This window comes from Streptomyces sp. NPDC004610 (genome assembly GCF_040609715.1).
GTDB lineage: Bacteria > Actinomycetota > Actinomycetes > Streptomycetales > Streptomycetaceae > Streptomyces.
Genome location: NZ_JBEXLA010000007.1, coordinates 168696 through 260940 on the forward strand (window position 1 = coordinate 168696; position 92245 = coordinate 260940).

Sequence of the window (92245 nt, forward strand, 5' to 3'; positions counted from 1 at the left end):
GGGTCCGGTGGCGGGCTCGCGCTACTCCGCCCGGTCGGCCGGAGGCCGGGCGCGGTGCTCCCGTCCGTCAGGCGGAGGCGTCCGTCAGGCGGAGGCGGCGGGTCCCTCGTCCGCCAGCTCCGCCACCCCCGTGATCCGGTGCAGCGGATAGGTGCGGACCTCGTCCGCCGTGTGGTCGTACGCCGTCACGAAACCGCCCTCGACCCGCACCGGAGCGATCACCCGCTGACTTGCCGCGCCCTCGGCGTTGACATAACCGATCCACAGCCGCTGCCCGGTCATCACGGCGGCCTGCATGGCGGCGAGGGTGTCCGCGGGCCCCGTGCGCGGCAGCTCCCCGGCGGTCGGCTCCGAGGCAGCCGCCGGTCTGCGCGGGGCGGTCGCGGCGAGGTCGCCCGCGCGGATCGCCCGGATCGCCGCCGACAGCAGGACGGCGTCCGGCGGCGGCGGACCCTCCGGCACCGGTTCCGGCACGGCACGCGGCGGGGTGCGATGGGCCAGCGCGCGGGTGATCAGCACATCCCCCTCCGCGGACTCGGCGGCCGGGGCGAAGCCCATCGCCCGCAGCCCCTCCAGCAGCGTGCCCGGGTCGGTCTGCGCGGCCAGCACGGTCGGCGCGAGCCGCCGCAGCCGCAGTCCGGCGGACCGCTTGTCGGCGAGGATCTCGCCGAGCATCGCGTCGTCGTCGCAACGGAGGTAGGCGGAGGCGGCGCCGACCCGGAGATGGCCGTGCCGCCGGGCCACGTCGTCGATGAGGTACGCCAGCGGCTGCGGCACCGGGGTGCGCGAGTGCGTGGCGAGGAAGGTGTGCAGATCGGTGGCGGTCTGCCCGGCGTCCAGACCCCGCCGTACCGACGCCGGGGTGAACCGGTACACCGTCGCCCCGCCCTTGGACTCGACGTCCGCGACCACGCCCAGCACCTCGGCCAGCGGACGCTTGAGCGGGCCGGGCGCGACGGCCGTCAGATCGGCCTGGAGCAGTACGTGGTCCAGCGGCTCGGGCAACTGAGGCGCCAGCAGCCGGGCCGCCGCCGCGCAGGCCACGGTCTGCTCGGCGACGGAGAGCGGCTCGGGGTGGGGGAGGCGGTGGTGGGTGTGGTGACGCACGGGGAGCTTGTCACCGGCGGCAAAGGGGCCGTCGGCCGCGGCCTCGGGACCTGCCGCCACTGCGGTGCCGCCCCCGGCATCCCCCTCCACAACCCCCACGGCCCCCAGCAACGCCCTCCCGTGCCCCGACAGCGCCCCCCGGCCGGTCACCCCCAGGAGTTCCGCCTCCGTCAGCGTCCAGTGGGCCAGACGGGCACGCAGGTCGTCCTCGCGGCGCGGCGGGCGCTCCCAGTGGAGGCGGGCCAGGACCGTCTCCGGGGCCGGGGCGCCGCCCGGCGGCAGCTCGGCCAGCAGGGTCAGCACCCGGTGCCGTACCTCGGGGGCCGCCGAGCGGTCCAGGCCCGGACCGAGCGCGGCCAGCGTGCGGTCCTTGCCGTCCCGCCCGCCGACCAGTCCCGCCGTACGGGTCGCCGTCAGCCACGCGCCCGCCAGGCCCGCCCAGCGCTCCGCGACCGGCCGGTCCCGCCACTCGTCGTAGCGCGGGGTCGCCGCGAACCGCTCGTCGGCCTCGCCGTCCGAGGCGATCAGCCCGGCGGCGAGGGCCAGCTCCACCCAGAACGCCGCGACCGGCTCCGACACATCCAGAGCCACCGCCGTACGTTTCAGATCGCGCACGCTCAGGCCGCCGGCGCGCAGGACGGCCGGGCCGCCCTCGTCCCAGTCCGCGAGCAGTTCCTCGACCGTCGCCAGCGCCGTGAACGCCTGACCGGCCGCCGTCGCGTCCACCACCCGCGACGCGTGGACGGCGGCCGGGACCACCGCCGGGGGCAGCGGCTCCGGCGTCCGGTGCGCCCGTCCGTCGCGCAGATGCAGGGCCACCTCGCGGGGCAGGACGACCGTCCCCGGCGCGGTCGGCAGCAGCAGCCCCCGGTCCAGCAGCCAGCGCAGCCGGGGCGCCGGATCCGCCGTGACCTGCCCGTACGGCGGTCCCCAGACCAGCCGGGCGAGGGCCTCCAGGGACTCCGCCGGGGCCTTCGCCAGCAGCGCGGACAGCCGCGCCCGGTCGCTGAACAGCGCGCTGAGCGAGGCCGCCGCCGACACCGCGTCATGCGTGCCCGGCAGCCCGGCCGCCGTCACGATCTCCTGGACCCGCCCCGGTGACATCCCCGCCGCCGCCTCCCGCACGGTCGGCCCCAGACCGGTCGGCGACGGGTGCTGGGCGGAGGGCGCCAGCAACTCCTGGGCGGTGCGCACCAGCCGCAGCCGGTCGTCACCGCCCCAGAGCAGGGCCTGCTCGCGCAGGGTGTCCACGGCCCCCGGCAGCGCGCCCGCGACCACCGCGTCGCCCTCGTCCCCCGCCAGCAGCGCCAGCAACTCGCCGTAGGACGCCGGGTCCGGGGCGACGGCCAGGGCCTGGGCGGTCTGCTGGGCGAACCGGTCCAGCCGCTCCAGGGCGCGCAGCACCGAGGCGCGGGTGGCCGCGCGGGTGGCGAGCTGGGTCAGATCCGTCGGCACCGGGGTGATGAGATCCGGGCGGCTGCGCAGCAGCGCGGCCAGCGAGGCGTCGTCCCTGGCGCGGAGCGCTTCCGCGAGGGAGCGCGGGGCTGCCGCCGGCTTCTCGTCGCTCATCCGCTCCACGTTAGCGGGTCGGTGCGACAGCCCGCCCTCGATCGGTGCCGGTGCGCGCGGCGTCCGGCCCCTGTGGGTCCCCCTGGACGACCGGGACCACGGCCTCTCCTCCAAAACCCGAAACCCGAAACCCGAAACGGTACTCGACTCCCGGTACCCGGTACCCGGAACTCGGAGCTCGGGCGAATGCAGCCCGATCTGACCCCACCCCCCTGCGCTACCGTCGTCCCGTGGGGATCGAGAGCGACCAGGTCGTCTACGAGTATCTGAGCCGGGTCGGCGATGTGGCGCAGCAGCGCCAACTGCCGTCGTCGGCCCGGATGCGGCTGGTCAACCAGTTGCGCGACGAGATCGACCGGCGACGGGCCAGGGTCCCCGTGGACAGCCCCGCCGCCGTCCGCCGGATCCTCACCCGGCTCGGCACCCCGGACGAGATCGTCACCAAGGCCGGCGGCACCGCGGCCGTCCCCGACACCCCGAGCGCCGCGGTCCCCCTCCAGCGCGAGGACGGGGCACCCCCGGCCCGCTCGGGCCGGCTGCGCCGGATGATCCCCAGGCCCCGTACGGCCGACCCCGCCCCCGAGCCCGACCCGGGCCCGCCCTTCGAACCCTCCGCCCCCCATCTCGCCCCGGCCCATGAACTGGGCGACCCCGCGACCCAGCCCGACTGGTGGCGCACCGACAGCACCGCCTTCGGCCCCGGCGACGAGGTGCCCGGCTTCATCGGCGGCGTGGAGATCCCCGAACTCCTCAAACCACCGCCGCGCAGAACGAAACCGGAGGAGGAAGCGGAGGAAGCGGAAGCGGAGGAGGACGGGGACGACGCGGAGGAAGCGGGAACCGGCGACGAACCCCGCCGCTCCCGCCGTCTGCTCCGCCTCCCCACCGGCCCCCGCCGCTCCTGGCAGAACCCCCTGCTGCTGATCGCCGCCGCCCTGCTGGTCGCGGGCGCGGTCCTCGGGAACCTGCTCGCGCTCGCCGTCGGCTGGCTCATCGCCTGGGCCTCGCGCCGGCTGACCCCCGCCGAGACGAAGTGGGCGGTGATGGGCCTGCCCGCGCTCGCCGTCACCGCCGGGGTGGTCTGGCTCTGGGGCCGTACCGAGGGCCGCTGGGGCGACCCCGTCGCCGAGGGCCGGATGCAGGACGCCCTGGGCGAGACCTGGCCCTGGGTCCTGCGGGGCGCGGCCCTAGCCTCGGCCGCCTTCCTGATCTGGCGCTCCCAGCGAGACCGCTGACGCCCGCCTCCGGCCCCCTCCGGCCCCCGTCGGCCGCATCAGGCCGCCGTAGGCCCCCTCCGGTCCCTCCGGGGGCCCACCCACAATGGACCCATGACTCACGCAGCCGCCGTCTCCTCCTCCTCCGCGCCCCCCACCGTCGGATTCGACCTCGATATGACGCTCATCGACTCCCGGCCCGGAATCCACGCCTGCTACCGGGCGCTGGCGGAGCGGACGGGGGCGTTCATCGACGCCGATCTGGCGATCACCCGGCTCGGGCCGCCGCTGGAGGAGGAGCTGATCAACTGGTTCCCGGCGGAGCGCGTACCGGCCGTGGCGGATCTGTACCGGGAGATGTACCCGGCCGTCGCCATCGCCGCGACCCCCGCCATGCCCGGCGCGCACGACGCCGTGGCGGCGGTACGGGCGGCCGGTGGGCGGGCGATCGTCGTCACCGCCAAGTACGAGCCCAACGCGAAGCTCCACCTGGCGCACCTGGGCATCGAGCCGGACGCGGTGGTCGGTGATCTGTGGGCCGAGGCCAAGGCGGCGGCCCTGCGCGAGCACGGCGCCGCCGTCTATGTCGGCGACCACCTCGGGGACGTCCGGGGCGCGCGGGCCGCCGGTGCCCTCTCGGTCACCGTGCCGACCGGGCCGTGCACGGCCGGGGAACTGCGGCAGGCCGGCGCGGATGTCGTCCTGCGGGATCTGACCGAGTTCCCCGGATGGCTTTCGGACTACGTCGACGGCGCCCCCGGTGGGGACGCGACCGCGGCCCGCGCCTGACGCCGGCCGGCCGCCACGGACTGCAACACCCCCACCCCGGCGATCAGGAATCCGACGCCCATCAGCATGCTCAGCAGGAACATGTAGGTCGGAAAAGGAGTCGTCCCGAGGAACAGAGGGGTCACGGTGACCACCGTGGCCACCGTACCGACGAGGAACACCGCGGCACCGGCCCGGATCAGCCGGTCGCCGGGCGCGGCGGAATTCGTTTGGGTTTTGTCACGCACCCGACCAGGGTAGTTCCCAGCGCAAAGGAACAACCGGGCGACGTCTTGTCACCCGCCCCAAGACCATTAGCCTTGGTAGCGCTTGGTAGCGGCGGGTCACGGTCGACCCGCCCCAGTGCTGTCAAGAGCGGTTTCCGAAGCAGTTTTCCGACGAGTACGAGGACGAGGACAGACGTGCCTACCGGCAAGGTCAAGTGGTTCAACAGTGAGAAGGGCTTCGGCTTTCTCTCCCGCGACGACGGCGGTGACGTCTTCGTCCATTCCTCGGTACTCCCCGACGGAGTCGAGACACTCAAGCCGGGACAGCGCGTCGAGTTCGGAGTCGTCGCCGGGCAGCGCGGTGACCAGGCCCTTTCGGTGGTGCTGCTGGATCCGACGCCGTCGGTCGCCGCCGCCCAGCGCAAAAAGCCCGATGAGCTGGCCTCCATCGTCCAGGATCTGACGACCCTGCTGGAGAACGTCACCCAGACCCTGGAGCGGGGCCGCTACCCCGACAAAACGGCCGGCAAGCAGGTCGCCGGACTCCTGCGGGCGGTCGCCGACCAACTCGACGTATAGACGTATAGCGGTACGGCCGTCCCCTTGTATGGCGGTACGGCCGTCCCCTTTCCCATGGGTTCTCAGGGGAAATCCAGCGCGTGGGGGCCGAGGGGCGGAAGCAGTCCCTCGGCCGCCGCGCGGGTGAGCAGGCCGCGGACCGCCGCATACCCGTCCGTACCGAGGTCGGCGGTGAATTCGTTGACGTACAACCCGATGTGCTGGTCGGCGACCGACGGGTCCATTTCCTGGGCGTGCGCGCGGACATAGGGCCGGGACGCCTCGGGGTCGTCCCACGCGGCCCGCACCGAGCGGCGGATCGCGTCGGCCAGCGCGGTGAGCCGCTCCGCGCCGAGCGCCCGGCGGGCGATGATCGCGCCCAGCGGGATCGGCAGCCCGGTGGTCCGCTCCCAGTGCTCGCCCATGTCGGCCAGCTTGTGCAGCCCGTAGTCCCGGTAGGTGAAGCGGGCCTCGTGGATCACCAGACCGGCGTCCACCTTCCCGTCCCGGACGGCCGGCATGATCTCGTGGAACGGCAGCACCACGATCTCGCCCACCCCGCCCGGCAGCACGTCCGCCGCCCACAGCCGGAAGAGCAGATACGCCGTCGACCGCTCGCTCGGCACGGCGACCGTGCGCCCGGTGAGGTCCACCCCCGCCTCCCGCGCCAGCACCAGCGGCCCGCAGCCGCGCCCCAGCGCCCCGCCGCACGGCAGCAGCGCGTAGGTGTCGAGCACATAGGGCAGCACCGCGTACGACACCTTCAGCACATCCAGCTCGCCGCGCTCGGCCATGCCGTTGGTGACGTCGATGTCCGCGAAGGTCACATCGAGGGCGGGGGCGCCGGGGAGACGGCCGTGGGCGAGGGCGTCGAAGACGAAGGTGTCGTTGGGGCAGGGGGAGTAGGCGATCCGCACCGGATCATCACCGGGCGTCGGCGTCGGGGGCATGGGTGTCGTCATGTCGCTTCCAACTCTCCAGGGCGGGTGCGAGCTTCCCGAACCCCGCCGTCAGGGTGGCGAGGGCGTCGGGAACGCGCCAGGCGGCCCGGTCGCGCGGCCCGACGGCGTTGGACACCGCCCGCAGCTCCAGCACCGGCACCCCGTGCGCGGCGGCGGCCTCGGCGACCCCGAACCCCTCCATCGCCTCGGCCAGCGCCTCCGGGTGCGCGGCCCGCAGCGCGGCGGCGCGGGCGGCGCTGCCGGTGACGGTCGAGACGGTCAGCACGGTCCCCGGCAGCGCCCCGGTGGCGAGCGCCACGGACGCGACCAGGGCGGCGGGCGGACGGTGGGTGACGGCCCCGAAGCCCAGCTCCGTGACCGGTACGAAGCCCTCGGGTGTCTCGGCGCCCAGATCGGCGGCGGTGATGGTGTCGGCGACGACCAGCGCGCCGAGCGGCGCGCGGGGCGCGAAACCACCGGCGATCCCGGCGCTGATCACCAGATCGTAGGGCCGCCCGGCGAGGGCGGCGGCGGTGAGCGCGGTGGCGGTGGAGGCGGCGGCGAGGGCGGGCCCGACCCCGGCGGCGAGGAGATCGACCCCGGGCGCCGCCCGCCGGAGCACCCCACCGCCACCGGGCAACGGGACGTCCCGCTCACCCGGGTCGGGGAAGGCGCGGGCCACCGCGTCCCGTTCGGCCGGGACGGCGGTGGCGACGAGGACACGGAGCACGGCGGGCGCCGGTCCGGACGCGACCGCGATCAGGCGTCCTTCTCCAGCTTGAAGGACCACAGCCCGATGTTCTCGGTCTCGCCCTCCTTGACGGACACCGTGGTGGTGTTGCCGCTGGCCCCGTACTGGGCGTTGAAGAAGACGCTGCCCGGGATGGTCCGGTAGGTCTTGGTGGAGGACTCGGTCAGCGGCTGGCCGTTCATCAGAATGGTCCAGCCCTTGTCCGCGATATCCGGGTCGACACCGAAGCGGACGGTCTCGTCGGGGTCCACCGAGATCGTCTTGATGTCCGTGTCCCGCAGGCACGCGGTCAGCTCGGCGGTGGCCAGGGCCTTGCCGTCGTTGTAGCAGTTCGCCTCGGAGCTGACGGAGTTGGTGCCCACCGTGATCGTCGCCATCGGCGTCGGCTTCTCACAGGCGGAGAGGGCGAGCAGTCCGGCGGAGACGGCGCCGGCGGTGGCGACGGCGCGGCGGCGTCGCACACGGGATTGCATGGTGGTCATGGCGGAAGGTTATCGGGCACGCGGGCCCCGCCCGTCATGCGGGGTGGGGGCCATGCGGGGTACGCGACACCCTCTGCCCCCGCCCCCTCACGCCACCCTCGGCCGCGCCCGCCCCCCGCGCCGCGCCGACCCCAGCAGCCCCCGTACGGTGCCCAGCCACCCGGTGGCGACGATCGCGGCGGCCACGGACAGCCCGAGCGGCCCGTTCAGCGGCAGGGCTATCCCGATCGCGCCGCCCACCACCCACGCCATCTGGAGCAGCGTCTCGGAGCGGGCGAACGCCGAGGTCCGCACCTGCTCCGGGACGTCCCGCTGGATCAGCGCGTCCAGCGACAGCTTGGCCAGCGCCTGCGCGAACCCGGCCACCGCCGCGAGACAGGCCACCAGGAACGCCCCGAAGAACACCGCGGCCACGATCGCCGCGCCCAGCACGAACGCCACCACGGTCACGATGATGATCTCGGGCGCGCGGGCCCGCAGCCAGGCCCCCACCGCCGTACCGCAGGCGTTGCCCGCGCCCGCGGCGACCGCGACCGTACCGAGCGAGACGGCGGCGCTCTGCCCGGTCAGCGGATGCTCGCGCAGCAGAAAGGCGAGGAAGAAGATCAGGAACCCGGACAGACAGCGCAGGGCGGCGTTGGCGCCGAGGGCGTGGGTGACGGCGATCCCGACGGTCCGCAGCCCCGGCCGCTTTATCGGCTTGCGGTGGGGCCCGTGCAGATGCTCCGGATCGGCGGCCAGCAGCGCGGTGTCCTCCCCTTTCGCGGAGTCCACCTTCGGCGGCAGCGAGAAGGACAGGAACATCCCCGCGATGAAGATCACGAACGCCCCGTAGAGCGGCCAGCGCGGCCCGATGAACTGGAGCCCGGCGCCGATGGGCGCGGCGACCCCGGTGGCGAGGAGCCCGCCGAGAGTCACCCGGGAGTTGGCCTTGACCAGCGAGAACCTGGGCGGCAGCAGCCGGGGCACGACGGCGCTGCGCACCACCCCGTACGCCTTGGAGGCGACCAGCACACCGAGGGCGGCGGGATACAGCTCGATACCGCCACTGATCACGGCGGCGGACAGCACCAGCGCGAGCAGCGCGCGGGCCAGCATGGCGCAGGCCATGGCGAGCCGCCGCCCGTGCGGCACCCGGTCGAGCAGCGGCCCGATGACGGGGGCGAGCAGCGCGAAGGGCGCCATGGTGATGGCGAGGTAGAGGGCGACCCGGCCGCGGGCCTCGTCGGTGGGCACGGAGAAGAAGACGGTGGAGGCGAGGGCGACGGTGATCATCACATCACCGGCGCCGTTCACCGCGTGCAGCTCGATCAGCTTGCCGAGCCCGGACTCCCCGGCGCCGTGCGCGTGGGTCGCCTTGCGGATCCCCCGGGCCGTCCCGGAGAACGGCGACCTCAGGGCACGCCCGACCCCCCGGACGACGCCCCCCGCCCGGCCCACCCCACGCCCACGCCTGCCCGCGGCTGCCACGCCGTTCATAGTGCCCCGAGATATCGCCCGGTAGGCGGAATCCACGGGGCCGGGTGTTTCTGGGGGGGGGTGGGGGGTGGGGGGTCTCTTGGGGCTGGGGCACGGCTGGGGCACGGCTTGGGCTTGGGCTGGGCTGGGGGCGTGGGTTTCTTGGCCGGGTGCGGGGGTTCCTTGGGCGGGGAGCGTTGGTCTCCTGGGCCGGGGCGTGGGCTTCTTGGGCGGGAGCGGGGGTTCCTTGGGCGGGGAGCGTTGGTCTCTCGGGCCGGGAGCGTGGGTTTCTTGGGCCGGCTACGGGGGGCGCCTCCGGCGGGGAGTACGGGCGTCTCGGGCCGGAAATGCGGCGTCTCGGGCCGGAATCGCGGGCGCCTGCGGCGGAGAACGGAAGCGTCTGCGGCACGGAATCGCGGGCGCCCCCCGGCAGGGGAGCGGGTTTCCTGGGCCGGTGACGGGCGTGCCCCCGGCATGAAACGCGGGCGCCTCCCGCAGGGAACGGGGACGCCCCCGGGCAGGAAACGCGGACGCTCCCCCGCACAAATCGCGGGCGCCTCCCGCAGGGAACGGGGCCGCCCCCGGCCGGGAACGCGGGCGCCCCCGGGCACGAAACGCGAGCGCCTCCGCAGGGAACAGGGACGCCCCCGGCACGAAACGCGGACGCTCCCCGCCACAAATCGCGGACGCCCCCCGCAGGGAAATGAGGTGCCACGATGTCCGGAACGGGCGTCGGTGTAGGCCCCCGGACGGGGAACAGGCAGAATGGGTGACGTAGGTGCGCCCGAGCGCGACAGGCGTGGACGTCGACGCGGTCTTCCGTTCCGCTCCGTCCCCCCAACCGCCGGAGGCAAGCCGCACCCGGTAGCGACGGCGTAGGAGAGAAGCGATACCTGTGAGCGCAGCGACAACGCGAAGCCGTACCCCCGACCGTCTGTGCGCCGAGGCCGTCGACCTCGCCCGCGCCGCCGCCGAGGAGGCCGCCGCGCCGGGGGTAGTGGGAGAGCACACCGGGCTGACCTCGGAGGGCGACCGCGTGGTCACCCACCTCTTCGAGTGCAAGGAACTGGGCTACCGGGGCTGGCGCTGGGCGGTGACGGTGGCGCGGGCGTCCCGCGCGAAGATCGTCACCCTGGACGAGGTGGTCCTCCTCCCCGGCTCCGACGCGCTCCTGGCCCCCGAATGGGTCCCCTGGAGCGAACGCCTGCGCCCCGGTGACATGGGCCCCGGCGACCTCCTCCCCACCGACGCGGACGACATCCGCCTGGAGCCCGGCTACACCGGCGAGGACGCGCCCCCACCGAACTCGGCGATCTCCGAGGACATGGCGGAACTGGCGGAGGCCGAGGACGCCGACCTCACGGCGGGCGTCCCCGCGACGCTCCCCCTCACTCCCTCCCGGGGCTCGATCGCCGCGACGGCGGAGGAACTGGGCCTGGGCCGCGCCCGCGTCCTGTCCCGCTACGGCCTGCACATCGCCGCGGACCGCTGGGACGAGGGGTTCGGCGCGAAGACCCAGATGGCCCAGGCCGCGCCCGCGACGTGCGTGAGCTGCGGCTTCCTGGTCCCGATCGGCGGCTCCCTCGGCCAGGCGTTCGGCGCCTGCGCCAACGAGTTCTCCCCGGCGGACGGCCGCCTGGTCTCCCTCTCCTACGGCTGCGGAGGCCACTCGGAGGCGGCGATCATGCCGACCCCGCCCCAGCCGCCACCTCCGGTGATCGACGAGACGAAGGTGGACGATTTCCCCCTCCACCCGCAGGAGAACCCCGACCCGTCCGAGGAGACGGCGGCGGAGCTGGGGCATTCGTAACCCCGCCACCACAAACGGCTAGCGCCCGACTCGCCCGGCTCGACCGACTCGCACGAGACGGTCGAGCCGGCCCTGCCGGGCTCAGAAACCCAGATACGTGATCTGGACCATGTAGACCCGTTCGCTGCGCACCACGATCTGGTACCTGAACATTCCGCCCGGGACGATCACCTCTCCGCCCTTCGGGTCGACTCCGCTATGCGCCCGACCATGGATATGGAGAGCCTCGGCCGCCCTGACGAGTTCGTCCGCACTGACTTCCACCGCACGGAGAAAGACCGCGGGAGCGGTCCGGGCGGCCTCTTCGGCGCCGAAGGCGTACTCCCTTTCCAGCTCACTCGCGTACGGCCCTCATCGCTTCTTCCAGGACGGCGCTCAGCTCGCGCAGGGCTTCCCGGGCGACGACGGGGTCCTCGTCCTCCAGCTGCCTCTGCGCGTGATCGATGCGGGTGGACAGGTCGGGGCGGCGGGCGATCTCGATCTCTCTGGCCCAGATCAGCACCCAGCTCTGAACGGGGCTCAACGACTGCCACGCGACGGCCTTGGCGAAAGCGTCGTCCTTCGTCTTCTGCATCTCGCTCAGCCGACCGGGCGCGACGACGGCGAGCGCGGCACGCAGGGCGTCGGGAGTGGGCTCGGGACGCGGGATCAGTTCGTGTCCGTGGTCGGCCTGTGTACTCATGGAGTCCTCCCGGGAGGGCCGCCATCAGCGTATGCGGCGGTGTGCTCCCCGGAAGGGGCCCGGCAGTCCCGGCACCGCCCCGGTGCTGGTGCGCGGAAAGCGCGTTCGCAGCCGTCGCAGGTCTGGAGGGGAAGCCGGGCCGGTGGCGGGGCGGTGAAGGGCGGCGGCGGTGGCAGGCCCGCCGAGAGGCGGTGGGCGAGCAGGGCCGCCGGGCGGTGCAGGGGCTCCGCCGGGAGGCCCGAGGTCAGGGCCTGGCGTACGCCGGTGGCGCTCACGTCCCGTTCCAGCCAGGCGGCGACGCCGGGGGCGAGGTGGGCCGTGTCCGAGGCGGACAGGAGCAGGCGGGGGTCCTCGCGGCGCAGTCCGCTCAGCAGGTCCGCCGCCGACCGGAGCAGCGCCGGTGCGGTGCAGGACGGCTGGGGGACCGGGGGGAGGGCCCGTTTACGGGGCTCGCGGGGCTCGCGGGATTCCCGGGGGCGGGGTGGTGGCGGAGGGCGGTCGCGCTGTTCCCCGCGCTGCACGGGGTGTCCCGGCCGGTTGCAGGACGTCGTACGGGTGACCATGCGGCCCTCGGGGGTCCGCTCGCGCGAGCGGCGCAGGTAGCCATGTTTCTCCAGTTCCCGCAGGGCCGCCGCGATGCGGGTCGTGCCTTCCGGGAAGCGGGCGGCGAGGGACTTGATGTCCACCTTCGCGCCCTGCGGCAGGGACTGGATGTGGCAGCCGAGGCCGATCGCCAGCAGGGACAACTCCTGGTGCTGGGCGAGGTGGTTGCCGATCACCGTGAAGTGGGTGGTGTGGCGGGAGTTCTCGTGGCACAGACCGTGCCGCCGGGGAGAGGGAATTCGCGCCGGGTTCCGGGACTCGGAGGGGGCGGGCGCGATAGTGTCGCGTTCATCCATCGGGAAGGTTCTAGGCTTCCTAGTTGGTCAGGCCCTCGCAGTGGGATGGCAGTCCCCGCGAGGGCCGAACTTTTGTCGGCTTGTGTGCGCTGAGCGTAGAGCAGCCAACAGTCACCAAATCCAGTCCGGTTGGCGAAGTTCACCCAGTCGAGTGACTCGGTGTCCGGGACGGGAGGAGGGGTGGGGTTTGGTTCGGTTCTTTCATCCCCGTAGTCCTTTGCAGGTGATCGCCCGTGGTGCCGAAGCATGAACCCTTGGGCTCCGGTCCGATCTCCAGTTCCGCCCAGACGGTTTTGCGGGGGCGCAGACCCGATGACGCGCCCCAGCGGTCGGCGAGGGCGTCCACGAGGAGGAGTCCGCGGCCGGATTCGGCGTCACCCTCCGGGGATTTGAGCCGGGGGAGAAGGTGACCCTGCGTGTCCGTCACCTCCATACGGAGGGTCGTCCCGACGACGTGGAGGGTGAGCCGGAAGTAACGGCCGGTGACGCGCCCGTGCGTCGCCGCGTTGGCCGCCAGCTCCGCCACGATCTGCCGGGCCGGGTCCAGGGGGAGGCCCCAGGCGCTGAGGTGCTCTTCGGCGAGGCGCCGGGCGGAACGGGCCCCTCGGGGGGTGGGCATCAGACGGATGGTGAAGCTGCGGATAGGGGGAGCCAGATGGATTTCCGGCGTGGGGGTTTCGTTGTTCACGTGACACAGAGTGGCGGGGCGTGCGTACGGTGAACAGTGACGGCGGCTGTGCGTAGGGTGACTGTCCGCCGCTTGTCCAGCTGTGTCCAAGCTGTCGGAGGGGCGGTATGTCTGACGAATCGGTAGACACGGACGAGCCGGGCTGGGAAGTCGATCCGGACGATGACTGGGGCATCGCCGTCATCACGACGGTGGGACGGCAGTTACGGCTGCGGCGCGAGGCCGCCGGCCTGAAGGTCCCGGACTTCGCGGAGGCGATCGGGTACGGCGACGACCTCGTCTACAAGGTGGAGGGCGGGAAGCGGATTCCCCGACCCGAGTACTTGGACAAGTCCGACGAGGTGCTTGGCGCAGGTGGTCTCATCTCGGCCATGAAGGAGGACGTGGCCAAGGTCCGGTACCCGAAGGCGGTACGGGACATGGCCACGATGGAGGGCCGGGCAGTTGAAATAGGGGTGTACGAATGCAGCTACATCGCTGGGCTGTTGCAGACACCTGAACATGCGCGGGCGCTGTTGGAGTCGTGGCTGCCCGCCTATTCGCCAGCTGACCTGGAACGGCGCGTGGCCGCTCGCCTGGCACGGCAGAGCGTCTTCGGCCGTTCGCCCGCCCCCGCCCTGGGTTTCGTCCTGGAAGAGGCGACGCTTCGGCGACGAGTCGGCGGCACAATGGTGAGGCGGCAACAGTTCGAACGTCTGCTGGAATTGGGCCGCATGAACCACGTGACTCTCCAGGTGATGCCCATGGACAGTGGGGCACACTCGGGGATGGGCGGCCGGATCGAGCTGCTGAAGTTCGCGGACGGGACAGGCGTTGGGCGCTCTGATGGGGCCTTTGGGGGTCGTCCGGTCGAGGACCTGAGGCAGCTTCGGGTCCTCGAACTGCGGTATGGCACTATCCGGGCGCAGGCTCTTCGTCCCGAGGAGTCGTTGGCCCTCATCGAGCAACTGCTGGGAGAGACATGATCCGCAAGCCCACGACCGGGGATGCCTCCGAGTTGGCGTGGTTCAAGAGCAGTTACAGCGGTGGTCCCGACGGAGACACCTGCGTCGAGATCGCGGCCACCCCCACCACCATCCGCATCCGCGACTCCAAAGACATCAAAACCCCCGGCTTCGCCGTCGGCGTGACGGCCTGGGCCGCCTTCGTGGATTACAGCTCCGTCCACTGACCGCACGGCACCTCAGGCGCCCAGCGCGGACCGTACGGGCGACGGACCGGGGACCTCCTCCGGCAACACATCCATGAACACCTCATCCACCGGCTCACCGAGCCAGTACCCCGCCCGCCGCAGCCGGCCGGACTCGCGGAATCCCGCCTTCGCGTACGCCGCGATCCCGGCCCGGTTGGGTTCCAGCACCTTCAGCCACACCATGCGCAGCGCGGCGATCCGGAACGCCCAGTCCAGGGTCAGCCGGGTGGCCCCCGTGGCGTAGCCCTTGCCGCGCTCCTCCGGGGCGAGCACGATCACGAACTCCGCGGTCCGGGCGTGCGGGTTGACTTCCAGGATCGTCATCCCCACGGCCTCGCCGTCCGCCAGCCGCACCACCTCGAACTGCTGAAACCGCTGATTGCCCCGCTGCCGCTCGTACCCGGCCGCGCGGACCTCCCAGGACTGCGCCCACTGATTGCCGTACGCGAGGACCGTCCGCGGGTCGTTCTCCCACGCGTGGTACTTCGGCAGCAGGTCCTGGCGGGGCATGCCCAGGGCGAGCGTCTCGCCCTTCAGGAGGATGTGGGGGTCGGTGGTCATCGTCGTGCTCCTCCTCGGGCCCGTGGCGGGCCGGGTCCATCCGGTGTGCAGGTGGGGACGTACAGCGCCGTGTCCGCCGGCTCTTCGACGGGTTCCCCCTCAGGGTCGGCGATCCAGGCATGCAGCCGTACGGGGTCCAGCGCCACCCCATGTCGCCACTCGGCGCGGCGACCGGCCGCCGCCAGCAGCAGCGCGGCGGCCGTCGAGTCCTCCAGGCAAGCCCAGCGCATCGGCAGGTACCGCGCGGCCCGGCGGACGGCGCGCACAGCGTAGCGGGCCTGGGAGGCGGTGGCCGGGGGCAACGCGCGCCCCGCGCAGGCGAGTCGTACGAGCCGAGGGAACCGACCGCGACGGGGACCAGCCACACCCGCCACAGCGGTGACGAGCACGATCGGCACGGCAGCCACCCGCCACCGCAGGGAGACCGGCGCCCGTTCCGGCAGGGCGGCGGACTGCTCGACGGTTCCCCACGACACGGCGGTCTCGGGCAGCCTTACCACCGTCGCCGCCATGGACGTGGCGGCACCGGATCTCGGGCGCAGCTCGGTGTGTCCGGTGTCGTAGTCGATCAGTACGCAGACATGGGGTGCGAGCGCGGCAACGGTACGGGTGTAATTCATGGGACTCAACGGGCTCATCGGACTCATCGGACATCGCCGGGGGGTGGCGCAGCCGCTTCCCATCGGGTAACCGGCGCGTTCTCGACGGCTTCGAGCCAGGCTTCGGCGGCGAGCGCGGCCAGCAGCGGCGGCCACACCGTCGGGGCGCCGAGCGCTGCCGAGTGGAGAGCCTCCCGCAGGGGCCCGGGGGCGATGATGCCTCCGGCGGCGAGGCGGCCGTCCGTCAGTGCGAGGACCCGTCGGAGATGGCGGCGCAGCCCCTGGTGGAAGTCGCCCGCGAACACTCCCTTCGTAGCGCGCTCGCGGTGCGCCTCGGGGAGCAGCTCGGCGAAGGTGTCGGCGAGCAGCGGCTTGTAGCGGCGTGCCGAGTAGCGCTGTCCGGCGGGTGCCGAGACCACCGCGTCCAGGACCGCGCCGTCGAAGTAGGGGTTGGCGAGACCGACACCGAGCGCTGCCGCGAGCTGGATCTCGGAGTGGGCGGTACGCGCGGCGTTCCGCAGGGAGGCGACGAACACCGGGTGTGCGGCCGTGCCCGCCGGTGGGCTCACCTCGGGCACGGGGGCGGCGAGCCACGGCGGCCGGGGGCGCGGCGCGCGGCCGATGCGTCCGGCGTCGCCCCGTAGCGCGGCGGCGATCAGCGGCCTCGGGTCCTGGCGGCGCAACCGCGCCCACTCCATCGCGTCCCCGAGCATCCGCAGCCACCGTCCGCGCCGGACCAGGGCCGCGAGATGCGTGGGCGCGGCGAGGAACAGCGCGTCACCGCCGTCGCCGGTCAGATGGCAGCCGGAGCCGGTTTCGGCGATCATCCGGAGCTGGTCCGAGAACATCGACCAGGTGGCGGTGGAGGTGGCCGGCTCGTCGGTGGCGGGCAGCGGTACGTCACTCGGGGCGAACGGCAGATGCCGGGTGCCGAGTGGAAGGAACCTCTGGTCCAGTCCGGGCACGGACAACGCTCGGGCGTACTCCAGGTCTCCCCCGCGCGTCACTCCCTCGGGGTGGAGGGTCACGCCGGTGACCGGCCCGTAGCGCGCGGCGAGCAGGGTGATCGTGGTGGAGTCCATGCCCGCGAGATCAGCGGTCGCGGACACGCCCTCCACCCGCACCCGGACTCCTTCGGCAAGCACCCGCCGAAGCCTCCGCGCGACTTCCTCAGGTGTGCGCCGGACAGCCCTCCACCACGGGGACAGACCTGCTCCAGGCGCCCCAAGGGTCAGTACGTGCCCGGGGGGTACGGGCCTCACCCCTGCCCATGCGCTGTGACCTGGAAGGGGCGAGAACGGATCCCGCAGACGGGCGGCAAGCCACTCGGCGTCCACCTTCGCGCCGGTCAGCGAGGAGAGCGCGAGGGAGCTGGACCCCCACACCGGCCCGCCGGGAGTGTCCACGACGTAGAGGGGGGAAGCGCCCGCCGTATCGGCCAGGACTTCCACGATCCCGCTTCCGTCCATGCGCACCACCGTGTGGGTCCCCGCCCACGAGCCGATTGCCTCGCCCAGGTCGAGGGACGACAGAGCGCGGGCGAGTTCACGCTCCGACGCGGAGCACGGGCCGAGCACGGCCAGGCGAGCGCCCCCGCGTTCCACGGTCCGTACATGGGCGGTGGGCTGCCCGGCATCACGGACCACCCACAGTGCCGGATCACGCCAGAGCAGCCGTGCGCCGACCGGCGTCGCGGCGGCGGGGCCGCGGCTGCCCGGGGCGCGGCCTCCGTACCACGGTGCTACGCGTTCTCTCATCTCTCCACCTGAACGGTCGCGAGGAACCGAAGCGACCCCGCCGGGGTCCCGAAGCGGCCCCGCCGGTGTTCCGAACCCGGCGGGGCCGCCCCTCTGCCATCAGTCGTACGGGTACGACTTCGACTCGGTGCCGCTCTGGTCGCTGCCACGCGTCAGCGCGGCGGCGTCACCCAGGACGATGACCGAGGGGACCACCGAGGGAACGGCGAGGGCGTCGGCGTCCCTCGTCGACTCCGCGGTGTGCTCCTGCGTCATCTGCGTCATCTCTCTTCCTCTCCTCCTTTCCTTTTCACTTCCTGCAAGGAACTGTTCGGTGCCTTTCGAGTACAGCCCAACTCGGCGGCCCCGCAGAGGCATTGCGGGTGGTCCCGGAGTGGTCCCGGCCTCGCTGTCAGTAGGCTCGCGGTCACCGTCGATGATGGGATGGATGGTGTGGACGACCCGATCCGGCACCCCCTCGCCTACGCGCGCGGTCTGCGTGGCTGGTCCCAGGCCGATCTCGCCGTCGCCCTCGACCGGGCGGCCCGTTGCCACGGGCTGCGCTCCGGCGCCGACAAGGCCGCCGTCAGCCGGTGGGAGAACTGGCGCAAGACACCGAACCCCGAATCGCAGCTCCTGATCGCCGAAGCCTTCGGCATCCCGCCGGGAGACCTGGACGCGTACGGCTGGCCCTACTGGCTCCCCGGACGGGACGAGCCGCTGCCGCTGGGCGCCGCCCACGCCCTCCCCGCACTCCACGACGCACAGAGAGCCGCCATGGACCGCCGTGACTTCATGACCTACAGCGCTGTCTCGCTGGCGGGCCTCGCCGCCCAGTGGGCCACGATCGCCCCCGAACGCCCGGCCGCGGCCCTTGGCGGCAAGCGGGTGGACGCGGAACTGGTGGGCTGGCTGGAGGACACCAGCAGAGAGCTGACCGCGCTGCCCACCGAACAGCGGCAGCACACCATCCGGCTGATGGACGCGCACCTCGCCACGGTGACCGATCTCCTCGCCGACGGCCGCTACACCGATGCCACGGGCCGCCGTCTCCATCTGCTCGCGGCCTCCCTGGCGACGACCTGTGGCTGGTACCGCTTCGATCACGGTCGTCACTGGGCGGCGGGCAAACTCTGGGGCGCCGCCCTCCAGTCCGCGCACGCCGCGGGCGACCGCGACCACGGCGCCGGGGTCCTCTCCGACTTCGCCTATCAGTCGAACTGGCTCGGCCGCCCCCGGGTCTCCGTCGACCAGCTCGGCCACGCGCTCTCGGGGACCCGGCACCCCGCCGCCCGGTCCCTGCTGCTGCTCCGGCGGGCGCGAGCGCATGCGGCCCTCGGCGACCGCCCCGCCTGCTACCGGGACCTCGCGCGGGCCGAGGCCACCCTCGACCGGGACGCCGAGGACCCCGCACCCGGCTGGTGCGCCTGGATGGGGCCGGCCGACCTCGCCGTCGACTCCGGCCGGTGCCTGCTCGACCTCGGCCGCACCGCCGAGGCCCAGGCCCACATCGCCGAGGGCATGGCCCTGCTGCCCGCCGCACGGGACAAGACGCGCGGGATCTTCCTGACCTATCAGGCCACCGGACTGCTGAAGTCCGGCGAGGTGGAGCAGGCTCTCGCCGTCACGGGCCGGTCGCTCGATCTCGCCACCCGTATCGGTGCGCCCCGATGCGTCGCCCTGGTCAAGGAGCTGGCCCCCGCCTTCGAGCCCCACCGCCAGGTCGAAGGAGTCCCGGAGTTCCTGGAACGACTCAGGGCGGGCTGAGCGCACGGCACCCCACCCCCACCCGCCGCGCGGGCCCCACCCCCCGCCCGGAGCGGTACGGTCATCCCCACGCCGATGAGGAGAGTGAACGTGAGCAAGTTCGTGCGGCCGGCCGCCGAGGGGGCCGACCCGTTCGGGACCGCCCGGCTGCGGCGTGGGGTGCTCGACGCGTGGGCCACCAGCCCCGCCCGCTTCCGCGAGGACGCCAACGCCGAGGAGGACCTCGTCCTCGGCGGCTACCGGGACCGGCTGGTCGTCGAGCTGGCGCAGAACGCCGCCGACGCCGCCGCCCGCGCCGGGGTGCCGGGACGGCTCCGGCTCACCCTCCGTGACGGGGTGCTGGTCGCCGCCAACACCGGCGCCCCGCTGGACGCCGCCGGAGTCGAATCGCTGGCCACCCTGCGCGCCTCCGCGAAGCGGGACAACGAGTCGTCCGTCGGCCGGTTCGGCGTCGGCTTCGCGGCCGTCATCGCCGTCACCGACGAGCCCGCCGTCGTCGGACGGCACGGCGGGGTCCGCTGGTCCCTCGCCGAGGCGCGCGAGCTGGCCGCCGGGACCGCCCGGCACAGCCCCGGCCTCGGCGACGAGATCCGGCGGCGCGACGGGCACGTACCGCTGCTCCGGCTGCCGTTCGCCGCCGAGGGCACCGCGCCCGACCCGTACGACACCGCCGTCATCCTGCCCCTGCGGGACACCGCCGCCGCCGAACTCGCCGAGCGGCTGCTCGACGCCGTGGACGACGCCCTGCTGCTCGCCCTGCCGGGGCTGGCGGAGGTCGTCGTGGAGAGGGGGGACGGGGAGCGCACGCTGCGGCGCGGGAGCGACGGGGCGCTGACCGTCGTGGACGACTCCCGGGACGGAGTCACCCGGTGGCGGACCGCCGCCGCGCACGGGGCCGTCGCGCCCGAACTGCTCGCCGACCGGCCCGTCGAGGAACGGCTGCGGCCCCACTGGTCGGTCACCTGGGCCGTGCCGGTGGACGCGGACGGCACTCCCGTCAGCCCCCGGACCAGCCCCGTGCTGCACGCGCCCACCCCCAGCGACGAACCCCTCGGCGTCCCCGCCCTGCTCATCGCGTCGTTCCCGCAGGACACCACCCGCCGCCACACCGCCCCCGGCCCCCTCACCGACTTCCTGGTCGAGCGGGCCGCCGACGCCTACACCGAACTCCTCGCCGACTGGCGCCCGGTGACGGACGGGATCATTCCGCTGGTCCCCGGTCCCCTGGGCAAGGGTGAGCTGGACGGGGCCCTGCGCGCCGCCATCCTCCAGCGCCTGCCCCGCACCGCCTTCCTGCCGCCCGCCCTGCCGCCCACCGACGAGGACGCCCCGGAGTCGCTGCGCCCCTGGGACGCGGAGGTCGTCGAGGGCGCGGGCGCCGACACCGTACGGGTGCTGGCGGAAGTGCTGCCGACGCTGCTGCCCGCCGGGCTGGAGCGGCGCTCCGAGCTGCGCACGCTCGGGGTCGCCCGCGTGCCCCTCACCGACGCCGTGGACCGGCTGGCCGGGCTGGAGAAGACACCGGAGTGGTGGTGGCGGCTGTACGACAGTCTCGCCGGGGTCGATCCCGACCGCCTCTCCGGGCTTCCTGTTCCTCTCGCCGACGGGCGGACGACCATCGGGCCCCGGCAGGTGCTGCTCCCCACCCCCGACTCCGCCGGGCTCGACCCCGAGGTGCTCGCCCGGCTCGGGCTGAAGATGGCCCACCCGGACGCCACGCACCCTCTGCTGGAGAAGCTGGGCGCCCTGCCCGCGACCCCCCGGGCCGTCCTCACCACCCCCCAGGTCCGAGCCGCCGTCGCCGCCTCCCTGGACGACGACGGCGGCGGGGGCAGCATCGGCTGGGAGGAGGACGCCCCGGACCCCGACGAACTCGCGGACACCGTCCTCGCCCTGGTCCGCGCCGCCGCCCTCGAACCCGGCGACGAACCCTGGCTCGGCGCCCTCGCCCTCCCCGACGAGGACGGCGAACCCGCCCCGGCCGGCGAACTCGTCCTCCCCGGCAGCCCCTTCGCCGCCGTCATGCGCGAGGACGAACTCGCCTATGTCGACGCCGAGCTGGCCGCGAAATGGGGTGAGCAGCCGCTCGCCGCCTGCGGGGTCCTCGCCACCTTCGCCCTCGTCCGCGCCACCGACGTCGTCCTCGACCCCGATGAACTCGAACCCCGCGAGGGCGACTACGCCGAGCCCGACGACGCCGGACTCCTCGACGCCGTGGACGTCTGGAGCGAGGACATCCTCGACCGCTTCCCCGACTCCCCGGTCCCACCCGTCGCCACCGAGCTGATCGCCGTACGGGATCTGGATCTGGTGGACGAGGACAAGTGGCCCGAGGCCCTCGCCCTGCTGGCCCGGCCGCCTCTGCGCGACGCCCTCATCCAGCCGGTCCGCGTCCTCCTCCCCGACGGCACCCACGAGGTCGTCCGGCCGTACACGGCGTGGTGGCTGCGCGGCAATCCGGTGCTCGACGGCCGCCGCCCGGCCGGACTGCTGGCCGCGGGCGGCGACCCGCTGCTGCGCGGCCTCTACGAGGAGGCGGACGCCACCGGCTTCGACGACGAACAGGTGCTGCGCGCGCTCGGCGTCCGCACCTCCGTCGCCGCGCTCCTGGAGGAGCCGGGCGGCGCCGCCGAACTCCTCGACCGCCTCGCCGACCCCTCCCGCGAGGTCACCGGCGCCCAGCTCCACGCCCTCTACGGCGCCCTGGCCGACCTCGACCCCGAGCAGGTCACCCTGCCGGACGAGCTGCGTGCCGTGCGGGACGGGCGGGTGACGGTGGTCGACGCGTCGGAGGCGGTCGTGGTCGACTCCCCGGACCTCCTCCCCTTCACCGACGGCATCCCCCTCCTCCCGGTCCGCCCCGCCCGCGCCGCCGAACTGGCCGAACTGTTCCAGGTACGGCGGCTGAGCGAGTCGGTGTCGGGGGTGGTGGACTCGCAGGGCACGGAGCACGAGGTACCGGACTCGGTACGGGTCCTGCTGGGCCCCTCGACCCCGCTCACATACGTCGAGCACGAGGAACTGCTCGTCGACGGTGTCGAGGTCGACTGGCGGCTCACCGACGACGGCGTCCTGCACGCCGCGACCCTGGAGGGCGTGGCGGCGGGCCTGGCGTGGGCGTCCCGCCAGTGGCCCCGCCGCTTCGAGGTCGCGGCCCTGCTGGAGGACGCGTCCCGGACGGAGGAGCTGGCCCGGGATCGGTGGTTCGACTGAGGGTGGCACGCGCGGAGAGGCCGCCCCTACCGGTGAGACGCCGGTGGGGGCGGCCTCTCCGCTGCCCCCTAGTCCCAGATGTGCGCGTGCATCGCCGCGAATCGCTTGTACATCAGGCTCAGCTTCTGCGAACTGTCCCGCACTTCCAGGAATGCGAGGACGAGTGAGCACAGGTGATCCACGGCCTCGCGGTTCTGGGCCGGGGTCAGATGGTCCGGTTCCCGCCAGTCTCCGACCAGCCGCTCGTCAGGGAACAGGTCGAGGAGGACCTGCTTGTGCCAGTAGAAGCTGCTGCACTCACCCCTGCGGACGACCAGCCACTCCGTGAAGCCCCGCAGCAGCCCGCCCGACCTGCCGAGATCGACTCCCGTGAGGAACATGGCCGTCGCGTAGTAGGTCTGGTTCAGGCCGTACCCTCCGGGATTGTCACGGACGTTCGTGATCGTCTGCTTGTCGTTCATTCACTCGTCTCCCGGAGCCTGAAGCGCCGGATCGCGCCCCGAACGTGCTCACGATTTCTTCATGGATGTGTACAACCATTGGGGCGTCTGATGCATCTGATCAGGTGAGCCAACAGGCTCACCTGATCAATTGGACCCCGGGCGTGACCACGCGCCGGCGCGCGCAGCGCGCGCCGCGCGACCGCCGGGGCCCCAACTTCCCAGGGGGGAAGCACATGCGCAAGCGGGTCACCCTCGGCGTCGTCGTCAGCGGCGCCCTGGCCCTCTCCGCCCTCGCCGTGCCGGCCGCGCAGGCCGACGGCGGTTCGTACACCCCGGAGGACATCTCCAAGATCGCCCAGGCGGCGCGTGACGCGTCCGCCGCCGCCGACGGCAAGAGCGCGTTCCGCGCCGCCGCCGCGGAGCCGGGCGTTCCCTACACCCTCGACCTCAAGTTCTCCGGTGTGAAGGTCAACAACGGCAAGCCGATCGTCGCCGGTACGTCCGCGATCGTCAGCGTCCCGGTGACGTACAAGGTGACGCACGCCGCGGACATCGACATCACCGACCCCGAGCTGTTCGTCAACGTCGAGATCTACCGCGGTGACTTCACCGACCCGACCAACTTCCTCTACGGCGACGAGCCGCACACCTGCACCGCCACCTCGTCGACCGCCGCCAACTGCAAGGGGAAGATCGACATCTACCCCGACATCGAGCTGACCAACGCCGACGCCACCAGCTGGAAGGGCGTCGGCTACGCCATCGACCTCAACGGCCAGGACCCGCTCGACCCGAACGCCGACTGGGGCCAGATCGGCTACGTCGACCAGGACAAGGTCACCACCACCAAGCTCCAGCGCCTCTCCAAGCTGACGGTCAACGCCAGCCCCGAGCCGGTCAAGAAGGGCAAGACCATCACGGTCACCGGCAAGCTGTCCCGCGCCAACTGGGACACCGGCAAGTACGCCGGCTACTCCACCCAGCCCGTGAAGCTCCAGTTCCGTAAGAAGAGCTCCAGCACCTACACCACGGTCAAGACCATCAAGACCAACAGCAAGGGTGAGCTGAAGACCACGGTCAAGGCGTCCCAGGACGGCTACTACCGCTACAGCTTCGCCGGGACGAGCACGACCCCCGCGGTCAACGCCACCGGTGACTTCATCGACGTGAAGTAGATCCCCCAGGGGATTGCCCGGGGATCACCCGGGCGCGGGAGCCTCGGACCGGCGGCGGCCGGTTCGCGGCTCCCGTGTCTTTTCCTCGCCCCCGTGTCTTTTCCTCGCCCCCCCGCGCGGGTATCCGCGGGGACCGCTCACGCCGGGAACCGCCGGTCCACCCACCGCCACAGGAACTCCAGCACCAGCGCCGCCCCCGCCGCGATCCCCACCGCGATCCACGGCATCGTCGTACCGACCAGCTTCAGGGCGAAGAAGTCCTGGAGCCAGGGGACCGCGAGGACCAGGACGAAGGCGCCGCCCATCGCCGCCACCAGCACCACCCGCCACCAGGTGTACGGGCGGGCGATGATCACCAGGACCCACATGGCGATGAGGAAGAGGGTCAGGGTCGCCGCGCTGGTCTCGGCGTCCAGGGCGTCCGGGCCCGTGTAGTGGTGGCGGGCGATCAGGTACGTCGTGAAGGTCGCCACCGCCGCCAGGACCCCGCCCGGGATCGAGTACCGCATCACCCGGCGGACGAAGTGCGGTTTCGCGCGTTCCTTGTTCGGCGCCAGGGCCAGGAAGAACGCCGGGATGCCGATGGTGAGGGTGGACAGGAGGGTGAGGTGGCGGGGCAGGAACGGATACTCCACCTGCCAGCACACCACCAGGATCGCCAGCAGCACCGAGTAGACCGTCTTGACCAGGAACAGCGTCGCCACCCGCGTGATGTTCCCGATGACCCGGCGGCCCTCCGCCACCACGCTCGGCAGCGTGGCGAAACTGTTGTTCAGCAGCACGATCTGCGCCACCGCCCGGGTCGCCTCCGAGCCGGAGCCCATCGCCACACCGATGTCCGCGTCCTTCAGGGCCAGGACATCGTTCACCCCGTCACCGGTCATCGCGACCGTGTGCCCCCGGGACTGGAGCGCCCCCACCATGTCCCGCTTCTGCTGCGGGGTGACCCGCCCGAACACCGTGCCCTCGTCCAGCGCCCCCGCCATCTCCTCCCGCCCGGCAGGCAGCTCCCGGGCGTCGATCACCGTCCCGGTCAGGCCCAGCTTGCCCGCGACCGCGCCCACCGAGACCGCGTTGTCCCCGGAGATCACCTTCGCCCGGACATCCTGGTCGGCGAAGTACCGCAGGGTGTCCCCCGCGTCCGGCCGCAGCCGCTGCTCCAGCACCACCAGGGCCACCGGCCGCGCCCCCGCCGACACCTCCGGGTCGTCCAGCTCCCGTACCGCCCGCGCCAGCAGCAGCACCCGCAGGCCCCGCTCGTTGAGCCGCTCCGTCTCCGCGAGGGCCGGGTCACCGGCCGCCAGCAGCACGTCCGGCGCCCCCAGCAGCCACGTACTCGACTCCCCGCCGCTCTCGCCACCCTCGTTGAACGACGCCCCGCTGTACTTGCGGGCCGAGGAGAAGGGCAGCGACTCCGTGCAGCGCCACTCCTCGCCGTCCGGATAGGCGTCGATGATCGCCTTCAGCGACGCGTTCGGCCGCGGATCCGACTCCCCGAGCGCCCCCAGCACCGTGCGGACATACGACTCCTGTGCCCCGTCCAGCGGGCGCAGCTCCATGACATCCATACCGCCCTCGGTGAGCGTGCCCGTCTTGTCCAGACAGACCGTGTCCACCCGGGCCAGCCCCTCGATCGCCGGGAGTTCCTGCACCAGGCACTGCTTGCGGCCCAGCCGGATCACCCCGATCGCGAACGCCACGGAGGTCAGCAGCACCAGACCCTCCGGGACCATCGGCACGATCCCGCCGACCGTCCGCGCCACCGAGTCCTTGAACGCGTTCTCCTTCACCACCAGCTGGCTGATGATCAGCCCGATCGCCGTCGGGATCATCATCCAGGTCACGTACTTGAGGATCGTGGAGATACCCGTACGGAGTTCCGAGTGGACGAGCGTGAAGCGGGACGCCTCCTCGGCGAGCTGCGCCGCGTACGCCTCCCGGCCCACCTTCGTCGCCCGGAACGCGCCCCCGCCGGCCACCACGAAACTGCCCGACATCACCTCGTCGCCGGGCTGCTTGACGACCGGGTCGGCCTCGCCGGTCAGCAGTGACTCATCGATCTCCAGCCCGTCCGCCTCGACGCACACCCCGTCCACGACGACCTTGTCACCGGGGCCGAACTCGATGACGTCGTCCAGCACGATCTCCGAGGTGCCGATCTCGGTGGCGGTGCCGTCCCGGCGGACCGTCGGACGGACCTCGCCGATCAGCGCGAGGGAGTCCAGGGTCTTCTTCGCCCGCCACTCCTGGATGATCCCGATCCCGGTGTTGGCGAGGATCACGAACCCGAACAGGCTGTCCTGGATCGGCGCGACGAACAGCATGATCACCCAGAGCACACCGATGATCGCGTTGAACCGGGTGAACACATTCGCCCGGACGATCTCCCCGAGGGAGCGGCTGCTGCGGACGGGGACGTCGTTGACCTGCCCGCGCGACACCCGCTCCGCGACCTCCGCGCCGGTGAGTCCGCCGACCCGTCCCGGGGGTGGGGATGGGGGGTGCGCAGGGTTCAGGCCGGTACCCGCGTCGGTGTGCGTCATGCCTTTGACGGTACGTGGGGGAGGGGGCGTGTACCCGTTGTGGTGGGGAAGATCCGACCAGGGGAGGAGGGGGGCGTGCCTCGGATGTATGGGTGCGGGTTGGTGGGGGGTGGTCGCGCAGTTCCTCGCGCCCCTAAAGGATTGGGGGCGTTGCTGTGAGCGCCGACCGGATCAGGAGCCCGTTGAAGCCGCAGCCGTCGCCGCCGCCCGCTTGATCGCCTGGTCCCTTTTCCTGACGTACCAGATGCCGATCAGGCCCAGGCCCGCGCCCGCCAGGCAGGTCCAGAGCCACCAGGTGTGGCCGTGGTCGGCGTACCAGCCGTAGAACGGGAGCTGGACCAGGAAGAGGGCGAACCAGAGGATCGTGCCGCCCGTGATGGTGGCGACCACGGGGCCCTCCAGGGGCTCCGGTGCCTCGTGCCGGGGTGTCCACTTCGCCATGGGGCCAGCTTACGAGGCCGGTGGGGTCCGCCGGGGGTCGGATCCCCCACGCCGGTCTACGCGCGGAGATAGGTGTTTTCGGCTTCATATGTTCATACTGAAACTGTTTCTTACTGGCCACTTATCTTCGTAGGAACCTCTAAACGATGCCCAGCTCGGCTCTCGACCGCTACTTCAAGATCTCCGAGCGGGGCAGCTCCCTGCCCCGGGAGATTCGCGGTGGCTTTGCCACCTTCTTCGCGATGGCGTACATCATCGTGCTGAACCCGATCATCCTGGGCAGCGCGAAGGACATGTACGGTCACCAGCTCGACAACGGCCAGCTGGTCACCGCCACGGCCCTGACGGCGGCGTTCACCACCCTGCTGATGGGGGTGATCGGAAACGTTCCGATCGCGCTCGCCGCCGGGCTCGGGGTGAACTCCGTCGTCGCCCTCCAGCTCGCCCCCCGGATGTCCTGGCCGGACGCCATGGGCATGGTGGTGCTGGCCGGTTTCGTGGTGATGCTGCTGGTCGCCACCGGGCTGCGCGAGCGCGTGATGGCGGCCGTGCCGTACTCCCTGCGCAAGGCCATCGCCATCGGGATCGGCCTGTTCATCATGCTGATCGGGCTGGTCGACGCCGGGTTCGTGTCCCGGATCCCGGACGCCGCCCAGACCACCGTCCCGCTCCAGCTCGGCAGCGGCGGTCATCTCATCGGCTGGCCCGTGCTGGTCTTTGTGCTCGGGGTGCTGCTGACGCTGGCGCTGATCGTGCGCAAGGTGGCCGGCGCGATCCTGATCTCCATCGTCGCCATGACCGTCGTCGCGATGATCATCGACGCCGTCGCCACCATCCCCTCCTGGGGGCTGACCACCCCGAAGTGGCCCGGCAACCCGGTCGCCACGCCCGACTTCGGGCTGCTCGGCGAGGTCAGTCTGTTCGGCGGGTTCGCCAAGGTCGGGGTGCTGACCGGCGTCCTCTTCGTCTTCACCGTGCTGCTGTCCTGCTTCTTCGACGCCATGGGCACGATCATGGGCGTCAGCGACGAGGCCAAGCTCACCGACGGTGAGGGTCAGATGCCCGGCATCAACAAGGTGCTCTTCGTCGACGGCATCGCTGTCGCGGCCGGTGGCGCCAGCTCCTCCTCCGCCACCACCTGCTTCGTGGAATCGACGGCCGGTGTCGGCGAGGGCGCGCGCACCGGCTTCGCCAACCTGGTCACCGGCGCGCTCTTCGCCGTCGCGCTGTTCCTCACCCCGGTCGCCACCATGGTCCCGTCCCAGGCGGCCACCCCGGCCCTGGTCGCGGTCGGCTTCCTGATCCTCGCCGGGTCGATCAAGGAGATCGACTGGTCCGACTACACCCTCGCCGTCCCCGCCTTCGTGACGATGGTGATGATGCCGTTCACCTACTCGATCACCAATGGCATCGGCATGGGCTTCATCACCTTCGTCGTGCTGCGGCTCGCGGCCGGGCGGGCGAAGGAGATCCCGGTGGCGATGTACGCGGTGGCCGGGGTCTTCGCCTTCTACTACCTGATGCCGGCGCTGGGGCTGACGTAAGGCGCCCGGGGTGCTGGCAGGGCCTTCGGGCCGTGTCTCCGGGGCTCAGGTGACCCCGTAGAACTTCTCCGTTTCCTCGACCGCCGCGCTGAAGCGCTGGTCGAAGTCGTCCCGAATGAGCGTCCGGACCACATAGTCCTGGACGCTCATTCCTCTTCTGGCCGCATGGCTCCGGAGTCGGCCGAGCAGCTCCTCGTCCATACGCAGGCTGAGCACGCTGGTCCCCATGGGCACGAGGGTCACCGCAGCGGGGTGTCCGGCACGTCGCTTTCCGGAACCGGCTCACCCGTTCGGGTGGCATGCCGGTTTCGGCGGTTTCGCCGCCCGGTGGGGTGGGCACGGGGGCGTGCTCGCGCGAGGGCGTTCCCGAGGGTGGTATTTAGAGAGAGTAATGAGTTACGCTAAAGACATGTCGGACCTCACCACCCATGGCGACGACGCCGCCGCCGTGAACTCTCTGCGCTCGGCCGTGATGCGGCTGTCCCGTCGGCTCAAGCATCAGCGGGTCGACGAGTCTCTGAGCCCGACCGAGATGTCGGTCCTGGGCACCCTGGCCCGCTGCGGCACCGCCACCCCCGGTGAGCTGGCCCGCAAGGAGCATGTCCAGCCGCCGTCGATGACCCGGATCGTCGCGCTGCTGGAGGCCAAGGGGCTCGTCCGGCTGGAGCCGCACCCGGAAGACCGCAGACAGAAGGTGGTCACCCAGACCGAGCGGGCCGAGGCCATGCTCGAAGAGAGCCGCGCCAAGCGCAACGCCTTCCTCGCCACGCTGGCCGAGGGCCTCGACGAGGAGGAGTGGGCGAAGCTGCGCGCCGCCGCGCCCGTGCTGGAGAAGCTCGCGCATTTGTAGGGGCGGGGTGGACGGCTGCGGGCGGTGGCGGGGGTGTGCGGTCGCCGGGCATCCGTAGGTGCCGGGCACGGGCGGTCGCCGGGCAATCCGTAGGTGCCGGGCGCGGTCAGTCGACGGGTGCCGTCCGCCGCCGGAGGTATGGCGTCGCGCGACTCACTCCAGTCCCTCCAGCCACTCCACCCCCTCCAGTCATCTCAGCCCCTCCGGTCACTTCACCCGTCACTTCACCCGCTCCAGTGATCCAAGTCATCATCCCTCGTCCCAAGGAGGCGAACCCCTTTGAGTACGGGACCCGGAATACCTTCCGCACCCGCACCAGAACCCGACACCACCCCCGACGACCCCCTTGAGGACCCCCGCGAGAAGCGCCGGTCCTCCGTCATGTTCTCGTCGCTGCGGATCCGCAACTACCGGCTCTTCTTCATGGGCCAGGTCGTCTCCAACACCGGTACCTGGATGCAGCGCATCGCCCAGGACTGGCTGGTGCTCAGCCTCACCGGCTCCGCCACCGCCGTCGGATTCACCACGGCCCTGCAATTCCTGCCGATGCTGTTCCTCGGTCTCTACGGCGGCGTCCTGGTCGACCGGCTCCCCAAGCGCCGCACCCTGCTGTTCACCCAGACCGCGATGGGCCTCACCGGCCTCGCGCTGGCCGTGCTCACCCTCACCGGACTGGTCGAGGTCTGGCATGTCTATCTGGCCGCCCTCACCGTCGGTCTCGTCACCGTCGTCGACAACCCGGCCCGGCAGTCGTTCGTCTCCGAGATGGTCGGCCCCGACCAGCTCCAGAACGCGGTCAGCCTCAACTCCGCGAACTTCCAGTCCGCCCGCATGATCGGCCCCGCCGTCGCCGGAGTCCTGATCACCGGGGTCGGCACGGGCTACGCCTTCCTCTTCAACGGCCTGTCCTTCCTCGCCCCCCTCACCGGTCTGCTGCTGATGCGCGCCCGCGAGCTGCACACCGTCGAACGCGCCCCGCGCGGCAAGGGACAGCTCCGCGAGGGGCTGCGCTATGTCGCCGGGCGGCCCGAGCTGGTCTGGCCGATCGTGCTGGTCGGTTTCATCGGCACCTTCGCCTTCAACTTCCCGGTGTATCTGTCCGCCTTCGCCGACGATGTCTTCCACGGCGGAGCCGGTGCATACAGCCTCTTCAACACCCTGATGGCCGTCGGCTCGGTCACCGGCGCGCTGCTCGCCGCCCGCCGGGGCACCGCGCGGCTGCGGGTGCTCAGCGCCGCCGCGCTGCTGTTCGGGACGCTGGAGATCGTCGCCGCGGCGACACCGCAGCTGTGGATGTTCGCCCTGATGATGATCCCGATCGGCCTCTTCGGCATGACGGTGAACGTCACCGCCAACACCAACATCCAGATGTCCACCGACCCCGCCATGCGGGGCCGGGTGCTCGCCCTCTACATGATGGTCTTCCTCGGCGGAGCGCCGGTCGGCGCCCCGATCGTCGGCTGGATCACCGACACCTACGGTGCCCGGATCGGCCTCGCGGTCGGCGGCGCGGTCGCCGCCCTCGCCGCCGCGACCATCGGCGTCATCCTCGCCCGGGTCGGCGGACTGCGGCTCTCCATGGGCTGGGACGCGGGGCGGCCCCGCCTGCGGTTCGTGCCACGGCAGCGGGACGGTCGCGACGACGGGGACCGGGACCCCTCCGGGGAGGAGCTGGCCGGGGCTGCCTGACCCGGCCGGGTGTGGCAGGGTCGGGGGCCGTGAGGCTCTTCGCGGCCGTGCTGCCGCCGCCCGGACCCGTTGTCGCCACCCTCGCCGACGAGGTGGCCGCGCTGCGCCGCCTGCCCGGCGCCCAGGCGCTGCGCTGGACCGACCCGTCCGGCTGGCACTTCACCCTCGCCTTCTACGGGGAGGTCGACGACGGAGTCGTCCCCGAGCTGTCGGCCCGGCTGGCGCGGGCGGCGGGGCGTACGCCACCCTTCGCGCTGGCCGTACGGGGCGGCGGGCAGTTCGGGCACGGGCGGGCGCTGTGGGCCGGGGCCGAGGGGGATCTCGCGGTGCTGCGGCGGCTCGCGGAACGGGCGGAGGCGGCGGGGCGCCGGGCCGCCGGTGCCGGGCAGGGGGAGCACGGGGGGCACCGGGAGCACGGGGAGCGTGGGCAGCACCGGCGGTACCGGCCGCATGTGACGCTGGCCCGGAGCCGGGGCGGGGTGCTGGACGTGGGGGAGTATGTGGCCGCGCTGGCGGGGTTCGGGGGGCCGGAGTGGACGGTCCTGGACCTCGCGCTGGTCCGCAGCAACCCGCCTGCGCGGGGAGTGCCGGGCGCCCGGCCACGGTACGAGGTGGTCGGGCGCTGGGCGCTCGGGGGCGGCGGTTAGGCTCGGGGCGTGGATCCGAAGACCCGGAACCGGATTATGGCCGGTGCGCTTGTTCTTTTGTTCGTGGTTGTCGCTCTGGCCTCTGCGGTGGGGAGGTAGGCCGCGGGCGCCCGGAGGGGCACCCTCACCCCCGGCGCCCCTGGGGTCGGCCGGTGCCGCTGAGGTCGGCCGTCCCCCTCCGCCCGATGAAGAGCCGAAGCAGCTGAACCCCTTCGACTACTTCGACCACTTCGACCACTTCGACTACCAGGCGAACGCCTCCGGGCTGGGCCCCGGCCCCGGGAAGATGTCGTCGAGGGCCTTCAGGGTGTCGTCGGAGAGGTGCAGGTCGACCGCTCGGAGCGTGGATTCCAGTTGCTCCGCGGTGCGGGGGCCGACGATCGGGCCGGTGATGCCGGGGCGGGTGAGGAGCCAGGCCAGGGCCGTCTCGCCGGGTTCCAGGCCGTGCTTGTCGAGGAGATCCTCGTAGGACTGGATCTGGGCGCGGGCCGCCGGGTCGCTCAGGGTGGCGGCGGCGCGGCCGGAGGCGCGGCGTCCGCCCTGGACCTCCTTCTTGATCACACCGCCGAGCAGCCCGCCGTGCAGCGGGGACCAGGGGATGACGCCCAGGCCGTACTCCTGCGCGGCCGGGATGACCTCCATCTCGGCGCGCCGCTCGGACAGGTTGTAGAGGCACTGCTCGCTGACCAGGCCGATGGTGCCGCCGCGGCGCTCGGCGATCTCATTGGCCTGGGCGATCTTGTAGCCGGGGAAGTTGCTGGAACCGACATAGAGGATCTTGCCCTGCTGGATCAGGACGTCGACGGCCTGCCAGATCTCCTCGAACGGGGTGGACCGGTCGATGTGGTGGAACTGGTAGACGTCGATGTAATCGGTCTGGAGGCGCTGGAGAGAGGCGTCGACAGCGCGGCGGATGTTCTTCGCCGAGAGCTTGTCGTGGTTGGGCCAGGCGTCCCCGTCGGCCGCCATGTTGCCGTACACCTTGGTGGCGAGGACGACCTTGTCCCGGCGGTCGCCGCCCTTCGCGAACCAGGTGCCGATGATCGATTCGGTACGGCCCTTGTTCTCGCCCCAGCCGTACACATTCGCGGTGTCGAAGAAATTGATGCCCGCGTCCAGCGCCGCGTCCATGATGGCGTGGCTGTCGGGTTCGTCCGTCTGCGGACCGAAGTTCATCGTGCCGAGGACGAGTCGGCTGACCTTGAGTCCCGTGCGTCCGAGCTGCGTGTACTCCATGGTCCACAAGCCAACGACTTGGAGTGGGCTCCAGGCAAGTGGGGAGGCGGTGGGGACGGGGGCTCAGTCGCGGGGGAAGTCGTGGGTCTTGAGGGTCAGGTCGACGGGAGTGGCGCTGAGGTCCAGATCCACGCCGAAGGCGACGGACAGGTGGGTGAGGTACTCGCCTTCCTTCGGCTGGGTGTAGAGGTGGCACTTGCCCTGGTAGGGGTCGGCGATGAGATACACGGCGACACCCGCCTCGGCGTAGGCGGCCTTCTTGGGCCCGTAGTCGTTGGTCGCGGTGCCCTTGGAGATGACCTCGGCGACGAAGACGACGTCCTCGCAGGCCCACATCCCGTCCGCGTTCTTCGCGGCGGTCTCGGACAGCAGCGTCACATCGGCCGCGAAGCCGTTCAGCCTGCCGGGATAGTCGATCCGTACATCGGACTTGAGGCGGGCGCGTGGGTGCTTGGCCCGCAGTTGCTCGATGAGATCCAGGATGATGTCCCAGTGGGTGTCCCGCTGCGGCGACATGAAGATGTTCCCCCCGACGATCTCTACCTTCGTTCCCTCGGGGATGGGCAGCTTCGCAAGCCACTCGAACAGCAGGTCCAGAGTCAGCTCGTCGCGTTCTTCGGCCATGTCGATCCTGTCGATCTCTACGACGGACATCCTGGCGCTCCTCCCCGGCAGCCTCACGAACGAGGACAGCCGCGCGGTCCAACGATAGGCATAAAGCGTGGACACGGGGAGTGAGCGCCGCCCATAGTGCCGGACATGCCGCCAGCCCCGGACAAGCCGACCGACCCCGTGCCGCCCGTCGACCCCACTCCCGCCGTGCCGCCCCTCGACCCCACCCCCGCCGTCCTCTCCCTCCTCCACGACCACCTCGGTGACGGTCTCCTCGGTGTCTATCTCCATGGCTCCGCCGTGCTCGCCGGGCTGCGGCCGTACAGCGATGTCGATCTGTTGGTGGTCGTGGCGCGGTCGCTGAGCGAGGGGCGGCGGACGGCGCTGGTGCGGGCGTTGCCGGGGGTGTCCGGCGCGGTCGGGGACGCCGGGCGCAGGCCCGTCGAGCTGATCGTCGTCGCGCGCGCCGACATCGACCCCTGGCGGTACCCGCCGACCTGCGACTTCCTCTACGGGGAGTGGCTCCGGGAGGAGTACGCGCGCGGGTACGTCCCCGGGCCGGAACCCATGCCCGATCTCGCGCCCCTCATCACCATGGCCTGCGCCGCCGACACCCCCCTGTACGGACCGTCGGCGCACGCGCTGCTGCCCGCCGTACCGCACGCCGATCTGCGGCGGGCGATCGTCGCCGGGGTGCCGGAGCTGCTGGCCGAGCTGGCGACGGACACCCGGAATGTGCTGCTGACCCTCGCCCGGATCTGGACGACCCTCGTCACCGGGGACATCAGGAGCAAGGACGCGGCGGCAGGCTGGGCCGCCGAGCGGCTCCCGGCGCCGCACCGGCCGGTGCTGGAGTGGGCGCGGCGGGGGTATCTGGGCGAGGCGGTGGGCGCCGCGCCCGGTGGGGTGGCGGAGTGCGCGGCGGCGATCGTCGGGCGGATCCGCGCTCAGGACGTGTAGGGGGCGCCCAGGTCCCAGCCCTGGTACAGCGCCTCCGCGAAGGCCGCGGCGATCTTGTGCTCGCCGTCGGCGTTGGGGTGGGTGCCGTCGTAGGTGTCGGTGTGCAGGTCGTACCCGGGTGGGGGCGAGGCCAGGAGCAGGGGGGAGCGGGGTTCGTCCAGGTCGGCCAGGGCCTTGGCGAGGAGTTCGTTGAAGGTGGTGACCTCGGTGGCGAAGTGGTCGTCGGCGGCGGCCCGGATGTTCGGTATCACCGGGAGGACGACCATGCCGATCCCCGGCCGGGTCTCCCTGGCCCCGGCGACGAACGCCCGGACGTTGGCGGCGGTCTGCCCGGCGTCCGTGTAGAAGCCCAGGTCGATCAGGCCGAGGGAGACCAGCAGGACATCGGCCTTGGCGGTGCGGGCCGTCGCCCCGATCACCGGCGCCATGTGCAGCCAGCCCTCGCCCCACCCGGCGAGATGCCGGCGCGGGAAGTCCGGCTCGGCGTAGGCGTACGACACGGGGGCGTCGGCGGCCTTGTCGTAGAGCGTCTCCCTCGGGCCGACCAGCGTGAACGGCCCTCCGTAGCTGGCGCACAGATGCCGCCACAGCCGATAGCGCCAGGTGTGCTCGCCCGCACTGCCGATGGTCATCGAGTCGCCTACCGGCATCAACCTGAGCATCCGCTCATGATGGGGGATGCGGGGGAGCGGTACGGGCCGGGGGTGGGTATCGGGTGCGCAGGGTCTACCGGGACGTACATAGGTATGCGGGCGCACGGATGTGCGGGCCGGAACGGGCGTACGGGATGGCAGTCTTGGGGCATGCGCCGATCCCTGGTCCCCCTCGCCGTCGCCGCCGCTCTGCTCACCGGCGGTCTGCTCGCCCTGTCGTCGCCGTCGACCGCGTCCGCCGCCGACGGTGACGAGGGGTTCACCATCGAGGACCCGCGGATCACCGAGTCCAGCGGCCTCGCCGCGTCCCGCCAGCACCCCGGGATCTACTGGACGCACAACGACAGCGACGACGGCGCCTTCCTCTACGCCGTCGACAGCGCCACCGGCGAGACGGTCGCCACCCTCACCCTCACCGGCGTCGGGACCCCGAGGGATGTCGAGGCGATCTCGATCGGCCCCGGCAATCAGATCTACGTCGGCGACATCGGCGACAACCTCGGCGGCACCTGGGACCACGTCTGGATCTACCGGCTTCCCGAGCCGAAGGAACTCACCGACCGCACGATCGAGGCCACCCAGTACGTCGTCCAGTACGAGGACGGCGCCCGGGACGCCGAGTCGCTGATCGTGCACCCGGAGACCGGGCGGGTCTACATCGTCGACAAGAACGCCGAGGGCGGTCAGCTGTACGAGGGGCCGGCCGAGCTGTCGCCGTCCGGCACCAATGTGTTCGAGCCGATCGCCGCCGTCCCCGATCTGGAGGCCACCGACGCCACCCTCTCCCCGGACGCCCGGTATCTCGTCGTCCGCAGCTACTTCGGGGCCGTCGCCTACACCTGGAACGGCGGACAGCTCAAGCGGCTGGAGCGGCTGAGCGTGCCGACCGGCTTCGTCCAGGGCGAGTCCGTCACCTACACCGCCGACGGCGGCCGGCTGATGTACGGGGCCGAGGGGGAGGGCAGCAAGGTCCTGCCCGAGGACCCGCCCGGGGACGGTGGCGGGGGAGCAGGATCCGCCGACTCGGCGGCCGGGGCCGAGGACTCGGGGAGCGGGGCCGGTGACGGGCGCAATCTGTCCGTCGGGGCCGGGGCGCTGGGCGCGGCGGTGGTGGTGATGCTGGTGCTGGGGGCGCGGCGCAGGCGGCGGCGGGGTTAGCGCCCTTCTGCCTGTTGCTGTCGTTGCTCCCGGCGGGTCCGGTGGGCGCGGACGGCCCGGGTGATGCCGTAGCCCAGCAGCCAGGGCAGGACGGTGATGCCGCCGATGTAGACCGTGACGAAGCCGGTGATGTCGTCCCAGTCGGTGCCGGGGCCGTTCGCGCGGGGGAAGGCGACGACGACCATGCCCACCGTGACCGGCAGCAGGGGCGGCAGGACGGACCAGAGGCGGGGTGCCCAGCCCGGCCGGCGGGCGCACCAGACGCCGGTGGCGGCCATCAGGAACGGTCCGCAGGGGACCCAGAGCAGCAGGGGGACGAGGAAGAGGACCGTCCAGTCGTCGCCGTACCCGAACATCATGGGCGGTGCCCTCCCCCGTGCCGATGGGCGTTCCGGTGCGTCGGGGAGGACGCGGGGGGTGAGAGGGGTGGTTCCCGGGGGCGGTGGGTGTCAGGGGGCGCCCGGGGCGCAGGTGGGGTCGATGTCCTCGGGGGTTCTCGGTGACCCGTCGTGCCGCGCCGCCCGGCGGGCCACCTCCGCCTCCAGGCCGTCGAGGAGGCGCTGGAGGCCGTACTCGAAGTGGTCGAAGTTCGAGCCCCAGGTGTTCTCGTCCAGGGAGGCCATGAGGGGGAAGCGACCGCTGTCGAGGACCTCGGTGAGGATCGGGATCTGGGCCTCCCAGAACTCCATGTCGGTGAGCCCGGTGCGGCGCTCGACCTCCGCCTGGTGGACCTTGGTGCGGGCGGCGCCGACGACATAGCTGTCCACCAGGACGATCGCCGAGACCAGCTCGCGGTCGGGCAGGCCCATCGGGCGGATCAGGGAGAGCACCTTCTCCATGCCGTCGAGCGCGCTCGGGCCGAGGATCGGCCGGGACTGGTTGACGTGGAGCAGCCAGGGGTGGCGGCGGTAGAGGGCGAGGGTGGAGCGGCCCATCGCCTCCAGGGCGGAGCGCCAGCCGCCGGTGCCCAGGTCGGCGGGGTTCTGGGAGGGGCGCTGGACGCGGTCCAGCATCAGATCGAGCAACTCGGCCTTGCCGGGGACGTACCGGTACAACGACATGGCGCCGGTGCCGAGTTCCGCGGCGACCCGGCGCATCGAGAGCGCCTCCAGGCCCTCCGTGTCGGCGACGCCGACGGCCGCCTCCACGATCCGGTCGAGGGTCAGACCGGGCTTGGGGCCGCGGGTGGGGCGGCGGCCGATGTCCCAGAGCAGTTCGAGGGTGCGGACGACGTCCCCGGCGCCGCTGGTCTCCGTGGCGCCGGGCCCCTTGGAGCCGGTCCCCTTGGGGCCCTTCGCGCCGGGGCCGCCGCCCCCGTCGCCATCGGCGCCGGCCTTCTTCCTGCTCGTCATGGCACCACTTTAAAGGGCTGGTGGGGGGTGCGGAGTAAAAATTGAGTACAGCGTACGCGCAATCGGGTACGCTGTACTCAGTTGGTCGGTGAGCGGCAGGGCTCGTCGCGGGAAGAGGCCCCACCAAGGGGCCGCTGAGGGGGAAGGCACATGGACGACGGATTCGCGGTACAGGCCCAGGGCCTGGAGAAGCGCTACGGCGAGAAGCGGGCGCTGGACGGCTTCGATCTGGTCGTGCGGGAAGGCACCGTGCACGGCCTGCTCGGGCCGAACGGCGCCGGGAAGACCACCGCCGTGCGCATCCTGTCCACGCTGGTCAAGCTGGACGGCGGGCGGGCCGCGGTCGCCGGGCTCGATGTGGCGACCAGGGCGCGCGAGGTCCGCGCCCGGATCGGTCTGACCGGCCAGTACGCGGCGGTGGACGAGGTGCTCACGGGCCGGCAGAACCTGGAGATGTTCGGCCGTCTCTTCCATCTCGGCGGGCGGCGCGCCAAGAGCCGGGCCACCGAGCTGCTGGCGCAGTTCGACCTCACCGAGGCCGCCGACAAGGGCGCCGGAGGCTACAGCGGCGGCATGCGCCGCCGACTGGACCTGGCGGCCTCGATGATCCTCGCCCCGGCGGTCCTCTTCCTGGACGAGCCGACGACCGGCCTCGACCCGCGCAGCCGGGGCGAGGTCTGGGAATCGGTGCGCGCCCTGGTCGCGGGCGGTACGACGGTGCTGCTGACGACCCAGTATCTGGAGGAGGCCGACAAGCTGGCCTCCCGGATCACCGTCATCGACCAGGGCCGGGCCATCGCCGACGACACCCCGGACGGGCTGAAGAACCTGATCGGCGGCGACCGGATCGAGGTGGTCCTCGCCGAGCGCTCGGACATCCCGCGCGCGGTGAAGGTCGTCGCCCGGGTCTCGGACGGCGAACCGGAGTCCGACGAGACGGAGTTGCGGGTGCACGCCCCCGTCACCGACCGGGTGGCGGCGCTCACCGAGGTCGCCCGGGTCCTCCAGGACGAGGGCGTCCAGGTCGAGGACATCGGGCTGCGCAGGCCGAGTCTCGACGATGTCTTCCTGCGCCTGACCGGACACCGGGTGGAGAAGGAGACGGCCGCCGCATGAGCACCCTCGATCTGAAATCGACCGACGCACCGCCCACCCGCGGCGATGCGTACTGGCTGCTCGCGGATGTCTGGAACATCGTCCGCCGCGGTCTGACCCACTACCAGCGCCAGCCGGTGAACATCGCCTGGCAACTCGGCTTCCCGATCCTCTCCGTCCTCCTCTACGGCTATGTCTTCGGCAGCGCGATGACCGTGCCGGGCGGCGGGGACTACAAGGACTTCCTGATGCCCGGCATGTTCGTGATGACCATGGCCTTCGGGTTCATCAACACGGCGACGGTCGTGGTCTACGACTCCACGAAGGGGGTCATCGACCGGTTCCGGTCCATGCCGATGTCGTCGTCGGCGGTGGTCGCGGGCCGGGGGGTCACCGATCTGCTGGTGGCCTGCGCCGAACTGGCCATCATGATGCTGACCGCGATGGCGATGGGCTGGCGCCCGGACGGCGGCTGGGGCTTCCTGGCGGCCTTCGGACTGCTGCTGTGGCTGCGGTTCGCGCTGATCTGGGTCGGGGTCTGGCTGGGCCTGATCGTGCCCAACCCGGAGGCGGCGGGCGGTCTGTTCGCGGTGGCCTTCCCGCTCACCATGATCTCCAGCATCTTCGTCGCCCCGCAGCTGATGCCGGACTGGCTGGGCTGGGTGGCCGCGTGGAACCCGATCTCCTCGACGGCGGCGGCGGCCCGCGATCTGTTCGGGACGCCGGTCGGGGGCGGTGACTCCTGGGTCGAGCAGAACGCGCTGCTGATGTCCGGGCTGTGGCCGCTGATCCTGACGGCGATCTTCCTGCCGTTGGCCGTCCGGCGGTTCCAGCGGCTCAGCCGGTAGGGAGGTACGGGGAGGGCCGACGAGGGGGCGTTCGGGACGATGGCGTGCTGAAATCGCCGCGAATATGTCGCGAATATGTCCCGAATGCACCCACTCAACTGAATGTATTCACTCGTCCCTCGATCGAGTGATGGGCGCTCACGGTCCGTGATCGCTGTGGGAAGGTGACCGCAGAGAGGGGAGGTCACATGCCCGCAGGTGGACGGCCGACCGTGCGCAGTCGGCGATTGGGTACGGCGCTCAGGCAGTACCGCTATGCCGCCAGTTTCGACCAGCCGCAGGCCGCCGAGGTCATCGCGGCGAGCCAGGCCCGGGTCAGCCGTCTGGAGAGCGGGCATGTCACGGCCCGGGTGATCGAGGTGCGCCTGCTGCTGGACGCGTACGGCGTCGACGACCCCGAGGTGCGTACCAAGCTGGAGGAGCTGGCGAAGCACTCCAAGAGCCGGGGCTGGTGGCTGGAACACGCCGCTCATCTGCGCCCGGACTACGTCGATCACATTGCGCTGGAGGACGACGCCACCTATATCCGCGAGTGGCAACCGGTGCTGGTGCCGGGGCTGTTGCAGACGCCGCAGTACGCGGAGGCGGTGATCTCGGCGGGGCCCGACTATGTTGCGCCGGAGGTGATCGCGCAGCTGGTCAAGGTGCGCAGGGGGCGGCAGGCGAAGATCGGGGAGGGCGGGGCGTCGTACACCGCGATCATCTGGGAGGCGGTGATCGCGCATCCGCTGGTGAGTGTCGAGGTCCATCGCGAGCAGCTCGCCGCGATCCTTGAGGTCGGCCGGCGCAAGAACGTGACGGTGCAGGTGCTGCCGTTCAGCGCGGGGGCGCTGGCGGCGGCGAGTTCGGCGTTCTCGTCGTTCAGTTTCGACAACGAACCCGCCGCCGAGGCGGTCACGATGGAGAACCTCCGGGGCACGTCCGTCCTCGAAGCTCCCGAAGACCTCGCAGCTTACGGCAATACGTTCGACCTACTACGATCAGCAGCGTTGACGCCGGACGCCAGCTCGAAGTACCTGCGGGCCATAGTGCGGACCCTCAAGGAAGACTCATCGTGACGGACGTAGTGGGCCCCTTCCGGAGATCGTCGTACTCCGGACAGCAGGGCAACTGCGTCGAAGTCGCCCCCACCGCCCCCCAGGGCCGGACCGTCCGCGACAGCAAACACCCTGATGGGCCGTGGGTGACGGTGTCGCGGGACGGGTGGGAGGCGTTTGTGCGGCAGTTCGGGTGAGGTTTTCGGCCGTTGGGGGGTGAGGGGTGTCTGGGGGCGTGGGGGCATGGGTGGTGATGTGGCACTGGCATATTCATGTGGCATATTCACTCGTTTGGTTGAAGTGAGGGCCGATTCCGCGTAATCCGCGTACTCGTCCAACTACCGTCCGTCATATGGTTAGTTCGCCACACGATGCGATGCATCGGATCTTCCGGGACGACCCGGGACTGTTCGCCAGGCTCCTGCCGAGGGCCGGCATCGCTTTCCCTGAGTACTACTCGATCGATCCGCTGGACACCGACCTCACCGAGATCCGGCCGATGGAGCGCCGGGTGGACAGCCTGTTCCGGGTGCGGGCCGCCTCCGACGACGGGGGCTTCCTGCTCGCGGTCGAGGCGCAGGGGAAGAAGGACCCGGACAAGCGCAACAGCTGGACGTACTACTTGGCGTACTTGTATGCCAAGTACCGCCTGCCGCCTGTCCTGGTGGTTCTCTGCCGGGACAAGTCGACGGCGGCGTGGGCGATGGAGCCCATCCGGGTCGGTCCCGGCTTTCACACCAGCATGCATGTGTATCCGATGGTCCTCGGGCCCGGAAATCTGTCCGCGATCACGGATCCCGGCGAGGTGGCGGCGGATGTCCCGCTGGCCGTGTTCTCGGCGTTCGCCCACGCCAAGGACCCGGGGCTGCCTGCCATACTGGAGGCGCTGGCGGCCGGGATGAAGGCCAGTTCCGAGGCCGATGCGGGGCCCGCTGAGGGTCTGAGCATCGATATGTGGGCGGAGTACGTGGAGATTGGTCTGGGCACGGGCTCGGACCGAGACCTCTGGAGGCAATTGATGCGCAAATACACCCCCAACTTCCCCGGCAGCGGCACGCTCCTGGAGGAGACCTGGCTGGAAGGGCGGGCGAAGGGGCAGGAGGAGGGACGGGCTCAGGGCCTGGAGGAAGGCCGAGCCGAGAGCCGTAGGGAGGACATCCTCCGAATCCTCGCCGCCCGCACCATCGACGTCCCCGCCCCCGTCCGCGACCGCATCACCGCCGGTGCCGAACTCGATGTGCTGGACCGCTGGTTCGACCGCGCGCTGACCGTGACGGACGCCGATGAGCTGTTCGCCGAGGGCGACGAGGGCGCCGAGCAGGGCTAGGTCGCGTACCCGCGCGAAGAGCGCCCGGCGGAGTGGTCCCGCCGGGCGCCCTTCGGTGTTCTCCCGTGTGCCTGGGTCAGAGCTGCTCGATGACGTAGTCCACGCACTTCGTCAGGGCCTCGATGTCCGACGGCTCGATGGCCGGGAACATCGCCACGCGCAGCTGGTTGCGGCCGAGCTTGCGGTAGGGCTCGGTGTCGACGATGCCGTTGGCGCGCAGAACCTTGGCGACGGCGGTGGCGTCCACCTCGTCGCTGAAGTCGATCGTGCCGATGACCTGGGAGCGCTTGGCGGGGTCGGTGACGAAGGGGCTGGCGAACTTCACGTCCTCCGCCCAGCCGTACAGCGTCCGCGCGGAGGTGGCCGTACGGCGTACCGACCAGTCCAGGCCGCCCTGGCCGTTCAGCCACTCCAACTGCTCATTGAGGAGGAAGAGGGTGGCGAGCGCGGGGGTGTTGTACGTCTGATTCTTGCGGGAGTTGTCGATCGCCGTCGGCAGCGAGAAGAACTCCGGGACGTGCCGCCCCGAGGCGTGGACGCGCTCCGCGCGCTCGATCGCCGCCGGGGAGAAGACGCCGAGCCACAGTCCGCCGTCGGACGCGAAGGACTTCTGCGGGGCGAAGTAGTAGACGTCGGTCTCGGCGATGTCGACCGGGAGGCCGCCCGCGCCGGACGTGGCGTCCACCAGCACCAGCGCGCCCTCGTCGGCGCCCGCGACCCGCTTGATGGGCATCGCGACACCGGTCGAGGTCTCGTTGTGGGTGAAGGCGTAGACGTCGACGCCGGCCGACGCCGCCGCCTCCGGGTGGGTACCGGGGTCGGCGGTGATGACCTCCGGGTCCGCCAGCCACGGCGCCAGCTTGGCCGCCTTCGCGAACTTCGAGCTGAACTCGCCGAAGCTCAGGTGCTGCGACTTGTTCTCGATCAGGCCGTGCGTCGCGATGTCCCAGAACGCCGTGGAGCCGCCGTTGCCGAGGATCACCTCGTAGCCGTCGGGGAGCTGGAACAGCTCGCGGATGCCGTCCCGCACCGAGCCGACCAGGTTCTTGACCGGGGCCTGGCGGTGGGAGGTGCCCAGCAGAGAGGTACCGGTGGCGGCGAGGGCGTCCAGCGCCTCGACACGCACCTTGGAGGGGCCAGCGCCGAATCGACCGTCGGCGGGCTTGATGTCAGCGGGAATCTGGATGTCGGCCACGACCCGCAGGCTATCCGGTGGGCGAAACCGGGCGGAACCGTGTCCGTCGGGTGAGACGAGCGCGGGTCGGCCCGCTCGGGCGGCTCAAGGGGCGGGGTTCTTCTCAACGGGCGGGGCTCTCCTCGTCCTCGCCCTGCTCCTCGCTCTGCGCCTCGCCCTCCTCCGCGGTCGTCCGGCTCGCCAGGCGTTCGTATCGCTGCCGGGCCGCCTGCGGTGTGCCGAGCCCCAGTCCGAAGGCGACCTCCTGCCAGGTCATGCCCCGGCCTCTGGCCATCTGGAGCAGTCCGGTCTCCAGTTCGTCCAGCTCACCCCGGACCAGCGGTACGAGGCTCAGCGCGGCGGTGATGTCCGCCCGGTCGACCTCGGGCTCCCCCTCCTCCCGCAGGGCGGCCCCGCTGAGCAGGAACGACACCAGCCGGACGGCCTCGTGCGGGCCGAGGAAGGAGGGGTGGGTCTGGCGGGCCCGCTGGGTGTCGGTGGCGGCGTGGCGCTCGGCGATCCGGAGGAGGGAGGCGTACACGCGCTGGGCTCGGGCCTGTTCGGGGTGGGGCGGGGTGAAGGGGTCGGTCATGGGATCAGCGTGCGCCATGGCGCATGTTGATGTCAACGGGATATGTTGAACGAACCGTTCAATGGTGGTGTGACAAATGAGGGGCCCCTGTGGACAACTCGACGTCACTGTCCGTCACCGCGTGCATTCTTGACCCATGACGACGGATCACACGGATCAAACAGATCGCATGGATCAGACAGATCACATGGATCGAACGGATCACACGGATCTCGAAGCACAGTTGCGCAAGGCCGTCCGGGGCGAGGTCGGGTTCGGCGCGGGCGCCCGTGCGCTGGTCACCATGGACGCGTCCAACTACCGGCGCGTCCCGGTGGGGGTGGTGGCGCCCAGAGACGCCGACGATGTGGCGGCGGTGCTGGACGTGTGCCGGGCGTACGGCGTGCCCGTCGTCCCGCGCGGGGGCGGTACGTCGATCGCCGGGCAGGCCACCGGCACGGGCGTGGTGCTGGACTTCACCCGGCACATGAACCGCCTGGTCTCCCTGGACCTGTCGGCCCGTACCGCCGTCGTGCAGCCGGGGCTGGTCCTGGACCGGCTCCAGGAGGCCGCCGCCCCGCACGGACTGCGCTTCGGCCCCGACCCGTCCACCCACAGCCGCTGCACCCTCGGCGGGATGATCGCCAACAACTCCTGCGGCTCCCACTCGGTGGCGTGGGGCACGACGGCGGACAGTGTGCGGGAGCTGAGCGTGCTCACCGCGCGGGGCCGGGCCCTGCGGCTGGGGCAGCGGTGGGCCGGGGCGCCGGACGGTCTGCGCGCGCTGGTCGAGCGGGAAGCGGAGGCCGAGCGGCTCCGGACCGGCTTCCCCGACCTGCCCCGCCGTATCTCCGGCTACGCCCTCGACGCGCTGCTCCCGGAGCGGGGCGCGGATGTCGCCCGTTCGTTCTGCGGCTCCGAGGGCACCCTCGGGGTGCTCACCGAGGCGGTGGTGAGCCTGGTGGAGACCCCGCCCGCCCGAGCCCTGGCGGTGCTCGGGTACGGGGACGAGAGCGCCGCCGCCGAGGCCGCCCCCGCCCTGCTGCCGCTCGGGCCGCTGACGGTGGAGGGCATGGCCGCCGATCTGGTGCGGGATCGGTCCGACCCCTCGGCGGGGCTGCCGCGCGGCGGTGCCTGGCTCTTCGTCGAGACCGGAGGGGGCACGGCGGCCGAGGCCCGCGCGGCGGCCGACCGTGTCGTCCGCGCCGCCGACGCCCTCGACGCCCGGGTGATCACCGACCCGGCCGGACAGCGCGCCCTGTGGCGCATCCGCGAGGACGCGGCGGGTACGGCGACGAGGATGCCGGACGGCACGGAAGCCTGGCCCGGCTGGGAGGACTGCGCGGTCCCGCCCGCCCGTCTCGGCCCCTATCTGCGCGACTTCCGCGCCCTGCTGGCCGCCCACGCGCTGCGCGGCACCCCGTACGGCCACTTCGGGGACGGCTGCGTCCATGTCCGGATCGACTTCGACCTGCTGACCGGGCCCGGCATCGCCCGCTTCCGCCGCTTCTCCGAGGAACTGGCGGCGCTGGTCGTCGCGCACGGCGGCTCGCTCTCCGGGGAGCACGGCGACGGACAGGCCCGCGCGGAGCTGCTCCCCGTGATGTACGGGCCGGAGATGGTGACCCTCTTCGAGCGGGTCAAGGGCGTCTGGGACCCGGACGGCCTGCTCAACCCGGGGATCCTGGTCCGGCCCGCGCCGCTGGACGCCAACCTGCGGTTCGCGCCGCTGCCCCGCGAGCCGGTCGAGGTGGCCTTCGGCTACCCGGCCGACGGAGGTGACTTCTCGGCCGCCGTCCGCCGCTGCGTGGGCGTCGCCAAGTGCCGGACGACCACGGCCACCGGGTCCGCCGTGATGTGCCCGTCCTTCCGGGCGACCGGCGAGGAGGCGCACTCGACGCGGGGTCGGGCCCGGCTGCTGCACGAGATGCTCGCCGGGGAGGTGGTGACGGACGGCTGGCGCTCCACCGAGGTACGGGACGCGCTCGATCTGTGCCTGTCCTGCAAGGGGTGCCGCTCGGACTGCCCGGTCGGCGTCGACATGGCCACCTACAAGGCGGAGTTCCTGCACCACCACTACGCCGGGCGCCGCAGGCCCGCCGCCCACTACACGCTGGGGCGGCTCCCGTTCTGGCTGCGCTGGACCGCCCGGACCCGGACGGCGTGGCTGGTCAACGCCCTCAGCGCGGTGCCGCCGCTGGCCCGGCTCGGCAAGCGGCTCGCCGGGGTCGACGGCGGCCGGGCGGTACCCCGCCTGGCGCGGCGCACCTTCAGCCGCTGGTGGGAGGCGCGGCGCGGACGGACCCGGGCCCGATCGGGCGCCGAGCTGGTCATCCTCTGGCCGGACACCTTCACCGAGCATCTCTCCCCGTCCGTCGGCGAGGCGGCCGTACGGGTCCTGGAGGCCGCCGGGCTGCGGGTCGCGCTCCCGCCGACGGTCCACTTCAAGCGCCCGCCCATCGGCGACGGCATCTCCGTCGCCCTCGACCCGATGACCCTGCTGCGGGGCCGGGGCCGGGTCTGCTGCGGGCTCACCTATATCTCCACCGGTCAGCTCGACCGCGCCCGCGCGGTGCTGCGCCGCACCCTCGACCTGATGGAACCGGTGCTGGAGACGGACGCCCCGGTCGTCGTCCTGGAGCCGAGCTGTGCGGCGGCGCTCCGCACCGATCTGCCCGAACTGCTCCCCGACGACCCCAGAGCGGCACGGCTGGCCACCCGGGTACGCACCTTCGCCCAGACCCTGGAGGAGCACGCCCCGCACTGGACACCGCCCCGCCTCGACCGCCCGGCGGCCGGCCAGACCCACTGCCACCAGCACGCGGTCCTGGGCGACGCGGCCGAGCGCCGGCTCCGCGCGGCGGCGGGACTGACCGGCGACCTGTCCGGCGGCTGCTGCGGCCTGGCCGGAAACTTCGGCTTCGAACGGGGACACGCGGAGGTCTCCCGGGCCTGCGCGGAGGAACAGCTCCTGCCGTCGCTGCGGGCGGCGACGGACGGGGAGACGGTGGTCCTGGCGGACGGCTACTCCTGCCGAACCCAGCTGGAGCAGCTGGCGGGGGTGCGGGGGCGGCATCTGGCGGAGGTGCTGGCGGAGGCGCTCGCGGAAGGGCTGGCGGAGGGGCTCGTGGAGGGGCTGGAGCCCGGGGAGACGTGAGGAGCGTGACACCCACGTCAGTGGCATACCCGGTTCACACGCCTGACTTAGTCCACTACCCTGGACTGAAAAGTCCACGGCAATGAACATTCCCTGCCGACCGGCACCCACCAACAGCCGCCCACACCGAGCCTTTTGGAACGCCCTGTGACCTCCCCCGACACCACCACCCCCATCGCCTCTGCCTCCGTCTCCGCTCCCTCCCGCCCGGCATCCGCCGGACGCGGACCCGGCCGCCGGGGTTCGCTGGGGCCGGTCGGGCTGGTGCTGGCGGGCGGGCTGTCGGTGCAGTTCGGCGGGGCGCTGGCGGTGACCCTGATGCCCAGGGCCGGGGCGCTCGGGATCGTCACCCTGCGGCTGGCGGTGGCGGCGATCGTGCTGCTGATCATCTGCCGCCCCAAGGTGCGGGGGTACGTCCGGGCCGACTGGGTCACGGTGATCGTCTTCGGGCTCACCATGGCCGGGATGAACGGCCTCTTCTACCAGGCCGTGCACCGCATCCCGCTGGGCCCTGCGGTCACCCTGGAAGTGCTCGGCCCGCTCGCCCTCTCGGTCATCGCCTCCCGCAGAGCCATCAACTTCGTCTGGGCCGGGCTGGCCCTCGCCGGGGTGTTCCTGCTGGGCGGCGGCGGCTTCGACACCCTCGACCCGGTCGGCGCGGCCTTTGCGCTGGGGGCGGGGGTGATGTGGGCGGCGTACATCGTCTTCAGCGCGCGGACCGGACGCCGGTTCCCGCAGGCGGACGGGCTCGCCCTGGCGATGGCGGTGGCGGCGGTGCTGTTCCTGCCGCTGGGCATCGCGGAGTCCGGCATGAAGCTGCTGGAACCGGAGATCCTGCTGCTCGGCGGCGCGGTGGCGCTGCTGTCCTCGGTCCTGCCCTACACTCTCGAACTCCTCGCCCTGCGCCGCCTGCCCGCCCCGACCTTCGCCATCCTGATGAGCCTGGAGCCGGCCATCGCGGCGACGGCGGGTTTCCTGGTCCTGGACCAGGCCCTCGCCGCGACGGAGGCGGCAGCGATCGCCCTGGTCATCGCGGCGAGCATGGGGGCGGTGCGGACGCAGGTGGGGCGGGGTCGGGGGAAGGGCATCCGGAAGGGAAGAGGAAGAGGAGGAAGAAGAGGAGAGGGGACTCTTTCTCCGGACTCCGCGAGTTCCCCGGACTACGCGGACTACGCGGACTACTCGGATTCCTCAGGTTCCTCAGGTTCCTCAGATCCGACGCGGCGCCCGGCTGGGCTCGGCGGCGACTAGAGTCGGCAGCGGTGACCGGTGGAACCGCCGTGGACGCGAAGGGAACGCCAGCATGGGCTTGGAGCACACCAGGGCAGCCGGTGACCGGCCGCTGATCCCCCGCCCGGAGCGGACTCCCGACGCCCTGCGCGCGGCCTGCGCCGTTGTCGCCCCGCAGCTTCTGCCCGCCTTTGACCAGGCCAAGGACCAGGCACTCGCGGAGGCGGTGGAACACGGCTCACTCGCCCCCGTGCACGCGTGCCTGTGGCACTGGTCGGCGCTGATCGAGATCGAGCGGCACCCTCGGACGGCGAAGGAGTACCACCGGGCCGAGTACCTGGCCCAGCTCGCCACATCTCCGGAAGAGGCGCGCGGGCACCTGGCCGACGCGGCCGGAATCTACCGCGATGCCGCGCAGGCGGTGCGGGAGGCGTGACCTGGACGTGGGAGTACGTCCCTGATGAGGAGACGGTGGCCTCCGGCGCGCCATCGGCCTTCCTCGCGGAGGTCGAGAAGAAGGCCGAGGAGTTGGTCCGGGCCGCGGAGGCACTCCATCTGCACGGCCCGTCGTGGCAGGGCACGGACGAGGGCGCCAGGCATGCGTTTGTCGCCGGTGGCTTCTTCGTCTACATGGTCACGCCGCGCACGGAACTCGTGAGTATCTGGCAGATCACGCCCGATCCGCTGTGAGAACGAGCCCGGAAGGGGACGAGACCTGTGGAGGCGACGGCGATGAGAATGGTGGCGGCGATGGCCCGCCGGGAGCCCGGCAGCATGGAACCGCTGCTCGATCTGCTGCCGGACGCCTTTCCCTGGGTCCGGTTTCTGCCGGAGCCGGATCTGCACGCCTTCGCCGTCGAACTGGTCGACACCATGCGCGCCGCGGACTCGGTCGGCAACAGTGCGTCCGTCGCGCAACTGCTCATCGCCTGGCGGCACACCGCAGAGGCGCACTCGGACCCGGAACTGCTGGCCGCGCTGACCCGCGACGGGGAGGACTACGGGCCGGTGCCTGATCCACGGGATGTCGTTATGTGACTGCCGACTCCGGGGGCCATGAGGCCCACGGGCCACGGACCGGCGCTGAGCCGTGCCCGTGGCCGACGGGTCACACCCGACCGGCGGCAAGAACCCCCCGCGAGGCCGCGGCCACGAACGTGGAGAACGCTTCCACCGTGACGGTGAGGGCTCCGTGGGAGGGGTTCTTGGAGTCGCGGATGGCTATGTGAGGAGTGAGGGCGGCGGCTTCGAGGCATTGCCCGCCGGTGTCGCCGCTGTGGGTGGATGCACGCCATGTGGCTGTGCCGAGGGGCAGGCACTCGACGCAGTCCCCGCCGTTGCTGCCGCTGTGGGTGGACTTGTGCCAGGTGGCTGCGCCGAGAGGCGTGCATTCGACGCAGTCGCCACCGGTGCCGCCGCTGTGAGGCGACTTGCGCCACGTGGCCGCGTTCAGTGGGGCGCACTCGATGCACTCGCCTCCGGTGTCGCCGCTGTAAGACGACTTACGCCAGGTTGCGCCCGTCAAGTTCAGGTTGGTCTCCATACCGGTCCTCCATCACGCGGACGATCAAAGCCGCCGAATCAGAAGAACCAACCCCACCAGCCGTGAGAACGTCCCGTCCGTGTCCAGCGCCGCGTCCACGCGTTCGGAGAAATCGCGTTGGGGGACCCTCAGCCCTGTCTCGATCTGGCAGATCAGGGAGCCCGTGCAGAAGACGATCGAGCCCAGTTGGGACTGGGTCGGTCCCGCTGCCTCCCGGCGGCGGCGTAACTCGCTGCCGTAGTAGCTCAAGGGGGACGCGGTGGGGTCCAGTTGGCGGATGGGCATGTCGGTACCCCCTCCATGACTGAGCGTAGCCATTCGGATGCGTACAGATGTGAAAGTTGCCCGAAGAGAAAATCAGGCAGGCGTGCTTGATTTGTTCTTCGCCCGCTGCCACTCTCGTCCCCATGGCCGACCCGACGCCCGTCTTTGATGATCTGTGCGCGGAGAGTGAGCAACTCGACCTGATGGTGGGGGAGTTGAGTGGGGAGCGGTGGGCGTTGCCCACTCCCGCGCCGCGCTGGACCGTTGCCCATCAGATCGCGCATCTCGCCTGGACCGACCGCGCCGCGCTGCTCAGCATGACCGATCGGGACGGGTTCCGGGGGGTGGTGGAGGAGGCCCTCGCCGCGCCGGACACCTTCGTCGATGCCGGAGCCGAGGCGGGCGCCGCGCTGCCGCCACCCGAACTGCTGGCGCGCTGGCGGGAAGGGCGGGCCGCGCTCGACCGGGCCCTGAGAGCATCCCCGCCCGGCGCCCGTTTTCCCTGGTACGGGCCGCCCATGTCCGTCGGCTCGATGGCCACCGGACGGATCATGGAGACCTGGGCGCACGGCCAGGACATCGCGGACGCGCTCGGTGTCGTCCGCGAGCCCACCGACCGGCTGCGGCATGTCGCGCGGATCGGGGTCCGGGCCCGGGACTTCGCCTTCGGGACGCATGGGCTGGCGGCTCCGGCGGAGGAGTTCCGGGTGGAGTTGACCGCCCCGTCGGGAGGGGCGTGGGCCTACGGGCCCGAGGGCGCCGCCCAGCGGGTCACCGGGCCCGCGCTCGACTTCTGTCTGCTCGTCACCCAGCGTGCCCATCGCGACGACCTCGATGTCCGGGCCGATGGGCGGGACGCCGACACCTGGCTGGACATCGCCCAAGCCTTCGCCGGACCCCCCGGCGCCGGGCGCCCGGCGAGGACAGGGGGAGGGGATCACCGGTGAGCACGCCGCCCGTCCTCCGGATCGGCAACGCCTCCGGCTTCTACGGTGACCGTTTCGACGCCGTCCGCGAGATGCTCACCGGCGGTCCGCTCGACGTCCTCACCGGTGACTATCTCGCCGAGCTGACCATGCTGATCCTCGGCCGGGACCGGCTCAAGGACCCCGGCGCCGGATACGCCCGTACCTTTCTGCGGCAACTGGAGGACACCCTCGGCCTCGCCCACGAGCGGGGCGTCCGGATCGTCACCAACGCCGGTGGGCTCAACCCGGCGGGCCTCGCCGACGCCGTACGGAAGCTGGCCGACCGGCTCGGCGTGCCTGTGCGCGTCGCGCATGTGGAAGGGGACGATCTCACCGCGCCCGCCCACCCCGGGACACTCACCACACTCACACCACCCGTCCACCCCGGCACCCTCGCCGCCCACGCCTACCTCGGCGGGTTCGGGATCGCCGCCTGTCTGCGGGAGGGCGCCGACATCGTGGTGACGGGGAGGGTGAGCGATGCCGCACTCGTCAGCGGGCCCGCCGCCGCGCACTTCGGGTGGGGGCCGGGGGAGTACGACCGGCTCGCGGGGGCCGTCGTCGCCGGGCATGTGCTGGAGTGCGGGACGCAGGCCACCGGGGGCAATTACGCCTTCTTCGCCGAGGGGGGCGCGGACGTCCGGCGGCCCGGGTTCCCGCTCGCCGAGATCCATGCCGACGGGTCCAGCGTCATCACCAAACACCCCGGCACCGGCGGTTTCGTCGACCTCGGGACGGTCACCGCGCAACTGCTCTACGAGACGGGCGGCGCCCGCTACGCCGGGCCGGATGTCACCGCGCGACTGGACACCGTACGGCTGGCGCGGGACGGGGTGGACCGGGTGCGGATCGAGGGGGTGCGGGGGGAGGCTCCGCCGCCGACGCTCAAGGTCGGGCTCAACCGGCTCGGCGGATTCCGCAACGAGGTCGTCTTCGTGCTCACCGGGTTGGATGTCGAGGCCAAGGCGGAGCTGGTGAAGGGGCAGGTGGAGGAGGGCATGGCGCAGGCCAGGCCCGCCGGGGTGCGGTGGGAGCTGGTCCGTACCGATCGGGCCGACGCGGACACCGAGGAGACGGCGAGTGCGCTGCTGCGGCTCGTCGTGCGCGACCCGGACGAGCGGAAGGTCGGGCGGGCGTTCAGCGGGGCGGCGGTGGAGCTGGCGCTCGGCAGTTACCCCGGGTTCCATGTGCTCGCGCCCCCGGGGAAGGGCTCGCCCTATGGGGTGTTCGGGGCGGAGTACGTGCCGCAGGGTGCCGTCCGGCAGGTGGCGGTGCTCCATGACGGGCGCCGGGTGGAGGTCGCGCCGGCCGCCGACACCCTCGTCCTCGATGCCGTCCCGGAGCCGTCGCTGCCCGAGCCGTTGTCGCCCGCCGGGCCGACCCGGCGCGCGCCGCTCGGGCTGGTCGCCGGGGCCCGGAGCGGGGACAAGGGCGGGGACGCCAATGTCGGGGTGTGGGTGCGGAGCGAGGACGCGTGGCGGTGGCTGGTGCATGAGTTGACCGTCGAGCGGGTCCGGGAGTTGCTGCCTGAGGCGCGGGAACTGCCCGTCACTCGGCATGTGCTGCCCCGGCTGCGGGCGCTGAACTTCGTCGTGGAGGGGATTCTCGGGGAAGGGGTCGCCGCGCGGGCCCGGTTCGATCCGCAGGGCAAGGGGCTGGGGGAGTGGCTCCGCTCCCGGCATCTGGACATTCCGGAGGCGATTTTGGGGGCGACTGAGGATTCCGGGCGGGCCGGGCGAGGCGGGCGTGCCGTGAACCCCGCGCACCCCCTAAGTCCCGCGCACCCCGCGCACCCCGTGAGTCCCGCCCACCCCGTGAGCCCCACTCCCCCCACGAACTCCGCGCCGGAGGCCACCCCATGACCATTCTCAACACCACCCTCGACCCCACCGGCCCCGATCACCGGGCGCACCGCGCCGCCATGCTCGACAAGCTCGCCGAGTTGGACGCCGAGCATGCCAAGGCGCTGGCCGGGGGCGGGGAGAAGTCTGTGCGGCGGCATCGGGGGCGCGGCAAGCTGCTCGCCCGGGAGCGGATCGAACTGCTGCTCGACCCCGACACCCCGTTCCTGGAGCTGTCGCCGCTGGCCGCCTGGGGGAGCGACTACGCGGTGGGGGCGTCGCTGGTCACCGGGATCGGGGTGGTGGCGGGCGTGGAGTGCCTGGTCACGGCCAATGATCCGACCGTGCGCGGCGGCGCCAGCAACCCCTGGAGCCTGAAGAAGGCCCTGCGCGCCCATGACATCGCGCTCGCCAACCGGCTGCCCGTCATCAGCCTGGTGGAGTCGGGCGGCGCCGATCTGCCGTCGCAGAAGGAGATCTTCATCCCCGGCGGGGCGATCTTCCGGGACCTCACCCGGCTCTCCGCCGCCGGGATCCCCACCACCGCCGTCGTCTTCGGGAACTCGACCGCCGGGGGCGCCTACATCCCCGGGATGTCCGATCACGTGATCATGGTCAAGGAACGGGCCAAGGTGTTCCTCGGCGGCCCGCCGCTGGTCAAGATGGCGACCGGCGAGGAGAGCGACGACGAGTCGCTGGGCGGCGCCGAGATGCACGCCCGTACCTCCGGACTCGCCGACCACCTCGCCATGGACGAGCCCGATGCCCTGCGCCGGGCCCGCCGGGTCGTCGCCCGCCTCAACCACCGCAAGGCGTACGAGGACCCGGGCCCGGCCGAGCCGCCGAAGTACGACTCCGAGGAACTCCTCGGCATCGTCCCCGGCGACCTCCGGATCCCCTTCGATCCGCGCGAGGTGATCGCCCGGATCGTGGACGGCTCCGACTTCGACGAGTTCAAGCCGCTCTACGGGACCAGTCTCGCCACCGGCTGGGCGCGGCTGCACGGCTACCCCGTCGGCATCCTCGCCAACGCCCAGGGCGTGCTGTTCAGCGCCGAGTCGCAGAAGGCCGCCCAGTTCATCCAGCTCGCCAACCAGCGGGACATCCCGCTGATCTTCCTCCACAACACCACCGGCTACATGGTCGGCCAGGAGTACGAGCAGGGCGGGATCATCAAACATGGCGCGATGATGATCAACGCGGTCAGCAACAGCCGCGTCCCGCATCTGTCCGTGCTCCTGGGCGCCTCGTACGGGGCCGGGCACTACGGGATGTGCGGGCGGGCCTACGAGCCGCGGTTCCTGTTCGCCTGGCCGAGCGCCAAGTCCGCCGTCATGGGGCCGCAGCAGCTCGCCGGGGTCCTGTCGATCGTCGCCCGCCAGTCGGCCGCCGCGAAGGGGCAGCCGTACGACGAGGAGGCGGATGCCGCGCTGCGCGCGATGGTGGAGCGGCAGATCGAGTCGGAGTCGCTGCCCCTGTTCCTGTCGGGGCGGCTGTACGACGACGGGGTCATCGACCCGCGCGACACCCGAACTGTCCTCGGCCTGTGCCTGTCCGCCGTGCACACCGCCCCCTACGAGGGCGTACGCGGCGGCTTCGGCGTCTTCCGGATGTGAGGCCCACGATGAGCACGAGTACGAGTACGAGTACGAGTACGAGCGAGATGTCGGTGATTTCCGCGCTGTTGGTCGCCAACCGGGGCGAGATCGCCGTCCGGATCTTCCGTACCTGCCGTGAGCTGGGCATCCGGACCGTCGCGGTGTACTCGGACGCCGACGCGGGCGCCCTGCACACCCGGCTGGCCGATGACGCCGTACGGCTGCCGGGGGCCGCGACCGGTGACACCTATCTGCGGGGCGGGCTGATCGTGGAGGCGGCGCTGGCGGCCGGTGCCGATGCCGTGCACCCCGGTTACGGCTTCCTCTCCGAGAACCCGGACTTCGCGCGGGCGGTCCTGGACGCGGGGCTGACCTGGGTCGGGCCGCCGCCGGAGGCGATCGAGGCGATGGCCTCCAAGACCCGCGCCAAGGAGCTGCTGGGGCTCGCCCCGCTCGGCCTCGGCGAGGTCGGTGAGGCCGACCTCCCGGTGCTGGTCAAGGCGGCGGCGGGCGGCGGCGGGCGCGGGATGCGGATCGTGCGCGAACTGGCCGGACTGGACGCGGCGCTGGAGGGCGCCCGCGCGGAGGCGGCGAGCGCGTTCGGCGACGGCGAGGTGTTCGTCGAGCCGTACATCGAGCACGGCCGCCATGTCGAGGTGCAGCTCCTCGCCGACAGCCACGGCACGGTGTGGACGCTCGGCACCCGTGACTGCTCGCTCCAGCGCCGCCATCAGAAGGTGATCGAGGAGGCCCCGGCGCCGGGTCTCGGCCCCGACCTCACCGGCGAGCTGTACGCGCTGGCCGAGCGCGCCGCCCGCCGGGTCGGTTACGTCGGCGCCGGGACCGTGGAGTTCCTGGTCGCCGACGGCCGGGCGCACTTCCTGGAGATGAACACCCGCCTCCAGGTCGAACACCCCGTCACCGAGGCGGTGTTCGGCCTGGACCTGGTCGCCGAGCAGCTCCGGATCGCCGAGGGCCACGCCCTGCCGCCGGAGCCGCCGCCCGCGCGCGGGCACGCCGTCGAGGCCCGCCTCTACGCCGAGGACCCGGCCCGCGACTGGACGCCCGGGACCGGCACCCTGCACCGCCTCGCCGTGCCCGGCGCGGTCCGCCTGGACACCGGGTACGCGGACGGCGACGACATCCCCGTCCACTACGACCCGATGCTCGCCAAGGCCGTCGCCCACGCCCCCACCCGCGCGGAGGCGCTGCGCAGGCTGTCCGGCGCCCTGGACCGGGCCGAGATCCACGGCCCGCCCACCAACCGCGACCTCCTCGTCCGCTCCCTGCGCCACCCGGAGTTCACGGCCGCCCGCATGGACACCGGCTTCTACGACCGCCACCTCCCCGACCTCACCACCCCCGCCCCCGACCCCCACGCCCCGCTCGCCGCCGCCCTCGCCGACGCCCACGGCCGCTCCCGCTTCGGCGCCTTCCGCAACGTCCCCTCCCAGCCCCGGACCAAGCGCTATCTGATGGCCGGCGAGGAACACGAGGCCGCCTACCGCCCGACGCGCGGGGGCGGCTGGGAGGCGGAGGGCGTACGGGTGGTGTCGGTGGAGGCGGGGAGGGTGGTGCTGGAGGTGGCGGGTGTACGGCGTACGTACACCGTGGCGCGCTACGGCGACCGGATCCACGTCAACAACACCTCCCTGACCGCGCTGCCCCGCTTCCCCGACCCCACCCCCCAGCACGCGCCGGGGTCCCTGCTGGCCCCGATGCCGGGGACGGTGATCCGGGTGGCCGAGGGCCTGGCGGAGGGCGCCCCGGTGAAGGCGGGCGAGCCACTGCTGTGGCTGGAGGCGATGAAGATGGAACACCGGATCACGGCCCCCGTGACGGGGACTCTGCACGCCCTGCACGTCACGCCGGGACAGCAGGTGCGGGTGGACACACTGCTGGCGGTGGTCCAGCCGACCCCTTAGGCCCAGCCGACCCCATAGGGGCCGCCCGACCCCTTAGGGGCCAGCCACAACGAAACCCGCACCCGAAGGGACGGACATGCCCACTCTCGCCGGATCCGAATCCGAGGAACACCAGGCCCTCCGCGCCGCCGTGGCCGCCCTCGGCGCCCATCACGGCCCCGCCTACAACCGCGAAGCCCTCTGGGCCGAAGCCGGAAAACTCGGCTACCTCGGCGTCAACCTCCCCGAAGCCTACGGAGGCGGCGGCGGAGGCATATCCGAACTCTCCATCGTTCTGGAAGAACTCGGCACCGCGGGCGCCCCCCTCCTCATGCTGGTCGTCTCCCCGGCGATCTGCGGCACGGTCATCGCCCGCTTCGGCACCGACGCCCAGAAGCGGACCTGGCTGCCGGGCCTGGCCGACGGCTCGAAGACAATGGCGTTCGGCATCACGGAACCCGACGCCGGTTCCAACTCCCACCGCATCACCACCACCGCCCGCCGCGACGGCGACACCGGCGACTGGCTCCTCACCGGCCGCAAGGTCTTCATCTCCGGCGTCGACCTCGCCGACGCGGTCCTGATCGTCGGCCGGACGGAGGACTCCCGCACCGGCCGTCTCAAGCCCTGCCTCTTCATCGTCCCGAGGGACGCCCCCGGCTTCACCCGGCACCCCATCGACATGGAACTCCAGGCCGCGGAGAAGCAGTTCGAGCTGGTCCTGGAGGATGTACGGCTGCCGCCGGAGGCGCTGGTGGGCGACGAGGACGCCGGACTGCTCCAGCTCTTCGCCGGGCTGAACCCGGAGCGGATCATGACGGCCGCGTTCGCGATCGGCATGGGCCGCTACGCGCTCGCCAAGGCCGTCGACTACGCCCGGGAGCGGACCGTCTGGAACGCCCCGATCGGCGCCCACCAGGCCATCGCCCACCCCCTCGCCCAGGCGCACATCGAGCTGGAACTCGCCCGGCTGATGATGCGGCACGCGGCGGCGCTGTACGACGCGGGCGACGACCTGGGCGCGGGGGAGGCGGCGAACATGGCGAAGTACGCGGCCGGGGAGGCATGTGTGAAGGCGGTCGACCAGGCCGTGCACACCCTCGGCGGCAATGGGCTGACCCGTGAGTTCGGGCTGGCCCGGCTGATCACGGCGGCGCGGGTGGCCCGGATCGCGCCGGTGAGCCGGGAGATGATCCTCAACTTCGTCTCCCACCAGAGCCTGGGCCTGCCGAAGTCGTACTGAGCCGTACTGAGCGTCGTACTCAGCCGTACTGAGTTGTACCGAGTTGTACTGAGCCGCACCGGGCCATACCGGGCCATATCGACCGACCATGTGGAGTGTGGAAGGAGCCGTCGATGTTCCGCAGCGTGTACCCCGACGTACCGCCGATAGAACTGCCCATCCATGACGCCGTGCTGGGCCGGGCCGCCGCGTTCGGGGACGCGCCCGCCCTGGTCGACGGCACCGACGGCACCACCCTCAGCTATGAGCAACTGGACCGCTTCCACCGCCGGGTCGCCGCGGGGCTCGCGGACGCGGGGGTGCGCAAGGGCGATGTCCTCGCCCTGCACAGCCCGAACACGGTGGCGTTCCCGACCGCGTTCTACGCCGCCACGCGCGCGGGCGCCTCGGTGACGACGGTGCATCCGCTGGCCACGGCGGCGGAGTTCGCCAAGCAGCTCGCGGACTGCGCGGCGCGCTGGATCGTCACCGTGTCCCCGCTGCTGCCGGTGGCCAGGGAGGCGGCCGAGCGGGCGGGCGGGGTGCGGGAGATCTTCGTCTGCGACAGCGCGCCCGGCCACCGCTCGCTGATCGACATGCTGGCGTCCACCGCGCCCGAGCCGTCCGTCGCCCTTGACCCGGTGACGGACGTGGCCGTCCTGCCGTACTCCTCCGGGACCACCGGCACGCCCAAGGGTGTGATGCTCACCCACCGCCAGATCGCCACCAATCTGGCCCAGCTGACGACGTCCGTGATCCCGTCGGGCCCCGGGGACCGGATCCTCGCCGTGCTCCCGTTCTTCCACATCTACGGTCTGACCGCGCTGATGAACTCCCCGCTCCAGCAGGGCGCCACGGTCGTCGTCCTGCCCCGCTTCGATCTGGAGACCTTCCTCGCGGCGATCCAGAACCACCGCATCACCGGCCTGTACGTCGCCCCGCCGATCGTCCTCGCCCTCGCCAAGCACCCCCGGGTCGCCGACTACGACCTCACCTCCCTGCGGTACGTCATCAGCGCCGCCGCGCCCCTGGACGCGTCCCTCGCCCTGGCCTGCGCCCGGCGGCTGAACCTGCCGCCGGTGGGTCAGGCGTACGGCATGACGGAACTCTCCCCGGGCACCCATGTCGTCCCCCTGGACGCGATGCGCGAGGCGCCGCCGGGGACGGTCGGGCGGCTGATCCCCAGCACCGAGATGCGGATCGTGTCCCTGGACGAGCCCGGCCGGGACCTCGGCCCCGGGGAGTCCGGCGAGATCCTGATCCGCGGCCCCCAGGTGATGAAGGGCTATCTGGGCCGGCCCGACGCCACCGCCGCGATGATCGACCCGGAGGGCTGGCTGCACACCGGGGACGTCGGCCATGTCGACGAGGGCGGCTGGCTGTTCGTGGTCGACCGGGTGAAGGAACTCATCAAGTACAAGGGCTTCCAGGTCGCCCCCGCCGAACTGGAGGCCCTGCTCCTCACCCACCCCGGCATCGCCGACGCGGCCGTCATCGGCGTCCAGGACGAACAGGGCGGCACCGAGGTCCCGCACGCCTACGTCGTCCCCCAGCCGTCCGCCGCCGACCTGAGCGCGGGGGAGGTGATGATGTACGTCGCCGAGCGCGTCGCGCCCTACAAGCGGGTGCGCGGGGTGACGTTCATCGAGGGCGTGCCCCGCGCCGCCTCCGGCAAGATCCTCCGACGCGAACTGAGGCAGCGCCCATGACGAGCGAGCCCACGGCACCCGAGCCCACGGCGCCCGAGCCCACGGCATCCGTGCCCAAGGCGCCCGTGCCCAAGGCGCCCGTGCCCAAGGCGCCCGTGCCCAAGGCGCCCGTGCCCACGGCATCCGAGCCCACGGCATCCGAGCCCAAGGCGCCCGTGCCCACGGCATCCGAGCCGACAACAACCCCCGTACCCCTCATCGCCCGCACCCGCGAGCGAGGCGTCGAGACCCTCGCCCTGGACTCGCCGGGCAACCGCAACGCCCTGTCCGCGCCCCTGGTCGCCGCCCTCGCGGACGCGCTCACCGACTGCGCGGCGGACGACGACGTACGGGCGGTCGTCCTCACCCACACCGGCACCACCTTCAGCGCGGGCGCCGACCTGCGGAACCCGCCCGCGCCGGAGGCCCTGGTGGCGCTGTTGCGGGCGATCGTGGAACTGCCGAAACCGGTCGTCGCCCGGGTCACCGGGCATGTCCGCGCGGGCGGCCTCGGACTGCTCGCCGCCTGCGACATCGCCGTGGCCTCACCCGCGGCGACCTTCGCCTTCACGGAGGTCCGGATCGGGGTCGCGCCCGCCGTGATCTCCCTGCCCCTCCTCCCGCGCACCGACCCGCGGGCCCTCGCCCGCTACTGCCTCACCGGGGAGCGCTTCGACGCCGCCGAGGCGGCGCGTATCGGCCTGGTGACGGCGGCGGGGGAGGAGGTGGACGCCGTCCTCGCCGCCGTCCTCGACGGGCTGCGGGCGTCGGCCCCCGAGGCCCTGGCGGAGACGAAACGGCTGCTCACGGCTAAGGTGCTGGAGTCCTTCGACCGGGACGCGCGGACCCTGACCGCGCTCTCGGCCCGGCTGTTCGCCTCGCCCCAGGCCCGCGAGGGGATGACGGCCTTCCTGGAACGGCGGGATCCGTCATGGACGCGATGAGAACGGGCGACGAGGGCCCGGCACGGAGGTGAACGGCGAGTGAGCGCCACACAGGACACGGACGACCGCGCGGCGGACCCGATCAACCAGACGGCCGACCGGCTGCCCAAGCAGGACCGCAGCCGGCTCACCCGGCAGCGGCTGCTGGAGGCGGCCGTGGCCTGTCTCGCCGAGTACGGCTGGGCGGGGTCCACGGTCTCCGTCGTCGCCGAGCGCGCCGGGGTCTCGCGGGGCGCGGCCCAGCACCACTTCCCGACCCGCGAGGACCTGTTCACGGCGGCGGTGGAGTATGTCGCCGAGGAGCGTTCCCTCGCCCTGCGCGCCCTCTTCCCCGAGGGCGCCTGCGGTGACCGGCGGGTGGTGGTCACGGCCCTGGTCGGCCTCTACACCGGCCCCCTCTTCCGCGCCGCCCTCCACCTCTGGGTCGCCGCCTCCGACGAGGAGCAACTGCGCGCCCGGGTCACCGAGTTGGAGGCCCGCGTCGGCCGCGAGGCCCACCGCGTCGCCGTCGACCTGCTCACCGCCGACGAGACCCGCCCCGGCGTCCGCGAGACCGTCCAGGGCCTCCTGGACATGGCCCGCGGCCTCGGCCTCGCCAACCTCCTCACGGACGACGCGGCACGCCGCGAGCGGGTGGTGGCCCAGTGGGCGGACATCGTGGCACGCGCACTGGACTGACCCGGCGCGCTCGCCGCAGGTCCCCGGGCCCGGGGCGGGCGGACAGGCCCCGGGCCCGGCGGCTCACGGCGCCAGCCGCCGTACGCTCCAGCCGCCCGTCCCGTCCGTCTCGTACCGCAGCCGGTCATGCAGCCGGTTCTCGCGGCCCTGCCAGAACTCCACCGTCGCCGGGGTCACCCGGAAGCCGCCCCAGTGCGGGGGCACCGGGACCTGCTCGCCCTCGGGATAGCGGGCGTTCAGCTCGGCGTAGGCGGTGTCGAGCGCGGCCCGGCCGTCGACCGGCGTGGACTGGTCGCTGGCCCAGGCGCCGAGCTGGGAGCCGTGCGGCCGGGTGCGGAAGTACGCGGCGGTCTCGTCACGGCCGGTGCGCCGGGCCGTGCCCGAGACGATGACCTGCCGGGCCATCGGATGCCAGGGGAACAGCAGCGAGACATACGGGTTCTCCGCCAGGTCACGGGCCTTGCGGGAGCCGTAGTTGGTGTAGAAGACGAAGCCGTCCTCGTCGAAGTGCTTCAGCAGGACCGTACGGGAGCTGGGGCGGCCCTGGGCGTCGGCCGTGGACACCACCATCGCGTTCGGCTCGAACAGCCCGGCCTCCGTCGCCGTCTGCCGGAACCAGCGGGCGAACTGCGCCACGGGCGTCGCCGCCAGCTCGTCCTCGGTCAGGCCCGTGGCCCGGTACTGCCGACGCATCGCGGCGGGATCGAGATCAGGGTCGGTCACGCGGTCATCCTGCCCCATCGTCCCCACCGCCCCCGCCGCCCGTACGGTGTCCTTGGTCACGGAGTGGCACTGAGTGCCGCCCCCTCTCCCCAAAGGTGGCACTCGGGGATACTGTTCTCCTGCCGTCCGGTCGGATGACCCCCGACCGCACGGGGCATGACCCTAGGACCTGTTCGAAGACTCGAAGATTCGATAATTCGACAACTCGAAGACTCGAAGGTTCGACAACTCGAAGATGTGAAGACTCGAAGATTCGAAGAACCGTGTCGCCCAGGACCGCGAGTCCCAGAGCCGGACCGCGGATCCGCCGGACGGCCGTCTCGTGCCCGTGCACCTCCGCCGGGGGCAGCCGCACCCCGTCTACGCCCTCGCATCGCCCGTACACATCCGTACACATCTGAGGAGCCGCCTGATGTCCGATTTCGTACCCGGACTTGAGGGAGTCATCGCGTTCGAGACGGAGATCGCCGAACCGGACAAGGAGGGCGGTGCCCTCCGGTACCGCGGTGTCGACATCGAGGATCTGGTCGGCCAGGTCTCCTTCGGCAATGTCTGGGGCCTGCTCGTCGACGGGGCCTTCGACCCCGGGCTGCCGCCCGCCGAGCCGTTCCCCATCCCCGTGCACTCCGGTGACATCCGGGTCGACGTCCAGTCCGCGCTGGCCATGCTCGCCCCGGTGTGGGGCCTGAAACCGCTGCTCGACATCGATGCCGCCCAGGCCCGCGACGACCTCGCCCGCGCCGCCGTGATGGCCCTGTCCTACGTCGCCCAGTCCGCCCGTGGCCAGGGCCTGCCCATGGTGCCGCAGCGGGAGATCGACAAGGCGCGGTCCGTCGTCGAGCGGTTCATGATCCGCTGGCGGGGCGAGCCCGACCCCCGCCATGTGGCCGCCGTGGACGCCTACTGGACCTCCGCCGCCGAGCACGGCATGAACGCCTCCACCTTCACCGCCCGCGTCATCGCCTCCACCGGCGCGGATGTGGCCGCGGCCCTCTCCGTCGCGGTCGGCGCCATGTCCGGCCCGCTGCACGGCGGCGCACCCTCCCGCGTCCTGCACATGATCGAGGAGATCGAGCGCACCGGGGACGCCGACGCCTATGTCCGCCGGACCCTGGACCAGGGCGAGCGACTGATGGGCTTCGGGCACCGGGTGTACCGCGCCGAGGACCCGCGCGCCCGCGTCCTGCGCCGCACCGCCCGTGAGCTGGGCGCCCCGCGCTTCGAGGTCGCCGAGGCGCTGGAGAAGGCGGCCCTGGCCGAGCTGCACAACCGGCGCCCGGACCGGGTGCTGGCGACGAACGTGGAGTTCTGGGCGGCGATCGTGCTGGACTTCGCGGAGGTCCCGGCGCACATGTTCACCTCGATGTTCAGCTGCGCCCGTACGGCCGGGTGGTCCGCGCACATCCTGGAGCAGAAGCGCACCGGCCGTCTCGTCCGCCCCTCGGCCCGCTACACCGGCCCCGGCGTCCGCGACCCCCGGGAGATCGACGGCTGGTCCGGCATCACCGGCTGACCCGCCCTGTCTGCCCGACCAGCTGACCCGCAGGTTCGGGCGTACACGCAGACGACCCGCGAGTCGGGTTCCTCCGGAGAGGAGCCGGCCGGACGTTACCGGCGACTCGCGGGTCGGGTGACTGCTGGGATTGGGCCGGCTGCGCGCATCGGTCACGCGCTGGTCCGGCACCGCACAGAGTGTGGTGGCGAGCCGCTAGCCCGCAGCCACCTCACGCGTCCGGTTCTCATACATCTGCCGAACCACCTCCCTTCTCGTGTGCCCGCCACCTTAAGAACCGGATCGCCCACCGATCAACTGTTTTTTGTTTTCTTTGCCGGGGCCTGTGGGACGGCCGCTTGATCATCTAGCGTCGGAGCATGACCGACAGCCCCTCCTCCCACCTCGACCACGGCCCCGCCCGCCCGACCGACGCCCCCCGTCGGGCAGACGCCCCCCGCCGGACGGACGTCCCCAGGCGGGCGATTCTCAGCGGGTCGGTGTTCGAGGAGCGGATCGGTTACGCCCGTGCCGTGGTGGACGGCGACCGGGTCCATGTCTCCGGCACCACCGGCTTCGACTACACCACCATGACGATCTCCGACGACGTGGTGACCCAGACCGAGCAGTGCCTGCGCAACATCGCCGCCGCGCTCGCGGAGGCGGGGTGCGGGTTCGAGGACGTGGTGCGGGTGCGCTACCTGCTCCCGGCCCGCGAGGACTTCGAGCCCTGCTGGCCCGTCCTGCGCGCGGTCTTCGGCCCGGTGCGCCCGGCCGCCACGATGATGGTGTGCGGCCTCGCCAACCCCCGGATGCGGATCGAGATCGAGGTGGACGCCCGCCGCGGCCCCGTCCGCGGGCTGCGGCTCGCGCCCGCGACCGGGGACGCCATGCTGGAACAGTGGCGCGAGGCGCACAACACCGTCGTCCCGCCCGCCGCGCTCACTGAGGCGGAGGTACGCGCGCGGGCGGAACGGTACCGGCTGGTCAACGCCTATCTCGGGGACGTACCGGTGGGCTGTTCCACCGTCCGGCCGCCGACCCCCGAGGGTGTGGTGACCGTCATCGCCCGCACCCTGCCCGCCTACCGGGGACGCGGCATCGGACAGGCCCTGTGGGCCGACGGGCTCGCCCACGCGCGCGAGCGGGGCGCCCGCGCGATCGAGACGGTGGTGCTGGCCGCCAACACCGACGGACTGCGCTTCGCCGTCGAACGGGGCTTCACCGAGAGCGAACGCTATGTGCTCCCGGAGGAGCGCGAGGAACCGGAGCAGGAGCAGGTGGAGTGGATCGACCTGCGGTGGACGGGCGTCACCCCATGACCACGGGGCCGGGCGTCTCCGGCGTACAACGATTCCCCGCAATCTTGTGGGAACCAGATGTGTGCTGCATCACGTTCGAGTTGAATGATGGCCAGTGAGCGAACCGACGCGCCGTCCGTGCGGACGCCAACGTGCAGGGGGTCGACATGAGTGCTTCCCGGCGTAGCGGGGCCACGGACGAGATCGGCCCGGACGGCCCCGGCGACCCCCATGGCGCGGGTTCCGGCTCCGGCGCGGGCCCGGATCCCGCGCCCGGCGGCCCGGGGGGCACCCGGGGCCCGGATCTGCTCGCCGCCCTGCTGGACGGCATGGACGCGGCGCTGTGCGCGTTCGACGCGGACGGTGTGATCACCCACTGGAACCGCGAGGCGGAGCGGATCCTCGGCTGGAGCGCCGCCGAGGCGGTCGGCCGGCCCGGACTGGCCGGCTGGGCGGTGCGCGCGGCGGACGCGGAGGAGGTCGAGGGGCGGCTGCTGTCCGCCATGCACGCCCCCGGCCGCCAGGTCCATGAGTTCGCGCTGCTCACCAAGGACGGCGGCCGGGTCCTGGTGCGCACCCAGTCCGCCGCCGTACGCGGCCCCGACGGCAAGCCCGCCGGGGTGTACTGCGCCTTCAGCGAGGTGCACGCGCAGATCGACCTGGAGCGGTCCATCGCCCTCAGCGAGGCCCTCTTCGAGGACGCCAGCTGGGGGGTCGTCCTGGTCGATGTCGACCTGCGCCCCGCCGTCGTCAACGGACACGCCGCCCGCGCGCTGGGCAGCGGCCGTACGAGCCTGCTGGGCCGTCCGCTGGGGGAACTCCTCGCCACCGGCGTGGAGGAACTGGAGAGCGCCTTCACCCATGTCCTGGCCGAGGGCGCGCCCCCCGCGCCCGCCGAGATCTGGGTGACCGTCCGCACCCCCGACGGCGAGCGGCGGCGCTGCTGGCGCAGCGGCTTCCTGCGGCTGGCCTCCCCGCTCGCGGAGGAGCCGGTGCCGCTCGGGGTGGGCTGGCTGTTCCAGGACGTCACCGAGGCCAAGCAGGGCGAGCAGGAGGCCGCGCTGCTGCGCTTCCGCGCCAATCAGCTGCACCGGGCGGCCCGCGCCGCCGCCGAGTGCGAGGACCCGGCGGAGGCGGCCACCGTCCATCTGGACTTCGCGCTGGCCGGTTTCGCCGACCACGCCCTGATCGACCGGGTGGCGGGCGGCCCCCTCGCCGACGGCACGGCGGCCTCCGGCCCGGTCCGGCTGGTACGGGTCGCCGAGACGCCCGCCGGGACGCCGGGCCCCAGCCGGTTCGGCGGCCGGGCCGGGCTGCCCGCGCGCTACGCCCCCGGGCACCCGGCGCTCCAGTGCGTGGAGCGGGCCGGGTCGGTACGGGCGGGCGCGGGGTCCATACCCGCCGAGCAGGCCCGCGCCTGGGCCCTGTCCCGGCAGTGGCCCGCGGACTCCGTCCACGCCCTGTGCGCGGTACTGCGCAGCCGGGGCCGCACCCTGGGCGTCGTCACCTTCCTCCGCGGCCCCGGCCGCACCCAGTTCGAACGCACCGACAGCAGCTACGCGGAGGATGTGGCGGTGCGCATAGCGACGGCGCTGGATCTGTCGGAGGTGCTGGGGGCGGGTGAGGGGTAGGCGGGCGGGGCGCTGCCGCGTGGGGGCGGGGCGGCCGGACCGGGGCTGGGGGCTTGGTGGTGGACGGGGTGGCGGGGGCCGGGAAGCTTGGCGCGGTGCCAGGGCCGACCGGGACCGGCGAGGGGCTCGGCGCCGCGTGCGGGGGGCCCGGGCCCGGGGCTCAGCGGGGTGCCAGGGCTGGCCGGGACCGGTGGCGGTTCGGCCCCGGCGAGGGGCGGCCCGTCCGGGGGCCCGGCGTCGCGCGAAGGACGGCGGCCGGAGTGGGCCGCCGTCCCAGGGGCGCCGAGCCCGGTGGGGCCCGGCGCGTCAGGGTCGGCCGGGCGCGGCGACCGCTCAGTGCCGGTAGAAGATCCGGTCCCCGTACTCCCGCATGACCCGGCCGTTCCACTCGTGGCCGCCGTCCACGTTGCCGGAGCGGAGCATCGGTGGCTCGATGCCGCGGTCGGCGAGGGATCCGGCGGCGGTGGCCATGACCGCCTGGAGCAGGGCCGAGGTGACCACGGTGGACGCGGGCGCGAACGGCGCCGGGACGCTCTCCAGGGTCAGCTCGGCGTCCCCGACCGGGATCTTCGAGTCGAGCACGATGTCGCAGTGGTCCTTGAGATACGTCCCGGAGACATGCCGGGACGAGGTCTCCCCGGCGTACGCCACCGAGGTCACCCCGATCACCCGCACCCCCAGCGCGCGGGCGTTCGTCGCCATCTCGACGGGCAGCGCGTTGCGCCCGGACAGCGAGATGATGATCAGTACGTCGCCGGACCGCAGCGGCGAGGAGTCCAGTACGGCGGCGGCCAGCCCGTCGACCCGCTCCAGCGCCGAACCGAGTGTGGCGGGCATCACATCGACCCCGACCACGCCCGGTACGGTCAGCAGATTCATCAGGGCCAGCCCGCCCGCCCGATAGACGATGTCCTGCGCCGCGAGCGAGGAGTGACCGGCGCCGAACGCGAACAGCCGCCCGCCCTCGGCGACGGTGTCGGCGATGAGCGTCCCGGCGGCCGTGACCGCCTCCGCGTCCTCGTCCCGGACCCGTCGCAGCAGGTCGATCGCCGCGTCGAAATACTGGTCGGCCAGCTTGCCGTCGCTCATGCAGAGCCCCTTCGCCCTCGCAGTGCCTGACCCGGTGTCGCGGATCACCGTGCGGTCTGGACCAACGCGCTGTCAATACGGCGAGTGGCCCGGTGCGCGTACGGTGGTGGCGGTCGCGGGGTCCCCGGTACGGCCCCGTTCCTCCGGCCCGGCACGCTTGTCAGTGGTATGCGTCAGAATTGGGTCCAGGGCCAGCGCACGCTCCGGAGAGCCGTCGAGCCTCCGGCAGATCTCACCGAGGGGCACGTATGTCCGGACTGATCGATACGACGGAGATGTATCTCCGCACCATCCTCGAACTGGAAGAGGAAGGTGTGGTCCCCATGCGCGCCCGGATCGCCGAGCGGCTCGACCAGAGCGGCCCGACGGTCAGCCAGACCGTGGCGCGGATGGAGCGCGACGGCCTGGTGTCCGTGGCCAGCGACCGCCATCTGGAGCTGACCGACGAGGGCCGCCGCCTCGCCACCCGGGTGATGCGCAAGCACCGCCTCGCCGAGTGCCTGCTCGTCGATGTGATCGGGCTGGAGTGGGAGCAGGTGCACGCGGAGGCGTGCCGCTGGGAGCATGTGATGAGCGAGGCGGTGGAGCGCCGCGTGCTGGAGCTGCTCCGCCACCCCACCGAATCGCCGTACGGCAACCCGATCCCGGGTCTGGAGGAGCTGGGCGAGAAGGACGGCGCCGACCCGTTCCTGGACGAGGGCATGGTCTCGCTGGCCGACCTCGACCCGGGCCTGGAGGGCAAGACGGTCGTGGTCCGCCGCATCGGCGAGCCCATCCAGACGGACGCCCAGCTGATGTACACCCTGCGCCGCGCCGGAGTGCAGCCCGGCTCGGTGGTGAGTGTCACGGAGTCCGCGGGCGGGGTGCTGGTCGGCAGCGGCGGCGAGGCGGCGGAGCTGGAGTCCGACGTCGCGTCGCATGTCTTCGTGGCCAAGCGCTGAGACCAGGGTCGCCGGGACCAGGGTCTCTGAAACCAGAGTCGCTGGGACCAGAGTCGCTGAGACCAGAGTCGCTGGGACCAGAGTCGCTGGGACCAGGGTCGCCGGGACCAGCGCGGGGCCCCGCCCGGAGTGCCAACTCCGCACCTCCGGAGGGCAGTTGACCGCACACCTTCATCGTTGCGTCAAATCCTGATCCGGCTGTGCCGAACAGCAGCGCGGTGGCGGATCCCGTGTCACGCTGTCGCGTGAGGCATATGACCGGCAGGGGGTGGGCGGATGTGCCGCGGACACACAGAGGCCCCGGCGCCGTGTGGCGCCGGGGCCTGTCCTCCCCGGTGTCGACCCGGAGCCCCGAGCTCTCAGGGTCGTTCCCCACGGACCGGTTTCCCCGAGCGGTCCGCCTCCCGCAAAAGGTCTCCCCGGGGCCGCGGCGATCATTCCTGGCGGGGGGTCACTCATACGAGGGGTGTTGCCCGCGCAACCGCCACTTTCGAACGTGCATTCGATAATGTGCGCGGGGGGAAGCGCGATCGCCCCTGACACGGTGACGGACATCGGCCCGAAACAGGAGAGCGGTACTACGGCAGGCAGGACGCGGTGGACAGGACCGCGCCCCTCCGAAAGATCCGGCGGAGCGGGCGGGCGGGCCGAGCGGAGCTTGGGGGGTACCAGGAGCAATGGCGCGGCGCATCGACGTAACCGGAACGGGTGGGGTACGGCTGGCGGCCTGGGAGTTCGGCGATCCGCAGAAGCCGGGCCGGGGCCGCGCCGGCATCGAGGACGGCGCGGGTGCGCCGGGGGTGCTGTTGCTCCATGGCCTGATGGGCAGGGCCTCGCACTGGTCCTCGACCGCCCGCTGGCTCTCCGAGCGGCATCGCGCGGTCGCGCTCGACCAGCGGGGCCATGGGCAGAGCGCGAAGCCGCCGGGGGCCGCGTTCACCCGTGAGGCGTATGTGGAGGACGCCGAGGCGGCGCTGGAGCAGCTCGGGCTCGCGCCGGTCGTGCTCGTCGGCCATGCGATGGGGGCGCTCACCGGATGGCAGCTGGCCGCGAAACGGCCGGATCTGGTGCGCGGGCTGATCATCTGCGACATGCGGGCGTCCGCGCTGGGCGCCGCGTCGCAGCGGGAGTGGGCCGACTGGTTCCGCTCCTGGCCCCTGCCGTTCGCGACGCTCGCGGACGTACGGAAGTGGTTCGGCGAGGACGACCCCTGGGTGGAGCGGCCGAGCGCCGCACGCGGGGAGTTCTACGCCGAGGTCATGCAGGAGTCCGCGGACGGCTGGCGCCCGGTCTTCGAACCGGAGCAGATGCTGAAGACCCGCGAGACCTGGGTCTACGACGCCCACTGGGACGATCTGTCCTCCGTCCGCTGCCCCGCGCTGGTCGTCCGGGGTCTGGACGGCGAACTGGGACGGGCCGAGGCCCAGGAAATGGTCCGTGTCCTGCCGCACGGGGAGTACGCGGAGGTCCCGGACGCCGGGCACCTGGTCCACTACGACCAGCCGGGCGCGTGGCGCTCCGCGATAGAGCCGTTCCTGGACCGAGTGGGGTAGCCTCCCGGCACCGCCCGCCCACCCATCTGCCGGGCCACTCCCACCGGGCGGCTCCGCCAGCACGCTGCCCGCTCGCGCAGTTCCCCGCGCCCCTAAGCCCCTGGGGCGCACCCCCCCCGCTTGTCAGGGACGCGAGCAACAACACGCCCAACCCCATCCAACCCGCACTTGCCAGAGATCCCGCACCCCCACCCCCTAAGGGGCGCGGGGAACTGCGCGCCCAACCACATGCGACCCGCACCCGGCAAACCTCCCGCACCCCGACCCTCCGCCCCCGAGGGGCGCGGGGAACTGCGCGCCCAGCCACCCCCCACCCGCACCCGGCAAACCTCCCGCACCCCCACCCTCCGCCCCCGAGGGGCGCGGGGAACTGCGCGAGCAACCACCCCCCACCCGCACCCGGCAGAAAACCCGCACCCCCACCCCCACCCCACCCCCCAACGCCCCCCTCTACCCCTTACTAACCGCCGTCAAAATCTCCGGCAGACACCGCGCCACCCGAGGCGCAGCCATCCGCAACCCCAGCCACCCCACCCCCACCCCATACGCCACACCCACCGGCAACAACACCCACGCGAACCCCTCCGCACCCGCACTCACCCGCACCACCACCGCCAGCACGATCACCGGCGCACACAACAGCGCCGCCGCCACCATCCCCCCGAAGATCGACATGAACGCCAGCCCACTCTGCCCCGGAGCAACGTTCTTGTACCCCTCCTGAGGAATCGAGTACGGGTACCGAGCGGAGCTCCACGCGCCGGTCGCCAGCATCGCCCCCAGCAGCGCGCACGACAGCCCCAGCACCTCCGGCAGCCGCCCCCAGTCGTCCAGCATCGCCGTCGTCAGCACCGTCACGAGCACGGTGTACGGCAGCGTGATCACCAGCAGCGCCAGCGCCCGCGCCCGCAGCTCCACATACGCGTCCCGCCGCGACGAGATCGTCATCGCCACGATCCAGAACGCGGACGTGTCCTGCCCGAACTGGTTGTACATCTGGATCCCGAGCATCCCCGCGGCGAAGCACGCGAAGTAGATCGACCCGGTGCCCTGCAACGCGTTGAACACCGGCACGATCAGCCCGATCGCCAGCGAGGTCACCCAGGCCGCCTTCGTCTTCGGATCCCGCCAGACATACCGCAGGCTGCGCTCCATCACCGTCCCGGTGCGCCCGCCCGGCAGCAGCCGCCCGGCCCCGCCCCCCGACCGCTCCCGTACAGACTTCTCGCTCGCCGCCCGGAGCGTGGAGCCGTCCGGCGAGGTCATCAGCCGGTTCAGATGCCGCGCCCAGACCGCCACCAGCACCCCCACCGCCGCCGCACTCAGCGCGAGCTGCACCGCGGCCGTGCCGTACGCCCCCCGGCTCGTCGCGTCCACCGCGCCCACCGCCGACGCCGGCGGGATCCAGCGCAGCACCTCCGCCGCCGGGTCGAGCTGGCCCAGCCCGGAACTGCCCAGCCGCTGCACCCCGAAGTTGACGAACTGCGCCCCGACCGCGATCACCAGCCCGCTCAGCACCGCCAGATCACGGCCCTTACGGCTGGTCAGCAGCCGGATGTTCGCGGCGGCGACGGCCCGCGCCAGCGCCACGCACACCAGCAGCCCCAGCCCGATCGCGACCACCGCGACCGCATACGCCGCCGGGCCATGGGCCACCGCGATCACCGAGCCGATGAACAGCAGCAGCGTGAACACCGGCCCGATCCCCACCAGCGACGCCACCAGCAGCGCCCGCACCAGCGGCCGGGCCCGCAGCGGCAGCATCACCAGCCGGGTCGGGTCGAGGGTCTCGTCACCGCTGGGGAAGAACAGCGGCATCACCGCCCACCCCAGCCCCAGCACGGCCGTCAGCAGCACGACCACGGCATCGGCGTGTGCGTTCCCGCGCAGCGCGATCAACCCCAGCAACTGGAGCGCGGCGAACAGCAGCACCACCACCGCCGACGAGATGAACGCGAACCGCCGCCCACCGGACTGCCGCAGCCCATTGCGCAACAACGACAGCTTCAGCCGGACGAAGGTGGAGGTCAGCGCGGAGGCCGGGAGGGAGGTCGCTGTGGCGGCCGGAGTCGTCTCCGCGGTCATCGGGCGCCGCCGCCCAGCCAGTCCAGCTCGGACCCGGTGTCGCGGGCACCCGCGCCGACCAGTTCCAGGAACGCCTGCTGAAGCGTCGGGGCGTCCCCGCGCACCTCGGCCAGCGGCCCGCGCGCCCGGATCCGCCCGGCCGCCATCACCGCGACCCAGTCGCACAGCGACTCCACCAGCTCCATCACATGCGAGGAGAACACGACGGTGGCGCCGGAGGCGGTGTAGCGCTCCAGGACGCCCCGGATGATCTGGGCCGACACCGGGTCGACGCCCTCGAACGGCTCGTCCAGGAACAGCACCTCGGGGTTGTGCAGCAGCGCGGAGGCGAGTCCGATCTTCTTGCGCATCCCGGTCGAGTAGTCCACGACGAGCTTGTGCTGCGCCCCGGCGAGATCGAGCACGTCCAGCAACTGCGTGGCCCGCTTGTCGACCTCGTCGCCGGGCAGTCCGCGCAGCCGCCCGGTGTAGGCGAGCAGTTCCCGCCCCGACAGCCGCTCGAACAGTCGCAGCCCCTCGGGCAGCACCCCGATCCGGGCCTTGACCTCCACCGGGTCCCGCCAGACGTCGTGCCCGACGATCTCGACGGATCCCTGATCGGGCCGGAGCAGCCCGGTCACCATCGACAGCGTGGTGGTCTTCCCGGCCCCGTTCGGCCCCACCAGCCCGATGAACTTCCCCGCAGGCAGATCGAGATCGATCCCCCCAACGGCCACCTGGTCCCCGAACCGCTTCCAAAGACCGACAATACGTACAGCAGAGGTCATGGATGCACCCTACGTGCACGTATCCGACCTGCTAGGCGCGCGAGGAACTGCGCGACCAGCCCCGACGGCGGGAAAGCCGCAAACCGCCCACAATCCACGCAAACGAGAGGCGACCACCCCCAAAAGGGACAGCCGCCTCAGACGATCACCCACGCACCCGCAGTGCGCGCCCCGCTACCGATCCCTCCCGCACGCATACGCCAGCGCCGAGATCAACTCCTCCGCATCCGGCAGCCACCGATTCGCCGGAGTCGGCCGGCAGGCCCACTGCACGGCCCCCCGCGACCCGAACCGCGTCGGCGGAGCCGCCACATACCCGCCCTCGCCCAGCGCGATCAGATCCAGCGACGACGGCAGCCAGCCCAGCTTGCGCACCAGATCGGGGATCTTCACCGAGCCGCCGGGGAGGACGAAGAACCGCATCCGCCGGTCCGGCGTCAGCGTCACCGGCCCGAGCGTCAGCTCCATCCGCTCCATCCGCGCCAGCGCCAGGAACCCGGCCGTCTCCGGGACGGAGATCGCGTCGAAGGTCCGCCCGGTCGGCAGCAGGATCGATGCGGTGGGCTGTTTCTGCCACATCCGCCGGGCGACGGTCGCGCTGCCGGTCGCCTGGGTCGCCCAGTCGGGGCGCGCGGGGTGCGCACCGGGCGCATCGCATGCCGGGTCGGCGCACGAGCAGCGCTGCATCCCGTCAACTGCTTCCAGCCAGGTGCCGGGGAACACATCCCAATGGCGCTCCTCGGCATACCGTACGGCTGTCTCCAGCAGGGATTCCCCGCGCTGCTGCGGGATTTGGGCGGCTTCGGTGCCCGCGATCGTCTCTTCCACGCTCAACACAACTACCAGGCTAATCGCGAGTTACGGCCGTTTCGCGCGCCGGGGAGGGGCATCGCTCCTGCGTCTGGGGCGCATGGGTGCACAGGTGGGGGCGCGCGAGAGGATCCGCAGGAGGGGCTGGGTAGCCAGTGATGGGGGCGTCATCCGCTTTTACTGCTGCAATCCTCGCATGCCTCGCATTAGCGGTATGTCCACTGGGCACTGATCTTCACAGCCGGAAATTTTCGGCATCTTCCCGTGGACAGACGGACGAGAGACCGGCGCGAGACGGGCTGGATGCGAAGAGAACCGGTCAGAAAGTCACGTCAACCAGGTGCGAGGGCAAGCACCGTTGTCGCCAGAAAGCAGGGGGTAGGCCCATGGCCGCTAGGCCACTCGTCGCGCGGCAGCCCAATGAACGGCTGCAAGCGCTCATCCAGGAAGCGGGCTGCTCGAACGCAGGGCTCGCCCGCCGGGTCAACATGTGCGGGGCCGAGCACGGACTCGATCTGCGCTACGACAAGACGTCCGTGGCCCGCTGGCTGCGCGGACAGCAACCGCGGGGACGCGCCCCGGCGATCATCGCCGAGGCACTCGGCCGCAAGCTCGGCCGTACGGTCACGATCGACGAGATCGGCATGGCCAACGGCAAGAACCTCGCCTCGGGGGTCGGACTCCAGTTCTCGCCGACAGTACTGGGAGCCATCGAGCAGGTCTGCGAGCTGTGGCGCAGTGATGTGGGGCGCCGGGACTTCCTGTCCGGTTCGTCCGTCGCCGCCTCCGCGCTGGTCGAACCCAGCCGGGACTGGCTGATCTCCACACCGGACACCCAGGTCGCCCGTTCCGCGGGCCCCCGCGTGGGCCAGTCCGACGTCGCCGCCGTACGGGCCATGACCCAGGCCCTCGTCGATCTCGACCACCAGTACGGGAGCGGGCATGTGCGCCCGGTCGTCGTGCACTACCTCAACAGCGTGGTCTCCGGACTGCTGGCCGGCTCCTACCGGGAGGCGGTCGGCCGGGAACTGTTCGCCGCGGTCGCCCGGTTGACCGAACTCGCCGGGTACATGGCCGTCGACACCGGCCAGCCCGGCCTCGCCCAGCGCTACTACATCCAGGCGCTGCGGCTCGCCCAGGCCGCGGGCGACCGCGGCTACGGCGGATATGTGCTGGCCGCGTCCATGAGCCATCTCGCCGCCCAGCTCGGAAACCCGCGCGAGATCTCCCAGTTGGCGCGTGCCGCGCAGGAAGGGGCGCGCGGACAGGTCACCCCGCGCGCGGAGGCGATGTTCCACGCCGCGGAGGCGCGCGGGCACGCGCTGCTCGGCGACGCGCGCTCCGCGCAGAACGCCGCCGGCCGGGCGGTCAGCGCCCTGGACCGGGTCGAACCGGAGTCCGGGGACGACCCGGTGTGGATCGCGCACTTCGACGAGGCGTATCTCGCCGACGAGTTGGCGCACTGCCACCGCGACCTCGGCCAGGCCGACGCGGCGGCCCGCTGCGCCCAGGAGTCCCTGGACCGGCACCCCGTCGGCCGGGCGCGCAGGCGGGCCATCGGCTATGTGCTGCTGGCCACCGCCCAGGTGCAGAAACGCGAGATCGAGGAGGCGTGCACCACGGGGATGAAGGCCGTGGAACTGCTCGGTTCGCTGCGCTCCAACCGGGGCGCCGAATATCTGGAGGACTTCCAGCAGCGGCTGGAGCCGTACCGGGACGAGCCGGTGGTCCGGGAGTTCGGGGCGCGGCTGGATCTCCAGCAGGCGGCGTGAACGCTCCCGGCGTGCCGGGTGAACGCATGGGTAACACCGGCCGGACGAGCGGGAGGTGACGTCAGCGGCATACGGCGGGCCGGTCGCGTAACGCCGGTCACAGGGCACGAGGTCGCGCCCTGTGCTGCGTGGCACCGGGCTCGGAGGACCCGGTAGCGTGAGCCGACGATCCCGAAGGTCCCCCATTCGTAGGAGTCCCGGTGACGCAGAGTGGACAGGGCGAGGAGCCCTCGGCGCGGCCCGCGCGCGAAGGCATCGTGCTGCCCTCCGACGGCGGTGAGCCCCTGCTGCCGGGCACGCTGCACCAGCCGGGCGGTCCCGCGCCGGTACCGCCCGGTGGCGGCGCGATACCCCCGTCGGCGCCTCCGGGCGCCCAGTCCTGGGACCAGCCGTGGGGCCCGGACCGGCCGGGCGTCCCACCGGCCGACCAGCCCTGGCAGAACCCGCCCGCCGCCCAGGGCGAACCCTGGGGCAACCCCACCACCCCGGCTCCGCCGCACCCCGGCCCCCTGCCGCCGGAGGGCGCGCAGCAGACGTACGGCGGCGGGCAGGGCTACGGCGCGGCTCCGCCGACTTACGGGACGCCTTCTCCTGGGTTGGGGTACGGGGGTCCGGGTGGGGCTGATTACGCCGGCCCTGGTGGTCCCGGTGGTCCCGGTGGTCCGGGTTACCCCGGTGGCTCCGGTGGACCGGGTTACGCAGGCCCCGCCGGTCCCGGTGGACCGGGTTACGCCAGCCCCGGTGGTCCCGCCGGTGCCGGTGGGCCGGCGTACGCCGGCCCCGGCGGCCCGGGTGACCCCAGCAGTCCCGCCGGTCCCGCCGGTCCCAGCAGTCCCGCCGGTCCCGGCTACGGTGCTCAGCCGCCCCACGCTCCCCAGAGCCCTCACCTGCCCCAGCCGCAGCCCGGCGGTGGTCATGGGCTGCCGATGGCCCCGTCGTCGCACGGGGGCGCGCTGCCGCCCGCGCAGGACCGGGCGACGCAGTACCTGCCGCCGGTGCGGGGCGGAGCCCCCGGCGCGATGCCGGGCGGCGACGAGGGGGCCACGCAGTTCATCCCGCCGGTTCCCCCGGGTCCGGCCGCGCCGACCGGGGACTCGGCGGCGACGCAGTTCATTCCGCCGGTTCCCCCCGCCCCCGCCGGGGACTCCGCGGCGACGCGGTATCTGCCGCCGGTCGGGCCGGGCGCGCTGCCGCCCGAGGTTCCGGCGGGCGGGGCGCCCGTGGCGCGGGCCGCCGAGACCACGGCGTTCCTGGGCACCGGTCCCCGGCAGTCGCCGGGGCAGCCGCAGGGCGGGGGCCCTGACTCCGAGGCCACCCAGTTCATCCCGCCGGTCCCCGGCGCGGGCGCGGGCGGTAGGGTCCCCGCCGCCGGGCCGCCCGCCGAGTTCGCCGGACTCTTCCGGCAGGAGCCCGGCGACAGCCCCGCGGCCTCCACCCAGCAGCTCCCGCGCGTCGACCTGCACGCCCCGCCCCCCGGCCGCCCCGGGCACCCGTCGCCCGCCGGACCGTACGACGGATCCGGTGGCCGCCGGAGAGCCGGCGGGCGGGACGACAGCGGCGGCGGCGGACGCCGGGGCGGCGGTGGCGCCGGTACCCGGTCGAAGGTGCCGTTGTTCGCGGCGGTCGGCGTGCTGATCGCCGTCATCGGGGTCGGCGCGGGCGCGTTGATGGGCGGCGGCGGGAGCGGGAGCGACAACGCGCCGAAGACCGTGTCGGCGACCGCGCCCGCGAGCGAGGAGGAGTCGGCGTCGCCGTCGCCGTCCGCGGATCCGGCCGAGGCGCAGGCCGTGGAGCTGGACAAGCTGCTCGCCGACAGCGGCGCCAGCCGGACGGCGGTGATCAACGCCGTCGCGGATGTGAAGGCGTGCAAGGACCTGGGTCAGGCGGCCAAGGATCTGCGGGACGCGGCGACCCAGCGCACCGGGCTGGTCACCCAGCTGTCCGGGATCTCCGTCGACCAACTGCCCGACAACGCGGCGCTGACCACCGCGCTCACCAAGGCGTGGCAGGCGTCCGCGTCCGCCGACAACCACTACGCCTCCTGGGCCGACCAGGTCGCCGCGGACAAGAAGTCCTGCCGCAAGGGAGCCGAGGCCAAGTCCACCGGCCAGACCCAGGCCGGGAACCGGGCCAGCGGCACCGCCACCGCCGAGAAGGAGAAGGCGGCGGCGTTGTGGAACGCCATCGCCAAGCGCTACGGGCTGACCGAGCGGACCCCGACCCAGCTGTGAGGCGGGGCCGGGGTCAGGGCCGGGATCCGTTCCGGCTCCGGGGTCCGTTCCGGCCCGGGTCGGGTTCAGACGGTGTCGGCGTTGGAGAGGGTCTCCGTCACGTCGATGAAGCCCTCGCGGGCGGAGACGAGCTGGCCGTCGCGCACCACCTGGAGGGTGGCGTTGGCGTTGACCAGGCGCGGGAAGCCGACCGAGCCCAGCTTGTCGGAGAACTGCCAGCGCAGCACCGGCGTCAGCCCACCGGTGTCGATCTTCATCCCGGAGTCCAGGGCGCGGCGCACGGTGTCGGCGCTGACCTCGCTGCCGCCGATCCGGTCGACGACCGCCTTGAACACGGTGTAGGCGATCCAGGTGGTCTGCACCCCGGCGTCGCCGGTGTCGATCCGGGTGTCGGTGAACGCCTGCTCGCTGATCACCTTCTTCATCGGGTCCCAGCGCTTGTCGGTGGCCCCGGGGTACCAGCTGGTCACATACGACCCCTCATAGGGGCCGGAACTGCCACCGGAGGCGTCTATGACGGTCTGGTCGACGCTGCCGAGGACGGTGCCGGTGGCCACGCCCGGGTACTCCTCGCGGACCCGGCGGAAGGAGTCCATGAAGGTGCTGGTGCGGTCGCCGAGCGCGGGGACCACACAGCCCCGGGTGGTCTCGTCGGAGGTGGCCTGCTGGAGCGCCTGGTGGGCGGCGTTGTTGTAGGCGGTGGCGTCCTCGGGGGCGCGGACATCGGTGGCGTCCGTGCTCTCCCCGGCGATCAGGCCCGCGTTGAGCAGGGTCGGCAGCTCATCGCCGGCGATGGTGTCCGGGCGGACCAGGACGGTCGCGTCGCACTCCTTGGCCAGTTCGTTGCCGAGCCCGGCCAGCAGGACCGGCTGGCCGCCGTTGACCGGGTAGGACAACGGGGAGGTGAACTCGTCGCTGGTGGTGCCGTAGCCGCCTATGTAGGGGATCCCGGAGCCCTCCAGGATGGGGAAGAAGGAGTCGGCGTGCTGGCTGTAGGAGCCGATGACGGCGACCGCCTGCTCCTTGACCGCGCGCCGGGCGCACTTGGCGGCGCCGACGCCGCTGTTCTCGTCGTTGCAGGTCAGTACGCGCAGCTTGCGGCCGTCGAGGCCGCCGTGGGCGTTGATCCAGCGGGCGTAGGCGCTGGCGAAGGCCGGCATGCCGGGTTTGTTGGTCGCGTCGGTTTCCTCCGGGGCCCAGGTCATCACGGTGATGTCGGTGGATTCGCCGTCGCCGCCGAGGCCGGGGATCGCTCCGCAGCCGACGGTGAGCGAGGCACAGGCGATCAGGGCCGCCGCCGCGCGCAGACCCGGTCGCGGGGACCGGGCCGTCGGGCGGGGCGAGGCCCCGGTCGTCGCCGGTTTCGTCCCTGGCCCGGTCTCGGGTCCGGTCCCTGGCCCGGTCTCGGGTCCGGTCGTGGGTCCGCTCGCCGGGCTGGTCAGGGACCCGGTCGCCGGACATGGGGAAGGTGCGGCGGGTGAGGCGGGGGGGAAAGTGCTTCGGGGGAGGCGCCTGCCGGTCATGGTTCCGCACGATTCCGCCACATCACTAACCAGAGCGTGACCCTTGGTCAATACCTGGTGACGCGCAGGTGAATTGCGGGGGTCGGTACAGGGTCGTGGACGAGGAACGTACGATCGGTGACCGTGCAAGGTTCGGAGAACACTTCCCGTCGTGGCCGTCGCTCCTCCACCATGGGCGGCATGCCGCTCAATGACATGCCGTGGTGGCGCTGGCGCAGCAATGTGCGCTCGGCGCTGCACATGCTCTCCGACCCGGTGTTCCAGCGCGATGTCTGGCTGGCCGGCACCGAGGGGTACGGGGACGTCACCGACGCCGTGTACCGCCTGGTCGAGGACACCTGGCTGGACAGCTGGTCCGCCGAGAAATACGTCGGCACGATATTCCGCGACTCGCAGGAGGCGGCGCTCGTCGACACCGCCGTGCTGCGGGTCCTGCGGATCATGCACCAGGTCGGCCCCGACGCGCCCGTCTCCTCCTACGTCGACCACTCCGCCTGGCCGGAGGCGGTCCGCGCGGCGCGCGACGCGCATGTTCGGCTGGCCGTGAGCGACGGGGACGACCCGGACGCGCCGCCGCGGACCCTGGAAGTGCTGCGGATCATGACGCGCTCGGCGTGACCGCCGTCCGGCGGCAGGGGCGGCGGCACGGGTAGGGGCGCGGGCAGGGGTTCCGGGGCCCGGATATGGGACCCTGTGCTGCATGAACGAGCAGCCCTCCAGCCGGGGCGCGGTACCTGCCTCCCCCGCCTCCCGTGCCGATCAGTACGTCCTCACGCTCTCCTGCCCGGACAAGCAGGGCATCGTGCACGCCGTGTCGAGCTATCTGTTCATGACCGGCTGCAACATCGAGGACAGCCAGCAGTTCGGTGATCATGACACGGGGCTGTTCTTCATGCGGGTGCACTTCTCGGCGGAGCCGCCGGTGACGGTGGACAAGCTGCGGGCGAGCTTCGCGGCGATCGGGGACTCCTTCCAGATGGACTGGCAGATCAACCGGGCCGACGAGAAGATGCGGGTCGTCCTGATGGTCAGCAGATTCGGGCACTGCCTGAACGATCTGCTGTTCCGGGCGCGGATCGGGGCCCTGCCGGTGGAGATCGCCGCGGTGGTCTCCAACCACACCGACTTCGCCGAACTCGTGGGCTCCTACGACGTTCCCTTCCACCACATTCCGGTCACCCGGGACACCAAGGCGGAGGCGGAGGCGCGGCTGCTGGAGATCGTCCGCGAGGAGGGCGTGGAGCTGGTGGTGCTGGCGCGCTACATGCAGGTGCTGTCGGACGATCTGTGCAAGCAGCTCAACGGACGGATCATCAACATCCACCACTCCTTCCTGCCGAGCTTCAAGGGCGCGAAGCCGTATCACCAGGCCCATGCGCGGGGTGTGAAGCTGATCGGGGCGACGGCGCACTATGTCACCGCCGACCTCGACGAGGGGCCGATCATCGAGCAGGAGGTCGAGCGGGTGGGGCACGGGGTCACCCCGGATCAGCTGGTGGCGGTGGGGCGGGATGTGGAGTGCCAGGCGCTGGCGCGGGCCGTGAAGTGGCACGCGGAACGCCGGATCCTTCTGAACGGGCGTCGGACTGTGGTGTTCGCGTAGGCGGCGGGTGCTTGCGGGCCCGGATGCCTGCGGTCCCGGATGTCTACGGGCCCGATGTCTACGGGCCCGGATGCCTGCGGGCAGGTGGGGGAGGGTGGGCGCTGGGCCTCTCCGGGGGAGGCACCCCGCTCGCGCGGATGCGCGTCACGCCCGTATCCCCGCCCCCCGCCCTCAACCCCCTACAGCCGGCTCAGGCTCGCCGTGGCGAAGAGGAGTTCCTTGATCGCCGCGCGGTCGCCCACCTGGCCCGCCACCGCCTCCTCTGGCTCCATCCGTCCCGCCGCCAGATGACAGAACTCGACCCCGTCCAGCGCGACATGGGCCACCTCGTGCGCCGCGGAGCCCACCGCCGCCGGTGAGTCCAGCGGCACCAGCCACTCCCCGCCCCCCGACCCCTCGATCTCCAGCCGCACACTGCGCCCCGGCGCCCCCGCCGCGACCAGATGCCGCGCCGCCTCCCCCGGCCCCGACAGCCCCGCCTGCCGCCGCGCGGCCAGAGCGGTCGGCAGCATGCGCGCCGCGAGGTCGATCATGTCGTGCAGATGGCGTGGCGCGGGCGGGTCGTAGGGGTAGTCGACCGCGTCCGCGATGTCCTCCGCGTGCACCCAGCATTCGAACGCCCGGTCCGTCATCGCGTCGTGCAGCGGCAGCGCGAAGTCCCCGTACGACACCGCGAGCTTGCCCGCGCCGCCGCCGGTGAACGCCACCGTCCGCACGATGCCGTGCACCTGGTCCCGCCAGGGTCCGCGTACCGACCGGGTCGGCGGGAAGTGCGACGCCTTCCAGTACGCCTCCGTACGGTCCGCCGGGCCGGTGACGCCGTCCGGCGCCGCGCCGCCCAGCGGGTCCTTCAGACCGAGCGACATGGCGATCAGACCGTCGACGGCCATCAGATGGGCGATGACACCGGCGACCGTCGTCCGGCGGGTGGCCGGTTCCACCCCGTCGAACCACCGCAGCCGTACCGGCGCGTGCCACTCCGCGTCGCCGAAGTCCTGGAGCAGTGCGTCCAGCCGAGCGGCCTCGGCGTCGTACGGCTTCGCCCAGACCGGGATGGGGATGCGCGGCGGGCGACGGGCCAGGCAGTGGTCGAGGACGCGGGTGCGCAGCGCCGGGTCCAGGTCGAGGGTCTCCGGCGGATGCAGCAGCCCGACGGCGTCCCGCAGCCGCAGTGCCTCGTCGGCGCAGGTCCCGCAGGTGCCGAGGTGCTCCTCGACGGCGGCGGCCTCCTCCGCCGAGCAGGCGGCCAGCGCCCAGGCGCCGAGCAGCGACTTCAGCACCCGGTGCCCCAGTACGGGCGGCGGACCGGCCGCTCCGGCGCCGGGCAGCTCCGGCAGGGACCCGCCGCCGTCCTCCACCGAGGCGCGCGGCAGCGGTATGCGGGGCGCGGGGGAGCCGGGCCGGGCGCCGCCGTCCCCCGAAGAGAACGCGTCACCGTCCCGGTCCTCCCCGTGCTCCCGGTGCTCCCTGTCGTCCGGGCCGCCGCGTTCGTCGTACGCGCTCACGCCGCACCTCCGTACCCGGGCGGGGTGCCCGGGGTCCCGGTGTCGTGGGCGGTGGCGAGGAGCTGGAGGCCGAGGCGCAGCCGGCGCCGGGCCTCGTCCTCGGTGACCCCGAGGTCGGTCGCGGTCTGGCGGTAGTCGCGGCGCTGGAAATAGGCCAGCTCCAGGGCGGCCCGCAGGGGTGCGGGCATCGACTGCACGATGTAGTCGGCGCGGGCCGTGACCGAGGCGCTGCGCACCGTACGCTCCAGTTCCTCGGCCTGCCCCGTGCCGCCGTCATCGTCGCCGTCGGCGAGGGCCGCCGCCACGGTGGCGCGCAGCCGCTGGACGGCGAGGCGGTGGGTGAGCGTGGCCACCCAGGTGCGCAGCGGGCCCTGCCGGGGGTCGTAGGTCTCGGGGTGCTCCCAGACGTGGGCGAAGACCTCGCGGGTGAGGGAGTCGGCCGCGCGCTCGTCGTCCAGGACGCGGTGGGCCAGGCCGTGCACCAGGGAGGCGAAGCGGTCGTACAGCTCGCCGAGGGCGGCGGCCTCACCGCGTGCCAGCCGTTGCTGCATCTTGCGGTCCCAGCGCAGTGGTGTGCCCTTCTGCGCCATGCGGCCCCCTCCCCGTGCCGGTGTCCGTACCGTGATCAGAGTGCGCCTGCCTTGCTCTCGAATGTAGTCGGCACGTCTGACAACGCACGCCCCCTTGTGGCAACGCACGCCCCCGACAGGCCAAGGGTGTCCGGCGACCTTTGGTACACCTCACGGCTTCTGTCTCGCCTACCCACCGCCCGAATGATCAGACGCGGTATCCATACGATCGAACAGGATCGAAGTCGACTGAAACAAGCCTTAATCGACTGCTTATCGTTTTCGCGGAAGTGTTTCAGGGAACGGCGGCTGGGCAGCCGTCCGGCAGGGAAGCGTAGGAACGGCTTCCGGTTGCCTGGCGGTCCGGGGGTTCCGGCGAGCGAGAGGCATGGTGGTGGCGTTCAACGTGACCGGCGATGAGCACGGCGACTGGACCGTGCTCCGGGTGTCGGGCGAGCTGGATCTGGTGTCCTCACCGCTGCTGCGGCAGCAGGTGCACGAGGCTGTCGCCGAGGGGCGGCGCCAGGTGGTGGTCGACCTCTCCGACGTGATCTTCTGCGACTCCAGCGGGGTCGGCGTACTGATCGCCACCCGGCGGCTGATGCGCTCCTGTCAGGGGCGGCTGCGGCTGATCCTGCCCGCCGACGGGATGGACGCCGGTCCCGGCGGGGCGCATGTGAACCGGGTGATCAACGCCCTCGGGGTGCGCCGCCTCTTCGATGTCCAGCCCGATGTCAAGACCGCCGTCACCCAGGGTGACCTCCCCGGCGCCGACAGCACCGGGACCGGGACGCCCCGCACGCTGTCGGCCTGACCGCGCCGACCCCGGCCCGGCCACGCCGTTGTCCCAAATTTTCCCCGGTCTTGGCCCAACCGTCGTTTTCCCGCTCCGCGAGCCCCCGGGACGTCGTACGCTCCAGCACGGATGCACCCCACGTGACGTAAGGCGGCCCGAAGAGACATGGTCAGCAGCGAGTACGAGCGCAGGATCGCGGCCCGATTCGCCACCTTCGACCAGGACGGCAATGGCTATATCGACCGGGAGGACTTCAGCGGGGCGGCCAAGGCGCTGCTCGCCGAGTTCACCACGGCGGCCCGCTCCGACAAGGGCCAGGCTCTGTATGTCGGGGCGGAGGCGTTCTGGCAGGGTATGGCGGGTATAGCGGACCGGGACGGCGATCAGCGCATCAGCCGCGAGGAGTTCGTCAGCAGCGCCGTCAAGCGGCTGCGCGACAACCCCGACCGGTTCGCCGAGATCGCCCGCCCCTTCCTGCACGCGGCCCTCGCGGTCGCCGACGCCGACAGTGACGGCTCCGCCACGGTCGCCGACACCGTGCGGGTGCTGCGCATCCTGGGCGTCAAGGACGACCTCTGCCGTGCGGCTGCCGCCGCGCTGGACACGGACGGGGACGGCCGGGTCGGCGAGGAGGAGATCGTCCAGGCGTTTGCCCGCTACTTCACCGTCCCGGAGTAGGGGGGGGCTCCGCCGGGGTGCCGGGTGGGGGCTTCGCCGGGGTGCCGGGTGGGGGGTCTCTGCTCCGTGCCGGGTGGGAGCGCCTGCTCTGTATCGGGTGGGAGCCCCCGCCCCGTGCCGGGCGGGAAGCCCTGCTCCGTGCCGGATGGGAGGCCCTGCCCCGCAACGGGTGCAAGCCCCCGCCTCGTGCTCGGCGGCTCCCCCGCCCCATATCGCTCGCGCAGCCGGTACTTGAGCACCTTGCGCAGGGTCTCCCCGCATGGCGCGTCCACCACCTCCAGCCGCTCTAGCCGCTCGGTGTGCAGGGCGCACTTGGGGGCGGAGGTGGTGCCCGAGGTCCAGTAGATCCAGTAGATCCAGCGTACGGCGGTGCCGTCGGCGGGTGGCGGGGGCAGTACGGCGGGGTCGTCGTCGGGCAGGTCGTCGTACGCCCCGGACGCCGAGGGTGCGGGCCACCGCGGTGTGGTCGAAGCCGCGCCAGGTGCCCGGTACGGCGAAGAACTCCGCCCCGGAGGCGCGCGGCGCGAAGCCGATCTCGCGGTCCCGGTGAACGGGATCACCGGTGCTTGGACGGCTGCTCCCAGGCGGGCCAGCGCGAAGGAGAGCACGGCGGTCTCGATCCGGGTGGGCAGTTGCCAGGCGACGACCGAGCCGGGCCGGACGCCCCTCCCGTACAGCCCGGCGGCCACCCGCTCCACGCGCTCGCGCAATCTGCCGAAGGTCAGGACGCGGTCCTCTTGGAGGAGGGCGGGGCGGTCGGGAGTGCGGGCGGCACGGCCGGTGAGCAGGTCCCGGAGAGTGCGGAGGCGTCCAGCACGGGTGGGGTGTTGTCGGCCGGCGAGGTCGTCGCCTGCCGCCGGGTGCTGGGCGAACTCGCCCGGGAGGCCCGTCGCAACGGCCGCTGGGGCGACCTGGGGCTGCGGCGGCGGCTCGGCGCACTCAACGCCGAGTTCCGCGCGCTGTGGCGGCTCACCCAGTGGAACGTCAACGAGGCGGAGGCGTCCCCGCGCGGGGTGCCGGGAGCTGTACGAGATGGCGGCGGACGTCCTCGACCTGGACCGGCCCTGGACCTTGGACCCTGGACCGGCTGTCGTCCCTGTCGTACACGATCGCTGCGGGCACGTCCCAGATCCAGCGCAAACATCGTGGTGGGACGGTTCCTGGGGCTACCGAAGGGGTGCGGCGGGTCGGTTGCGGGGGCCGCGGAGACGGAGGGTGGCGCGGGCGGGAGATGTCGGCTGACCGATGACCAACGCGCGGTGCGGGACGGTGTATGGGGGCTCCTGGAGCGGCGGTTCGGACGGGAGGCCCTTCGGGTGGCCGTGGCCTCGGGGCGGCTGGACCGGGAACTGTGGCGGGGGCCGAGCGCGGCGGGCTTCTTCGCCCTGCGGCTGCCGGAGGCGGACGACGGTGTTGGACTCGGGCTCCAGGGCGCCGTGTTGGCCTTCGAGGAGGAGTGGCGGGCTCTGCTCCCCGGCCCTCTGATCGCGACCCGGCTGGCGACCGGGGCGGAGGTGCTTCCGCCGCTGTGCCGGTGCCGTCGGTCGATCCGCTGATGCCGTTGCATCGGGGGTGGGGTTGGGGGAGGGAGCGGGAGAGGTGCCGGGTGAGGGGGAGGTGCCCGGCGTGGTGCGGGCCCGGCGCTCGACCCCGTCGCCCTGCTGCTCACCGCCGCCGAGCAGCACGGCAGTGCCGGGCGGACCTGTGCGATGGCCGTGGAACACGCCCGGGTGCGTGAGCAGTTCGGGCGGCTGATAGGGGTCCTTCAGGCGGTCCAGCATCTGTGCGCGGACCTGCTGGTGCGCGGCGAGATGGCCCGCGTGGCGGTCTACGCGGCGGCCGGCCGTGACCGCCGCCCCGGTGGACATCGCGGCGGCCCGGCTGACGGTCGATCGGGCGGCCCTGCGCGGCGCACGCGGCTGTCTCCAGGTGCACGGCGGTACGGGCTTCACCTGGGAGTCGGAGGTGCATCCGCATCTGAAACGGCCCTGGGTGCGGAGGCACCGCGCGGGTGGCGGGGACCGCGCCGCGGAGCTGCTTGCGGCGGATCCGGTGGCGGATCCGGTGGCGCCGGTGAGTTGAGCCCGCGCCGTGATGTCGCGGATCGTGGCATCCCGGTGTCACGGAGCGTTGATATCGGGTTGTGTCCTGCGCGGGGCGCGCAACGGCCGGAACGGTCGGTCGGCTCGGGTACCTTGTGTGGGATGCGAGTGGTTCCGAGCACGAGCCATACCGGTGGGATTCCTGGGGCGTCCCGGGACTGGGCCGTGCGCGCCGCTGCTCGCGGGGCGGAAGGGCTCCGCGCCCCCGCCGTACCGCCCCCCGCCGGGGCGGGTCGCACAGTATGGCGCACGGGTACTCCTTCACGCTGGAATATGTCCGAAGCGCTTGTTGGGGCGACGGAGCGTCAATCAAGCTGTCCCGTAACGGATTCACGTTCCGTGAACCTTGCTCAGGTCGTTGTTCTGCGCATGCAGAAAATGGCTACGATCGTGGCCCTCATGAGGCGTGAGCCTTTGTGTCCGCCGGTTCGGATGGTGTGAGCGGTGCAGGTGCTTCAAGTGCAGTTGGAGGTCCGGCCCGACCCCGCGGAGGTGGGGCGAGCCCGGAGGTGGGCCCGGTCGAGGCTCGCCGGCTCGGGGATAGGGGCCGACGAACCGCTCGCGGAGACCCTGGTCCTGCTGGTCTCCGAACTGGTCACCAACGCCGTGGTGCACACCGGCTGTACGGCTGTGCTGAGGCTGTCCCTGCCGTGCGAGGCGGCGGACGAGGCCCCGGTCCGGCTGGAGGTGGCCGACAGCAGCCCCCGGGTGCCCCTGCCCCGGCTCGCGAACGGCGAGGAGACGGGCGGGCGGGGACTCGCCCTGGTGGACGGGCTCGCCGATCGCTGGGGCTGGAGCCGCGACGGCGGCGGCAAACGCGTGTGGTGCGAACTCGACCGCTGTGAACGGGCCGAGGCCAGGCTCGCCTGCGGGGGCGGGGTGGGTTACGAGGGCTGCGAGGGCCTCGACGGGTTCGAGGGCTTCGACGGACTGGAAGGGCTGGCCTACGAGGCGGTATAGCGCCCCGGCCGGGGGCTGTGCGCCCCGGTGTGCTTCCTTGCGCGCCCGCCGCGAAACGGGCGCAAGTAATAAACCAACGATCGGGTGTTGACGTCCCGTGTCCGTTTGATCACGCTTGTGGACAGCGATTCGCCGTGAGGGGACGGCGGGGGTTCCGGTGACGGGAGCCCTCGGCGAGTGTGGGTCGTCAATTCGGCGCCGGTTCCCTCAGGGCTTCGAGGGGCCGGGGCGGGAGCGCCGGAAGCCGGACGGCGGCGCGTGATGCCGCGCTCGGGCAGGGTCGGGTCCTTCCCGCCCGGGTGCGGTCGGCAGGGGGGTGCGCGTCACCGTCCGGCCTTTGCGTGGGCCGCTGCCACGGCCGGGCTGGCGGCGGCTGCGGCCATGGCAATCGCCAGGGCTGTGGCTATGCCTGTGGCCATGGCTATGGCTCTCTGTTCTCGGGTCAAGCTGCGGATCCGGGCCGACCACGGCCGGATGATCAGAGAACGGCCGCCGGTGCCACCGGAGTTCCCGTCGCGCCGGTGAAAGGATCGGGCATCGCGGGCAGAGGCAACTCGCAGCGCCCAGGTTGTCCACAGGCTGTGGACAACCCCTCCGGATTCCAGTTCTGTCCCTGGAGCATCTTCCCCATCTCGACCAGATGCAGGGCGTGCGCGGGCAGCGGCAGATCCCCGATCTCCGGCGGGATGATCTCGAAGGTCAGCGTGTCATTGGCGACCGCCGCCACGCCCGCCCCGGGCGTGGAACCACTTCGGGGTGCGGATCGGCAGCCCCGGCGACGGAGAACCGTAGGCGTGCCGGTCCCCGGCCATCAGGTTCAGCGCGCCGATCTCGTCGTCTGCTCCCAGCGCCCCTAATTGTTCACGCGCTTGGCGATCTCGTGGAACACGTCCGGCGGTGACATCCATGCCTCCCTGGGGCTTGTCTCCGCACATCCGGCGAGTCATAAAAGCTGATAGATCGTCAGATATTGCGGGTGGGGGCCGGACGTGGGGAGCTTCTTGGCGGGCTAGGCCGTCGCCGTCGCCGACGACCTCTCCATCATGGCGGGCGGCGTAAGGGTCGTCGGGCCACCGCCGTGTCGGCGTTCGGGCGGCTGGACGGGGCGGTGTGCGTCGCTGGGATCCTGTGTGAGCGAGCAGGCCGACCACAGCGCCGCCAAGGGCGGGGGGCATCTCGCTGGTCCGCAACGCCGATCTGCTGCCGGGGACGGTCGGCACGAATCCGATGCCGGTGCTGGAGCGGCTGGAGGAGTTGGCACGGGCGGGCGGTCCGGGAGGGTGCGCGGCCCAACGCATGAGGGGGCGGGGCGCACGCGCGCGGGGTGCCGGGTTCGGAGAGCCGGGCTTGGGCGAGCGGGCTCCGGTTCCGGGAGCCGGGCCCCGCGCGCTGGCGGCGTCGGGACCGGCGGGACCGGAGGGATCGGACTCAATGTCATCCAGGGCGCCCGGATCGCCGTCGTCCTATGGATCGTCGCCGTCGACACCAACCCGGCCAACGAGGCGGCGGCACGGACTTCCTGACCTCGACCGAGGGCGTACGGGGGCTGCTGCCGACCGGCGTGGACCACGCCTTCGAGTGCGTCGGGGGCACCGGGCCGATCCGGGAGGCGATTGAGCTGCTGGACCGGCACGGACAGGCCGTCCTGGTGGGCGTGTGGCGCTCTGGACGATCAAGTCCTATGTCTGGCTGGCTGACCCGTGCCGCGAGGGCCCTATCCATTGGGTGCCTTTAGGACAGTCAGTGACCTAGAGGGCGTCTAGCGTCATCACGGCGTTGAGGCACTCGTACCCCAGGAGGCAGTCAGATGTCCGTCAAGCCGGTTCCCCAGGGCTACAGCACGGTGACGCCGTGGATCATCTCGCCCGACACGGTGCGGCTCATCGACTACATGAAGCGGGCCTTCGGCGCAGAGGAACTCGCTTGCCTTGCGGGCAAGGACGGGGCCATCGAGCATGCGGAGGTACGGATCGGCGACTCAGTGGTGATGATGTTCGACGCGCGGCCGGAGTGGCCACCGACCCCCGGCTTCCTCCGTCTTTACGTCGAGGACGCCCATGCCGTGCACCGTCAGGCCGTTGCGGCCGGCGGCATCTCGGTCACCGAGGTCACCCACCTCTTCTTCGGGGACCGGGTGGGACGGGTACGTGATCCGCTGGGCAACCTGTACTGGATCCAGACCCATGTGGAGGATCTGAGCCCGCAGGAGATGGAACGCCGCCTCAGCGACGCGGAGTTCGCCAAGGCCATGGAGTACGTCCAGAGCGCCGACTTCTTCCCCGCCCGAGAATCCGGCCTCGGCTGACATTCGGGAGCGAGAAGAGGGTCTCCAGGATCGTTCCCACCTGGCTTCGATGTTCCCGTATTCGCCGTAGCCGTCCGGGTACGACATCCGGGTACAACAAGCGACTGCGGGCCGCATTGCCGATGGTCAAGAAGGCGATACGGGTGTCGGCGGCGGACACGGACTTCTGGTTCGACAAACACTGGATCGTGGACTCCACCCCCGTGGAGTGCGGTCGTTCGTTCGCGGCCGACGGTGAAGCGGTCTGAGGTGGCCGGTTGGGCCGGATACGGCTACTGCGCCTCCCACTCGTGGTTCTTCTGGCGCCTGCGTTTGTACCTGGTCTGTATGCCGACCGGGATGCCAATCGTCGGGGAGGAGGGGGGGAGGTGCGGCCGAACGGGGCTCTACAGGGCCCCCGTAGTCGCCCGGAACGTCCGGCGGTAGGCCGTCGGGGTCACCCCGAGCGCCGTCTGGAGGTGCTGGCGCATGGACTGGGCGGTGCCGAAACCGGCGTCCCGGGACACCTGGTCCACGGAGAGGTCGGTGGACTCCAGGAGGTGGCGGGCGCGTTCGACGCGCTGCTGGGTGAGCCACTGGCCGGGGCTGACACCGACCTCCTCGCGGAAGCGGCGGGTGAAGGTCCGTACCGACATGGACTCCTGGGCCGCCATGTCCCGGAGCTGGAGCGGCTCATGGAGGCGGCCCAGCGCCCACGCGCGGGCCGCCGTCGTGGACGACTGCTGCGGATCGGGCACCGGGCGCTCGATGTACTGCGCCTGCCCGCCGTGGCGGTGCGGCGGCACGACGGTCCGGCGGGCGACGTCGTTGGCGACGGCCGTGCCGTGGTCGCGGCGCACCATGTGCAGACACAGATCGATCCCGGCCGCCACGCCCGCCGAGGTCAGCACGTCCCCGTCGTCGATGAACAGCACATCGGCGTCCACCCGCACCGCCGGGAACATCCGCTGGAAGCGGTCGGCGTCGGACCAGTGCGTGGTGGCCGGGCGGCCGTCCAGGCGGCCCGCGGCGGCGAGCACATAGACGCCGGTGCAGATGGACGCGAGACGGGTGCCGGGGCGGATCAGGCCCAGGGCGGCGCTGAGTTCGGGGGTCAGCTGGCCGTGGTCGTAGACCGGCCCTAGTTCGTACGACGCCGGGACGATCACCGTGTCGGCGGTGGCCAGGGCCTGGGGGCCGTGGGGCACCTCGATGGCGAAATCGGCGTCCGTCCGGACGGGGCCCGGGGGCCGGACCGAGCAGGTGACGACCTCGTACAGCGGGCGGCCCAGCGGGTCGCGCGGGCGCCCGAAGATCCGGTGCGGGATGCCCAGCTCGAAGGGGAGCAGTCCATCCAGCGCCAGGACGACGATCCGGTGCGGGCGGGAGGGGGTGCCAGGGGGCCCGTACAGGTCCGGGGAGGGGGACGGGGGCGGTGGCGGGGGTGGGGGTGGGTGCGCGGAGGGGGGCGTACGGCCGGTCGGCATGGCCCGATCCTAGCGAATGCTGTCCTTCGGGCCAGTGGAGCGAGGTGATCGGTGACTGGATGCTGGGTGACGTGACCCAGACAAGCGACGCCACGGCCCCCGGTCCCGGCGCGGAGGAACCCGGCTCGGCGGAGGAAAGCGGTTCGGTGAAGCGCCCCGGCTTGGCGCAGGACGCCGGCTCCTTGGAGGGCCCCGGTTATGGGAAGGCCCCCGGTTATGGGAAGGGCCCCGGTTGCGGGAAGGGCCCCGGCGTGTCGGAGGACCCCGGTTACGATCGGCGTCGGCGGCGGGTCCATCGTGCCTGGTTCGTCGCCGCTGTCACCTTTGTGACGATCATCGGCGCCGCCGCCTTCCGTTCCCTGCCGGGGCTGCTGATCGATCCGCTGCACCAGGAGTACGGCTGGTCGCGCGGCACGATCAGCGCGGCCGTCTCCATCAACCTGGCTCTCTACGGCCTCACCGCGCCCTTCGCCGCCGCGCTGATGGACCGGTTCGGCATCCGCCGGGTCGTCGCGGTGGCCCTGGTGGTCATCTCGCTCGGCTCCGGGCTCACCGTGTGGATGGAGTCGGCGTGGCAGTTGCTGCTCTGCTGGGGGCTGCTGGTCGGCCTCGGCAGCGGCTCCATGGCACTGGCCTTCGCGGCGACCGTCACCAACCGCTGGTTCACCACCCGGCGCGGTCTGGTCACCGGCATCCTCACCGCCGCCTCCGCGTCCGGGCAGCTGATCTTCCTGCCGGTCCTGTCCTGGATCGTCGAGCGCCACAACTGGCGCCCGGCGGCGGTCACCGTCGCCCTCGCCGCGCTCGCCGTCGTGCCCTTCGTCTGGCTGCTGCTGCGCGACCACCCGGCCGACGTGGGCCTGAAGCCGTACGGGGCGCGGGAGTTCGTGCCCAAGCCGCCGCCGGTGCCCGGGGCGGCCCGGCGGGCGGTCACCGTGCTCGTCTCGGCCGCGAGGACCGGCCCGTTCTGGCTGCTGGCCGGTTCCTTCGCGATCTGCGGGGCGTCCACCAACGGCCTGATCCAGACCCACTTCGTGCCCGCCGCCCACGACCACGGCATGCCCATCACGGCGGCGGCCTCGCTGCTCGCCGTCATCGGGGTCTTCGACGTCATCGGAACGATCGCCTCCGGCTGGTTCACCGACCGCTTCGAGGCCCGTCGACTGCTCGCGGTCTACTACGCCCTGCGCGGTGTCTCGCTGCTCTTCCTGCCCATGCTGCTCGCCCCGAGCGTCCACCCGCCGATGATCTTCTTCATCGTCTTCTACGGCCTCGACTGGGTCGCCACCGTGCCGCCCACCCTGGCGCTGTGCCGTGAGCACTATGGCGAGGACAGCGCCATCGTCTTCGGCTGGGTCCTGGCCTCCCACCAGGTGGGCGCCGCGCTCATCGCCTTCCTGGGGGGCGTCGCCCGCGATGTCTTCGGCTCCTACGACATGGTCTGGTACGCGTCGGGCGCGCTGTGCGCGGCGGCGGCGCTCATGGTGCTGGTCATCCGGCGGCGGGGTGTGGCGGAGGTGGCCGTGGCCGTGGCCTGACGGGCCGGTACCGAGTGCTTTGAGAACCGGGCGCCTTGAGAGGCGTACAGGCACAGGCACAGGCGCCGGTATCGGGCCCAGTGGGGCCCACGAGGGCCTAGGGCGTGTCTTCAATTGATCTTGCGTGGTGGATCATGGTCGGGTGATACGTCGTCATGAGCTGTCTGATGAGGAGTGGGAGTTCCTCCGTC

General features: G+C 72.3%; 82 protein-coding genes and 8 pseudogenes. 52 read left to right on the plus strand and 38 right to left on the minus strand.

Annotated features, from left to right (window positions below):
• Window positions 1-84 precede the first annotated feature (84 nt).
• Window positions 85-2676, minus strand: coding sequence for a helicase C-terminal domain-containing protein (locus ABZX40_RS10180; RefSeq protein ID WP_355734313.1), 2592 nt, complete (start codon window positions 2674-2676; stop codon window positions 85-87).
• A gap of 230 nt (window positions 2677-2906) precedes the next feature.
• Here ABZX40_RS10180 and ABZX40_RS10185 point away from each other — a divergent pair, with 230 nt between their 5' ends.
• Both ABZX40_RS10185 and ABZX40_RS10190 read left to right on the plus strand, forming a co-directional pair.
• The gene (locus ABZX40_RS10185) at window positions 2907-3911 is read left to right on the plus strand and encodes a hypothetical protein (protein WP_355734316.1); all 1005 of its coding nucleotides are present in this window, start codon (window positions 2907-2909) and stop codon (window positions 3909-3911) included.
• A gap of 93 nt (window positions 3912-4004) precedes the next feature.
• Window positions 4005-4679 (plus strand): haloacid dehalogenase-like hydrolase, encoded by a 675-nt coding sequence (locus ABZX40_RS10190; RefSeq protein WP_355734318.1) that lies wholly within the window; start codon window positions 4005-4007, stop codon window positions 4677-4679.
• Here ABZX40_RS10190 and ABZX40_RS10195 read toward each other — a convergent pair.
• Window positions 4631-4906 carry a hypothetical protein gene (locus ABZX40_RS10195; protein ID WP_355734321.1) on the minus strand — a complete coding sequence of 92 codons (276 nt, stop codon included), beginning with the start codon at window positions 4904-4906 and terminating at the stop codon, window positions 4631-4633. The genes ABZX40_RS10190 and ABZX40_RS10195 overlap by 49 nt on opposite strands.
• Before the next feature lie 174 nt (window positions 4907-5080).
• Between ABZX40_RS10195 and ABZX40_RS10200 the strand changes: the two genes are divergently transcribed.
• Entirely contained in the window at window positions 5081-5464 is a 384-nt protein-coding gene (locus tag ABZX40_RS10200) for a cold-shock protein (RefSeq protein WP_355734324.1), read from the plus strand.
• A 62-nt stretch (window positions 5465-5526) separates the two neighbouring features.
• Here ABZX40_RS10200 and ABZX40_RS10205 read toward each other — a convergent pair whose 3' ends face one another.
• The 4 genes from ABZX40_RS10205 to ABZX40_RS10220 all read right to left on the minus strand — a co-directional run bounded on the left by ABZX40_RS10205 (window position 5527) and on the right by ABZX40_RS10220 (window position 9096).
• Entirely contained in the window at window positions 5527-6405 is an 879-nt protein-coding gene (locus tag ABZX40_RS10205; RefSeq protein ID WP_355734327.1) for a 1,4-dihydroxy-6-naphthoate synthase, read from the minus strand.
• Window positions 6368-7114 (minus strand): futalosine hydrolase, encoded by a 747-nt coding sequence (locus tag ABZX40_RS10210; protein WP_355734529.1) that lies wholly within the window; start codon window positions 7112-7114, stop codon window positions 6368-6370. Before ABZX40_RS10210 ends, ABZX40_RS10205 begins: the two co-directional genes overlap by 38 nt.
• A gap of 29 nt (window positions 7115-7143) precedes the next feature.
• Window positions 7144-7617 carry a DUF2771 domain-containing protein gene (locus ABZX40_RS10215; RefSeq protein WP_355734330.1) on the minus strand — a complete coding sequence of 158 codons (474 nt, stop codon included), beginning with the start codon at window positions 7615-7617 and terminating at the stop codon, window positions 7144-7146.
• A gap of 87 nt (window positions 7618-7704) precedes the next feature.
• Complete coding sequence (locus ABZX40_RS10220; RefSeq protein WP_355734332.1) at window positions 7705-9096, minus strand: MFS transporter; 1392 nt, start codon at window positions 9094-9096, stop codon at window positions 7705-7707.
• An 874-nt stretch (window positions 9097-9970) separates the two neighbouring features.
• Between ABZX40_RS10220 and ABZX40_RS10225 the strand changes: the two genes are divergently transcribed.
• The gene (locus ABZX40_RS10225; protein WP_355734334.1) at window positions 9971-10885 is read left to right on the plus strand and encodes a DUF3027 domain-containing protein; all 915 of its coding nucleotides are present in this window, start codon (window positions 9971-9973) and stop codon (window positions 10883-10885) included.
• 81 nt (window positions 10886-10966) lie between these two features.
• Here ABZX40_RS10225 and ABZX40_RS10230 read toward each other — a convergent pair whose 3' ends face one another.
• From ABZX40_RS10230 to ABZX40_RS10245, 4 genes are all read right to left on the minus strand, one after another.
• Entirely contained in the window at window positions 10967-11149 is a 183-nt protein-coding gene (locus ABZX40_RS10230) for a hypothetical protein (protein ID WP_356009110.1), read from the minus strand.
• Window positions 11150-11219: 70 nt separating this feature from the next.
• Window positions 11220-11567, minus strand: coding sequence for a hypothetical protein (locus ABZX40_RS10235; protein ID WP_355734337.1), 348 nt, complete (start codon window positions 11565-11567; stop codon window positions 11220-11222).
• Window positions 11564-12466 carry a helix-turn-helix domain-containing protein gene (locus ABZX40_RS10240; RefSeq protein WP_355734340.1) on the minus strand — a complete coding sequence of 301 codons (903 nt, stop codon included), beginning with the start codon at window positions 12464-12466 and terminating at the stop codon, window positions 11564-11566. The genes ABZX40_RS10235 and ABZX40_RS10240 overlap by 4 nt, the downstream gene beginning before the upstream one ends.
• 139 nt (window positions 12467-12605) lie before the next feature.
• Window positions 12606-13085: an ATP-binding protein gene (locus ABZX40_RS10245; protein ID WP_355734343.1), complete on the minus strand. Its 480-nt coding sequence runs from the start codon at window positions 13083-13085 to the stop codon at window positions 12606-12608.
• A 176-nt stretch (window positions 13086-13261) separates the two neighbouring features.
• Here ABZX40_RS10245 and ABZX40_RS10250 point away from each other — a divergent pair, with 176 nt between their 5' ends.
• Together ABZX40_RS10250 and ABZX40_RS10255 are read left to right on the plus strand one after the other, a co-directional pair.
• Complete coding sequence (locus tag ABZX40_RS10250) at window positions 13262-14119, plus strand: helix-turn-helix transcriptional regulator (protein ID WP_355734346.1); 858 nt, start codon at window positions 13262-13264, stop codon at window positions 14117-14119.
• Window positions 14116-14325 (plus strand): DUF397 domain-containing protein, encoded by a 210-nt coding sequence (locus ABZX40_RS10255; RefSeq protein ID WP_355734348.1) that lies wholly within the window; start codon window positions 14116-14118, stop codon window positions 14323-14325. Before ABZX40_RS10250 ends, ABZX40_RS10255 begins: the two co-directional genes overlap by 4 nt.
• A gap of 12 nt (window positions 14326-14337) precedes the next feature.
• Here ABZX40_RS10255 and ABZX40_RS10260 read toward each other — a convergent pair whose 3' ends face one another.
• From ABZX40_RS10260 to ABZX40_RS10275, 4 genes are all read right to left on the minus strand, one after another.
• Window positions 14338-14907, minus strand: a complete 570-nt coding sequence (locus ABZX40_RS10260) for a GNAT family protein (RefSeq protein WP_355734351.1) — start codon at window positions 14905-14907, stop codon at window positions 14338-14340.
• Window positions 14904-15545: a lasso peptide biosynthesis B2 protein gene (locus tag ABZX40_RS10265; protein ID WP_355734354.1), complete on the minus strand. Its 642-nt coding sequence runs from the start codon at window positions 15543-15545 to the stop codon at window positions 14904-14906. The genes ABZX40_RS10260 and ABZX40_RS10265 overlap by 4 nt, the downstream gene beginning before the upstream one ends.
• A gap of 5 nt (window positions 15546-15550) precedes the next feature.
• Window positions 15551-17263 carry an albusnodin/ikarugamycin family macrolactam cyclase gene (locus ABZX40_RS10270; RefSeq protein WP_355734356.1) on the minus strand — a complete coding sequence of 571 codons (1713 nt, stop codon included), beginning with the start codon at window positions 17261-17263 and terminating at the stop codon, window positions 15551-15553.
• Between the two features lie 99 nt (window positions 17264-17362).
• Window positions 17363-17527, minus strand: a complete 165-nt coding sequence (locus tag ABZX40_RS10275) for an albusnodin family lasso peptide (RefSeq protein ID WP_355734359.1) — start codon at window positions 17525-17527, stop codon at window positions 17363-17365.
• A 168-nt stretch (window positions 17528-17695) separates the two neighbouring features.
• On the opposite strand from ABZX40_RS10275, the gene ABZX40_RS10280 reads away from it, so the two are divergent.
• Both ABZX40_RS10280 and ABZX40_RS10285 read left to right on the plus strand, forming a co-directional pair.
• Window positions 17696-19009 carry a helix-turn-helix transcriptional regulator gene (locus tag ABZX40_RS10280; protein WP_355734362.1) on the plus strand — a complete coding sequence of 438 codons (1314 nt, stop codon included), beginning with the start codon at window positions 17696-17698 and terminating at the stop codon, window positions 19007-19009.
• Between the two features lie 90 nt (window positions 19010-19099).
• Window positions 19100-22222 carry a molecular chaperone Hsp90 gene (locus ABZX40_RS10285; RefSeq protein ID WP_355734364.1) on the plus strand — a complete coding sequence of 1041 codons (3123 nt, stop codon included), beginning with the start codon at window positions 19100-19102 and terminating at the stop codon, window positions 22220-22222.
• Between the two features lie 68 nt (window positions 22223-22290).
• On the opposite strand, the gene ABZX40_RS10290 is transcribed toward ABZX40_RS10285, so the two are convergent.
• Window positions 22291-22683 (minus strand): hypothetical protein, encoded by a 393-nt coding sequence (locus ABZX40_RS10290; protein WP_355734366.1) that lies wholly within the window; start codon window positions 22681-22683, stop codon window positions 22291-22293.
• A 215-nt stretch (window positions 22684-22898) separates the two neighbouring features.
• Here ABZX40_RS10290 and ABZX40_RS10295 point away from each other — a divergent pair, with 215 nt between their 5' ends.
• Entirely contained in the window at window positions 22899-23840 is a 942-nt protein-coding gene (locus ABZX40_RS10295; RefSeq protein ID WP_355734369.1) for a hypothetical protein, read from the plus strand.
• Window positions 23841-23977: 137 nt separating this feature from the next.
• Here ABZX40_RS10295 and ABZX40_RS10300 read toward each other — a convergent pair whose 3' ends face one another.
• Together ABZX40_RS10300 and ABZX40_RS10305 are read right to left on the minus strand one after the other, a co-directional pair.
• The gene (locus tag ABZX40_RS10300; protein WP_355734371.1) at window positions 23978-26383 is read right to left on the minus strand and encodes an HAD-IC family P-type ATPase; all 2406 of its coding nucleotides are present in this window, start codon (window positions 26381-26383) and stop codon (window positions 23978-23980) included.
• Window positions 26384-26554: 171 nt separating this feature from the next.
• Window positions 26555-26824, minus strand: a complete 270-nt coding sequence (locus ABZX40_RS10305) for a DUF2530 domain-containing protein (RefSeq protein WP_355734374.1) — start codon at window positions 26822-26824, stop codon at window positions 26555-26557.
• Between the two features lie 146 nt (window positions 26825-26970).
• On the opposite strand from ABZX40_RS10305, the gene ABZX40_RS10310 reads away from it, so the two are divergent.
• Window positions 26971-28368 (plus strand): NCS2 family permease, encoded by a 1398-nt coding sequence (locus ABZX40_RS10310; protein ID WP_355734376.1) that lies wholly within the window; start codon window positions 26971-26973, stop codon window positions 28366-28368.
• Window positions 28369-28413: 45 nt separating this feature from the next.
• Here the strand turns inward: ABZX40_RS10310 and ABZX40_RS10315 are convergent, their stop codons facing one another.
• On the minus strand, window positions 28414-28596 hold the full coding sequence (locus tag ABZX40_RS10315; RefSeq protein WP_355734379.1) for a ribbon-helix-helix protein, CopG family: 183 nt from the start codon (window positions 28594-28596) through the stop codon (window positions 28414-28416).
• Window positions 28597-28777: 181 nt separating this feature from the next.
• Here ABZX40_RS10315 and ABZX40_RS10320 point away from each other — a divergent pair, with 181 nt between their 5' ends.
• The 3 genes from ABZX40_RS10320 to thpR all read left to right on the plus strand — a co-directional run bounded on the left by ABZX40_RS10320 (window position 28778) and on the right by thpR (window position 31554).
• Window positions 28778-29218, plus strand: a complete 441-nt coding sequence (locus ABZX40_RS10320; protein ID WP_355734382.1) for a MarR family transcriptional regulator — start codon at window positions 28778-28780, stop codon at window positions 29216-29218.
• Between the two features lie 279 nt (window positions 29219-29497).
• Window positions 29498-30907: an MFS transporter gene (locus ABZX40_RS10325; protein ID WP_355734385.1), complete on the plus strand. Its 1410-nt coding sequence runs from the start codon at window positions 29498-29500 to the stop codon at window positions 30905-30907.
• Between the two features lie 29 nt (window positions 30908-30936).
• A complete protein-coding gene (gene thpR, locus ABZX40_RS10330) occupies window positions 30937-31554 on the plus strand; it encodes an RNA 2',3'-cyclic phosphodiesterase (protein WP_355734388.1) in 618 nt (205 codons plus the stop codon).
• Window positions 31555-31797: 243 nt separating this feature from the next.
• Here the strand turns inward: thpR and ABZX40_RS10335 are convergent, their stop codons facing one another.
• Window positions 31798-32790, minus strand: a complete 993-nt coding sequence (locus ABZX40_RS10335) for an aldo/keto reductase (protein WP_355734391.1) — start codon at window positions 32788-32790, stop codon at window positions 31798-31800.
• A 63-nt stretch (window positions 32791-32853) separates the two neighbouring features.
• A complete protein-coding gene (locus tag ABZX40_RS10340) occupies window positions 32854-33444 on the minus strand; it encodes a Uma2 family endonuclease (protein ID WP_355734394.1) in 591 nt (196 codons plus the stop codon).
• 105 nt (window positions 33445-33549) lie between these two features.
• Between ABZX40_RS10340 and ABZX40_RS10345 the strand changes: the two genes are divergently transcribed.
• On the plus strand, window positions 33550-34362 hold the full coding sequence (locus ABZX40_RS10345; protein ID WP_355734397.1) for an aminoglycoside adenylyltransferase family protein: 813 nt from the start codon (window positions 33550-33552) through the stop codon (window positions 34360-34362).
• Here ABZX40_RS10345 and ABZX40_RS10350 read toward each other — a convergent pair.
• Complete coding sequence (locus ABZX40_RS10350; protein WP_355734400.1) at window positions 34350-35024, minus strand: GDSL-type esterase/lipase family protein; 675 nt, start codon at window positions 35022-35024, stop codon at window positions 34350-34352. The genes ABZX40_RS10345 and ABZX40_RS10350 overlap by 13 nt on opposite strands.
• Before the next feature lie 141 nt (window positions 35025-35165).
• Between ABZX40_RS10350 and ABZX40_RS10355 the strand changes: the two genes are divergently transcribed.
• Window positions 35166-36173 (plus strand): WD40 repeat domain-containing protein, encoded by a 1008-nt coding sequence (locus tag ABZX40_RS10355; protein WP_355734402.1) that lies wholly within the window; start codon window positions 35166-35168, stop codon window positions 36171-36173.
• On the opposite strand, the gene ABZX40_RS10360 is transcribed toward ABZX40_RS10355, so the two are convergent.
• Both ABZX40_RS10360 and ABZX40_RS10365 read right to left on the minus strand, forming a co-directional pair.
• On the minus strand, window positions 36170-36532 hold the full coding sequence (locus ABZX40_RS10360; RefSeq protein ID WP_355734405.1) for a hypothetical protein: 363 nt from the start codon (window positions 36530-36532) through the stop codon (window positions 36170-36172). The two genes, ABZX40_RS10355 and ABZX40_RS10360, sit on opposite strands and share 4 nt — an antisense overlap.
• Before the next feature lie 90 nt (window positions 36533-36622).
• Entirely contained in the window at window positions 36623-37525 is a 903-nt protein-coding gene (locus ABZX40_RS10365) for a TetR/AcrR family transcriptional regulator (protein ID WP_355734407.1), read from the minus strand.
• A gap of 150 nt (window positions 37526-37675) precedes the next feature.
• Here ABZX40_RS10365 and ABZX40_RS10370 point away from each other — a divergent pair, with 150 nt between their 5' ends.
• From ABZX40_RS10370 to ABZX40_RS10390, 5 genes are all read left to right on the plus strand, one after another.
• Complete coding sequence (locus tag ABZX40_RS10370) at window positions 37676-38641, plus strand: ATP-binding cassette domain-containing protein (RefSeq protein WP_355734409.1); 966 nt, start codon at window positions 37676-37678, stop codon at window positions 38639-38641.
• Window positions 38638-39468: an ABC transporter permease gene (locus ABZX40_RS10375; RefSeq protein WP_355734411.1), complete on the plus strand. Its 831-nt coding sequence runs from the start codon at window positions 38638-38640 to the stop codon at window positions 39466-39468. The genes ABZX40_RS10370 and ABZX40_RS10375 overlap by 4 nt, the downstream gene beginning before the upstream one ends.
• A 188-nt stretch (window positions 39469-39656) precedes the next feature.
• The gene (locus ABZX40_RS10380) at window positions 39657-40526 is read left to right on the plus strand and encodes a helix-turn-helix transcriptional regulator (protein WP_355734413.1); all 870 of its coding nucleotides are present in this window, start codon (window positions 39657-39659) and stop codon (window positions 40524-40526) included.
• On the plus strand, window positions 40523-40702 hold the full coding sequence (locus ABZX40_RS10385; protein ID WP_355734415.1) for a DUF397 domain-containing protein: 180 nt from the start codon (window positions 40523-40525) through the stop codon (window positions 40700-40702). Before ABZX40_RS10380 ends, ABZX40_RS10385 begins: the two co-directional genes overlap by 4 nt.
• 155 nt (window positions 40703-40857) lie before the next feature.
• Window positions 40858-41832 (plus strand): hypothetical protein, encoded by a 975-nt coding sequence (locus tag ABZX40_RS10390; RefSeq protein ID WP_355734417.1) that lies wholly within the window; start codon window positions 40858-40860, stop codon window positions 41830-41832.
• Window positions 41833-41908: 76 nt separating this feature from the next.
• On the opposite strand, the gene serC is transcribed toward ABZX40_RS10390, so the two are convergent.
• Window positions 41909-43027, minus strand: coding sequence for a phosphoserine transaminase (gene serC / locus ABZX40_RS10395; RefSeq protein WP_355734420.1), 1119 nt, complete (start codon window positions 43025-43027; stop codon window positions 41909-41911).
• A 103-nt stretch (window positions 43028-43130) separates the two neighbouring features.
• Window positions 43131-43616 (minus strand): DNA-binding protein, encoded by a 486-nt coding sequence (locus ABZX40_RS10400; protein ID WP_355734423.1) that lies wholly within the window; start codon window positions 43614-43616, stop codon window positions 43131-43133.
• A gap of 169 nt (window positions 43617-43785) precedes the next feature.
• Here ABZX40_RS10400 and ABZX40_RS10405 point away from each other — a divergent pair, with 169 nt between their 5' ends.
• The 5 genes and pseudogenes from ABZX40_RS10405 to ABZX40_RS10425 form a co-directional block, all read left to right on the plus strand.
• Complete coding sequence (locus ABZX40_RS10405) at window positions 43786-46734, plus strand: FAD-binding and (Fe-S)-binding domain-containing protein (protein WP_355734426.1); 2949 nt, start codon at window positions 43786-43788, stop codon at window positions 46732-46734.
• Window positions 46735-46908: 174 nt separating this feature from the next.
• The gene (locus tag ABZX40_RS10410) at window positions 46909-47985 is read left to right on the plus strand and encodes an EamA family transporter (RefSeq protein ID WP_355734532.1); all 1077 of its coding nucleotides are present in this window, start codon (window positions 46909-46911) and stop codon (window positions 47983-47985) included.
• Window positions 47986-48037: 52 nt separating this feature from the next.
• On the plus strand, window positions 48038-48400 hold the full coding sequence (locus ABZX40_RS10415; RefSeq protein ID WP_355734429.1) for a DUF6247 family protein: 363 nt from the start codon (window positions 48038-48040) through the stop codon (window positions 48398-48400).
• The gene (locus tag ABZX40_RS10420; protein ID WP_355734432.1) at window positions 48397-48654 is read left to right on the plus strand and encodes a hypothetical protein; all 258 of its coding nucleotides are present in this window, start codon (window positions 48397-48399) and stop codon (window positions 48652-48654) included. Before ABZX40_RS10415 ends, ABZX40_RS10420 begins: the two co-directional genes overlap by 4 nt.
• 45 nt (window positions 48655-48699) lie before the next feature.
• A pseudogene (locus ABZX40_RS10425) lies at window positions 48700-49002 on the plus strand (hypothetical protein); the annotation flags it as partial.
• A gap of 70 nt (window positions 49003-49072) precedes the next feature.
• Here the strand turns inward: ABZX40_RS10425 and ABZX40_RS10430 are convergent.
• Both ABZX40_RS10430 and ABZX40_RS10435 read right to left on the minus strand, forming a co-directional pair.
• On the minus strand, window positions 49073-49507 hold the full coding sequence (locus ABZX40_RS10430) for a DUF397 domain-containing protein (protein WP_355734435.1): 435 nt from the start codon (window positions 49505-49507) through the stop codon (window positions 49073-49075).
• Window positions 49508-49549: 42 nt separating this feature from the next.
• Window positions 49550-49792 (minus strand): annotated as a pseudogene (locus ABZX40_RS10435) (helix-turn-helix transcriptional regulator); the annotation flags it as partial.
• Between the two features lie 122 nt (window positions 49793-49914).
• On the opposite strand from ABZX40_RS10435, the gene ABZX40_RS10440 reads away from it, so the two are divergent.
• The 8 genes from ABZX40_RS10440 to ABZX40_RS10475 all read left to right on the plus strand — a co-directional run bounded on the left by ABZX40_RS10440 (window position 49915) and on the right by ABZX40_RS10475 (window position 60614).
• The gene (locus ABZX40_RS10440) at window positions 49915-50718 is read left to right on the plus strand and encodes a TIGR03084 family metal-binding protein (RefSeq protein WP_355734437.1); all 804 of its coding nucleotides are present in this window, start codon (window positions 49915-49917) and stop codon (window positions 50716-50718) included.
• Entirely contained in the window at window positions 50715-52601 is a 1887-nt protein-coding gene (locus ABZX40_RS10445) for an acyclic terpene utilization AtuA family protein (protein ID WP_355734440.1), read from the plus strand. The genes ABZX40_RS10440 and ABZX40_RS10445 overlap by 4 nt, the downstream gene beginning before the upstream one ends.
• Window positions 52598-54196 (plus strand): carboxyl transferase domain-containing protein, encoded by a 1599-nt coding sequence (locus ABZX40_RS10450; protein ID WP_355734443.1) that lies wholly within the window; start codon window positions 52598-52600, stop codon window positions 54194-54196. Before ABZX40_RS10445 ends, ABZX40_RS10450 begins: the two co-directional genes overlap by 4 nt.
• Window positions 54197-54204: 8 nt before the next feature.
• A complete protein-coding gene (locus ABZX40_RS10455; RefSeq protein WP_355734445.1) occupies window positions 54205-56103 on the plus strand; it encodes a biotin carboxylase N-terminal domain-containing protein in 1899 nt (632 codons plus the stop codon).
• A gap of 76 nt (window positions 56104-56179) precedes the next feature.
• Window positions 56180-57325: an acyl-CoA dehydrogenase family protein gene (locus tag ABZX40_RS10460; RefSeq protein WP_355734448.1), complete on the plus strand. Its 1146-nt coding sequence runs from the start codon at window positions 56180-56182 to the stop codon at window positions 57323-57325.
• Window positions 57326-57438: 113 nt separating this feature from the next.
• Window positions 57439-59013: a 4-coumarate--CoA ligase family protein gene (locus ABZX40_RS10465; protein ID WP_355734450.1), complete on the plus strand. Its 1575-nt coding sequence runs from the start codon at window positions 57439-57441 to the stop codon at window positions 59011-59013.
• A 155-nt stretch (window positions 59014-59168) separates the two neighbouring features.
• Complete coding sequence (locus ABZX40_RS10470; RefSeq protein ID WP_355734535.1) at window positions 59169-59936, plus strand: enoyl-CoA hydratase family protein; 768 nt, start codon at window positions 59169-59171, stop codon at window positions 59934-59936.
• A 39-nt stretch (window positions 59937-59975) separates the two neighbouring features.
• Window positions 59976-60614 carry a TetR/AcrR family transcriptional regulator gene (locus ABZX40_RS10475; protein WP_355734453.1) on the plus strand — a complete coding sequence of 213 codons (639 nt, stop codon included), beginning with the start codon at window positions 59976-59978 and terminating at the stop codon, window positions 60612-60614.
• A 63-nt stretch (window positions 60615-60677) separates the two neighbouring features.
• Here the strand turns inward: ABZX40_RS10475 and pdxH are convergent, their stop codons facing one another.
• The gene (pdxH, locus tag ABZX40_RS10480; RefSeq protein WP_355734538.1) at window positions 60678-61355 is read right to left on the minus strand and encodes a pyridoxamine 5'-phosphate oxidase; all 678 of its coding nucleotides are present in this window, start codon (window positions 61353-61355) and stop codon (window positions 60678-60680) included.
• 394 nt (window positions 61356-61749) lie between these two features.
• Here pdxH and ABZX40_RS10485 point away from each other — a divergent pair, with 394 nt between their 5' ends.
• The 3 genes from ABZX40_RS10485 (at window position 61750) to ABZX40_RS10495 (ending at window position 65761) form a co-directional block, all read left to right on the plus strand.
• Window positions 61750-62850, plus strand: coding sequence for a citrate synthase 2 (locus tag ABZX40_RS10485; protein ID WP_355734456.1), 1101 nt, complete (start codon window positions 61750-61752; stop codon window positions 62848-62850).
• Window positions 62851-63209: 359 nt separating this feature from the next.
• Complete coding sequence (locus tag ABZX40_RS10490) at window positions 63210-64151, plus strand: GNAT family N-acetyltransferase (protein ID WP_355734459.1); 942 nt, start codon at window positions 63210-63212, stop codon at window positions 64149-64151.
• A gap of 146 nt (window positions 64152-64297) precedes the next feature.
• On the plus strand, window positions 64298-65761 hold the full coding sequence (locus ABZX40_RS10495) for a PAS domain-containing protein (protein ID WP_355734462.1): 1464 nt from the start codon (window positions 64298-64300) through the stop codon (window positions 65759-65761).
• Window positions 65762-66094: 333 nt separating this feature from the next.
• Here the strand turns inward: ABZX40_RS10495 and ABZX40_RS10500 are convergent, their stop codons facing one another.
• A complete protein-coding gene (locus ABZX40_RS10500) occupies window positions 66095-66850 on the minus strand; it encodes an SIS domain-containing protein (protein ID WP_355734465.1) in 756 nt (251 codons plus the stop codon).
• Window positions 66851-67098: 248 nt separating this feature from the next.
• On the opposite strand from ABZX40_RS10500, the gene ABZX40_RS10505 reads away from it, so the two are divergent.
• Entirely contained in the window at window positions 67099-67791 is a 693-nt protein-coding gene (locus ABZX40_RS10505; RefSeq protein WP_020130217.1) for a metal-dependent transcriptional regulator, read from the plus strand.
• Between the two features lie 677 nt (window positions 67792-68468).
• Complete coding sequence (locus tag ABZX40_RS10510; RefSeq protein ID WP_355734468.1) at window positions 68469-69344, plus strand: alpha/beta hydrolase; 876 nt, start codon at window positions 68469-68471, stop codon at window positions 69342-69344.
• A gap of 450 nt (window positions 69345-69794) precedes the next feature.
• Here ABZX40_RS10510 and ABZX40_RS10515 read toward each other — a convergent pair whose 3' ends face one another.
• The 3 genes from ABZX40_RS10515 to ABZX40_RS10525 form a co-directional block, all read right to left on the minus strand.
• Window positions 69795-71429, minus strand: a complete 1635-nt coding sequence (locus tag ABZX40_RS10515; RefSeq protein ID WP_355734471.1) for a transporter — start codon at window positions 71427-71429, stop codon at window positions 69795-69797.
• Window positions 71426-72196, minus strand: coding sequence for an ABC transporter ATP-binding protein (locus tag ABZX40_RS10520; protein ID WP_355734473.1), 771 nt, complete (start codon window positions 72194-72196; stop codon window positions 71426-71428). The genes ABZX40_RS10515 and ABZX40_RS10520 overlap by 4 nt, the downstream gene beginning before the upstream one ends.
• 174 nt (window positions 72197-72370) lie before the next feature.
• Window positions 72371-73024: a bifunctional DNA primase/polymerase gene (locus ABZX40_RS10525; protein WP_355734541.1), complete on the minus strand. Its 654-nt coding sequence runs from the start codon at window positions 73022-73024 to the stop codon at window positions 72371-72373.
• Between the two features lie 368 nt (window positions 73025-73392).
• On the opposite strand from ABZX40_RS10525, the gene ABZX40_RS10530 reads away from it, so the two are divergent.
• Together ABZX40_RS10530 and ABZX40_RS10535 are read left to right on the plus strand one after the other, a co-directional pair.
• Window positions 73393-74778 carry a transcriptional regulator gene (locus tag ABZX40_RS10530; RefSeq protein WP_355734475.1) on the plus strand — a complete coding sequence of 462 codons (1386 nt, stop codon included), beginning with the start codon at window positions 73393-73395 and terminating at the stop codon, window positions 74776-74778.
• A 200-nt stretch (window positions 74779-74978) separates the two neighbouring features.
• The gene (locus ABZX40_RS10535; RefSeq protein WP_355734478.1) at window positions 74979-77009 is read left to right on the plus strand and encodes a hypothetical protein; all 2031 of its coding nucleotides are present in this window, start codon (window positions 74979-74981) and stop codon (window positions 77007-77009) included.
• Between the two features lie 65 nt (window positions 77010-77074).
• Here ABZX40_RS10535 and ABZX40_RS10540 read toward each other — a convergent pair whose 3' ends face one another.
• Window positions 77075-78214 (minus strand): ABC transporter substrate-binding protein, encoded by a 1140-nt coding sequence (locus ABZX40_RS10540; protein ID WP_355734481.1) that lies wholly within the window; start codon window positions 78212-78214, stop codon window positions 77075-77077.
• 435 nt (window positions 78215-78649) lie between these two features.
• On the opposite strand from ABZX40_RS10540, the gene ABZX40_RS10545 reads away from it, so the two are divergent.
• Entirely contained in the window at window positions 78650-79150 is a 501-nt protein-coding gene (locus ABZX40_RS10545; RefSeq protein WP_355734484.1) for a hypothetical protein, read from the plus strand.
• An 82-nt stretch (window positions 79151-79232) separates the two neighbouring features.
• Window positions 79233-80135 (plus strand): formyltetrahydrofolate deformylase, encoded by a 903-nt coding sequence (gene purU / locus ABZX40_RS10550; RefSeq protein ID WP_355734487.1) that lies wholly within the window; start codon window positions 79233-79235, stop codon window positions 80133-80135.
• Window positions 80136-80314: 179 nt separating this feature from the next.
• On the opposite strand, the gene ABZX40_RS10555 is transcribed toward purU, so the two are convergent.
• Both ABZX40_RS10555 and ABZX40_RS10560 read right to left on the minus strand, forming a co-directional pair.
• Window positions 80315-81493 carry a zf-HC2 domain-containing protein gene (locus ABZX40_RS10555; protein ID WP_355734544.1) on the minus strand — a complete coding sequence of 393 codons (1179 nt, stop codon included), beginning with the start codon at window positions 81491-81493 and terminating at the stop codon, window positions 80315-80317.
• A gap of 143 nt (window positions 81494-81636) precedes the next feature.
• Window positions 81637-82230: a sigma-70 family RNA polymerase sigma factor gene (locus tag ABZX40_RS10560; RefSeq protein ID WP_355734489.1), complete on the minus strand. Its 594-nt coding sequence runs from the start codon at window positions 82228-82230 to the stop codon at window positions 81637-81639.
• Between the two features lie 367 nt (window positions 82231-82597).
• Here ABZX40_RS10560 and ABZX40_RS10565 point away from each other — a divergent pair, with 367 nt between their 5' ends.
• Complete coding sequence (locus tag ABZX40_RS10565; RefSeq protein WP_355734491.1) at window positions 82598-83023, plus strand: STAS domain-containing protein; 426 nt, start codon at window positions 82598-82600, stop codon at window positions 83021-83023.
• A 147-nt stretch (window positions 83024-83170) separates the two neighbouring features.
• On the plus strand, window positions 83171-83683 hold the full coding sequence (locus ABZX40_RS10570) for an EF-hand domain-containing protein (RefSeq protein WP_355734494.1): 513 nt from the start codon (window positions 83171-83173) through the stop codon (window positions 83681-83683).
• A gap of 290 nt (window positions 83684-83973) precedes the next feature.
• Here the strand turns inward: ABZX40_RS10570 and ABZX40_RS10575 are convergent.
• Window positions 83974-84471 (minus strand): annotated as a pseudogene (locus tag ABZX40_RS10575) (AMP-binding protein); the annotation flags it as partial.
• A gap of 48 nt (window positions 84472-84519) precedes the next feature.
• Here ABZX40_RS10575 and ABZX40_RS10580 point away from each other — a divergent pair.
• The 4 genes and pseudogenes from ABZX40_RS10580 to ABZX40_RS10595 all read left to right on the plus strand — a co-directional run.
• Window positions 84520-84861: pseudogene (locus tag ABZX40_RS10580) on the plus strand (acyl-CoA dehydrogenase); the annotation flags it as partial.
• Window positions 84862-84942: 81 nt separating this feature from the next.
• Complete coding sequence (locus ABZX40_RS10585; protein ID WP_355734547.1) at window positions 84943-85239, plus strand: acyl-CoA dehydrogenase family protein; 297 nt, start codon at window positions 84943-84945, stop codon at window positions 85237-85239.
• Between the two features lie 153 nt (window positions 85240-85392).
• A pseudogene (locus ABZX40_RS10590) lies at window positions 85393-85765 on the plus strand (acyl-CoA dehydrogenase family protein).
• A 479-nt stretch (window positions 85766-86244) separates the two neighbouring features.
• A complete protein-coding gene (locus tag ABZX40_RS10595) occupies window positions 86245-86745 on the plus strand; it encodes an ATP-binding protein (RefSeq protein WP_355734550.1) in 501 nt (166 codons plus the stop codon).
• A 478-nt stretch (window positions 86746-87223) separates the two neighbouring features.
• Here the strand turns inward: ABZX40_RS10595 and ABZX40_RS10600 are convergent.
• Window positions 87224-87572, minus strand: a pseudogene (locus tag ABZX40_RS10600) (cyclase family protein); the annotation flags it as partial.
• 582 nt (window positions 87573-88154) lie between these two features.
• On the opposite strand from ABZX40_RS10600, the pseudogene ABZX40_RS10605 reads away from it, so the two are divergent.
• The 3 genes and pseudogenes from ABZX40_RS10605 to ABZX40_RS10615 form a co-directional block, all read left to right on the plus strand.
• Window positions 88155-88402 (plus strand): annotated as a pseudogene (locus ABZX40_RS10605) (zinc-binding dehydrogenase); the annotation flags it as partial.
• 150 nt (window positions 88403-88552) lie between these two features.
• Window positions 88553-89050: a VOC family protein gene (locus tag ABZX40_RS10610; protein ID WP_355734497.1), complete on the plus strand. Its 498-nt coding sequence runs from the start codon at window positions 88553-88555 to the stop codon at window positions 89048-89050.
• A gap of 86 nt (window positions 89051-89136) precedes the next feature.
• Window positions 89137-89401: pseudogene (locus ABZX40_RS10615) on the plus strand (IS982 family transposase); the annotation flags it as partial.
• A 35-nt stretch (window positions 89402-89436) separates the two neighbouring features.
• On the opposite strand, the gene ABZX40_RS10620 reads toward ABZX40_RS10615, so the two are convergent.
• Complete coding sequence (locus ABZX40_RS10620) at window positions 89437-90516, minus strand: helix-turn-helix domain-containing protein (protein WP_355734500.1); 1080 nt, start codon at window positions 90514-90516, stop codon at window positions 89437-89439.
• 251 nt (window positions 90517-90767) lie between these two features.
• On the opposite strand from ABZX40_RS10620, the gene ABZX40_RS10625 reads away from it, so the two are divergent.
• Window positions 90768-92054: an MFS transporter gene (locus ABZX40_RS10625; protein ID WP_355734553.1), complete on the plus strand. Its 1287-nt coding sequence runs from the start codon at window positions 90768-90770 to the stop codon at window positions 92052-92054.
• Window positions 92055-92245 lie beyond the last annotated feature (191 nt).

What these genes read in the sequence shown, in the direction of transcription:
- ABZX40_RS10180 (WP_355734313.1), bottom strand. Translation starts at nt 2,676, where the DNA reads ATGAGCGACGAGAAGCCGGCGGCAGCCCCGCGCTCCCTCGCGGAAGCG.
- ABZX40_RS10190 (WP_355734318.1), top strand. Translation starts at nt 4,005, where the DNA reads ATGACTCACGCAGCCGCCGTCTCCTCCTCCTCCGCGCCCCCCACCGTC.
- ABZX40_RS10205 (WP_355734327.1), bottom strand. Translation starts at nt 6,405, where the DNA reads ATGACGACACCCATGCCCCCGACGCCGACGCCCGGTGATGATCCGGTG.
- ABZX40_RS10215 (WP_355734330.1), bottom strand. Translation starts at nt 7,617, where the DNA reads ATGACCACCATGCAATCCCGTGTGCGACGCCGCCGCGCCGTCGCCACC.
- ABZX40_RS10220 (WP_355734332.1), bottom strand. Translation starts at nt 9,096, where the DNA reads ATGAACGGCGTGGCAGCCGCGGGCAGGCGTGGGCGTGGGGTGGGCCGG.
- ABZX40_RS10235 (WP_355734337.1), bottom strand. Translation starts at nt 11,567, where the DNA reads ATGAGTACACAGGCCGACCACGGACACGAACTGATCCCGCGTCCCGAG.
- ABZX40_RS10240 (WP_355734340.1), bottom strand. Translation starts at nt 12,466, where the DNA reads ATGGATGAACGCGACACTATCGCGCCCGCCCCCTCCGAGTCCCGGAAC.
- ABZX40_RS10245 (WP_355734343.1), bottom strand. Translation starts at nt 13,085, where the DNA reads ATGCCCACCCCCCGAGGGGCCCGTTCCGCCCGGCGCCTCGCCGAAGAG.
- ABZX40_RS10250 (WP_355734346.1), top strand. Translation starts at nt 13,262, where the DNA reads ATGTCTGACGAATCGGTAGACACGGACGAGCCGGGCTGGGAAGTCGAT.
- ABZX40_RS10255 (WP_355734348.1), top strand. Translation starts at nt 14,116, where the DNA reads ATGATCCGCAAGCCCACGACCGGGGATGCCTCCGAGTTGGCGTGGTTC.
- ABZX40_RS10260 (WP_355734351.1), bottom strand. Translation starts at nt 14,907, where the DNA reads ATGACCACCGACCCCCACATCCTCCTGAAGGGCGAGACGCTCGCCCTG.
- ABZX40_RS10265 (WP_355734354.1), bottom strand. Translation starts at nt 15,545, where the DNA reads ATGAGCCCGTTGAGTCCCATGAATTACACCCGTACCGTTGCCGCGCTC.
- ABZX40_RS10270 (WP_355734356.1), bottom strand. Translation starts at nt 17,263, where the DNA reads ATGAGAGAACGCGTAGCACCGTGGTACGGAGGCCGCGCCCCGGGCAGC.
- ABZX40_RS10275 (WP_355734359.1), bottom strand. Translation starts at nt 17,527, where the DNA reads ATGACGCAGATGACGCAGGAGCACACCGCGGAGTCGACGAGGGACGCC.
- ABZX40_RS10290 (WP_355734366.1), bottom strand. Translation starts at nt 22,683, where the DNA reads ATGAACGACAAGCAGACGATCACGAACGTCCGTGACAATCCCGGAGGG.
- ABZX40_RS10295 (WP_355734369.1), top strand. Translation starts at nt 22,899, where the DNA reads ATGCGCAAGCGGGTCACCCTCGGCGTCGTCGTCAGCGGCGCCCTGGCC.
- ABZX40_RS10300 (WP_355734371.1), bottom strand. Translation starts at nt 26,383, where the DNA reads ATGACGCACACCGACGCGGGTACCGGCCTGAACCCTGCGCACCCCCCA.
- ABZX40_RS10305 (WP_355734374.1), bottom strand. Translation starts at nt 26,824, where the DNA reads ATGGCGAAGTGGACACCCCGGCACGAGGCACCGGAGCCCCTGGAGGGC.
- ABZX40_RS10310 (WP_355734376.1), top strand. Translation starts at nt 26,971, where the DNA reads ATGCCCAGCTCGGCTCTCGACCGCTACTTCAAGATCTCCGAGCGGGGC.
- ABZX40_RS10315 (WP_355734379.1), bottom strand. Translation starts at nt 28,596, where the DNA reads ATGGGGACCAGCGTGCTCAGCCTGCGTATGGACGAGGAGCTGCTCGGC.
- ABZX40_RS10320 (WP_355734382.1), top strand. Translation starts at nt 28,778, where the DNA reads ATGTCGGACCTCACCACCCATGGCGACGACGCCGCCGCCGTGAACTCT.
- ABZX40_RS10335 (WP_355734391.1), bottom strand. Translation starts at nt 32,790, where the DNA reads ATGGAGTACACGCAGCTCGGACGCACGGGACTCAAGGTCAGCCGACTC.
- ABZX40_RS10340 (WP_355734394.1), bottom strand. Translation starts at nt 33,444, where the DNA reads ATGTCCGTCGTAGAGATCGACAGGATCGACATGGCCGAAGAACGCGAC.
- ABZX40_RS10345 (WP_355734397.1), top strand. Translation starts at nt 33,550, where the DNA reads ATGCCGCCAGCCCCGGACAAGCCGACCGACCCCGTGCCGCCCGTCGAC.
- ABZX40_RS10350 (WP_355734400.1), bottom strand. Translation starts at nt 35,024, where the DNA reads ATGCTCAGGTTGATGCCGGTAGGCGACTCGATGACCATCGGCAGTGCG.
- ABZX40_RS10355 (WP_355734402.1), top strand. Translation starts at nt 35,166, where the DNA reads ATGCGCCGATCCCTGGTCCCCCTCGCCGTCGCCGCCGCTCTGCTCACC.
- ABZX40_RS10360 (WP_355734405.1), bottom strand. Translation starts at nt 36,532, where the DNA reads ATGATGTTCGGGTACGGCGACGACTGGACGGTCCTCTTCCTCGTCCCC.
- ABZX40_RS10365 (WP_355734407.1), bottom strand. Translation starts at nt 37,525, where the DNA reads ATGACGAGCAGGAAGAAGGCCGGCGCCGATGGCGACGGGGGCGGCGGC.
- ABZX40_RS10370 (WP_355734409.1), top strand. Translation starts at nt 37,676, where the DNA reads ATGGACGACGGATTCGCGGTACAGGCCCAGGGCCTGGAGAAGCGCTAC.
- ABZX40_RS10375 (WP_355734411.1), top strand. Translation starts at nt 38,638, where the DNA reads ATGAGCACCCTCGATCTGAAATCGACCGACGCACCGCCCACCCGCGGC.
- ABZX40_RS10380 (WP_355734413.1), top strand. Translation starts at nt 39,657, where the DNA reads ATGCCCGCAGGTGGACGGCCGACCGTGCGCAGTCGGCGATTGGGTACG.
- ABZX40_RS10390 (WP_355734417.1), top strand. Translation starts at nt 40,858, where the DNA reads ATGGTTAGTTCGCCACACGATGCGATGCATCGGATCTTCCGGGACGAC.
- ABZX40_RS10400 (WP_355734423.1), bottom strand. Translation starts at nt 43,616, where the DNA reads ATGGCGCACGCTGATCCCATGACCGACCCCTTCACCCCGCCCCACCCC.
- ABZX40_RS10405 (WP_355734426.1), top strand. Translation starts at nt 43,786, where the DNA reads ATGGATCGAACGGATCACACGGATCTCGAAGCACAGTTGCGCAAGGCC.
- ABZX40_RS10415 (WP_355734429.1), top strand. Translation starts at nt 48,038, where the DNA reads ATGGGCTTGGAGCACACCAGGGCAGCCGGTGACCGGCCGCTGATCCCC.
- ABZX40_RS10430 (WP_355734435.1), bottom strand. Translation starts at nt 49,507, where the DNA reads ATGGAGACCAACCTGAACTTGACGGGCGCAACCTGGCGTAAGTCGTCT.
- ABZX40_RS10440 (WP_355734437.1), top strand. Translation starts at nt 49,915, where the DNA reads ATGGCCGACCCGACGCCCGTCTTTGATGATCTGTGCGCGGAGAGTGAG.
- ABZX40_RS10450 (WP_355734443.1), top strand. Translation starts at nt 52,598, where the DNA reads ATGACCATTCTCAACACCACCCTCGACCCCACCGGCCCCGATCACCGG.
- ABZX40_RS10455 (WP_355734445.1), top strand. Translation starts at nt 54,205, where the DNA reads ATGAGCACGAGTACGAGTACGAGTACGAGTACGAGCGAGATGTCGGTG.
- ABZX40_RS10460 (WP_355734448.1), top strand. Translation starts at nt 56,180, where the DNA reads ATGCCCACTCTCGCCGGATCCGAATCCGAGGAACACCAGGCCCTCCGC.
- ABZX40_RS10465 (WP_355734450.1), top strand. Translation starts at nt 57,439, where the DNA reads ATGTTCCGCAGCGTGTACCCCGACGTACCGCCGATAGAACTGCCCATC.
- pdxH (WP_355734538.1), bottom strand. Translation starts at nt 61,355, where the DNA reads ATGGGGCAGGATGACCGCGTGACCGACCCTGATCTCGATCCCGCCGCG.
- ABZX40_RS10485 (WP_355734456.1), top strand. Translation starts at nt 61,750, where the DNA reads ATGTCCGATTTCGTACCCGGACTTGAGGGAGTCATCGCGTTCGAGACG.
- ABZX40_RS10490 (WP_355734459.1), top strand. Translation starts at nt 63,210, where the DNA reads ATGACCGACAGCCCCTCCTCCCACCTCGACCACGGCCCCGCCCGCCCG.
- ABZX40_RS10495 (WP_355734462.1), top strand. Translation starts at nt 64,298, where the DNA reads ATGAGTGCTTCCCGGCGTAGCGGGGCCACGGACGAGATCGGCCCGGAC.
- ABZX40_RS10500 (WP_355734465.1), bottom strand. Translation starts at nt 66,850, where the DNA reads ATGAGCGACGGCAAGCTGGCCGACCAGTATTTCGACGCGGCGATCGAC.
- ABZX40_RS10505 (WP_020130217.1), top strand. Translation starts at nt 67,099, where the DNA reads ATGTCCGGACTGATCGATACGACGGAGATGTATCTCCGCACCATCCTC.
- ABZX40_RS10510 (WP_355734468.1), top strand. Translation starts at nt 68,469, where the DNA reads ATGGCGCGGCGCATCGACGTAACCGGAACGGGTGGGGTACGGCTGGCG.
- ABZX40_RS10515 (WP_355734471.1), bottom strand. Translation starts at nt 71,429, where the DNA reads ATGACCGCGGAGACGACTCCGGCCGCCACAGCGACCTCCCTCCCGGCC.
- ABZX40_RS10520 (WP_355734473.1), bottom strand. Translation starts at nt 72,196, where the DNA reads ATGACCTCTGCTGTACGTATTGTCGGTCTTTGGAAGCGGTTCGGGGAC.
- ABZX40_RS10530 (WP_355734475.1), top strand. Translation starts at nt 73,393, where the DNA reads ATGGCCGCTAGGCCACTCGTCGCGCGGCAGCCCAATGAACGGCTGCAA.
- ABZX40_RS10540 (WP_355734481.1), bottom strand. Translation starts at nt 78,214, where the DNA reads ATGACCTGGGCCCCGGAGGAAACCGACGCGACCAACAAACCCGGCATG.
- purU (WP_355734487.1), top strand. Translation starts at nt 79,233, where the DNA reads ATGAACGAGCAGCCCTCCAGCCGGGGCGCGGTACCTGCCTCCCCCGCC.
- ABZX40_RS10560 (WP_355734489.1), bottom strand. Translation starts at nt 82,230, where the DNA reads ATGGCGCAGAAGGGCACACCACTGCGCTGGGACCGCAAGATGCAGCAA.
- ABZX40_RS10565 (WP_355734491.1), top strand. Translation starts at nt 82,598, where the DNA reads ATGGTGGTGGCGTTCAACGTGACCGGCGATGAGCACGGCGACTGGACC.
- ABZX40_RS10570 (WP_355734494.1), top strand. Translation starts at nt 83,171, where the DNA reads ATGGTCAGCAGCGAGTACGAGCGCAGGATCGCGGCCCGATTCGCCACC.
- ABZX40_RS10610 (WP_355734497.1), top strand. Translation starts at nt 88,553, where the DNA reads ATGTCCGTCAAGCCGGTTCCCCAGGGCTACAGCACGGTGACGCCGTGG.
- ABZX40_RS10620 (WP_355734500.1), bottom strand. Translation starts at nt 90,516, where the DNA reads ATGCCGACCGGCCGTACGCCCCCCTCCGCGCACCCACCCCCACCCCCG.